The 115,343-nt window shown below is 40.6% G+C and carries 89 protein-coding genes and 1 tRNA gene (2 of these 90 only partly in view); 50 read left to right on the top strand and 40 right to left on the bottom strand.

The annotated features are described in order from the left end of the window. A protein-coding gene (locus tag ABJF57_RS14370) for a cadherin domain-containing protein (RefSeq protein ID WP_462230268.1) crosses the window boundary here: on the bottom strand, window positions 1–2,446 show its start. The gene continues 8,435 nt to the left of window position 1, outside the view; only the first 2,446 of its 10,881 coding nucleotides appear in the window; it begins with the start codon at window positions 2,444–2,446; its stop codon lies beyond the left edge, outside the window. A 177-nt stretch (window positions 2,447–2,623) separates the two neighbouring features. On the opposite strand from ABJF57_RS14370, the gene ABJF57_RS14365 reads away from it, so the two are divergent. Both ABJF57_RS14365 and ABJF57_RS14360 read left to right on the top strand, forming a co-directional pair. Next, window positions 2,624–3,202, top strand: coding sequence for an RNA polymerase sigma factor (locus ABJF57_RS14365; RefSeq protein ID WP_462230266.1), 579 nt, complete (start codon window positions 2,624–2,626; stop codon window positions 3,200–3,202). Beyond that, window positions 3,195–3,872, top strand: a complete 678-nt coding sequence (locus ABJF57_RS14360) for a tetratricopeptide repeat protein (RefSeq protein ID WP_462230264.1) — start codon at window positions 3,195–3,197, stop codon at window positions 3,870–3,872. Before ABJF57_RS14365 ends, ABJF57_RS14360 begins: the two co-directional genes overlap by 8 nt. Here ABJF57_RS14360 and ABJF57_RS14355 read toward each other — a convergent pair. Genes ABJF57_RS14355 through ABJF57_RS14335 form a run of 5 tightly spaced genes read right to left on the bottom strand, consistent with a single transcriptional unit; the run spans window position 3,863 to window position 12,895 of the window. After that, window positions 3,863–6,709 (bottom strand): CHAT domain-containing protein, encoded by a 2,847-nt coding sequence (locus tag ABJF57_RS14355; RefSeq protein WP_462230262.1) that lies wholly within the window; start codon window positions 6,707–6,709, stop codon window positions 3,863–3,865. The genes ABJF57_RS14360 and ABJF57_RS14355 overlap by 10 nt on opposite strands. Before the next feature lie 31 nt (window positions 6,710–6,740). Beyond that, on the bottom strand, window positions 6,741–9,812 hold the full coding sequence (locus ABJF57_RS14350; protein ID WP_462230260.1) for a CHAT domain-containing protein: 3,072 nt from the start codon (window positions 9,810–9,812) through the stop codon (window positions 6,741–6,743). Continuing rightward, a complete protein-coding gene (locus ABJF57_RS14345; protein WP_462230258.1) occupies window positions 9,809–11,113 on the bottom strand; it encodes a TRAP transporter large permease in 1,305 nt (434 codons plus the stop codon). The genes ABJF57_RS14350 and ABJF57_RS14345 overlap by 4 nt, the downstream gene beginning before the upstream one ends. Beyond that, entirely contained in the window at window positions 11,110–12,417 is a 1,308-nt protein-coding gene (locus ABJF57_RS14340; protein ID WP_462230256.1) for a hypothetical protein, read from the bottom strand. Before ABJF57_RS14340 ends, ABJF57_RS14345 begins: the two co-directional genes overlap by 4 nt. Further along, complete coding sequence (locus ABJF57_RS14335; RefSeq protein WP_462230254.1) at window positions 12,401–12,895, bottom strand: TRAP transporter small permease subunit; 495 nt, start codon at window positions 12,893–12,895, stop codon at window positions 12,401–12,403. Before ABJF57_RS14335 ends, ABJF57_RS14340 begins: the two co-directional genes overlap by 17 nt. Before the next feature lie 165 nt (window positions 12,896–13,060). Between ABJF57_RS14335 and ABJF57_RS14330 the strand changes: the two genes are divergently transcribed. Beyond that, entirely contained in the window at window positions 13,061–14,071 is a 1,011-nt protein-coding gene (locus ABJF57_RS14330) for a sensor histidine kinase (protein WP_462230252.1), read from the top strand. 60 nt (window positions 14,072–14,131) lie between these two features. Continuing rightward, a complete protein-coding gene (gene rlmN / locus ABJF57_RS14325; RefSeq protein ID WP_462230250.1) occupies window positions 14,132–15,178 on the top strand; it encodes a dual-specificity RNA methyltransferase RlmN in 1,047 nt (348 codons plus the stop codon). Here the strand turns inward: rlmN and ABJF57_RS14320 are convergent. After that, window positions 15,173–15,907: an alpha/beta hydrolase gene (locus tag ABJF57_RS14320; RefSeq protein ID WP_462230248.1), complete on the bottom strand. Its 735-nt coding sequence runs from the start codon at window positions 15,905–15,907 to the stop codon at window positions 15,173–15,175. The two genes, rlmN and ABJF57_RS14320, sit on opposite strands and share 6 nt — an antisense overlap. 218 nt (window positions 15,908–16,125) lie before the next feature. On the opposite strand from ABJF57_RS14320, the gene ABJF57_RS14315 reads away from it, so the two are divergent. Continuing rightward, window positions 16,126–16,977 (top strand): hypothetical protein, encoded by an 852-nt coding sequence (locus ABJF57_RS14315; protein ID WP_462230246.1) that lies wholly within the window; start codon window positions 16,126–16,128, stop codon window positions 16,975–16,977. Here ABJF57_RS14315 and ABJF57_RS14310 read toward each other — a convergent pair. The 5 genes from ABJF57_RS14310 to ABJF57_RS14290 are packed head-to-tail and all read right to left on the bottom strand — an operon-like array spanning window position 16,974 to window position 21,281. Beyond that, window positions 16,974–17,351 (bottom strand): hypothetical protein, encoded by a 378-nt coding sequence (locus ABJF57_RS14310; RefSeq protein WP_462230244.1) that lies wholly within the window; start codon window positions 17,349–17,351, stop codon window positions 16,974–16,976. The two genes, ABJF57_RS14315 and ABJF57_RS14310, sit on opposite strands and share 4 nt — an antisense overlap. Window positions 17,352–17,387: 36 nt before the next feature. After that, window positions 17,388–18,302: a rhomboid family intramembrane serine protease gene (locus ABJF57_RS14305; RefSeq protein WP_462230242.1), complete on the bottom strand. Its 915-nt coding sequence runs from the start codon at window positions 18,300–18,302 to the stop codon at window positions 17,388–17,390. A gap of 2 nt (window positions 18,303–18,304) precedes the next feature. Continuing rightward, window positions 18,305–19,093, bottom strand: a complete 789-nt coding sequence (locus tag ABJF57_RS14300) for a rhomboid family intramembrane serine protease (protein WP_462230240.1) — start codon at window positions 19,091–19,093, stop codon at window positions 18,305–18,307. Window positions 19,094–19,119: 26 nt separating this feature from the next. Continuing rightward, window positions 19,120–20,940: a DNA mismatch repair endonuclease MutL gene (gene mutL / locus ABJF57_RS14295; RefSeq protein WP_462230238.1), complete on the bottom strand. Its 1,821-nt coding sequence runs from the start codon at window positions 20,938–20,940 to the stop codon at window positions 19,120–19,122. Then, on the bottom strand, window positions 20,937–21,281 hold the full coding sequence (locus ABJF57_RS14290; RefSeq protein ID WP_462230236.1) for a hypothetical protein: 345 nt from the start codon (window positions 21,279–21,281) through the stop codon (window positions 20,937–20,939). The genes mutL and ABJF57_RS14290 overlap by 4 nt, the downstream gene beginning before the upstream one ends. Before the next feature lie 119 nt (window positions 21,282–21,400). On the opposite strand from ABJF57_RS14290, the gene ABJF57_RS14285 reads away from it, so the two are divergent. From ABJF57_RS14285 to ABJF57_RS14275, 3 genes are all read left to right on the top strand, one after another. Next, window positions 21,401–23,635: a serine hydrolase domain-containing protein gene (locus ABJF57_RS14285; RefSeq protein WP_462230234.1), complete on the top strand. Its 2,235-nt coding sequence runs from the start codon at window positions 21,401–21,403 to the stop codon at window positions 23,633–23,635. Between the two features lie 55 nt (window positions 23,636–23,690). Beyond that, complete coding sequence (gene bshA / locus ABJF57_RS14280) at window positions 23,691–24,836, top strand: N-acetyl-alpha-D-glucosaminyl L-malate synthase BshA (protein WP_462230232.1); 1,146 nt, start codon at window positions 23,691–23,693, stop codon at window positions 24,834–24,836. A gap of 108 nt (window positions 24,837–24,944) precedes the next feature. After that, the gene (locus ABJF57_RS14275; protein WP_462230230.1) at window positions 24,945–25,499 is read left to right on the top strand and encodes a sterol desaturase family protein; all 555 of its coding nucleotides are present in this window, start codon (window positions 24,945–24,947) and stop codon (window positions 25,497–25,499) included. On the opposite strand, the gene ABJF57_RS14270 is transcribed toward ABJF57_RS14275, so the two are convergent. Next, a complete protein-coding gene (locus ABJF57_RS14270) occupies window positions 25,500–25,658 on the bottom strand; it encodes a hypothetical protein (RefSeq protein ID WP_462230228.1) in 159 nt (52 codons plus the stop codon). A 104-nt stretch (window positions 25,659–25,762) separates the two neighbouring features. On the opposite strand from ABJF57_RS14270, the gene ABJF57_RS14265 reads away from it, so the two are divergent. From ABJF57_RS14265 to ABJF57_RS14230, 8 genes are all read left to right on the top strand, one after another. Further along, the gene (locus tag ABJF57_RS14265; RefSeq protein ID WP_462230226.1) at window positions 25,763–26,860 is read left to right on the top strand and encodes a vWA domain-containing protein; all 1,098 of its coding nucleotides are present in this window, start codon (window positions 25,763–25,765) and stop codon (window positions 26,858–26,860) included. A 26-nt stretch (window positions 26,861–26,886) separates the two neighbouring features. Further along, window positions 26,887–28,392 (top strand): P-loop NTPase family protein, encoded by a 1,506-nt coding sequence (locus tag ABJF57_RS14260; protein ID WP_462230224.1) that lies wholly within the window; start codon window positions 26,887–26,889, stop codon window positions 28,390–28,392. Then, window positions 28,385–29,032 carry an AlbA family DNA-binding domain-containing protein gene (locus ABJF57_RS14255; RefSeq protein ID WP_462230222.1) on the top strand — a complete coding sequence of 216 codons (648 nt, stop codon included), beginning with the start codon at window positions 28,385–28,387 and terminating at the stop codon, window positions 29,030–29,032. Before ABJF57_RS14260 ends, ABJF57_RS14255 begins: the two co-directional genes overlap by 8 nt. Before the next feature lie 95 nt (window positions 29,033–29,127). Further along, complete coding sequence (locus ABJF57_RS14250; protein WP_462230220.1) at window positions 29,128–30,465, top strand: PhoH family protein; 1,338 nt, start codon at window positions 29,128–29,130, stop codon at window positions 30,463–30,465. Window positions 30,466–30,543: 78 nt separating this feature from the next. Continuing rightward, complete coding sequence (locus ABJF57_RS14245) at window positions 30,544–31,299, top strand: hypothetical protein (RefSeq protein ID WP_462230218.1); 756 nt, start codon at window positions 30,544–30,546, stop codon at window positions 31,297–31,299. A gap of 93 nt (window positions 31,300–31,392) precedes the next feature. Next, on the top strand, window positions 31,393–31,953 hold the full coding sequence (locus tag ABJF57_RS14240) for a peroxidase-related enzyme (protein WP_462230216.1): 561 nt from the start codon (window positions 31,393–31,395) through the stop codon (window positions 31,951–31,953). A 25-nt stretch (window positions 31,954–31,978) separates the two neighbouring features. Continuing rightward, a complete protein-coding gene (locus tag ABJF57_RS14235; protein WP_462230213.1) occupies window positions 31,979–33,382 on the top strand; it encodes a hypothetical protein in 1,404 nt (467 codons plus the stop codon). 15 nt (window positions 33,383–33,397) lie between these two features. Next, window positions 33,398–34,060, top strand: a complete 663-nt coding sequence (locus tag ABJF57_RS14230) for an ABC transporter ATP-binding protein (protein WP_462230211.1) — start codon at window positions 33,398–33,400, stop codon at window positions 34,058–34,060. Window positions 34,061–34,216: 156 nt separating this feature from the next. Here the strand turns inward: ABJF57_RS14230 and ABJF57_RS14225 are convergent, their stop codons facing one another. Continuing rightward, entirely contained in the window at window positions 34,217–36,679 is a 2,463-nt protein-coding gene (locus ABJF57_RS14225; protein ID WP_462230209.1) for a BspA family leucine-rich repeat surface protein, read from the bottom strand. Between the two features lie 271 nt (window positions 36,680–36,950). Between ABJF57_RS14225 and ABJF57_RS14220 the strand changes: the two genes are divergently transcribed. Further along, window positions 36,951–38,114 (top strand): mechanosensitive ion channel, encoded by a 1,164-nt coding sequence (locus tag ABJF57_RS14220; protein WP_462230207.1) that lies wholly within the window; start codon window positions 36,951–36,953, stop codon window positions 38,112–38,114. Between the two features lie 62 nt (window positions 38,115–38,176). Here ABJF57_RS14220 and ABJF57_RS14215 read toward each other — a convergent pair whose 3' ends face one another. Next, window positions 38,177–38,356, bottom strand: a complete 180-nt coding sequence (locus tag ABJF57_RS14215; RefSeq protein ID WP_462230205.1) for a hypothetical protein — start codon at window positions 38,354–38,356, stop codon at window positions 38,177–38,179. A 154-nt stretch (window positions 38,357–38,510) separates the two neighbouring features. Here ABJF57_RS14215 and ABJF57_RS14210 point away from each other — a divergent pair, with 154 nt between their 5' ends. The 5 genes from ABJF57_RS14210 (at window position 38,511) to ABJF57_RS14190 (ending at window position 44,625) form a co-directional block, all read left to right on the top strand. Then, the gene (locus tag ABJF57_RS14210; protein WP_462230203.1) at window positions 38,511–39,959 is read left to right on the top strand and encodes a BatD family protein; all 1,449 of its coding nucleotides are present in this window, start codon (window positions 38,511–38,513) and stop codon (window positions 39,957–39,959) included. Window positions 39,960–39,962: 3 nt separating this feature from the next. Further along, complete coding sequence (gene aroC / locus ABJF57_RS14205; protein ID WP_462230201.1) at window positions 39,963–41,045, top strand: chorismate synthase; 1,083 nt, start codon at window positions 39,963–39,965, stop codon at window positions 41,043–41,045. Window positions 41,046–41,082: 37 nt separating this feature from the next. Beyond that, window positions 41,083–42,399 carry a dicarboxylate/amino acid:cation symporter gene (locus tag ABJF57_RS14200; protein WP_462230199.1) on the top strand — a complete coding sequence of 439 codons (1,317 nt, stop codon included), beginning with the start codon at window positions 41,083–41,085 and terminating at the stop codon, window positions 42,397–42,399. A 7-nt stretch (window positions 42,400–42,406) separates the two neighbouring features. Then, complete coding sequence (locus ABJF57_RS14195) at window positions 42,407–43,819, top strand: dicarboxylate/amino acid:cation symporter (protein ID WP_462230197.1); 1,413 nt, start codon at window positions 42,407–42,409, stop codon at window positions 43,817–43,819. 218 nt (window positions 43,820–44,037) lie between these two features. Beyond that, window positions 44,038–44,625 carry a NifU family protein gene (locus tag ABJF57_RS14190; RefSeq protein ID WP_462230195.1) on the top strand — a complete coding sequence of 196 codons (588 nt, stop codon included), beginning with the start codon at window positions 44,038–44,040 and terminating at the stop codon, window positions 44,623–44,625. Window positions 44,626–44,661: 36 nt separating this feature from the next. Here the strand turns inward: ABJF57_RS14190 and ABJF57_RS14185 are convergent, their stop codons facing one another. The 8 genes from ABJF57_RS14185 to ABJF57_RS14150 all read right to left on the bottom strand — a co-directional run bounded on the left by ABJF57_RS14185 (window position 44,662) and on the right by ABJF57_RS14150 (window position 52,627). Continuing rightward, window positions 44,662–45,384 (bottom strand): hypothetical protein, encoded by a 723-nt coding sequence (locus ABJF57_RS14185; RefSeq protein ID WP_462230193.1) that lies wholly within the window; start codon window positions 45,382–45,384, stop codon window positions 44,662–44,664. A gap of 118 nt (window positions 45,385–45,502) precedes the next feature. Continuing rightward, on the bottom strand, window positions 45,503–48,490 hold the full coding sequence (secDF, locus tag ABJF57_RS14180; RefSeq protein ID WP_462230191.1) for a protein translocase subunit SecDF: 2,988 nt from the start codon (window positions 48,488–48,490) through the stop codon (window positions 45,503–45,505). Between the two features lie 80 nt (window positions 48,491–48,570). Further along, complete coding sequence (locus ABJF57_RS14175) at window positions 48,571–48,915, bottom strand: hypothetical protein (RefSeq protein ID WP_462230189.1); 345 nt, start codon at window positions 48,913–48,915, stop codon at window positions 48,571–48,573. Between the two features lie 21 nt (window positions 48,916–48,936). Beyond that, complete coding sequence (gene udk / locus ABJF57_RS14170) at window positions 48,937–49,539, bottom strand: uridine kinase (RefSeq protein ID WP_462230187.1); 603 nt, start codon at window positions 49,537–49,539, stop codon at window positions 48,937–48,939. Then, window positions 49,532–50,116: an RdgB/HAM1 family non-canonical purine NTP pyrophosphatase gene (gene rdgB, locus ABJF57_RS14165; RefSeq protein WP_462230185.1), complete on the bottom strand. Its 585-nt coding sequence runs from the start codon at window positions 50,114–50,116 to the stop codon at window positions 49,532–49,534. Before rdgB ends, udk begins: the two co-directional genes overlap by 8 nt. Window position 50,117: 1 nt before the next feature. Then, complete coding sequence (locus ABJF57_RS14160) at window positions 50,118–50,714, bottom strand: FKBP-type peptidyl-prolyl cis-trans isomerase (protein WP_462230183.1); 597 nt, start codon at window positions 50,712–50,714, stop codon at window positions 50,118–50,120. A 9-nt stretch (window positions 50,715–50,723) separates the two neighbouring features. Continuing rightward, on the bottom strand, window positions 50,724–51,620 hold the full coding sequence (locus tag ABJF57_RS14155; protein ID WP_462230181.1) for an FKBP-type peptidyl-prolyl cis-trans isomerase: 897 nt from the start codon (window positions 51,618–51,620) through the stop codon (window positions 50,724–50,726). Continuing rightward, window positions 51,617–52,627: a DHH family phosphoesterase gene (locus tag ABJF57_RS14150; RefSeq protein WP_462230179.1), complete on the bottom strand. Its 1,011-nt coding sequence runs from the start codon at window positions 52,625–52,627 to the stop codon at window positions 51,617–51,619. Before ABJF57_RS14150 ends, ABJF57_RS14155 begins: the two co-directional genes overlap by 4 nt. A 133-nt stretch (window positions 52,628–52,760) precedes the next feature. On the opposite strand from ABJF57_RS14150, the gene ABJF57_RS14145 reads away from it, so the two are divergent. Next, window positions 52,761–53,180, top strand: coding sequence for a nucleoside-diphosphate kinase (locus ABJF57_RS14145; protein ID WP_462230177.1), 420 nt, complete (start codon window positions 52,761–52,763; stop codon window positions 53,178–53,180). A gap of 47 nt (window positions 53,181–53,227) precedes the next feature. On the opposite strand, the gene ABJF57_RS14140 is transcribed toward ABJF57_RS14145, so the two are convergent. Then, complete coding sequence (locus ABJF57_RS14140; RefSeq protein ID WP_462230175.1) at window positions 53,228–53,995, bottom strand: segregation and condensation protein A; 768 nt, start codon at window positions 53,993–53,995, stop codon at window positions 53,228–53,230. A 146-nt stretch (window positions 53,996–54,141) separates the two neighbouring features. On the opposite strand from ABJF57_RS14140, the gene dxs reads away from it, so the two are divergent. The 3 genes from dxs (at window position 54,142) to ABJF57_RS14125 (ending at window position 58,152) form a co-directional block, all read left to right on the top strand. Beyond that, window positions 54,142–56,058: a 1-deoxy-D-xylulose-5-phosphate synthase gene (gene dxs, locus ABJF57_RS14135; protein WP_462230173.1), complete on the top strand. Its 1,917-nt coding sequence runs from the start codon at window positions 54,142–54,144 to the stop codon at window positions 56,056–56,058. Window positions 56,059–56,123: 65 nt separating this feature from the next. Then, window positions 56,124–57,605: an MltF family protein gene (locus ABJF57_RS14130; protein WP_462230171.1), complete on the top strand. Its 1,482-nt coding sequence runs from the start codon at window positions 56,124–56,126 to the stop codon at window positions 57,603–57,605. A gap of 100 nt (window positions 57,606–57,705) precedes the next feature. Next, window positions 57,706–58,152 carry a hypothetical protein gene (locus ABJF57_RS14125; RefSeq protein WP_462230169.1) on the top strand — a complete coding sequence of 149 codons (447 nt, stop codon included), beginning with the start codon at window positions 57,706–57,708 and terminating at the stop codon, window positions 58,150–58,152. Here ABJF57_RS14125 and ABJF57_RS14120 read toward each other — a convergent pair. From ABJF57_RS14120 to ABJF57_RS14110, 3 genes are read right to left on the bottom strand one after another with little or no spacing between them, the layout of a single operon-like run. Next, complete coding sequence (locus ABJF57_RS14120) at window positions 58,127–59,443, bottom strand: FAD-dependent oxidoreductase (protein ID WP_462230167.1); 1,317 nt, start codon at window positions 59,441–59,443, stop codon at window positions 58,127–58,129. The genes ABJF57_RS14125 and ABJF57_RS14120 overlap by 26 nt on opposite strands. Further along, on the bottom strand, window positions 59,433–60,707 hold the full coding sequence (gene kynU, locus ABJF57_RS14115; protein WP_462230165.1) for a kynureninase: 1,275 nt from the start codon (window positions 60,705–60,707) through the stop codon (window positions 59,433–59,435). The genes ABJF57_RS14120 and kynU overlap by 11 nt, the downstream gene beginning before the upstream one ends. 9 nt (window positions 60,708–60,716) lie before the next feature. Further along, the gene (locus ABJF57_RS14110; protein ID WP_462230163.1) at window positions 60,717–61,247 is read right to left on the bottom strand and encodes a 3-hydroxyanthranilate 3,4-dioxygenase; all 531 of its coding nucleotides are present in this window, start codon (window positions 61,245–61,247) and stop codon (window positions 60,717–60,719) included. Between the two features lie 41 nt (window positions 61,248–61,288). Here ABJF57_RS14110 and ABJF57_RS14105 point away from each other — a divergent pair, with 41 nt between their 5' ends. Then, window positions 61,289–62,065 carry an SDR family oxidoreductase gene (locus tag ABJF57_RS14105; protein WP_462230161.1) on the top strand — a complete coding sequence of 259 codons (777 nt, stop codon included), beginning with the start codon at window positions 61,289–61,291 and terminating at the stop codon, window positions 62,063–62,065. Window positions 62,066–62,069: 4 nt separating this feature from the next. Continuing rightward, on the top strand, window positions 62,070–63,497 hold the full coding sequence (locus tag ABJF57_RS14100; RefSeq protein ID WP_462230159.1) for an aldehyde dehydrogenase: 1,428 nt from the start codon (window positions 62,070–62,072) through the stop codon (window positions 63,495–63,497). 284 nt (window positions 63,498–63,781) lie between these two features. On the opposite strand, the gene ABJF57_RS14095 is transcribed toward ABJF57_RS14100, so the two are convergent. Then, a complete protein-coding gene (locus ABJF57_RS14095) occupies window positions 63,782–64,516 on the bottom strand; it encodes a hypothetical protein (protein ID WP_462230157.1) in 735 nt (244 codons plus the stop codon). A gap of 216 nt (window positions 64,517–64,732) precedes the next feature. Here ABJF57_RS14095 and ABJF57_RS14090 point away from each other — a divergent pair, with 216 nt between their 5' ends. After that, on the top strand, window positions 64,733–65,998 hold the full coding sequence (locus ABJF57_RS14090; protein ID WP_462230155.1) for a dipeptidase: 1,266 nt from the start codon (window positions 64,733–64,735) through the stop codon (window positions 65,996–65,998). 9 nt (window positions 65,999–66,007) lie between these two features. Here the strand turns inward: ABJF57_RS14090 and ABJF57_RS14085 are convergent, their stop codons facing one another. Continuing rightward, complete coding sequence (locus tag ABJF57_RS14085) at window positions 66,008–66,625, bottom strand: carboxypeptidase-like regulatory domain-containing protein (RefSeq protein WP_462230153.1); 618 nt, start codon at window positions 66,623–66,625, stop codon at window positions 66,008–66,010. 78 nt (window positions 66,626–66,703) lie between these two features. On the opposite strand from ABJF57_RS14085, the gene ABJF57_RS14080 reads away from it, so the two are divergent. The 6 genes from ABJF57_RS14080 to ABJF57_RS14055 all read left to right on the top strand — a co-directional run bounded on the left by ABJF57_RS14080 (window position 66,704) and on the right by ABJF57_RS14055 (window position 72,305). Next, window positions 66,704–67,087, top strand: coding sequence for an ArsR/SmtB family transcription factor (locus ABJF57_RS14080; protein ID WP_462230151.1), 384 nt, complete (start codon window positions 66,704–66,706; stop codon window positions 67,085–67,087). After that, on the top strand, window positions 67,084–67,770 hold the full coding sequence (locus ABJF57_RS14075) for a YjjG family noncanonical pyrimidine nucleotidase (RefSeq protein ID WP_462230149.1): 687 nt from the start codon (window positions 67,084–67,086) through the stop codon (window positions 67,768–67,770). The genes ABJF57_RS14080 and ABJF57_RS14075 overlap by 4 nt, the downstream gene beginning before the upstream one ends. Before the next feature lie 85 nt (window positions 67,771–67,855). Next, window positions 67,856–69,481, top strand: a complete 1,626-nt coding sequence (gene pruA, locus ABJF57_RS14070; protein ID WP_462230147.1) for an L-glutamate gamma-semialdehyde dehydrogenase — start codon at window positions 67,856–67,858, stop codon at window positions 69,479–69,481. After that, window positions 69,481–69,900, top strand: a complete 420-nt coding sequence (locus tag ABJF57_RS14065) for a VOC family protein (protein WP_462230145.1) — start codon at window positions 69,481–69,483, stop codon at window positions 69,898–69,900. The genes pruA and ABJF57_RS14065 overlap by 1 nt, the downstream gene beginning before the upstream one ends. A 101-nt stretch (window positions 69,901–70,001) precedes the next feature. Continuing rightward, window positions 70,002–70,742, top strand: coding sequence for a hypothetical protein (locus ABJF57_RS14060; RefSeq protein WP_462230144.1), 741 nt, complete (start codon window positions 70,002–70,004; stop codon window positions 70,740–70,742). A 36-nt stretch (window positions 70,743–70,778) separates the two neighbouring features. Further along, window positions 70,779–72,305, top strand: coding sequence for a sensor histidine kinase (locus ABJF57_RS14055; RefSeq protein WP_462230142.1), 1,527 nt, complete (start codon window positions 70,779–70,781; stop codon window positions 72,303–72,305). Window positions 72,306–72,310: 5 nt separating this feature from the next. Here the strand turns inward: ABJF57_RS14055 and ABJF57_RS14050 are convergent, their stop codons facing one another. From ABJF57_RS14050 to ABJF57_RS14020, 7 genes are all read right to left on the bottom strand, one after another. Then, complete coding sequence (locus ABJF57_RS14050) at window positions 72,311–72,712, bottom strand: response regulator (protein ID WP_462230140.1); 402 nt, start codon at window positions 72,710–72,712, stop codon at window positions 72,311–72,313. 171 nt (window positions 72,713–72,883) lie between these two features. Continuing rightward, a complete protein-coding gene (locus tag ABJF57_RS14045) occupies window positions 72,884–73,327 on the bottom strand; it encodes a hypothetical protein (RefSeq protein WP_462230138.1) in 444 nt (147 codons plus the stop codon). 4 nt (window positions 73,328–73,331) lie between these two features. After that, window positions 73,332–73,730 (bottom strand): hypothetical protein, encoded by a 399-nt coding sequence (locus ABJF57_RS14040; RefSeq protein ID WP_462230136.1) that lies wholly within the window; start codon window positions 73,728–73,730, stop codon window positions 73,332–73,334. A gap of 4 nt (window positions 73,731–73,734) precedes the next feature. Next, a complete protein-coding gene (locus tag ABJF57_RS14035) occupies window positions 73,735–74,148 on the bottom strand; it encodes a hypothetical protein (RefSeq protein WP_462230134.1) in 414 nt (137 codons plus the stop codon). Between the two features lie 8 nt (window positions 74,149–74,156). Continuing rightward, window positions 74,157–74,861 carry a peptidoglycan recognition protein family protein gene (locus ABJF57_RS14030; protein ID WP_462230132.1) on the bottom strand — a complete coding sequence of 235 codons (705 nt, stop codon included), beginning with the start codon at window positions 74,859–74,861 and terminating at the stop codon, window positions 74,157–74,159. A gap of 176 nt (window positions 74,862–75,037) precedes the next feature. Beyond that, on the bottom strand, window positions 75,038–80,182 hold the full coding sequence (locus ABJF57_RS14025) for a P-loop NTPase family protein (protein WP_462230130.1): 5,145 nt from the start codon (window positions 80,180–80,182) through the stop codon (window positions 75,038–75,040). Continuing rightward, a complete protein-coding gene (locus tag ABJF57_RS14020) occupies window positions 80,182–80,754 on the bottom strand; it encodes a hypothetical protein (RefSeq protein ID WP_462230128.1) in 573 nt (190 codons plus the stop codon). The genes ABJF57_RS14025 and ABJF57_RS14020 overlap by 1 nt, the downstream gene beginning before the upstream one ends. Window positions 80,755–80,966: 212 nt before the next feature. On the opposite strand from ABJF57_RS14020, the gene ABJF57_RS14015 reads away from it, so the two are divergent. Continuing rightward, window positions 80,967–83,870, top strand: coding sequence for a hypothetical protein (locus ABJF57_RS14015; protein WP_462230126.1), 2,904 nt, complete (start codon window positions 80,967–80,969; stop codon window positions 83,868–83,870). Window positions 83,871–83,887: 17 nt separating this feature from the next. Beyond that, entirely contained in the window at window positions 83,888–85,525 is a 1,638-nt protein-coding gene (locus tag ABJF57_RS14010; protein WP_462230124.1) for a hypothetical protein, read from the top strand. 214 nt (window positions 85,526–85,739) lie between these two features. Here ABJF57_RS14010 and ABJF57_RS14005 read toward each other — a convergent pair. Next, window positions 85,740–85,813, bottom strand: a tRNA-Asn gene (locus ABJF57_RS14005). A 240-nt stretch (window positions 85,814–86,053) separates the two neighbouring features. Here ABJF57_RS14005 and ABJF57_RS14000 point away from each other — a divergent pair. From ABJF57_RS14000 to ABJF57_RS13990, 3 genes are all read left to right on the top strand, one after another. Beyond that, window positions 86,054–86,482 carry an Hsp20/alpha crystallin family protein gene (locus tag ABJF57_RS14000; protein WP_462230122.1) on the top strand — a complete coding sequence of 143 codons (429 nt, stop codon included), beginning with the start codon at window positions 86,054–86,056 and terminating at the stop codon, window positions 86,480–86,482. A 151-nt stretch (window positions 86,483–86,633) separates the two neighbouring features. Beyond that, on the top strand, window positions 86,634–88,100 hold the full coding sequence (locus ABJF57_RS13995; protein WP_462230120.1) for a S1C family serine protease: 1,467 nt from the start codon (window positions 86,634–86,636) through the stop codon (window positions 88,098–88,100). 68 nt (window positions 88,101–88,168) lie between these two features. Next, window positions 88,169–89,281 (top strand): NAD(P)/FAD-dependent oxidoreductase, encoded by a 1,113-nt coding sequence (locus ABJF57_RS13990; RefSeq protein WP_462230118.1) that lies wholly within the window; start codon window positions 88,169–88,171, stop codon window positions 89,279–89,281. On the opposite strand, the gene ABJF57_RS13985 is transcribed toward ABJF57_RS13990, so the two are convergent. Further along, window positions 89,278–90,138 (bottom strand): UbiA family prenyltransferase, encoded by an 861-nt coding sequence (locus tag ABJF57_RS13985; protein WP_462230116.1) that lies wholly within the window; start codon window positions 90,136–90,138, stop codon window positions 89,278–89,280. The two genes, ABJF57_RS13990 and ABJF57_RS13985, sit on opposite strands and share 4 nt — an antisense overlap. 39 nt (window positions 90,139–90,177) lie before the next feature. On the opposite strand from ABJF57_RS13985, the gene ABJF57_RS13980 reads away from it, so the two are divergent. Together ABJF57_RS13980 and ABJF57_RS13975 are read left to right on the top strand one after the other, a co-directional pair. Further along, window positions 90,178–91,290 (top strand): type III polyketide synthase, encoded by a 1,113-nt coding sequence (locus tag ABJF57_RS13980; RefSeq protein WP_462230114.1) that lies wholly within the window; start codon window positions 90,178–90,180, stop codon window positions 91,288–91,290. After that, window positions 91,283–91,969 carry a methyltransferase domain-containing protein gene (locus ABJF57_RS13975; RefSeq protein WP_462230112.1) on the top strand — a complete coding sequence of 229 codons (687 nt, stop codon included), beginning with the start codon at window positions 91,283–91,285 and terminating at the stop codon, window positions 91,967–91,969. The genes ABJF57_RS13980 and ABJF57_RS13975 overlap by 8 nt, the downstream gene beginning before the upstream one ends. Before the next feature lies 1 nt (window position 91,970). Here ABJF57_RS13975 and ABJF57_RS13970 read toward each other — a convergent pair whose 3' ends face one another. Further along, window positions 91,971–92,564 (bottom strand): EF-hand domain-containing protein, encoded by a 594-nt coding sequence (locus tag ABJF57_RS13970; protein ID WP_462230110.1) that lies wholly within the window; start codon window positions 92,562–92,564, stop codon window positions 91,971–91,973. 84 nt (window positions 92,565–92,648) lie between these two features. Here ABJF57_RS13970 and amaB point away from each other — a divergent pair, with 84 nt between their 5' ends. The 3 genes from amaB to ABJF57_RS13955 all read left to right on the top strand — a co-directional run bounded on the left by amaB (window position 92,649) and on the right by ABJF57_RS13955 (window position 97,430). Beyond that, window positions 92,649–94,187 (top strand): L-piperidine-6-carboxylate dehydrogenase, encoded by a 1,539-nt coding sequence (gene amaB / locus ABJF57_RS13965; protein WP_462230108.1) that lies wholly within the window; start codon window positions 92,649–92,651, stop codon window positions 94,185–94,187. Between the two features lie 109 nt (window positions 94,188–94,296). Then, on the top strand, window positions 94,297–95,031 hold the full coding sequence (locus ABJF57_RS13960) for a DUF3667 domain-containing protein (RefSeq protein ID WP_462230107.1): 735 nt from the start codon (window positions 94,297–94,299) through the stop codon (window positions 95,029–95,031). A 74-nt stretch (window positions 95,032–95,105) separates the two neighbouring features. Beyond that, a complete protein-coding gene (locus ABJF57_RS13955) occupies window positions 95,106–97,430 on the top strand; it encodes an ATP-binding protein (RefSeq protein WP_462230105.1) in 2,325 nt (774 codons plus the stop codon). On the opposite strand, the gene ABJF57_RS13950 is transcribed toward ABJF57_RS13955, so the two are convergent. Next, window positions 97,401–98,276: a response regulator gene (locus tag ABJF57_RS13950; RefSeq protein ID WP_462230103.1), complete on the bottom strand. Its 876-nt coding sequence runs from the start codon at window positions 98,274–98,276 to the stop codon at window positions 97,401–97,403. The genes ABJF57_RS13955 and ABJF57_RS13950 overlap by 30 nt on opposite strands. A 404-nt stretch (window positions 98,277–98,680) precedes the next feature. On the opposite strand from ABJF57_RS13950, the gene ABJF57_RS13945 reads away from it, so the two are divergent. The 5 genes from ABJF57_RS13945 to ABJF57_RS13925 all read left to right on the top strand — a co-directional run. Next, window positions 98,681–99,445 (top strand): Ser-Thr-rich GPI-anchored membrane family protein, encoded by a 765-nt coding sequence (locus ABJF57_RS13945; protein WP_462230101.1) that lies wholly within the window; start codon window positions 98,681–98,683, stop codon window positions 99,443–99,445. Between the two features lie 10 nt (window positions 99,446–99,455). Next, window positions 99,456–104,693 carry an FG-GAP-like repeat-containing protein gene (locus ABJF57_RS13940; protein WP_462230099.1) on the top strand — a complete coding sequence of 1,746 codons (5,238 nt, stop codon included), beginning with the start codon at window positions 99,456–99,458 and terminating at the stop codon, window positions 104,691–104,693. Between the two features lie 69 nt (window positions 104,694–104,762). Beyond that, window positions 104,763–105,935: a caspase family protein gene (locus ABJF57_RS13935; protein ID WP_462230097.1), complete on the top strand. Its 1,173-nt coding sequence runs from the start codon at window positions 104,763–104,765 to the stop codon at window positions 105,933–105,935. Between the two features lie 150 nt (window positions 105,936–106,085). Next, window positions 106,086–108,515, top strand: coding sequence for an ATP-binding protein (locus ABJF57_RS13930; RefSeq protein ID WP_462230095.1), 2,430 nt, complete (start codon window positions 106,086–106,088; stop codon window positions 108,513–108,515). A gap of 214 nt (window positions 108,516–108,729) precedes the next feature. Further along, window positions 108,730–115,343: the 5' portion of an MBG domain-containing protein gene (locus ABJF57_RS13925; RefSeq protein WP_462230093.1), read on the top strand. 1,615 nt of this gene lie beyond the right edge of the window; 6,614 of the gene's 8,229 nt are visible here — the first part of the coding sequence; it begins with the start codon at window positions 108,730–108,732; its stop codon lies beyond the right edge, outside the window.

The following is a 115,343-nucleotide window of genomic DNA, read 5'->3' as shown; positions in this document are numbered from 1 at the left end:
ATCCTGTGCCAGTTGCACTACCAACGTTACTATCAATTGAAGCTGATAGATCATATGCATTACCATAAATAATTTCAGCATTATTATCCCTGAAATCAATACCCCAATTCGTTGAGGCAGAGGAAGCATTGGTAACTACAGAGGCATTACCACCAACAAACGCAGAATTATTGAATGTCATGAGTATTTCATCCAGGTCATTGGTGTTCTGGTGATTATTTGCATTTCCACTAAAAGAGAACGTGACGGATAGACCATCGGCAGAAACTGACATATTGGGAGTCAGGCCAGTAGGCAATCCGAAAATGCTATAGTCGAATCCATTGATCAGTGATCCTCCCGAGTTGCTAAACTTATCATCCACGATCGTGATGGTGAATGAACTAACAACTGAGCCATCATTTGCCCCTGATTCAAAGAACGATCCGGTATTTAGCGTGTATTGATATACAGCATCACTATTGTCATCTATCATAAAGAATCGGCTGCCAGAGTCGTTAAATGCCAACCCTGTAGGAGTGCCTGAAGGTCCAATCAAACTTCCGTCATATGTTATGCTCTGAGTAATGTCATAAGGAGCATTAAGTGAATAAACATGGTAATCATCTGTACTACTTCCCGTTATAATCATTTTTGTTCCATCAATGCTGAATGTGATCGATGAAGAATTTCCTTCTTGTGACGAAATGCTGTAAATACCATCATGACTTACTCCGGATGAAACGTCGAAGGGGTTGGATAACGAATATTGATTGACTTCATCCCCACTGAATCCAACAATGAACATCTTTGTTCCAGACGGGTTAAATGCAATGCCACTTGGGGCACTTTCTTCAGAGACAATACCAAAAGGTGTTCCTGTGTTGGTTACCGTACCTGTGATATCCCAGGGAGTTGTGAGTGCGTATTGCTCAATCTCACGAGCACTTTGATCTACGATAAACAGAGTGGTTCCATCGGAACTAAAACCTAGGTCATTAGCGGTTGTCGTCTCACCAGAAATATCCAATGGACTCCCATCAAATGACACACCAGAACTTATATCAAAAGAATTTGTGAGGGTGTATTGATTAACCTCGGTAGCTTCTCTTCCTACAACGTACATTTTCATTCCATCAGCGCTAAAAGTGACTCCCTGAGGCGTTGATTCCTGTGAAGACACATCAAAATTCCCAGATTGAATGGCACCATTTAGTAAGTCGTATGCAAAACCATAAGAAATGATTGGATTGTTGTCATTAAAGTCTACACCAATACCGCTGCTTGAAGAGGAGGCATTAGCAACAGCCGAAGCATCACCCCCAACAAATGCGGAGTTGTTAAATGTGAACGTGAGGCTGCTCACATCGTTAGCATCTTGATTATTTGGAGCATTTCCGATAAGAGAAAGCGTTGCAAAAGACCCATCAGCAGCTACGTCCATCGCTACGGAAAGGCCAGCAGGTACCCCAGAAATATTGTAGTCAGTTACATTTAGCAATTGGCTCCCCGCACGTGCGAACGTTTCTCCATCAATGGAGATATCCAATGTATTGCCAATAGATCCATCATTGGCAGCAGCCTCTTTGAATGATCCTGGGTTAAGGTTATATTGGTTAATGTCATTCCCTGTGTCACCTACGATAAACATTCTTGTTCCTGTGTTATTAAATGCGATTCCTCTAGGTAATCCATCCTCGTTCGACACATCAAATGTGACACCATCCGCAGTAAATCCTGAGGTAACATCGTAGGGTGTTGTCATGGAGAACTGAACCACCTCATCGTTGGAAAAACCAACAATGAAAAGTTTTGATCCATCGTTGTTGAAGGCCATTCCTGAAGCCTGACCAACTAAAGAACTGAGGAGAATAGAAGAACCATCATGAGTTACGGTTCCGGTTACATCAAAAGGAGTTGTCAGAGAATACTGATCAACATCAGCACCCACTCTGCCGGTAATGAACATTTTAGTCCCGTCCGGATTGAATTGCACGTCGAGAGGAGCAGTATTTTGACCAGAAACATCAAAAATTCCATCATGGGTAATACCAGCCGTAAGGGTAAAAGGACTGTTCAGACTGTATTGATTTATCTCGTCATCGCCTTCACCGACGATAAACATGGTCAGTCCATCATTGCTTAGAGCAATGCCTGTAATAAAACTTTCGTCTCCTGAGATTACTGACGACTCAAGGTACGTTGCGAGATCCGCACGATATGGTGAAGAAAGGTCGTATTCGTGAACTCCTCCACTCCCTGCGACAAACATCTTCATGCCATCATTACTGAAAGCCATTCCCGCAGGAAGGCTCATTTGAGAGCCGACTAAGAAATTGTCATCAAAAGTGACTCCAGAACTTAAATCAAATTTGGAGCCATATGAAATGGACTGTGCGCTTGCCATACTCATCGCTGAGAGCATGAATACAAGCAAAAGGATTTTTTTAACTAAGACGTTTGTCATGACTTTGTGATTTTGGTTCGTACCCTTAGTCATGCCATTTTCAGAATGTGAACATCATTTCATGACTTTTTCTTTTTTTGCTAGATGAGTCATGGAATTCGCTTTCTGGCTCAGGTAAAGATTTTTTTATTTTTATTTGGTGCAGTGTTCACAAAATCATGTTTGGGTGACTAACCAGTGAAAGTCAGTTTTAGAAAAAGTGAAAAGGAGCTGCTTGCAGATATCCGTGGAGGAAATTCCAGGGCGATGGAACGATTATATCTGAAGTACCGGAAGGAGTTTGTGAACTGGAGCATCGGAAAGTTTGGAATTTCTGAAAACGATGCGTTGGATCATTATCAAGATACCATTACGATCTTTTTTGAGAAGGTAATGAATGGTAGCATTGAGGAGGTTGGCAGTACGTTAAAGACCTACCTTTTTGGGATTGGGAAAAATCGAGTGAGGCAACAGTTTGATATCCAAAATAGGGATGAGAAGCATGAGGAGGGTTTGACTGAGCACTATCGCTTCCTAGCAAATGATGAAGATGCTGCGGAAGCTTATGCGCAGGCAAGGAATGAGACAAGGAAGCTTTTTGATGGATTAGGGAATGCGTGCAAGGAAATTCTAAAGCTGTTTTATTTTGAAAAAAAATCGATGAGTGAGATCGCAGATATTCTTGGACATAAGAGTGAGGGTGTCTCGAGAACAACCAAGAAAAGATGCTTAGAAAAACTAAGGTCTGAGGTTAATAAACCATTGGCAGATGGATGAGTTAAGAAATAAGTATCTTCAAGGAAAATTAACTGAACCTGAGCGTCAAGCTTTTGAGCGATCCCTTTCCTCGGAAGAGAAAGAAGAGCTTGCTTACGAATTGGGGTTAAGAGACGAAATTGTAAGAAAAGAGCTTCGGAAAAAGATTGCTGGCTTTGAAGAAGGGAATAATAGAAAGAGAATGATTAATCCGACATACATCAGCATTGCAGCATCTATTTTTATTATCACATCTTCAGTTTTCTACTTTACAAAAGAGGAGGCGTCACTATTTGATCAGTATTATGATCAATATCCTAATTATGAGTTGACAACAACTAGAAGCGAAGAAAATCTTTCGAATAGGGGGCTTGCATATGCAGCATATGATGCGGGTGATTATCAGATAGCAATAGAAGAGTTTAACAAGTTGGAGATTCTCCTGGCGCCAGATCACTTCTTTCGAGGAGTTTCTTATATTCAAGTGAAAGAATACAAGCTTGCACTTTCAGACTTGCAAGAAGTGATTGATTTGGAAGATGCAAGTTATGGGACTGCTTCCGTTTGGTATATAGCACTGATTCATATTAAGGCAGATAATAAGGAAAAAGCAATTCCATTACTCGAAGAATTAAGTGCCGGGCAATCTGAATTTGCCGCTACATCTAAGGCCTTGTTGGCTCAACTTTGATTGCTTTTCTGCTTTCTACGGTATACAGTTAAGATCATTACAATTACCAAAATAGAAGGGATTAGGTACGCCAAAAGATTTCTCTTATCCTCAATGGAACTATTATCCCCGATTAATACGAATCCTCCCCAATAAAATGGATGACGAGCTTTCCCTTGAGCAGTAGCCAGGTATTGTTTCCTTGCATTGTTGAGAGCTACATCTTTTGTTTGACCTTCTTTTAAGTTTTGATAGAAGTATTTCATCAGCTCTGGTGTGGACTTGTCAGATGCTGGCCATAGACTCACGACTGTCGAAGGAACTCCGGCAAAGGCAAACGCTCTGGAAAGTGACATAACACCTTCTCCACGTTGAATTTTTCCATAGCCCGTATTACAAGCACTCAATGTCACAAGATGGGCTGGAATCTCCATGTTGAATATTTCGTACGCATGAAGGTATCCATCATTGAGTGTATCGCCAGTTAGGTTAAATGCCAATCTTGAGATTTCCGGATTCGCATCATCAACAATGGCATGAGTGGCCATGTGAATAATTCCAAAGTCTTTGGCTTTTGACTTGAAGCTTGTTTCTGTTGCTAATCCGCTACTCACAGATTCACCTTCAAATAAGGACTCAATAGATTTGATTTCTTCAAAAGCGCCAGGTATAGAAGCTAAGTCACCTCTCACTGGATCTAGCGATGCAAGTTGATCAGAAGTAAAATCAGGGGCATAGCTTAGCAAGCGATTGTTTGACGGTGCTGAATCTGTTGATTCTTTTAAATAATTGACATAGGTAATGTCGTATTTTTCTAGTAGATAGTTTTCGCCCTCACCGAGAAGTTCAAATGGCAAATAATGTAATGAGCCATCTCTTACAATTTTCAATTTCCTTATGTTTGAAGATAGTTTCGACAGGTCAGAGAGTAACAGCTCAGTCAATGCCGTCCGAGTGGTGAATATTTCTGAAAGGGCTTGAATTTCATCTCTAAAAGTTAAAATCTGATCGGTAAGATTTTTTGCGGAATCTCGCTTGACAAGTACCTGATCTTTAGCAATGAGGAGGTTAATCAGGATATCATCCTGAAAGAGTATTTCCATTATGGCCTCATTGTCATCGAGTTGGTTTTGCAATTCAGTCAAACTCTTTTCCTGGTAAGTAATCGATGGATCAACGTACTCCCTTAGCTTATCGGCAAGGGAATCTATGCTTTTTTGGATCATGACTAGCGAGTCCCATGGAATTGCTTCTTCCCCACTATTTTCTGCTGTTATGACTCTTGCTTTCAGTCCTTCCTTACGAATCTTCAGCTCCTTTTCTTGGTCTAAAAGCTCAGATGGTATGTTAGCAAATGCTTTTGCTTCTTCAAGATTTAAACTAGTTCTGAGGTAGTCACTTTTGTTTCGTTCGGAGTAATTGAGGATGTTGGTGAGGTAGGATTGATCATTTGTTTCTCGAAATAAGTGCAGGTCAATATCGGAGGATATATAATAGCCATAGCCTAGCTCAAAAGAAAGGGAGGAACGGGATTCGGTAGAAAAGGTCTCTTGAAACTTGTGAAGAATATCCAAATTGAGTTGCGCATCTTTTTGAGCTAAATCAAGGTATTTGCGATTTTGCTCATCACGATACATTTTCAAATACAGTCGAGCACGGTTTTCCAATACAAATGATATTGTCACAATATCGACTACTTCGGTATATACACTTAAAGGTTCATCTGGCTTGAACAATGCAATAGCATTAATAGCATCCGTGTAGAGTTCAAGAGCTTTTTGATTGTCGCCTGCTTCTTCATAGGTGAATGAGAGGTAAACGGTGGCTTCTGTTACTGTTTGTGACTTTGCTCCGGTTGATTTTACACCAAGCGCTATAGATTCTTCGAGGTACTTTTTTGCCTCATCGTACATTTTGAGTTTATTGTATGTAATGCCCACATTCATTCCTACGATGTGGACACCTAGGTCAAAAGTTGGAAAATATATTGTCATGTCATCGTAGGCTAGTTTGAGATAGGGAAGTGCTGCCTGATAATTTTTGACATTTAATAAGGACATCCCCATAACATTGTTTGCAACAATCAGATCATAGGAGCCCTTTTTCTTTCCGTACTTACTAATGAGATAGTCAGCCTCAAAGTGGTATAGGATTTTTTCTGGATTTTCAAGCCCAATGTAAACATGCCCCAGTGAACCATGAAGCTCAGACATTCTGGGATGGTTGGAGTCGAAAAGTGATTCGGCAATATCCAGAGCGAACATTAAGTTACGCTCTGCATTTTTGTAATCATTCTTTATCAGGTAATAATCTCCGATGGAACCATATACAAGCTGCAGTAGATACGGGATATCAAATTTTTGTTCTTCGTAGAGTTTTTTAGCTTGAAAGTATAGCTCGCTTGCAGCTCGGTACTGCTCCTTTGCAGATAAAAGAAAGCCTTTATTGATAAGTAGCTGAATGTAAAATTGATCTGTGTCATCTGTAGCGTTTAGCGCATTTTCATAAAAGTATAACGCAGAGTCATAATTGAGATTCTCATGCTGCAAAATGGCCAGACCCTTCCAAAACAAAGCTTCGCTGGACTTGTTTTCCAGCTTAAGCCCTTGATTAAAGTCTTGTCGCGCTCCATCCAAATCACTGAGATTGTATTTGCATATGCCCCGATAGTAAAGCGCCTCTCCGTAGATATTTTCTTTGGAGTCAGTTTGATCGAGAATTTTTTGTGCTGCAGCTTGCGCCTCCTCAAACCTAATGTCTTGAATCAGTTTGTCAATATGATCAGTGCTGGTTTGCGCGAAGAGGAAAAGAGGCCACGATAATGCAACTAGTAGTAGAAATTTAATGGTGGGTTTCATACACCCAAGTTAGCTAAGGAGTAAAAGACTGTCAAATAGTATCGTTAGTTGCTCTATGTCTATTCTTCTTTCTACGGTATACAGTAAGTATCATAACAATCACAAGCATTGATGGGATGAGATAAACAAGTAGGTTTTTATCGTCTTCAATTGCACTATTATCCCCGATCAATACAAACCCACCCCAATAAAATGGGTGCCTTGCTTTACCTGTAGCTGTTGCCAAATATTGCTTGCGTGCGTTGTTCAAAGCCACATCTTTGGTCTGGCCATCTTTCAGGTTTTGATAAAAATATTTCATCAATTCTGGCGTGGACTTGTCCGATGCTGGCCAAAGACTCATCACAGCAGCAGGCACACCAGCGTAGGCAAATGCTCGCGAAAGTGACATGACTCCTTCTCCTTTTTTGATTTTGCCAAAGCCCGTATTGCAAGCACTGAGGGTCACTAATTGGGCATTCAGATCCAGGTTGTAAATCTCATAAGCGTGAAGATATCCGTCATTTAATGTGTCTGACTGAATATCAAAGACAAGTTTAGACCTTTCAGGATGAACCTCATTGACAATAGCATGAGTTGCTAGATGGATGAAATTATAATCATCAGCTTTTTCTTTGAAGGTAGTTTCAGTTGCGGATTTTCCGAGTAGGGCTTCTCCATTTAAAAACGCAGAGACTGTCTTTACTTCTTCAAATGATCCTGGCAATGCTGAGAGCTCATTTCTGATAACGTCTACCTGCGCCGATGGTAGTGCCTTGAACTGAGGAGCAAAAGCAAGCATTGATGAAATATTATTTTTCCGATCTCCTTTTTTGTTTGAAAGGACCCCTGCAGAATAGCTGTATCTTATGTTATAATTCTCGCAGAGATATGCAGATTCATTTTTTGTATTATCTGATATGAGAAGCTCAAAAGGCAAATAGCTGAGGGCTCCGTCATTGATGACGTTGATATTTTCAGCTATGAGATGTGGAATGATAGGTAAGATTATTCTTTGATATAATTCTTTGCTGACTTCTTCAAACCCATCATTATTCACATCTATGATTGCAGATCGAAATGATGTGACCAATTGATTGACCTCATCCGCCTTAACATCCAATTTGAAGACCTGATTGTCCCTTCCAATCACAAACACATACACGAACTCATCTGTGATATTGAAAGAAACCAACTGCTCATCAACTTCAAGGATTTTGGCAACATCTTCGACAGATGGCATAATGGTTTCGTAGAGTGTTTTGAAAAAAGAAGGACTTTCACTTTTCAGGTGAGATATGTGTTGGAAGTATCTTTCTGATATCGATGTTAAACTATCTGAATATCGCTGAATCTTACCATCATTTGGTTCTGCAGTTGAGTTTTCGGCCTGAAGAAAACTTTGATAAAGCTTCATTTCTGAAGCTAGTTTTTTCTGAGAGACAATTTTTTCTTTTGAAATATTAAAAACTCCGGTTTCCGAGGCAATGGCAAGCCATTCTGATAACTGCTGAGATTTTGATAGCTCAGAAAATTGGAACATTTTGTTGTAAATTTTTGCATCATTTGAATACTCAAATAGCTGAAAACCGATATTCAATGCTCTTTTACGTACTTTTTCGATTGCATCTGCACTGAAATTTGAACCAACAGATCTCTTCCTGTAATCCTGAACGAATGATATCGCTTCTTCGACTATGCCGAAAGCATTTGTTAAACCCGTGAACGGATCACCGTTGTGCTTTTTTTCCAAAATGTCAACTTTTTGCATCAAATAACTTACATGGTTGTTACCAGATATTATTCTACTTGATTCAGGCCCTACACCCATGGTTTTATTGTTGCTGATAGCTTCTTCAATGTAGAAAAGTGATTGTTCAAGGTTTCCTTGCTCGCTTTCTAAAATACTGAAGTCGTAATATGTGTTTGCTAATGGAGAATTTTTATTCGAAAAGTCCTTGCTTAAAATGTCAATGACTTCCAGGTAAGTGTTTCTTGCCTCATCGATTTGATTTGATTTGCGTAGAAAAATGGCCTTTGCAAGTAGTGCATTGGTTCGAATAAGGACGGTTAGCTCCGCTGAGGCTATCAGGGGATTAATTTCTTCGAAAAGTTTTTGTGCTTCATCCAGCTTTCCTAGTAGCGTAAGAGCCTTTGCTTTTTCAGCAACAATGGGAACGGTGAAAACTGGCTCAACTTTCACTTGTTTGTACTTTTTCAAGGCCTCATCTAAACTGCTGATAGCATGTTCATAATCACCCATATTACTTTGTGCTAAGCCAAGGTTATATAAATTATAGCCATACTTTTCAATGCTCTTATTGGGACTGAGTTCATGAATTTTCAAGGCTCGATTCATCCAATTCAGCGCTCTTTCATATTCTTGAAATTCCATTTCAATTCTGCCTTGTAGCCCATATATGATGGCCATACTTAAATTGTCATAACCATTTTCTTCCCCTTCTATCCGGATGATTTCTTCGTTCAATTCTTTGGCCTTATTCAAGCTGCCGTTTTCTAAATGATATGATGAATATACATTCAGAGCTTGTGCAATTGCACCTGTTCTTTTAGACAATCGGGCATACTCCAAAGCTTTGTTTAGATATACCTCTCCCTTATCAAAATCTCCAGCTTTCACACACATTCTTCCTTTTGAACCATTGATGTATGCAAGGAGATAATAATTAGTTGAGTCTTTTAAAATGAGTCTCTCGGTTTCGTTAAAAATGGGCAGGGCTTCCTCAAACTTTCGAAGTTGATAAAGGGTAAATGCCAATTGCATTTGCTGATTGATGATTACAAAATAGTCCTGATCCTCTTCTGCTACTTGCCTTGCAATAGGCTCCGCTTTTCTAAAATAGAACAAGGCACTATCAAAATTGGGAATGAAAGAATAAACGATCCCAATTCTCACCAATGTTTGAGAGTATGCTTTGGGACTTTCTAGAGTAAATTTTTTTAGTGATTCAGTGAAAACAGGAATGGCATCCGCATAATTTCCTGATTGATAAATTTGCATCCCTTGCTCGTAAAGTTCTGCGCCCTGGACACTGTCTGGCAGTTGAGCATTTACAGATAAATGAGTAGCGAGAAGAAAAATGACGGTGAAAACAATTCTCATCCAACCAATTTAATCATCTCAGGAAACAAAATCAGTAAAATGAGAAACAGCAATTGAATAATGACAAAAGGAACGATGCCCTGATAGATATGCCGAGTCTTTACCTCCGGAGGGGCAACACCCTTCAGGTAGAATAAGGCAAACCCGAAAGGTGGCGTAAGAAAAGAAGTCTGTAGGTTGACTGCCAATAGAATGCCAATCCAAATAAGATCGACTCCCAACGAAACGAAAATAGGAGCGACTACCGGCACGATGATGAAGACAATCTCAATAAAATCGATGAAGAAACCAGAAATGAATACAATGATCATTACCACGATCAAAAAAGCGGTAGCATCCAGATTTGCATCCTGAATGAGGCTGAGGAGAAATTTGTCACCTTCCAACCCTCGAAATACCAATGAAAATGCTGTAGCTCCTACTAAGATCATGAATACCATGGAGGTAAGCATCGTGGTTTCCTTCATCACTTCTTTTAAAATGGATAGGTTGAATTTTTTACTTCCGATTGCCAGAATCATGGCTCCAAATGCCCCGACTCCTGCAGCTTCAGTTGGGGAGGCTACACCAGCGAAAATTGAACCCAAAACGATCAATATCAGGATGAATGGAAAAAGAAATGATTTGACAACTTCCATTGAAAAACCCTTGCTTCTAAAATCTTTTAGCTGCTCCTCAGATACCTTCGGAACCCGACTCGGGTAGATTTGGCCATATATGATGATGTAAAGCAGATATATGAGCACAAGACTTACGCCAGGGACAACAGCAGCCAAAAACAAATCACCTACCGATACATTGAGTACGCTCCCGAGTAAGACCAAAACCACAGATGGAGGAATAATTTGACCAAGTGTTCCAGACGAGGCAATTACGCCAGTACTTAATCTAGGACCATAACCATTTTTCAGCATCGTTGGTAAGCTGATTAGCCCCATGGTCACCACGGTAGCTCCTACTATTCCTGTAGAGGCGGCAAGCATTGCACCTACTACCACAACCGCAATTGCGAGTCCACCACGGATATTGCCAAAAAGCATGCTCATTGTATGGAGCAGTCGTTCAGCAATGCCGGATTTTTCCAGCATGATGCCCATGAATATGAAGAGTGGGACAGCCAGCAATACAAAGTTTTGCATGGTGCCATATATGCGCAAAGAAAGCAGGTAAAAGAAGTCAGCATCGAAAACAAGGAGTCCTACGATCACAGAGAGACCACCCAACGTGAAGGCGACTGGATAGCCAAATAATATGAGGATGAAAATCGCCCCAAACAATATCAGAGGTAGGTATTCAATCACGGCTTATCGTAAACAAAGTATATGTTGCTAATGGTTTGCAAAGAATATTTTTCTTCCTCTACCAATTTTTTTGATGCATTCTTCATACCAGTTGTATCCATTCCTATTTTCAAAAAATGGGGACCAGCCTCAAATGTGTTGATGTCAATGAAAGTTGTAAATCCAAATTCGTAATTGGAAGAATGCTGTGACTTAAACCACTTTAAACCTTCTATTTCTACGTCATCGATTTTGACACTTAACTTCTCATTAAAGAAGAGTGAAGAGGAATCAGATGTTAATTGATCCCATTTTGTTTTTTGGAGTTTTCCTTCAAACGCATAAGCACTTCCGAATACTCTCAAGTCTTTCAAAAAAACCTTGAGTGTGTTTTGACTGACAATGTCCGATTGAATTGTGGTAATTAACTGATGATCCTTGCTTCTTGTGTTTTCATAATTTGCTGCATTGTAGTCGCCGTATGCTGCTCCGATATAATAATTCGCTGTGCTATTGTCTCTGAGAGTGGACCTCAGATAGACAAATCCCCCTGATATCCCAAGTACAATGAAAGGGATCAAGTATGATTTCCATCCCTTGGTATTGGATATCAATACAAGCAGAGATCTTCTGTATAAGAATGAGAGAGTCACTACCCGGAAGAAAAGCGCCACGTAATAAAACCAATCGGCGGACCAGTTTTTTCTTCGAAAAAAACCATTTGTCAGAAAATCAATGAAGACGATTAAGCAGAGTAAAGCATAGAAAAGGATGAGCATGCCAATAACAGGAGCCATGAAGGGATTCGAGTTGAGTATTGGACCTATTAGCTCAATAAAGAATATGAATGAGAATAAGAGTGAACCAAAACCGACCAGCGTTCCGAAAAAAATGAAAGAAATACCATAAATAATTGAGGATAGCTCCTCAAGTCTCAGTACCATTTTTACCAGCGAGCCTGATTTTGTTAGCTCTTTCTTGAAATTGCCTTTGAATTTAAGTGCCTTTTCATCTACTCCTTGGGGAAAAACATAGCTTAATCCAACGGAAGCAACCCATATGCCCCTTACCAATATATGGAGAATGTATCCGAAGCTGAGTAACTGAACAGCTCTTTCGATGATGCGAAACAATCCATGCAGATTACTTCCCCGGCTGAAGTTCTGAAGGGCGATATTATCTAGTTGATCCGGGACTTGGAACAAGGCGTAAAGCACCAATGCAGATATGAGCAATTCAGCCTCCCAACTATTAAGTTGGATGGTTTTTAACCATTGTGGGGTTTTTTCTGGACTCGCAATATCTTTCTTACGCTTTTCTTCCATGAGATATGATAATTATGGATTTGGTGATTGAAGAAATACCTTGAAGTCCCAACAGTAGGAATCCAAGGGGGATGGTTGATTTTATGAGCCACCTCGCTGGCAGTCCTCCAGGTTGTGGGCTTGTTTCCGATAACTTGTAGGAGCTTTCTACAAAAGAAAGCGACTCCCAAAATGCAATGGCGCAAAAAGGAAGCAGCAATGCTAAGCCTCCGATGAGATTTACCCAAGCCTTGTTTTTGTTTGAAAATCGGTCGTAAAAAACATCAACGCGCACATGTTTGTCTTCCTTCAAAGTATAGGCCGCTCCCAATAAAAAAATAGCTGCAAACAGGTGCCACTCCAATTCGAATGAGGCTGCCGAGGTAATGCTCAATGAATACCTGAGTATTACATCAATGACAATTACCAATACCAAAAGGAGGGTAAGCCAGGAAATAGCTTTACCGATAGCACTGTTCAGTTTATCAATTACGGTCACCCAACGAAAATAGCTAACCTTGACGACCTTGACTAGTTTTTATTGAATCACTAATTGCTCGAAGGAGGGCATCATAGTTTGTTTGTCTACCTATAGTATACCGTTTGATAGCAATAGGATTCTTCATATCGCTCTACTTTGTGAATTACTCAAATGCTAGCGCATATGTACGATCTAATCATAACATTTTTACTCCTCGGTTCTGCTATTCTTTTTCTTGCAATCATGAAGACGCGTGATGTATTTCGGATTGTACAGCACGAACTTTTTCGCAAAGAGTGGAGCAAGCTTGTGGTTCTTATATCGCTTTTTGAATTGGGATACTGTGGCGTAGCCTTTTTAATCATTTACAATCAAGGTGAATATTTATCATTGCTGACAGGTGCAATACTATTGATGGGTGCAATTTTTGTGTTTATTGTAGTATCCATGGGAGTCAAAACCTGTCAGCTACTCAAAAAATCTAGTGAAGAACGAGAAGAGCAGATGAAGGTACTCGTGACAAGAAATAATCAGCTCGTACAATTTAACTATGCTACAACTCACGATCTTCGAGAACCCATCAATACGGTACTCGGATGTTCTTTAGTCTTAGAATCAGACTACAAGCATCTGTTGGACGAGGACGGTCAAAATCTGATTCAGTTTACCAAAAAAGCGGCCCACCGAATGTCTGAATTGGTTTCGGCCCTTTCAGAATACTTAAGCGTCGGGATAGAAATTAAGCGAGATACAGTGGATGTGAATGATCTTGTTGAGGAAGTCATTCAATCCATGAATGGATCTGTGAAAGACTCAGGAGTAAAAATTGAAGTGGGACTATTGCCCATTTTAAGTGCTAACGAGAACGAACTTAAGCGTGTATTTCAAAATTTAATTGGCAATTCCATTAAGTATAAACGTCCAAAAACTATTCCTGAAATTTATATTTCTTCCGAAAAATTAGATGATAGGTGGAGGTTTGCCATCAAAGACAATGGTATAGGCATTTGCGAAAAAGATATCCCTCGCGCTTTTCAGTTGTTCAGGCAGCTACACCCCAAAGATGAGTATGAAGGAATGGGTCTGGGGCTATCCATAGCGCGCAGGGTCGTAGAATTGCATGGTGGTGAAATTTGGTTGGAGTCTACATTAGGAGAAGGAACGACATTTTTTTTCACGCTGGACGAGAACTAAAGGAAGAGCTTGGCCAGGCATTAGATAATTCTAATAAGAGGAATTACTTCCTACCTTTGCATGATGAAGGACATTCGTAAGGAAACACTGGAGGGATTGATGACCTGGTTTGAAGCAAACGGCGAAAAGAAATTTCGTGCCAAACAGGTTTGGGAATGGTTGTGGGTTAAGTCCGCCAAAACGTTTGACGAGATGTCTAATCTTTCTAAGTCCCTCAGAGATAAACTCAAAAATGAGTTTACCATCAATCATATATCCATTGATAACTCTCAACTGTCCAATGACGGTACCATAAAGTCTGCTTTTCGCTTATATGATAAGCATGTGATCGAGGGAGTATTAATTCCGGCAGATGATCGAATGACGGCATGTGTTTCCTCGCAAGTGGGATGTTCACTAAGCTGCAAATTTTGTGCGACAGGATATATGAAGCGAGAGAGAAACCTTGATGCAGCGGAAATCTATGATCAGGTGGTGGCCATCCGTGACCAAGCTGCAGAACATTATCAAAAACCCCTATCCAATATTGTATTTATGGGCATGGGTGAGCCTTTACTTAACTACAAGGGAATGATGGACGGGATTGATATGATTACTTCTGAGCAAGGTCTTAACATATCACCTAAAAGGATAACCGTATCCACGGCGGGTATCGCTAAAATGATCACGAAGCTTGCAGACGATGAGGTGAAGTTTAACCTGGCCTTATCTCTTCATGCAGCAGACGATAAAAAGCGAGACAGCATCATGCCGATCAATGAAACAAATACATTGGATGCTTTGCTTCAGGCACTAAGGTATTTCTATGACAAAACAGGCAATCGAATCACCTTCGAGTATATCTTGTTTTATGATTTCAATGATTCCATAGAAGATGCCGAGAAACTTCTGAAGTATGCTCGTAAAGTGCCAGGAGTAAGAATCAACATCATTGAATACAACCCAATCTCAGAAGCATCTTTCACAAAAGCAGATCCGGAAACGATAGATCGATTTGCCAATCACCTGATAGAGGGAGGAGTGCATACCAGCGTAAGGCGAAGCAGAGGCAAGGATATTGATGCTGCCTGTGGTCAGTTGGCTAATAAAAACAAGCTTGCATCATAGAAACTGCTGCAAAAAAGAGTTCAACGCTTTCCAGTACTCTTCATTGCCTTCAGTCTTTTCCCACAAAGCGGAAGACCCATGCTTTCCTTTGGATTCAGGTAAGAAATAAGTTTTTTCAGATAATATCTGCTCATACATTTTCCACCAGCTATTTCTCTCTCCCTTCGCGGATGTTATAAAAACCGGGACCTTTATATCACCGACACTGCTGGTAATGAAGTCACCAGCCTTTCCATCATTTCTGAAATACTCCCCTGGTGAAAAAGAAAGTACGCCGCGCACGTCTAAATAGCTTGCGCATTTCAATACGAGCGATGACGAATAAGAGCTCCCCCAAATGATCGGAAACTCGTTGGCCAGATTATTATCCTTAACGTATTCAATGGCAGACTCAATGTCCGGAATCGTATTTACATATTTAGTTGGTTTACCTGCGTTTCTAGCATTTTTTGAGGTAAGATTCTCCACACCATTGGCGGAATTACCGGACCTGAGATCAACGGCTAGGCAATTGAATCCCATCGCATTGAGTTTTGGTGCTATTTCACGATACTCACCTCTACTATACCCCGCTTGATGAAATAAAAGTATGAATGGAGCAGATTTGTCATGAGGGGCATAAAGATCTGCTACAATATTTATCGAGTCTTTGGATGGGAATGAAATCTGTTTTTGAGCCACGGAGCTCAAAGAGAATGCGATAAGGAAAATGAATAATATGTTTTTCATAAAGCAATGGTAGTGAATTAGCAATCAATGATAATGCGCCAGTTGAGCGTATTATCATTGAATATCCAATGGAAGACATTTGCTAACCAATTGCCTCAACTCAATAGCAGCAGGTGATTTGTCAGCGGTTGATTTTTTCACCTTATCCTATGCCAATTTTAGTTCTTTCCATTACGCTGATTTCATTAAATTTGCCCGCTTTTAATTTCTATTTAGGAATGAACATTAGGGTACTAGTACTACTATCAACAATTGCTTTTTCAACAGCATTTGTCAAACAATTTTTCTACTCACAGCAGGTAGTGGCTACCATCGAAGATGACCGCCTGGTTGAAGCCTCTGGCATTGAAGAATCTTACGCCAACCCAGGCTATTTCTGGACACACAATGACAGTGGTGCTGATCCTATACTTTACCTCATCGATGGCAATGCGCAAATTGTCATGGAAGTAGACTTGAAAGGAATGAAAAATAGGGACTGGGAAGAGATCGTGACAGCCAGACATGAGGGTGATTCTTATATCTATGTCGCTGAAATTGGAGACAACAAGGCAGTTCATAAAGACGTCAAGATTTTACGAATTCCAGAGCCTCGTTTCAACGGAGGGAGAAATATTTCGATAGATAAAACTAACATTGAAGTAATGTCATTTACTTACGCGGAAGGAGCAAGGGATGCTGAAGCCTTGCTTTACGATCAATCGCAAAAGGAATTTGTGCTTGTAACCAAGCGAGAGAACAATGCCATGGTTTACTCCTTTCCATTTATAGCAAATGAGGAGGCAGTAGCTATTAAATCCAAAGGAACCATTCCTGCAAAACTTTTCACTGCTGCAGATATGAATGATCAAGGTGAAATTCTGCTGAAACATTATGGAGCCATCTACTACTGGGGTCCATCTACCAAGCCGGCAGTGGATCGAATTTTAGCCTGGGACGCCATCATGGTGGACTACATTCCCGAGCCGCAAGGTGAAGCCATATGCTGGTATGAGGGTGATTTTTACACCATCAGTGAGAAAAACAAAGGAAAGCCACAGGAGATGCTTTATTTCAAGCGGGTACGTTAGTTAGTTACCTCTTGGCAATTTCCAGAGACACATTCTACTTCGGGTTTATTGGCGATTGAACAATCGGAACCAATGCCAGCTACCTCATTGTATTGAGCGTTCAGGCTGTTGTACTGGACCAGTAGTGACCTGAATTTTTGCAAATTCATATTCGTAGAATGGATGATGTACTTCCAAGGACCGCCACAAGGTTTTGCACCAAAAGCGCTAACCATACATTGAGATGAGGCAGAGCAAGATGTGGAAAGCATTGCTTCAATTTGGTCATTTATAATTTCCATTTGATTCAATAACTCGGCTGAAGTTGGAGGTGCGCTTTCTTCTTTGCAGCCAAAAGCCAAACAAATGCTTAGAATTATCAGATACTTGGTCATGGTGAAGTTTTAAGTAAAGAAGCAGCAAAATCCGTGCTACTTCTTGCTCGCGTTGAAGAGCTTTTGCTTTTCATCCTTGCTCAAGCTTTCATAGCCCTTTTCTGAAATTTTATCCAGAATCGCATCAATCTCAGCCTGAGGGGTATTGCTGCTCGTATCTGTAGATTTAGCTTTTGCTTCTTTTTTGGTAGGTCTTCTGTTTCCCGACCGATGTGTTACTTTGATTTTTGGCTGGGGTTTGAACATACTCTTAAAAAAAGAAATGAATGAAATTACCCAACCTCCAAGATCAGTTCCTTTGTTTAGTTGTGTGATATATAGCCAACCGATAAACGCTCCCCCCAGATGCGCAATTTCTCCACCAGCATTGGCACCAGTGGATCCAATGAAAGACATAAAGACATAAAAAATGGCGATATACTTAATCTTCACCGGACCAATGAACATGAGGAAAAAAGTATAATTGGGCATAAATACCGCAGCTCCAACCACGATGGCAAACACGCCGGCAGAAGCACCTAGCATCATGGCCTCAGAGACCCTATCAGCATAGAAAGGAATGAAATTGTACATGAACATATACAAAAGCCCACCTGCTAACCCGCCCAGTACATATAATGATATTACCCTTTTACTATTAAGAAATTCTTGTATGATCCTACCAAACCAGAACAAGAACAGCATGTTGAATAGGATATGAAAGAAATCATAATGCGTAAAAAAGTAGGTGACGAGCGACCAGGGTTGAAGAAGGAAACTTCCGACTTCTGCAGGTAAGTGCAACTTCCGGAAAATCCAGAAAAAAGTATCCGTAGCTCCGCTCAGATCAAAGAATACTTTGGAAATCCGCGCAGAAATAAAAACAATCAGATTGATCAAAATGAGCTGGACAACTGCATTATTCGGCTTACTCCAGGCTTTAGCAAATTCTTGTTTGATTCCTCCGTTCATGCTCAATAAAATCTCTTAGTATTGTCTTTCCAGAACTTCAACAAAATAAAGGCAATCAGCATTCCACCCAAGTGTGCGAGGTGGGCAACATTGTCTCCTGGCGTCCGGTTAAACTCTGAATAAAGTTCATACATCGCATAGAAAAAGACGAGGTATTTGGCCTTAATGGGTATCGGCGGAAAGAGTAAAAACAGCTCCGTATTTGGAAATAAAAAGGCGAAAGCAAACAAAATCCCAAACACTGCTCCAGAGGCTCCAATCATGTTACCGTTGGTAACTACACCTTCATAAATACTTCTCACAGCTGCAATGGTCTCCCCTTCATAAGCTGGATTATCATAATAGAGGTCTAGCAATTCTCCACCTCTCGCTACATTAATAAACGATTTGTTATCGATAATGAATCGCTCAAATGCCTCAGGGCTAGGATTGTCGAGGTAAGCTTCCGCAGCATTTTTAAGCGGGAGTTTTTCAATAGCATCGGCCGTACCATATAAGAGTCCGGCACCAATTCCACAAATAAGATAAAAAATAAGGAACCGCTTCGAACCCCATACCATCTCCAGCATAGGTGCGAAAACCAGCACAGCGATCATATTGCCAATCAAATGCCAGGTGCCCCCATGCAGCCACATGTAAGTCAGAAACTGATATGGCGCAAATTCGGAAGAGTAGACCACACGTAATCCAAACCATTCAGAAAGTGGTAGCCTGAGAAAAGAGGATAGTAGCATAATTGCTACGTTGATGATCAATATATTTTTTGCTACTGGTGTGAGTCTTCTAAACACTTGTCCTTTATTTACTTGCTGCTAATCTACTTTTTAAACCAATCATTTATTTGCTCTAAACTAACCAAAACATAAGTTGGATTCCCATCCGGTGTATAATTTGGTTGCTCACAAGCAAACAGCCGATCCATCAGATGATCCATTTCTTCTTCCTTCAGCTTGTTGCACCGATTTGTTGCCGTTCGCTTAGCCAATGCACGAGCCAAACTCTCATTTTTTGGAAGGTCCAGCTTTTCCGCATTGAACTTATATTGTTCTATTAGACCTTCAAACACCTCCTTTTCGTTGCAGGGAGCTAGCTCAGCAGGAATTCCTTGGATCACAATCATACTTTCACCCATTTGTTCAAACTCGAAACCCAGCAGATTGATTTCCTCCTTTAGCTCAACGGTCAAAGCAAAATCCGAAGGATTTAAGTTTACTTGTTGAGGGAACATACACGATTGAGATGCTCCTGCGCCAGCTTGCATCGACTTTTGATACTGCTCGAAAAGGATTCGTTCCAATGCTGAAACCTTATCCAATACCACCATTCCACTCTTCACTTGACGAAGCAAATAACGTCCGTGGAGATGATAAGTTGGCTTTTTTTCGTCTACCTCGGTAGGTTGATTGATGGAGCTGGTGAAAGTAGTCTGTACGACTCGCTCTTTCTCGGCTTCTTCAATGGTAGCAATCTCTTCTTGTGTCGCAGAAGCATACAGCTCATTCAGTTTGTCTAGTCGTTCTTGATTGCTTTCAAGTGATTTGAACGAACCATAATCACGATCTTTTTTCGAGGTAAAAGAGGGATTCTCTCGCTGGATGTTTAAATGATCAAAACTTACGTCAGCAGAAAAATCCAATGATGGTGTCACATTGAATGAAGCCAATGCTTGTCGTATTGCTGAGTTGATTACGCCATAGAGCATTCGATCATCATCAAATTTCACCTCTGTCTTAGTGGGATGCACATTGATGTCAACATGGACGGGATCAATCTCAATGAAGAGCACATAGAATGGAAAATAATCCTCTTTCAGCAGCCCTTGATATGCCCGATTTACTGCATGATTGAGATAGCTATTCTTAATAAACCTATTGTTGATAAAAAAGAACTGCTCACCGCGAGTTTTCTTCGCATTTTCAGGCTTGCCAATGTAGCCACTGATTTTTACCAAATCAGTCTCCTCGCTGCACGGAACAAGTTGTTGTTGATAATTTTTACCGAAAAGCTGAACGATACGTTTACTCAACTTTCCATCATCCAGTTTGTAAGTTTCCAGATCGTTCTGGACCAAAGAGAAAGCAATATTCGGGTTGGCCAATGCTACCCGCTGAAATTCGTCCGTAATATGCCGCAGTTCTACAGGGTTAGATTTCAGAAAATTCCTTCGTGCTGGTACATTATAAAAAAGGTTCTTGACAGAGATGGATGTCCCTTGGTTTTGGGCAATGGGTTCTTGGCTTTTAATCTCTGAGGATTCAATGATCAACTGTGTACCAAGTTCATCATCAGCATGCCGTGTTTTCAATTCAACCTGAGCTACCGCCGCTATGGAGGCCATAGCTTCTCCACGAAACCCGAGCGTTCTAATTTTAAATAAATCTTCGGAAGAGCGAATTTTGGATGTGGCATGACGTTCAAAACTCATGCGAGCATCAGTGATGCTCATGCCACATCCATTGTCAACTACTTGAATCAATGATTTTCCTGCATCTTTTACGATTAGCTTAATCGACGTGGCGCCAGCGTCAACACTATTTTCCAACATCTCCTTTACAACAGATGCGGGACGCTGCACTACTTCTCCAGCTGCTATTTGATTGGCAATCCCATCCGGGAGTAAGTGAATAACATCACTCATTTGCGTCTCCTAAAAGATTTCAGTCTGTAGATCAAATACGCTGGAACGATGATCCACAAAATGTAATAAAATACTTCATTCCCAAACTGTAGCCAGCCAAGCACCATCAGCCCGAGAAGCGAGGCAATCGCGAGCTGAATCATAGATGTAGCCGGTGCATACTTAGCTTTCCGCTTAAAATTGATCTTTGTTGGTTGAGAGCTTTCTCCTCCCTTACCATCCATTCGCTCTTTCATTCGCTCGGTACGCTCTTTGATTTCCTCCTTCACAGGATCATAATACCGTGGCTTTATTACAAACTGCTGATGTTTTGGTAGACGAAAAAGTGAAGGAAATCGCATTGGGTATACTTATTGATCGAATGTTATAATATTGAACACGACATGAACGAAAAATTGTTCAAATTTAATCCTCTCAATTGAGAATGAATCAAATACTTGAATTCGATTTGAATTGACTTATGAGAGTTTACTGCCTTATACTCGCTTTTGTGTGCTCTTCGGTTTTTGCAAAGGAAGCAGAAATCAATGAGGGCGTATGGATTGATGGCAATTCTTTCTACAAATCAATCAAGCATAAGAAAAAATCTACCATCTACTTCAGTGACTGGTCGGTATATGTTGATCAATTTCTGGCTGACGAAGATTATTACGTCGCTGTACAGCTCGATAAAAGTTTTAACCCGCTTCTAAATACTGAAATAAGTCTCCCATCCCTGACTACAATAGCTGCGATAGCAGATAAAAAGCTCAGATTGGAATACTTTGGGTTTTTGGAAAGTTTTGGAAGAACCAAAGGTGTCAATCACATGGTATTGCCTGACACTGCAGGTTTTACATTGCTGGAAAAGGAGGTCTTGAAAGAAGCCAATGAGCATTCGCCTTTTTACTTTGTTAGCAAATCATCGCTTTCACATTCCATCCCTGATTCCAAAAAAGCGTTTGAGAGCGAGACGATGGATCAACCTACCATTTGGGTTGCAGAGCAAGATCATAACATTAGTAAATTGAAACGATGGAGCAACAAGCTGACATCAGAAGCAATTGCAGCCTTTTATGATCAGCTAAGGAAATCGAAAGACGAAAAATTCATACCCGTTTATGCCCTTCCATCTTCCTTATCCAATTCCATCTTTTCATTGAGCGTAGTAGCGATCGATCGATACAGACAACTTCCATTAAGAGATGAAACAATCACCTATCTGGGAATAGATCGGGAACTAAGAAGCAGGCTGAAGCAATATGCCAACGTGTTGGACTATCGCATGCCCGGAGTGAGGTGTTTGGTCGATCGTCGAGAATATAGGATGGATTTAGAAGCGGGGGATATTGCAATTCAGTACGGACTATCTACTGATATAGAGACAGCCCTATCGCTTCCTGAGATTTCAATAGACAATATGGATGTTTCCATTGCTAAGATGCTGTTTGGCTCGCATGAAATGAGAGGTAGAGCGTCTCATCCATACGCTCGATCGATAAGAGATTTCAGCTATTTAGGTTATAGCGATCCAGATATAGAAGGCTTCAATGCAAACCATTTAAACCGGATAGATTCCCTTGCCGCGGAGGCGATTAAGAAACTTGCTACACCTGGAATACAATTGGCAGTGGTAAGGAATGGGACACTGATAGCTGAAAAAACATATGGGTATTTCACCTACGATAGTTTGCATGAGGTATCAAAAAATACTGTTTATGATATTGCTTCAATCACGAAAGTGATTGCTACCCTGCCTGCCATTGCATTATTGATCGATCAAGGGAAGATCAGTCTGGATGATTCACTGAGTATGCACCTTGATGCCTTTAAATCATCCAATAAGTCATCCGTTTCCATCCGTCAATTGCTATCGCACAATGCTGGACTTCTTTCCTATGTTCCGTTTTGGAGCATGATGATGGATGGAGATCGATTAGATGCCTTTTACTACAAAACTCCTGAAGACGAGAAAAACGATGTTCGAACCTATGGATTAGAACCAGACCCAAGCATGGCGGATTCGCTGAAGAGCTTCATTGTAAAATCCAAGCTCATTAAAAATCCGCAAGAATATAGGTACAGTGATCTGGGATTCATGATTCTGCACTTATTAGTAGAGCAAGTTTCAGGGATGCCATTTGAAGAATTTCTGGTGACCAATTTTTATCAACCAATGGGATTGTCAAGTACGACGTTCAATCCGATACGAAAAGGGATCTCGCCTCAAGACATTACCCCCACAGAATACGACAACAGGTATAGAAACTATCAGGTATGGGGAGAAGTACATGATCGAAATGCGTTGGTTTTTGGAGGTGCAGCAGGTCATGCCGGCTTGTTTTCTACCGCAACGGATTTAGCAAAAATGATGTATATGTTTATGAATGATGGCTATTACGGTGGTAGGCAATACCTTTCCAGCGCAACCATTGATCAACTCAATGTTCGCTATTTTGAAAAAAATAGGCGCGGGTTAGGATGGGATAAGAAAGATGGAAAAAAAGACTCCGCTTCTTCTTTGGCAAGCGATAGGAGCTATGGCCATACTGGTTTTACGGGAACAATGGTGTGGGCAGACCCAGAAGAAGATTTGATATATGTATTTCTTTCGAATCGCATTTATCCAGATGCCAATAACAGGAGGCTAATGGAACTCAATACACGTACGCACATTCATGATGTAATTTATCAGGCGCTTGAAAATTACGAATAGCGAAACTAATTCTTACATCTTGGGGTTTAAAGCAGTTGAAGAAAAACAACCTTTCATGAAAGTAGGAATAGTATGTTATCCCACATATGGTGGCAGTGGAGTAGTAGCCACCGAACTTGGTAAAGCACTCGCAAAAAAAGGGCATAAGATTCACTTTATCACCTACTCTCAGCCTACGAGATTGGATTTCTTCAATCCCAATCTTTACTATCATGAAGTAAGCGTAAAGTCATATCCACTTTTTCAGTACCCGCCTTATGAACTGGCGCTTGCGAGCAAAATGGTAGATGTGGTGATGAATGAAAAGCTCGATTTATTACACGTGCACTATGCGGTACCTCATGCCTCGGCTGCCTACATGGCACAGCAGATATTGAAGACGAAAGGGTACGAGATTCCGTTCATTACCACCTTGCATGGGACTGATATTACAATCGTGGGAAAAGATGCGACTAACGAGCCTGTAGTCACTTTTTCCATCAATAAATCAGATGGGGTAACAGCAGTTTCTGAAGACCTTAAGAACGATACGATAGAGCATTTTGACATTTCTGTACCCATAGATGTCATTCCTAACTTCATTGATTTGGATAGGTTCAAAAAACAGCCAAAGGATCATTTCAAGAAAGCTATTTGCCCAAATGACGAGAAGTTGGTGGTGCATACATCAAATTTCAGGAAAGTAAAACGTGTTGAGGACGTGTTGAAAGTATTTTGTGAGGTACGAAAAGTGGTGCCTTCTAAGCTCTTGCTGATAGGAGATGGTCCTGAACGACAGAAAATGGAAGACATGGCTAGAGAAATATGCACGGAGGACATTAGATTTCTGGGTAAGTTGGAAGCCGTGGAAGAAGTACTTTCCGTAAGTGATTTGTTTCTTATGACTTCAGAGAAAGAAAGCTTCGGTCTGGCGGCACTGGAAGCAATGGCTTGCGAAGTGCCTGTCATTTCCACAAATGCAGGAGGACTCCCGGAATTAAATGATGAGGGTAAATCAGGTTATGTATGTAATGTAGGTGATGTAGATGCAATGGTAGATAAGGCTATTCACATACTTGACAACAAGAATTTGGAGACTTTCAAAAAAGGAGCACTGGCACGTGCAAAAGAGTTTGATGTAAATAATGTGCTGCCGATGTATGAAGCATACTACAACACCGTTTTAGAAAAACATAAAAAGTCATTAACAGAGAGTTTGTAAAAAATTAGGGTTTCTTTTTCCTAATTTTGCCTTGAACTAAAATAAGCAATGGAACTAAAGAATAAACCTCACGCCAAAGGGACTAAGGAACTGTTTAAAAACAGATTCATGGAAAGGCTGACGAGGACTCACATCTCACTCCCATTAATCATATTTTCCATTATCTCCACCAGTCTGATGGTCTACGGCTTTCAGCAATCATACTTGACAGCTGTGAGTGCGTCACTTCTTTTTATAGGTGGTTTTATGTCCTTTACCCTCGTAGAGTACATCATGCATAGATTTGTTTTTCATCTCAACCCAAAGACTGAAAAGCAAGAAAAATTTGCATATGCAGTTCATGGTGTTCATCACGATTATCCAAAAGATAAAGACAGATTGGCTATGCCAATCCCATTGAGCCTTACACTATCCACAGGATTTTTCTTTCTGTTTTTTCTAGTAATGGGGAACAATGTGTATGCCTTTTTACCAGGATTCTTGATAGGCTATGCGTCTTATTTGTGGGTTCATTACATGGTGCATGCCTTTCAGCCACCTAAAAATTTCTGGAAAGTTTTATGGGTTCACCATGGCATCCATCACTACAAAGATCCAGGCAATGCTTTTGGCGTATCCTCGCCCTTCTGGGATTTGATTTTCAGAACGATGCCTAGGAAATAGTTAGGTTTCTTTCTTTCTTTTCTTCTCAGCTTTTTCAGCCTCTTTGGCCTTTCTTTTTTCAGGAGAAGCAGGCTCAAGTGTCGCTTTGAATAGAAAATCCCTCGTTCCCCAAAATAAATTGGTGAGTAAAGAAGCTAATATGGGTCTTCTGCCAGGCATAAAATGGTGATATCTTCCATTAATTTAATGGAAAAAATTCTGATTTCAATTTTTCTTCACTTTTCAGGAAATCATTCTTGTCCGTTTTTAGTTAAGTTGTAGTTATGATCGGATATCGATTTACTGAATTCATCCCAGAGAAAAATCCTGAGCAAACCACCTTTGATAACTTGCTCAATATTTTTTTGCAATTAATGGTTGTTACATCCGGGGATGTCAACGAAGCATTGAGCTGGTTGACAAACCTTGATCGAGAGCACAATATTTCCAATGCTGAATATGGAATAGGAGATTTTATTGATGACCTCAAGAACAAAGGATACATTGATGACAAGAATGAAAAAGGTGAATTTAGAATTACCGCAAAGAGCGAACAAGAGATCAGAAAAAGTGCACTTGAAGAAATTTTCGGGAAATTAAAAAAATCTGGAAAAGGTAATCATAAGACCAATTTTACAGGCGCGGGTGATGAGATTACCTCAGACTATCGAGAATTTCAATTTGGAGATTCTTTAGAGCAGATCGAAATGACTGAAAGTCTGCGAAATGCCCAAATTAATCACGGACTCAATGACTTGATGCTCACGGAAAATGATCTGGAAATCAGAGAGCGTGAGTATAAAACACAAACCTCCACAGTACTGATGATCGACATCAGTCACTCAATGATATTGTATGGAGAAGATCGAATTACACCTGCAAAAAAAGTAGCAATGGCGCTGGCAGAGCTAGTGAAAAGGAAGTATCCCAAAGACACATTGGATGTCATTGTTTTTGGAAATGACGCATGGCAAATCGAGGTTAAAGACTTGCCTTACCTCAACGTCGGTCCTTACCATACCAATACGGTAGCTGGACTAGAGCTTGCCATGGATTTGCTCAGACGGAGAAAGAACAAAAACAAGCAGATCTTCATGATCACAGATGGTAAACCAACTTGTCTGAAGGAAGGAATAAAATATTACAAAAATAGTTTTGGGTTAGATCCTAAAATATTGAATAGGACATTGAATCTGGCTGCCCAATGTAGACGAATCAATGTGCCAATTACCACTTTTATGATCGCTTCAGATCCTTATCTACAGGAGTTTGTGCGGGAGTTTACTGAAGTTAACAACGGGAATGCCTACTACAGCAGTCTTCAAGGACTAGGCAATCTCATTTTTGAAGACTATAAAAAAAATAGAAGAAAAAATCTCTAAGGCCGTCGGCCCATTTAAAAATTATAATGAATTATCAAGACCTATCTGCTGAGCAGAAAATGAAGATTAGTACGCTGGGAGAGCTAAAGCAATCTGGCTACCAGCCAATATCCATAAAGGATGAACTGCGTGCCAATCTGATAAGATCGAAAAAAACCGGCGAGTCAACCTTTGAAGGAATTTGGGGGTATGAGGATACTGTAATTCCAGATGTGGAAAGAGCAATTTTGTCCAGACACAACATCAATTTTTTGGGGCTGAGGGGGCAAGCGAAAACACGCATGGCGCGCATGATGACGATGCTGCTAGATGAGTACATCCCTGTTATAAAAGATGCTCCCTTAAATGACGACCCGCTCAATCCGATATCAAAATTTGCGAGAGACAAAGTCCAAGAATTGAAAGATGACACCCCTGTTGGGTGGATGAATAGAAATGAGCGCTATACAGAGAAGCTAGCAACTCCGGATGTAACGATTGCAGATTTGATTGGAGATGTCGATCCAATCAAAGCAGCTAGTTTGAAACTTCCTTATTCAGACGAGCGGGTTATCCACTTTGGTCTGGTTCCACGATCTCACAGAGGCATTTTTGTAATCAACGAATTGCCAGACTTGCAAGCAAGAATACAAGTGGCCCTTTTCAATATTCTTCAGGAAGGCGATATTCAAATTCGAGGGTTTAAGCTAAGAATGCCATTAGAGGTTCAATTTGTATTCACAGCGAACCCTGAAGATTATACCAACAGAGGATCGATAGTCACACCTTTGAAGGATAGAATTGATAGTCAGATTATTACACACTATCCCTCTTCCATTGAGATTGGAAAGAAAATTACCGACCAGGAAGCAAACCTTACGGAAGCCCAAAAGGAAGGAATTGAAATTTTTGACCTTGCAAAAGACCTGATAGAACAGATTGCGATGGAAGCAAGAGATAGTGAATATGTAGATGCGAAGAGTGGCGTGTCTGCGAGGTTGACCATTTCTGCCTTGGAAAATTTAGTGAGCGCATGTGAGCGTCGTATGCTTATCAGTGGTGATGATAAGACCCATGTGAGATTGACAGATTTCATCGGTGTGATTCCGGCAATAACCGGCAAAGTAGAACTCGTCTATGAAGGTGAGCAGGAAGGGCCTGGGATAGTGGCCAACAATCTTGTTGGAAAAGCCATAAGGGCTCAGTTCATTAATTACTTCCCAGACCCGGAAAAAGAAAGAAAGAAGGAAAAAGGGAATCCCTACGAACAGTTGAAAGAGTGGTTTGAGAAAGGAAACATGGTGGATTTGACTTTTAATGCCAACGAGGAAGCGTACCAGAAAGAATTAAAGAGCATACCTGGCTTGGAGCAACTCGTGGAGAAATATCAGAAAACAAAACATGATGGCTTTAAGTACTTTTTGATGGAGTTTGCTTTATTTGGGTTAGCAGAATACAGCATGCTTAGCAAGCATCAGCTGGAGCAAGGTATGCAATTCAAAGATCTGTTCACCAGCATGTTTAACATGCCAGAGTTGGGGGACGATGAATGAGAAAGTCAAAGAAGTATTAAAGCTAATCCATGGTGGAGAATCTCAATACGTTGAGTTCAAAAAGAAGGCAAACCATCCCGAGAAAATAATACGTGAGGTAATTGCTTTTGCCAACACAGACGGAGGTCACCTTTTCATTGGCGTTAATGACAATGGCACACTTGCGGGTCTTAGATACCCAGAGGACGATGAGTTTGCGCTAACCAAAGCGATTAATGAATTGTGTAGACCCACAATTGATTTCACCGTAGAAATGGTTCAAATACGTAAGGATATTGAAATTCTACACTACCATATAAAGGAAAGCCAGCAAAAACCCCACTTTGCTTTTTTAAATAAAAAGCATCGCTATGGAAAGGCGTTTGTGCGATCCGCAGACCACTCCATTCAGGCAAGCTATGAGCTAAGACAAATATTGAAACGCAACGATCAAGATCATGCCCCGATTGTTTTTGAGGATAAAACGAAAGAACTCTTCAAGTACTTCGAACATCATCAGGGAATTACGCTATCTGAGTATCGGCAATTGAGCGGGCTGAATAAGAAGCTTGCCTCTAATAAGTTAATAAACCTTGCTTTATCTGGTGCTTTAAAAATTGAGCCAAAAGAAGGTGGAGATATTTTTATGCCAGCCAAATAATTTTACTCAAATTCCTCCTTATTCGCTTCTTTTTTTCAAGTGAAACTCCAATATTACGGTTGATCCTTATTGGAACTATAAACCACACTACTCGCATGGCTAAATCCAAGCAGAAGAAAATTTTCGTTCTCGATACATCTGTCATTTTGTTTTCCCACGATTCCATTCTCAATTTTGCTGAACACGATGTAGGGTTACCTATAACTGTGCTAGAGGAGTTGGATCAGTTTAAGAAAGGAAATGATACGAAAAATTTTGAGGCACGTGAATTTATTCGACTATTGGATCGATTAGCTAAAGACCATAGCCTTCAAGACTGGATACCTCTCAATGGCAAAAACAAGGGCAGCTTTAAGGTTATCATGGACTCGGATAGTACCATGGATGCTACACAGATATTCAATGACGGCAAAAACGATCACCGAATACTCAATGCGGCACTAACCGTAAAAGAACAAGAGCCTAAGCGAAAAGTTATTCTTGTCTCTAAGGACATTAATCTCAGGCTCAAAGCCAAGTCACTTGAGTTGCCAGCAGAGGATTACGAAACAGGCAAGATTAAAAATGTCAACACATTATTGACAACCGGGATGACCGAGTTGGAAGATATTAACTCTGAACACATCGATGAGCTGTTCAAAAAAAATGTAATCGATCGCAAGAAAATTTTAATGCGGAAAAAATTCCCGGCCAATAATTACTTCATTCTTAAGAGCGAAAAAAATTCTGTACTCGGTTATTACAATCCGACTGAAGATACCGTAGAAAAGGTTGAGAAGCAGGTGGTGTATGGGATTAAGCCAAAGAATGCCGAACAAACATTTGCCATGCATGCCATGCTCAATCCAAATATCAAGTTGGTAAGCATTAATGGAGTAGCCGGTACAGGTAAAACACTGCTTGCGCTGGCATCAGCATTGGAGCAACGAAGAAATTTTAAGCAGATTTACCTGGCCAGACCTATTGTGCCTCTGAGCAATAAGGACATTGGGTATTTACCTGGCGACATCAAATCTAAGCTTAACCCCTATATGGAGCCTCTCTGGGACAATCTGAAATTTATTCAACATCAATTTCGCGAAAACGACAAAGAGTTTACACGAATCACGGATATGGTAAACCAGGAGAAGCTGATGATTACACCTCTTGCCTATATTCGAGGCAGAAGCTTGTCCAATATCTTTTTCATCGTTGACGAAGCACAAAACCTGACACCACATGAAGTAAAGACAATCATTACCAGGGCAGGAGAAAACACCAAGATCATCTTTACAGGAGATATCTATCAGATTGACACACCATACCTGGATTCCCAATCAAATGGCCTTTCATACCTAATCGACCGAATTAAAGATCACCCGATGTTTGCGCACATTACACTAGAAAAAGGGGAAAGATCCGAGTTAGCCAACCTTGCAAACGATTTGTTGTAGTAGGGTTAAAATTGATTTAACTGTAGTAGAAGGAAAGTAATTGTTTTAATTATGACTTCTACCTACATAAAAACCCTCATGCTGATACTATTATTAGCGTTGTTCAATGCATGCGAAGATGATGGCATTGAGACTTCTGATTGTGATTCTGTAGTTACAGTAAATCCCGATAAAGTAAGAAATGGATCTAGTGCATTTTTTTCAATCATTTCAGCTTCTATAACTGGAAATTGCCTGGAGGTTAAGTATTCTTCTTCTGGTTGCGATGGCAAAAGTTGGACAGAAGAGATGGTCGCCGACGATCTAATCTTGGAGTCACTTCCACCCCAATTAGGTCTCAGGATGTTATTGAAGAATGAGGAAAGTTGTGCAGCGGTGTTTACCAAAACAGTGAGTTTTGATTTGACGTCTATTCAAATTGGTGACTATCGTGATTCTGGCATTAAACTCAACATCGCTGGCTTTGACCAACAATTGCTCTATACGTACGATAATGACTCCATTCTTGAAACCCAAATTCAGAAAAAATGGGATTTAGTCAATGTGAATGGAGGATTGGCTGGTGTTGATACAGATTTCTCAGCAGGTTCCATTACCTGGAATTTTGATGGGGGAAAGGTGACTATTGAAAATAATAACACCAGCAACGCCATATATGATGGACTTAAATCCGGTGTTTATGACTATTCCATTGGCGAAGAGAACGATCAAAAGACCTTAACAGTTGACGGACAAAACCTTGGTAACGTGTACATTCTCAACAAAGAACTAGTTGTAGACCAAAGAGCGGTAGACGGATTTCAAATTAGGTTCAAACAACATTCCACTAACTAGATTGTCAAACAATTCTTGTTCTTGAAGTGATATAGACAAGTAAAGTTTGTCATTGAACAACTTTGGAAATGACAGGGTCTTTATATTTGACCTATGCCATACATTGACGTAATTCAACCTGACCTAGCAGAAGGAAAACTAAAAGAAATCTATGAAGGGCTAATCGAGAGCCGAGGCAAGATCGCAGAAGTTCATAAAATTCAATCCTTGAACCCTGAATCAATCCTCAATCACATGGATTTGTACATGACCATCATGTTTGGGCACTCACCCTTGAAACGTGTGCACAGAGAGATGATGGCAGTGATTGTATCCATTTCCAATAAATGTCAGTACTGTCAAGTCCATCACCTGGAAGCTGTCAAAAATTTCTGGAAAGATGATGACAAGCTGGAGTCATTTCAAAGAGACTTTGAGAAGGCTCCTTTGAATGAAAAAGAACGAGCGCTTTGTCTGTTTGCAAGAGAACTAACAGAAAATCCAGAAAAATCACAAGAAGCAGGATTGGTAAATCCATTAAAAGAAGCAGGTTTTTCTGATCGAGAAATATTGGATGGCACATTGGTAGTAGCTTATTTCAACTTCGTAAACAGGATAGTTTTGGGACTGGGGGTTGACCTTGAAGAAAACCCTGGAGGATATAAGTACGAATAATGTATTACAGTTTAAATGCGGCGTTATGAAAAAGATTCTATTTGCAGCTTTCTTTTTGATCATTTTTAGTTCGTCTGCCACTCACATCCGGGGAGGCCAAATTCAATCTAAAATGATCGGAGCACGTACTGTTGAATTTACATTTATAGGCTACAGAGATATTGAAGGAGTGCCATTCGGACAAGGGATTTTCTATTTCGGTGATGGAGACATATACGGTGATGACAATACCGAAATTTTTGAATGGGAGGTAATCAGTTCTGGAAGTGATACTGAAATATGGTCATTCAAACTTATCCACACATACGAAAGCGCCAATGTTGTACAAGTTTCATACTCCGAGGATTTTAGATCATCTGACATTGTTAATGTTGTAAATTCTGTTTCTACAAGCTTCCATGTAGAGGCAATGATTACCTTCGACCCCCTGATTGGTATTACCAATTCTTCACCAACATTGATAGTGCCACCAAATTTCATTGGGGTTCTTAATGGAAAATTTACTTGGACTTTTGCGCACTCTGATTCTGATGGGGATAGCTTAACATATAAGCTAGTTACTCCGTTGCAAGCGCAAGATTTAATGGTGAATGGGTACTACCTGCCGAATAGATCAGATGGAGAAATAAAAGATGGAATATTTGAGTTAAATCCTTTTACAGGCAACCTGGTGTGGGACAAGATTGAAAAGCCCGGTAGTTACCTGGTAGCTGTAAAGGTTGAAGAATGGCGGAAAGTAAACGGAACAAGTGTTATAATAGGATATTCAGTATTGGATTTTGTGATTGATGTAAGTGATGCTCAATCACCCTTCATTGAATTAACAACACCCCCCTTTACATGCCTCGAGGAAGGTGAGAATTTTCAGGACAGTATCATTATCAGCAACCAATCAAACCTTGAGCTCGATTTCCAGTTTCTGACAGATATAGAAGCATTGAAAATAAACGGCATGACCGTCAACGATTGGAATGCCTCATGGATGGAAGATACTTTCACCGAAAGCCAAATTCAACTGAATCTGACCATTACAGCTCAAGAGTTAGAGGCAGTAGATAATTTAGGCCATATAATATTTGAAGTAAAGGGATATGTATCCACAGAGCAGATGAATGGCTCAGTAACTTATTCTACGAATCGACTGGTAGCTGTGGGCTGTGACGAAACCAATATAGTGCTTACTGTCCCGGATGAACCTGATTTTTGGACGGTAGATAGAGATGGTGTCGAAGTGGTATTTAAAGATAATGGACGGCACCAATTAGCTATATATAGCCTTGAGGGTGTGATGCTTAGACAGGTGAGTAATGAGAAATCCAGTAAAATAAATTTGGTTTATCCTTTTGTAGAAAATACCGTTTATGTAATCTTACTTCATTCATCTACTGGTATAACCACAAAAAAAATTCATTTTACCCCGAAGTTTTAAATTCAACTTAAATACATGATCAACCTCAAAGACGTAAGCAAGTTCATCGAATCAAAATACCAGCGAACCTTTATTTTGAAAGGCATCGATCTGGAGATTAAAGAGGGTGAATTTGCAAGCATAATGGGACCTTCAGGTTCCGGAAAGTCCACTTTACTTAACATCATCGGCATGCTGGACAAGCCATCAGAAGGAGAATATTACTTCATGGATGAGCCGGTACATAAATTACGAGAAAAGAGAATCTCTAGAATCCATAAAGAACATATCGGATTCATTTTCCAGGCATACCACCTGATCGATGAACTCACTGTGTATGAAAACATCGAAACACCTTTGATCTACAGAGGAATCAAAGGAAAAGAGCGTGCTAGCATGATTGCAGAAATGCTTGACAGATTCAATATGGTAGCTAAGAAAGATCTTTTCCCTGAGCAGCTTTCTGGAGGGCAGCAGCAGCTGGTTGGTGTGGTAAGAGCAATTATTGGAAAGCCGCAACTTCTATTGGCGGATGAGCCCACAGGAAACTTGCATTCTTCTCAAGGTGAAGAAGTAATGGATGTGCTGAAGCAGCTTCATCAGGAAGGAATGACCATCATTCAAGTGACCCACAACGAGAAATTTGCTGAGTACGGCACACGTGTCATCCAGCTGGAAGATGGCCGGGTGATGGATTAAAAGCACGTTAGCTTTTATCGTGTCTATTTGGATAGTTTTTCGGACGTGAAGTCCGATTGAATGTAGTGAAAATAATGAAAGAGGCTCCCATGGAGCCGCCTACTTACACCCGACGGGTGCTCTCTTTTTTAGTGCTCTTTCAAAAAGATCATAACTCTATTCTTCTCTTTTCACAAGTCGAAGCGTTGCTTTTACGTTTCCTTCAATGTCTTTTAATTTCATAAAATATATCCCATTGTTCAAAGCGGATATTTCAATTAAAAGCGCATTTGCCGTTTTTTGTAACCGACCACCCGTGTCATAGATTTCTACATTGAATATTCCCTCATTAGCTTTTATGTGAACCCAATCGGAGGCAGGATTTGGGTAGATGTTAAATGAGGTATTATCAAGAATTCCTAAGACTTCATTGACGGTCAGTGTGCCATTTTCCGCTAGTATGCTGTAGTTATTATCAGAGCTGCATTTTACAACTATTTCATAGATTCCTGACATTGGTTTAGGGCCTACATTCAAAACTGAAACTTCGGGTAACTCATCAAGAACTCCTTCTTCTTCATCATTCACAAATCCGGAATAGGTGAGCGTGTAAGAGGTGGGAAGCACCTCACCCTCATTGATGGTTAGGTCATCTGCTTTAATTGTCAAAGGAGCTTTTTCTATGGTTAGTTGAGTCACTACTTCCAGAGCTGGTTTATAGTTCGAGTTACCCTCCTGATTGGCCGTTACTATGGTCGTCCCTGCATGAAGGAAGGTCATCGTATTTCCGGAAATTTCAGCAAGACTTTCATCCTGAACCTCATAGATAATTTGTAATCCTGAGCTGGTAGTTCCCGTTAGTACAAATGCTTCATTTCCGTAAGTCTGCATTGGGATTGGATCAAATGTGATGGTCTGACCAAGTTTAGCTACTATCAATTTTCGTTGTTTACTGGCGTCATTGTAATTGTCATCTCCGTCCTGATGAGCTGTAATTGTGGTTTCACCTGCTCCAGCAATGGTGACCATATTTCCACTGATTGTTGCAATATTTTCGTTGGAGCTTAGATAGTTTATTGAGGCTTCGGAATCTACCGTTGCGTTAAGCTGAAAAGGATCATCTCCAAATGTTTTAGACGGCAACTCATCAAAAGTGATTATTTGATTGGCTTTATTAATGATCAAAGTCTGTTCTGCACTTGCCGCAAGATGGTTTTCGTCTCCTTCAACTCGAGCTGTAATTGTGGTTTCACCTGCTCCAGCAATGGTGACCATATTTCCACTGATTGTTGCAATATTTTCGTTGGAGCTTAGATAGCTTATTGAGGCTTCGGAATCTACCGTTGCGTTAAGCTGAAAAGGATCATCTCCAAATGTTTTAGACTGCAACTCATCAAAAGTGATGGATTGTATACAACTTGATACTTTTTCGTCACCGGAGAAAGTCCAGTTTTTTACCGAAATGAGTTGCTCTCTAGCTTCTGTTCCTACGCAATATTGGAGCCCTTCAGCACCCAAATTCAGATCACGGTTTACTGTTTGCAAAGCCCATCCCTGTAAGGTTTTGTCGTAGTTGGACAAGGACATTCCAGTGTTGTCAAGCATTCTCGAAACGTTGGTTACAGAGGTCATATCCCAGTCTCTCAAGAATTGATCAAAACTGGTTGCCCCTGAAAACATTCTATTCATATCAGCTACTCGTCCTGTATTCCAGTTGAGATGTTGATTGAAGCTAGTTGCAGATTCAAACATGAAACTCATGTTTGTCACATTTGACACCTCCCAGGAACTGATGTCTCCATTAAAGCTATTTGCGAAAGAAAACATTGAGCTCATATTGGTTACGTTTGATACATCCCAATCCTTGATATCTCCATTAAATGCTGTGCCAAAAAACATGTAACTCATATCGGTTACATCTGACACCACCCATTCACTGACGTTTCCCTGAAAGCCAAAGGCTCCGGTAAACATATAGCTCATGTTCCTTACTTTCGAAACATTCCAGTTACTGATGTCACCGTTAAAAATACTTGCACCCGAAAACAATGAACCCATGTGGGTTACATTTGAAACATTCCATTCGCTGACATCTCCGTTAAATTTTTTTGTGCCAGCAAACGTCGAATTCATGTTGGTTACATTTGAAACATTCCAATCATTCAGATCTTCTATAATGAGATTTATTGCTCCCCAAAACATGTAACTCATGTCTGTTACATTTAACAAGTCAGGGGCATCTGAAGCATTGACGACAAGATTTTCACATCCCGAGAAGGCGTTTTCCATAGAGGTCCATGCTATATCTCCCCATTGTTCTACACTAAGAATCTTAGATTTGTCTCCCTTATCATCGAAATAGATTCGGGGAAAATCTCCCGTAATGTAAACCCTGTAAGTCCCCTCATTTTCAAATCTGATGATGTGATTTCCTGTAATATTTGAATCAGTCCCTTCATTGCCCTCATCTCCGGCCAACTTCCAGGAAATGCTGTAGTTATAGCCCAGCGACGGGTATGTGGGAATGGTGATTTGGTCACCCACAGCATCACTTTGCCAGGTAGTTATAAATGACCTTTGACCAAGTAATGATGATAAGCTCACAAAAAATAGCGCTGAAGTAATTATAATTTTCCACATAGAATTATTTATTATGAAATTCAAAAACTATCGACTTTTAGCATCGACGAACTCTTGAAAAGCAACTTAATTCTGGTGGAAATTTGGAAACAAGCTGTCCTAAAGGCAGATGAAAAATCATATGGCCTTAAGTAGGAGTTAAAAAAATCTAGGTGGATTTAGATTAATATGAAATGCTTGTGCAAAGTAACCGCTCTTTTTTAAAAATAAAAAGAAACTATATTTGGATTTATAGAAGATTAATTTTAATAAAACCAACCTAGCCATGGAGATGCCAGATTATTTAGAACGCTTAATTCATACTGTAAGTGACTCCCTCCCAGGAGTGGTAGGTGCAGTAGTTGTACTGATTGTAGGATGGCTATTTTCCATACTGATAAGGAAAGTAGTGCATAGCTTGATGAAAAAGACTGAATGGGATGAGCGTTTGCTTGGAAACACCATCGTAGATACCAATAAGTTCATTGCGAACTTGGTTTACTACGTACTCATGCTCATAATTCTACTGATTGTTCTAGAAATGCTCGGAGTGAGCTATGTGCTGGATCCAATTAGAAACATGCTCAATGAGTTTCTGGGCTTCATACCAAACATTCTTGCTGGTATGGCCATTATTTTCATCGGCTATATCATAGCGAAGTTTATCTCAAACCTAGTAAAGATGGCAGGAAGTTTCTTCGACCGCCTAGCCAACAACATGGGATTCAAGGAAACAGACAAGTTGGTGCATTTCATTCAGCAAGTGGTTTTCATTGTCATATTTATTCCATTCATCATTCAAGGGCTCAACGCTCTCCACTTGGAGGCAATTACTAATCCTGCAAACAATGTCTTACACCAGATGTTGGATTCGGTTCCAAACATCATAGGCGCAGTGCTGATCATTTCGATTTTTGTAGTCGGAGGAAGATTCATTACCTCTTTTGTTAAGGACCTACTAGCCAATGTTGGTATGGATACACTGGTGGAGAAACTTCAACTAAAATCAGTGCTGGGTCAGCAAAAGTTATCGTCCATTGTTGCAAACATCATTTTCTTCTTCATGGTGTTTTTCGGCGTGATTTCAGGGGTGGAAATGTTAGGTCTCGATCGGTTGGCGGAAGTTCTGCATACCATCCTTAATCTTTCAGGAAACGTGCTCTTCGGCTTAATCATCTTGGTGATGGGCAATTTCCTCGGATCAATCATCTACAAGTCAATGAGTGGCTCCGACAATGCCTTTGTAGCAGGAATCGCCAGAGTAGCCATTATTGGCCTTTTCTTGGCAATTGCTTTGCGAACGATGGGCATTGCAAACAGCATAGTTGAACTGGCATTTGGATTAACCCTTGGAGCTATTGCGGTAGCTGTGGCTCTGTCCTATGGATTGGGTGGCAGAGAAGCAGCTGGTAAGCACATGGAGCAAATCCTCAAGAGATTTCAGAATAAGAAATAGGTAAAATTAGACCTGTAAAAAAAGAAAGCCCCAATGCGAATGCGTTGGGGCTTTTAATATTATTAGGAGAAGCAGGATATCAGAATTGGTTCATACTTTTTGCCAAACTTAGCATAGCACCACTCTTTCAATTCATACACTTCATCCGGTATTAATGCCTTGATTGCTTTGCGAAGTTCCTTCTCGAAAAGCCGTTTATCAAAGCTTACTTTCGATAAAATAGTTTTGAAGTACTCTAACATGTGAATAATTGTTAATGACCAAACCCACACCTTAAATTTGGCGTTGGTTTAGCTAATGATTAATTAACATTTTTTTTGAATAAAAATTTGCGGCCATTTGAAATCTGTTCTTAACATAGCAACAAAATTTCAAATGCATTGAAATACAATATACATGAAGTTAACGAACAAGTTTTGGATAGGTTGTGCTGTCATATTAGTATCTGCTACAAATATTTTCTCTCAGGATGCTTCCATCAAAATTGGACAAAATGAGATAGGAATTAATCAATATTTCACCATTAGCATACAGGTAGAAAACGATAGACTGAAACAATACAGTGACTTCCCATCCATAGAAGGATTCATAAAGCGGGGGACCTCTTCATCTACCACGACCAACTATGTAAACGGTAAGATGTCTTCTACGCAAAGCCTCACTCAAAATTATCAAGCCACTGAGAAGGGTACTTTTCTTCTTGAGCCATTTTTCATTTCCATCAATGGCAAGGATGTGAAATCAGAAGGTGTGCAAATCGTAGTAGGTGAAGCAGTGCAGAGGCAAGCAAGAAGAAACGCTGGAAGAGACCCTTTTGAGGAATTTTTTGGGGATAGATCAGAAACAGACGAGTTTGTAGATATCAAAGCAGATGCTTTTGTTGCTCTTTCATTAGATAAAGAGGAGGTTTATGTTGGTGAGGGATTTACTGCTACGCTTGCTTTTTATGTTGCGGAATCCAATCGTGCAGAGATGCGCTTTTATGATTTAGCCAACCAAATTACAGAAATAGTAAAGACGGTAAAGCCACCAAGCTGTTGGGAGGAAAACTTCAGCATTGATCAGATTTCTGGAGATCCTGTAACGATAAGAGGTAGAAATTATACGCGATATAAAATCTATCAGACCGCATACTATCCGCTTACACTGAAGAATATAGAATTTCCCTCGATTGGTTTGAAGATGATCAAGTACAGAGTGGCGAAAAACCCATCTTTTTTTGGCAGAAACAGGCAAGAGGATTTTGAGACCTTTTACTCAAAAGAGAAATCTGTGAAGGTGAAAGAGCTTCCTCCGCATCCATTGAGGGATCAAGTGGCAGTTGGAGACTATCGCTTGGAGGAAAAGATTAGCACGGATGAATTAGAGACGGGTCAGAGTTTTACCTACAATTTCAATATCATAGGCGAAGGAAATGTAACATCCATTGAGCCTCCAACACCCGATGCAGCGAGTGATTTTGACTTTTATGCACCAAACGTAACACAGCAGGTCAATAGATCTGGAGGTAGAGTGCGCGGAGTGAAAAGCTATGATTTCTATGCCATCCCGAATGAACCAGGAAACTATAACTTAGAAGACTTTTTTTCGTGGATTTATTTCAATCCCAAAACTGACTCCTATGACACATTGAGCTCGGATTATTCTATTCTGGTTACTGGTGAAAGTCGCAAAAATCTTTCAATAGCGTCGAATGATTTAGGAGATTTCTATGATCAGATTGCAGATGCAGATAATGACCTAAAAGTGATTGATGGAAATAGTTGGATTACGATCTTACTTAATATCTTTATTGCTTTAACATTGGGCTTTACAGCTTATCTGCTGTTTAAAAAGACAGCTTAATTCATGAGTAGTACTTTCGGGAACATTTTCAAAATCACCTCTTTTGGTGAATCGCATGGTGCTGGTGTGGGCGTGATCATTGACGGATGTCCGGCTGGGATAACTATGGATGAAGTGTTCATCCAATCAGAGTTGGATAGGCGGAAACCGGGACAATCAAGGATCACGACACAGCGGAAAGAAGCGGACGGATTTGAATTTTTTTCAGGGGTTTTTGACGGAAAATCAACGGGAGCTCCTATTCATATCCTTATCAAGAATCAAGATCAGAAGAGCAAAGATTACGATCACATAAAAGACGCCTTCCGGCCTTCACATGCCGATTACACCTATCAGGAAAAGTATGGTATCCGAGATTACCGAGGAGGAGGGAGAAGTTCTGCACGGGTCACAGCTGGCTGGGTGGCAGCAGGAGCCATCGCTAAACTGATGATCAAAAAGCTGGGGATTGAATGCCTGGCCTACGTTTCGCAAGTAGGAGACTTGAGATTGTTAAAGACGTACAAAGAACTAGACCTTACCAATACCGAATCCAATGACGTCAGATGTCCCGATTCTGATATGGCTAAGCAAATGTTTGAGTTGATTGATCAGGTTCGGAAAGAAAGAGATACCATCGGTGGGGTTGTCACCGGGGTAATTTCAGGGGTGACAGTAGGTTTGGGCGAACCACTATTTGATAAGTTAAATGCAGCACTCGGTCATGCAATGTTATCAATCAATGCGGTGAAAGGATTTGAGTTTGGAAGCGGTTTCGCAGGTGTCAGTATGAGAGGCTCTGCTCACAATGACGTAATTGAGAATAGTGAGGGAGGTATTCGAACGAACACAAATCATTCAGGGGGAATTCAAGGAGGGATATCCAATGGAGAGGACATTTATTTCAATGTGGCTTTCAAACCTGTCGCAACGATCATGCAAGATCAACCCTCCGTAGACAAAAATGGGAATGCAACCACGGTGAAAGGAAAAGGGCGCCATGACCCCTGTGTAGTCCCACGAGCAGTCCCAATAGTAGAGGCAATGTCGGCACTAGTTATGGCAGATTTCTATTTATTAGCTCAAACCAATAAATTACGAGGCTAATACAACATTAAAATTTCTTTGAACCCAACTTTCCCAAATGATTAAAAGGCTCCCCCTCCACACCAAAATCTTAATAGGAATGGCACTGGGACTTGGATTTGGTATGCTTTGCATCCAGTTTCCTTCCATGTCAGGATTTACCATAGACTACATCAAACCGATTGGAACCATATTCATTCGTGGGTTGAAAATGATCGCTGTACCTCTTGTACTCGCTTCGTTAATCATAGGTGTTGCAAATATTGGCGACATCTCAAAACTCACACGAATGGGTGGTAAGACGCTATTGATTTTCATCGTCACAACTATCATCTCCATTACCATCGGTCTTTCGATTGTTGCGATTGTAAAACCCGGACATAAATTGCCGGAGGCAACAAGAACTAACCTGATGGAACTCTACAATTCCAATGCTGCTGGGAAGATTGATTTTGCGGAGCAAGTAAAAACGAGAGGCCCGCTTCAGCCATTGGTAGACATGGTGCCAGACAATATTTTCATGGCGGCAACTAACAATGGAGCCATGCTCCAAGTGGTGTTCTTCGCGATCATTATTGGTATAGCGATGTTGCACGTTCCTAAAGAAACAAATGCGCCTGTTATTGCCTTTTTCAATGGATTCAATGACATCATCATCAAAGTTGTGGGGTTTATCATGCTCATTGCACCCTACGGCGTTTTTGCGCTCATTGCCTCACTCATGATCGAAATTGCAGGAGACGATCCTAGCAAAGCATGGGAATTATTGTATGCATTGCTTTGGTATTCAATGACGGTGATTGGTGGCATGCTTGTCATGATGCTGGTGGTCTATCCACTGCTTCTAAAGTCTTTCACCAAAATCAACGTACTGGATTTCTTCAAAGGAATGCGACCGGCAATGCTACTGGGTTTTAGCACCAGCTCCAGTACCGCAACACTTCCAGTTACGATGGAACGCGTAGAAAAGCATTTAGGCGTATCCGAAGAGGTGAGTAGCTTCGTTCTGCCTTTAGGTGCTACTATTAATATGAATGGGACAAGCCTCTATCAGGGCGTATCTGCCATATTTATAGCACAAGCTTTAGGGCTAGATTTATCCCTTAGTTCACAGTTAATGATTGTGCTTACTGCGACACTCGCAGCAGTCGGGACAGCTGGGGTCCCGGGAGCAGGGCTTGTGATGCTGGTAATTGTTTTGGAGGCAGTAGGTATTCCAGCAGCAGGTATTGCGCTTATCATGGCACCAGAAAGAATTCTAGATATGGTTCGAACCATGATAAATATTAGTGGTGACGCGACGGTTTCTGTTGTAGTTGCTGCAACTGAAAATGCAATTGATGAAGAAGTGCTAAAAGAGCACGTAAACGATTAAAAACTCAATGAAAAAATTACCTCTACATACCAAAATAGTCATCGGACTAGTATTGGGTACTATTTGGGCATTTGCCTCGAGCTACCTCGGCTGGAATGAGTTTACAATTGATTGGATTGATCCATTCGGAACGATATTCATACGCTTGCTGAAGTTCATAGCCGTCCCTCTGGTTCTTTTCTCCATTATCAATGGAATTTCCGGCCTGAGTGACGTTTCCAGTCTAGGGAGATTAGGAGCAAAAACGGTATCGGCTTACATGATCACTACTTTCTTAGCCATTGGAGTAGGATTGCTTTTTGTCAATGTCGTAAAACCTGGTTCGCACATTGATGATACTCAGCGTATAAAAAATAGACTTTCATACGAAATATGGCTTCAGGATAACAACATGGGGCTGTCTCAGGACGGTCAATCCTTTTTGTCAGATCCTGAGTATAGCAAATACCTTACAGATGCTCAGGCTGAACGCGAGATGTCTGAGGAAGAACGGCATAATCTTGAAGATAAGATGGCTAAAGCGGAGGAGACCAAAGATAGTTCTCCGCTAAAGTTTGTTGTGGACATGGTGCCCGAAAACATCATCCTTTCTATTTCCAATAATCAGTTGATGCTTCAGGTAATCTTCTTTGCAATCTTCTTCGGGGTGACCATTGTTTTGTTACCTAAAAACACCGTAGCGCCTGTTGTAGCCTTTGTGGAGAGTGTCAATTCAGTATTTCTCAAAATGGTGGATATTGTCATGAAAGCAGCACCATTTTTCGTATTTGCCTTGCTTGCAGGGGTAGTAGCGAAGATGGCAGATACGCCTTCTGAAGTTTTTGAAATCTTTCTTGGACTAGGTTCATATTCCCTCACCCTCTTGGGCGGTCTTTTCTTTGTGATTTTCATCATGTATCCATTGATTTTGAAATTGTTGGTGAAGGGGTTTTCCTATAAAGATTTTTTCAAAAAAATGAGTCCCGCACAATTTTTAGCTTTCTCTACAAGCTCTAGTGCTGCAACACTTCCGGTGACTATGGAGTGCGTTGAAAAAGGGCTGGGAGTGCCTAAGAAGATATCCAGTTTCGTACTACCTATTGGTGCAACAGTAAACATGGATGGGACAAGCCTTCATCAGGCTGTTGCAGTTATTTTTATGGCGCAGCTTCATTTTATAGATCTGACCATTGGTCAGCAGCTCACCATTGTTTTAACAGCTTCTCTTGCATCCATTGGGGCCGCAGCAGTACCGAGTGCAGGATTGATTATGATGATTGTTGTATTGCAGTCCGTAGGTTTGAATCCGGCATGGGTAGCTATTATCTTTCCTGTAGATAGATTTTTGGATATGTGTAGAACGGTAACCAATGTTACTGGTGATGCTACTGTCGCTACACTGATCGCTAAATCGGAAGGAGAACTACATACAGAGAATTAAGTAAGCATTGCGTAAGAAATATAGATGGAAAGGCCCAATGCCAAGACTGTGAGCGTTCCAATGAATATGGACACTTGCATTCGTTTGGTAACCATAGCTTTGTGATTTAGGGTGATAAATAACGATTTGGAAGTATGGTACCTATCTAACGCGAAACCATTGCCCTACTTCCGAACTTTTCTACGAACTTTGTAATTGTATTGCTAAACACATTGAATATGCAGACAACTGAAGCGCCGAAGGCCATCAATATCTATACAGAAGCGAACCCGAATCCCAATTCATTGAAGTTTGTTGTGAACTACATGCTTATGCCTGAGGGGATAAGTAGAGACTTTCCCAATCCGGGGAGCACCGGTGAGGCACCCCTTGCAAAGGCGCTTTTTGAACAATTTGATTTCGTAACCGGGGTTTTTTACATGAGCAATTTCATTACAGTTACGAAGAAGGAAGAAATAGAATGGTTTGAGGTAAAAGCGCGAGTGCAGCAATATATCAAGGATTTTCTCCTGGAAGGAAAAGTAATTCTTACAGAAGAAATCAAAGATGATCTTGATCAAGAGCTTACAGGAAACGATGCTGAAGCTAAAATAAAAGGCGTTTTAGAAGAGTATATCAAGCCTGCTGTTGAAATGGATGGAGGGGCAATAAAGTTATCTTCTTATAAAGATGGAGTAGTTACTGTTACGTTGCAAGGCTCATGTAGCGGCTGTCCTTCTTCTACGATTACGTTGAAAAATGGCATTGAAAATCTTCTTAAAAGAATGGTGCCGGAGGTGAAAGAAGTAGTTGCTGAAGAAGGCTAATATTTAGTCGGCAGGCCAGTCAACCCTACCTTTTCCCTATTTGTTAAAACTCTCGATATTTGCCTGAGAAAGGATTGGATTACTTACCAGAAGCGTATCTGTTCCAATTTCAATAGAATTGTTCTTCCAACTATATTGAGTAGGCTCTATTGATTTGATAGGTAATCCACTATTTATCAGCGTGAACGCAACAATCTGAATATCCTCAATACGTACCTGACTCCCATAGTACAAAACATTACTCCCCAAGCCAGTGGTTTCGCTAGCTTCCTTTTCATGAATATAGTAGCCTAGTTTTCTAAGTGAATAAACCTTCTCACCGTCTTTTTCATGCTTGTAGTATCTAATAACCACATCTTCTCTCAATTGACCGGAGGGAAGATTTGCAAGGATGGGAGCCAAATAGTTATCCGTTAAATCATCCAGGCCAGCATATGTCGCAGAGTTCGTCTCGTCTGTTGATTCTACTTCTGATTGAGAACTTTCAAACGCATCTTCATCTGCGCGCGCTTGTTTGGGTGAAAATTCTTCGCTTGATGAAATCGATGTTGTGTCCGAAGAATTTGCTTCATCATTTTCTATTTTGGTATCTTCTACTTTTGCATCAGATTCTTTTTCTGCTGTTTTAGTGGAATAATCCGAAAAACTTGATTCTTTATTCTTTTTGTATTGCTCAACGTCGAAGGCAGTAACCTGAATAAGTTTAATCATTCCAATGAAAACGAGCGCCACAATGGCATAGACTGGATATTTACCCATTAGCAATGTAGAGATTTGGTTGCATCAAGTTAACTAAAATACTAATGGGGCACAAAAAAGCCCTCATCTGAGCCACGCTCAGTGAGGGCAATGAAAATGTATTATTAAGCTACTATTCTTAACTTTTCTTCCTGTTCAAATCAATTACAATAGGTGTCGCGATGAAAATTGAGGAATAGGTACCCACAATAATACCTACCAATAGAGCGAATGAAAAGCCCTGAAGTACAGCACCGCCAAATAGGAACAACACGATCACAACAATCAGAGTAGTGACAGAAGTGATGAATGTTCGGCTTATCGTATTGTTAAGAGATTCGTTAAAAACAGGGATAAGTTCAGAGCCTGATTTGATACCCATATTTTCTCTGATTCTGTCAAATACAACCACGGTATCGTTTATTGAGTAACCAATGATTGTTAGTATAGCGGCAACAAATACCTGATCTGCTTCAAACGATATTCCTAGCACATTTGCTATCGCAAAAGCGGATAATACAAACATGGTATCATGGAAAAGGGCAATGATTGCTCCAAGTCCAAATTGCCACTTTCTAAATCGAAATACGATATAAATGAAAATGCATATGAGAGCAAATATTGCAGACTTATAGGAAGAGTTTTTAATGTCATCTGCAATAGTGGCTCCTACTTTTGACGAGCTCGAGATTGTGAAGTTACCTTCAGCTAACTGTGCGCCATCTTCGATATAGGTTAGCCCTGTTGATTCCGACAATCCTCTAACGAGCTCAGTTCGTACTAGTGCATCAGCTTCGTCACTTTCATCATCAATCTGGTAAGATGTCGTGATCTTCAAAATATTATCCGCACCAAAAGTCTTTACTTCTGTTCCTGCATTTTCGAAGTAATTCCCCAGTGAAGTTTTAATTTCAGTTGGACTTTTAGCCTCATCAAATGTGATAACATATGAGCGACCTCCTTTAAAGTCAACACCCAGTGTAATACCCTTCACAATCATGGCGACTATGCCAATACTGATGAAAATGGTACTGAAAGCGTAAGCAAGTTTTCTTTTACTTAAGAAATCAAAATTCAGATTGGCAAGTGCATTTCTAGAAAAAGCATTTGCAAACGAAAGTTTTGAATTGTCACCCTTCTTTGAGAATGCCTCCACAACTACACGTGTGATGAATACGGCGCTAAAGAATGAACAAACAATACCAATCATCAATGTGATTGCAAACCCTTTTACAGGTCCCTGTCCTAAAGTGAAGAGGATTAACCCTACAATTAATGTAGTCACGTTTGCGTCGAAAATAGACCAGTATGCTTTGGAGTAACCTGATGAAATAGCAGCTTTTAGCCCTGATCCATTTCGAAGTTCTTCTTTTATTCTTTCAAAAATCAGCACGTTTGCATCAATGGCCATACCAATTGTAAGCACGATACCTGCAATACCTGGCAATGTAAGTGAAGTGCCAAACTGAGCCAGAATACCCATTATAAAGAATACATTGAAAAAGAGAGCAAGATTGGCGATCAAACCACCTTTTGCATAGTAAACCACCATAAAAATGATCACGATGACTAAACCGATAAGTATTGAATTTAGCCCCTGATCCTGAGCCACTTTACCAAGCGTAGGCCCTACTACTACATCTTCTACGATAGTGGTAGGTGCAGGAAGTGAACCAGCTTTTAAGATGTTCGCCAGGTCTTTTGCTTCATCGATCTGCTGGAAACCACCCGAAATCGAGGAACTTCCATTGGGAATTTCACCTCTCACATAAGGAGCAGAAAAAACATAATTGTCAAGGACAATGGCAATTCGTTTACCGATGTTTTCTCTGGTCATTTTCCCCCAGGTTCTAGAGCCTGAAGCATTCATTTGCATGGTTACTTCAGGTTCTGCACGCTCATTAAGCGATGCAGACGCATTTGAAATGGTCTCCCCTGTAAGTGAAGCTTTACCACTTCTGTTGGTTCGGATCGGGTAGAGCTCTAATAAATCTGGCCCGGTAAGATCTTCACCTTTTTCTTTGGCCTGGACATCCCACAAGAATTTCATTGTTGCGGGAATTCTAGCTTGCACATCATCGCGCTCCAAAATTCGATTGATTTTGGCTGTGTCTTTTACATTATAAATAAGACCACCAAATTGCGGCGCATTTACCATCAAATCAAAGAGTGGAGAATTTCGTGTGGTGATCAGAGAATCAAGTCTTGCTCTTTCTAATGAATCCTCTGCGCTTGTGGCTAAAGAATCTGAATCATCACCAGTCCCTAATAGAGCCGTGATATCATCTTTGGCTTGTTGCTCCTCTTCTGTTATTTCCAGCGTAGAAGGACTATTCTTCATCTCTTCTACAATCAACTGATTTATTGAGACAAGGACAGGCGCAACTTCTTGCTGCTCATGTACCTCCCAAAATTCAAGCTTGGCTACACCTTGAAGAAGTTTTCTAACTCGCTGAGGATTATCTACACCTGGTAGTTCAATCTGAATTCTTCCGGTACCTTGTAGTCGCTGAATATTTGGCTGTGAAGTTCCGAATCTATCTATTCTGGTTCTTAGAATATTGAAAGATCTATCAATGGCACTTTCAACTTCAGTATTGATAATATCAAGAATTTCTGAGTCCGTGCTTTGAAGGCTAATTCTTCCTCTATTTGCTGCAGTAGCAAAAACTTGTGCCAATTCTTTTTGTGGTGCGCGTTCTTTGAACACACGGTAGAACTCACTCACAAAGTTTAGCTGAGTTCCTTTTACATTTTGCTTAGCTTGATCAAGCGCGGCGATAAAATCTGCGTCACCGCTATTTCCACTTAACCCTTTCAGTATATCAATAGGTGATACCTCAAGCGTAACATGCATTCCACCTTGGAGGTCAAGACCCAGGTTTAGCTCTGTTTCTTTAATTTCCTTGTAGGTATAGTTGATACCGAAAAGGTCATAAACAGGCTCATTCCAAATGGAATCAAGGTATCGCTGTTTCTCTGTAGCATTCAATGTGCCATCCCCGGTTTGGGTTGCTGAGACGGCACCTTTTTGAATGTTTTGAGAGATGTATGTGAATGACAAATAATAGATACAGAGCAATGAGATCAGTATCGTTAGGAATACTATAAATCCTTTGTTTTTCATGATTATAAAGTTTAGCTCACAGTTGCGAGCCTTTTGATTTTAAAATTGTAATTAATTTGAGAAGGAGAAGTGAACGCTACTCAGGGTGCATTTGGCGATATAATCTGCCGGAAAAGTATTTTGAGTGCTTTTTGTGTAGATGGTAGAATTAATTTTTCAACCGATATCTTTTCACCCTTCTGATGTTGAAAAAATACCTCAGTTAAAAGGTATGATTGATAGTCAAGATTTATTTGAATGGAAGAAGAGGGGACAGCTGCAACTTTGGACAATTGTTGAACTTCTTCTTTTTCTGAATCAGCTTGTTCTTGCCGATCAGTGTCCTGCGAAGGCACTATAACAGCTTGCGTCAGCACAAAAAGCGCTATAAATAAGCCAAATGCGACGTGTACTGTTTTCTTCGGTATGTACTTAGAAATCTTCAAAGTGCCGCAAATGTAGTAAAATCACTGATTAAGAAAAGTAGAAACCACTTTTAGTGCTACATCAAAATTATCGTGATTGGGAATGATTAGGTCTGCCCAGCGTTTGGAAGGCTCTATGTATTTATTAAAAGAAGGTGTTACATGATGTTCGTAGCGATAAAGAACATCATCTAAATCATACCCTCGCTCATTCGCATCTCTTATGATGCGTCTTTTCATCATAAGATAGTTTGGCGCCTCTACGTATAGTTTCAAATCCATGAGCTCTCTTAATTCTTCTACATGAAGAACGAAAATTCCTTCCACTAGAATGACGGGTTTACTTTCGACTCTGATGGTTTTAGCTTCTGAATCATTCTTGTTGAAAGTATATTCCTTGAAAGAGATAGACTCCCCATTGATCAACTTTTTCAGATCCTGAATGTATTTCCCATGATCGATGGATTCCAACCGATCAAAGTCTTCTATCCCCTCTGCGTCTTTCCTCTGTTTAGAAATATCTACGTAGTAGTTGTCCATGGAAAGAAGTGAAGCATCCTTAAGTTCGGCCATAAGGCTGTTCATAAATAGCGTTTTTCCGGATCCACTTCCACCGGTTATGCCTACGATGATTGGTTTAGCCATGGTTCAATTGTAGGTATTCTAGTAGCTTGTATATGGCCTTTGCTCTATGCGATATTTGGTTTTTGACCGTTTGAGTCAACTCTGCAAAAGTCTCATCATAGTTTGAGGGTTGGAATATTGGGTCATAGCCAAAGCCGTTACTACCTCTTTTTTCTGCCGCAATGATACCGTTGACGATGCCTTTGAATTGTTTTGATGCCCCTTTTTGATCAATGTAAGTGATCACTGTTTTAAATTCTGCTGAACGATCCGAGTGATTTGAAAGGCGGTCCAATAGCAGGTTCATGTTCTTGTTATCGTCGCGTTCTGATCCTGCATATCTCGCAGAATAAACACCGGGCTCACCATTGAGCGCATTGACTAACAGGCCACTATCATCAGCAAAAACAGGAATGGCGTATTTTTCAAACACATAATTTGCCTTCAGTTGAGAATTTTCCTCTAGCGTACTGCCGGTTTCGGGAATCTCATTTGTAACACCTAATTCTTTCAGACCAACAATAGAAATGCCTTCAGGCATGATTTCATTCATTTCCTTCACCTTATTTTCGTTGTGCGAGGCAAAGCAAATTTGCATGTTATTGTTTAGTAACCTCCGTAGGAAAAAATTCAAAGATCAAAACGGAATTTTCGGGTATAAGTAGTCCTCTACTTGCGGTTCCATACCCCAAGGCGGATGGCATGATCACAAGTGCGTGTCCACCTACATTCATTTTATTGAGTGTCGTTGATATGCCGTCGGAGAACCCTGGAACGAACTGACCATTGACAGTCCACCCGGAGGAGGTATAAGTAATTGTAAATGGGCTATAGGCTTTGGTAGAAGTGAATGTAGACGTAAACTTATCAGGGATATTTTCAACGTTTCTGATACTATCTCCTACTGCTTTGATGGAAGTGTCAAAAATTGAATCGTTCGTTAACATTCCATTATAGTCGAAAGTGACAATGTCACTTTCATCAATGTCCGTTCCTGTTCCTTCATTTAAGATTATATATCTGACTCCAAGATCTGTGGTTTCAAAATCAGTATATCCTCTCGCTTCCATGTATTCGGCGATCTCTGTACTATCTATTGCCAGCTGGATGTCTGGATCCACAAGAATTTTCACATTCCCATCCCCACATGATAGTAGAATAAATCCAACCAATATTGTTAAAAAACCTTTTCTCATCTTAATGATTTAATCACCTATTTCCACTAACTCTACGTCAAACACTAAAATTGAGTTTGCTCTTAAGATTGCACTTCTGTCTCTGCTGCCATATCCTAAAGTACTTGGAATGTATAACCTTGCTTTAGTTCCTTCATTAAATAGCGCAAATGCTTCATCCCATCCGTCAATTACCTCACGTTGACCCAAAGGGAAACTTATAGGGCCATAAGGCTCTCGTCTTGCATCATAAAGACCATTCTCTAGCGCAAATTCTTTATTGTTTGAGTCAAAATAGGCGCCATTCAGAATCCAACCCGTATAATTTACATTGACCCTTTGACCTTGAGTTGGTTTTGGACCACTTCCCTCTTGGGTAATAACGTATCTCAGCCCACTTTCAGTCTTTTCAGTTTCAATATTATTCTCGGAAAGATAATTGTCAATAATTTCATTGTCAATGATGATTTGTTTCGCCGCGGCTTCTTCTGCTTTTTGTGCCACCATTTCAAAATAACCTTCCTCGGTCAGCTGATCAACGTAACAAATTTGAAATTGAATTTTACTGTCTGGGGCTATGGAATCTGGTAGCGGTGCTCGAAAAGTTTTTTCGAACAACTCAGAGGCGACCAATTCGAAATCAACACTATCACCCGTATTTAGTTGGGTTAAAATAGCTAATAATTCACCTTGGTTTTCTATGTTATTCGGATCGATTTTTAGGGGCATTGGCTCCTCCGCATCCATCATTACTTCACCTTCTTCTGTGGTGTATTTGATGCGGAACATGGAAACCAAACTATCAACCGGGCGCTCTCCATCACCTTTTTGAAGGTAAGTAACAGTGGTGCCCCCTTCAGTTTCAAAAGAACTTGTTCCACATGCTGCAAGGGCAAGGGCAAGAATGATATATCCTAATTTTTTCATTTAACGCGTGTTTTTAAAATATCTTTTTCTATTAATGCTTTGAATTTTTGTTCAGTCTCTTCCAGAGAAAGTTCAGACATGCCTCCCGAGGCATTTTTGTGTCCTCCTCCACTAAAATATTCTTCCGCGAATTTATTGACAGCAAAGTCACCAACGCTCCTAAATGAGAGTTTTATTTCATTTTCTCTATCAATAATGATCGCAGCAACTACTATGCCTTTGATCGAGAGGGCATAATTCACCAAACCCTCTGTGTCTCCTTGCTTTAGTTTGAAGTCTTTAAAATCTTCTTCCTCAATTACGAAATAGGCTACACGAGAAGCCTCGATTACTTTTAATCTTTCAGCGAGCGCGTGTCCGAGGAATTTAAGCCGGTGCAAAGAATTTGTGTCGTAGATCAGCCGACTCACTTTATTCACGTCGGCACCTAAGTCTATAAGGTCCGCCACCATTCTGTGAACTTTTGAAGTGGTGGAATTGTGCTTAAAGGAGCCTGTATCTGTCATTACGCCAGCGTAAAGGCATTCAGCAATGTCTCTGGTAATTGCTTCTTTGCCGCTATAATCAGCGATTAGGTCAAATATGAGCTCGGCGGTGGCCGCAGACTTATCATTCCAGAAATCAAAGTCAGGTTCTATTTCTGGATTTAGGTGATGGTCTACCAATGCAACCTTTGCTGCAATCTGAGCAGCAACAACTTTCATGCTCTTGATTCTTCCAAATCCAGAAAAATCTAAACAAAATAAAAGTTCAGCTTCATTCAGGAGTTTGTCAGCTTCTTCTTTTGACTTTTCGTAGTTGATTACCAGTGAATTGCCTGGCATCCATTCTAAAAAGTCCGGATAGCTATTAGGCACTATGGTTTTGACTTCATGACCCAGATTGATCAAAAAATGATATAGCCCCAATGATGAACCCAGTGCATCTGCATCAGGGTTTGCATGGGTAGTAATGACGATCTTTCTTGGTAATTGTAAGAAGTCCTTTAACGACTGTATGTCCTCCATAAAAAATGCCCGAGGCGGGCAAAAGTGAACGGCAAAATTAGTAACATTTATAAAACAGACGAATACTGAGCAAACTCTTTAATATTCTCTTATTTTTGCGGCGAAATTTAGAAGTGAAAAACAAATACGAATAATGGCTGGAAAAAAGACTTTTACCATGATTAAGCCTGATGCTTTCGGAGCAGGTAATTCAGGTGCAATCATCAAAATAATTGAGGAAGCAGGATTTAAAATCGAAGCAGCTAAGCTGACAAAGCTGTCAGCGGAAAGAGCAGGTCAATTTTACGAAGTGCATAAAGAACGACCATTCTACAATGATTTGGTCTCATACATGTCTTCGGGAGCAATCATCGCGATGGTGCTTGAGAAAGACAATGCAGTAGAGGATTTTAGAAATCTTATTGGTGCTACCAACCCTGCAGAAGCAGCTGAAGGAACTATCAGAAAGCAATTTGCCACTTCGATAGAAGCGAATGCTATTCATGGATCTGATTCAGATGAGAATGCGGCAATTGAAGCAAATTTCTTCTTCTCTGCTACGGAGAGATTCTAAAAAGAAAATTATTATTGAAATGAAGCCTGCGTAGATCGCAGGCTTTTTTATTTTGTTTCAGGAACAGATTCATCCCTACGCTCAATCCAGAAGTTATTAAATCCTTCTCCCAGGGAGATGACAACTTGTTTGAGTTGAAGCAGTTCCAGAATGGATAGAAAATTGTAGATCACCAGAATTTTCTCAGGCTTTTCCTCGATCATTTCGGTAAAAGAGAGCTTCTTTCCATAAACGAGCCTTTCCATAAGCTTGGCTTTCTGTTTTTCAATCGTATAGGGATACTGCACCACTTTATGAACAGGCTTATTCTGCTCGAATTCATATCGCTTCATCACCTTTTGAAATACCTTCATCATTTTGTAGAGATCTAAGTCTTGCATTTCCGACTCTACATTGATGATTTCAGAAAGCTTTCTGACCTCTTTTTTAAGATTGCCGCGCTCTTCTCTATCTAGCCGATCAGCTTCCATCTCTACCAGGGTAGCAACTACCGATTTGTATTTTTTGTATTCCAGTAGATGTTTTACGAGTTCTTCACGAGGATCTACCTCATTGCCTTCCTCGTCTATCACCGGCCTTGGAAGTAACATTTTCGCTTTGATGCGCATCAAAGTGGCTGCAACCAATATGAATTCACTCGCCACTTCAACATTTAATTTTTCCAGATGCTCCAAGTAGTGCAAAAAATCGTTTGTGATTTTTGCGATAGGGATGTCATATATATCCAACTCGTCCCTCTCTATAAAAAAGAGAAGCAGGTCAAAAGGCCCTTCAAAGAGCTCAAGTTTTATTTCAAATTTTTCTTCATCAGCCACGACTCAAAATTACCTACAATATGGAATTTACCTTTGATTAATTTACCTTTCTGTCGAATGCTTAGTTTTGCAGACTGTCTTGATACACAGAGACGTTTTCCAAACAATCTGTACATGTAAAGCGTTTGGAAGAAATACTGAAAAAAATGGAGATTAAACCTGGACCTCTTTTAACAGATATTAACTCACCAGACGATCTGAAAAAATTAGATGTCAGGCAGCTTGCTCAAGTATGCCAAGAGTTGAGAGATTTTATTATTGACAATGTGTCTGTTTATGGTGGTCACTTTGGAGCTAGCCTCGGAGTAACAGAACTCACTGTAGCTCTTCATTACGTTTTCAATACACCCCAAGACCAAGTTGTATGGGATGTAGGGCACCAGGCCTATGGACACAAAATTCTGACAGGTAGAAAAGATTCATTTCATACAAATAGAAAATATAAAGGGATATCTGGCTTTCCGAAAAGAAGCGAGAGTGAGTTCGATACATTTGGCGTAGGCCACTCTTCTACCTCAATATCTGCCGCCCTCGGGATGGCAGAAGCTTCTCGACTTCAAAAGGATGCAGAAAAACAACACATTGCAGTGATAGGCGATGGCGCAATGACAGGAGGATTAGCCTTTGAGGCGATGAATCATGCAGGAGTGAGCAATTCTAACTTGCTTATCGTGCTGAATGACAACTGTATGTCCATTGACCCAAATGTAGGAGCGCTTAAGGACTATCTCACCGACATTACTACCAGTCAAACCTACAATAAGGTTCGTGACGAAATTTGGAAGCTTTTAGGTAAAATCAGCAAATTTGGACCTAATGCTCAAGATATTGCGGCCAAGGTTGAGAATTCCATGAAAGGCCTTCTGCTTAAGCAGAGTAATTTGTTCGAATCTCTCAATCTCCGTTATTTTGGCCCAATAGACGGGCATGATGTCAACCATATGGTAGACGTGATGGAGGATTTAAAAAAGATCCCTGGCCCAAAGATTCTTCACTGCCTAACGGTGAAAGGAAAAGGATATGAGCTTGCAGAAAAGGATCAAACACTGTGGCATGCTCCTGGCACTTTTGATAAAATCACAGGTGCGATCAACAAAAAGAAGCATGAGACTCCGCAACCACCAAAGTTTCAGGATGTCTTTGGACATACCTTGGTAGAGCTAGCGGAAAAGAATGAAAAAATTGTTGGTATCACACCAGCTATGCCTTCTGGATCTTCTATGAAGATAATGATGGAGGCTATTCCTGAAAGAGCCTACGACGTTGGTATTGCTGAGCAGCATGCAGTAACATTTTCAGCAGGACTGGCAACACAAGGAATGATTCCTTTTTGCAATATCTACAGTACGTTTATGCAGCGGGCGTATGATCAGGTAATACATGATGTGTGTATTCAAAATCTGCACGTTGTTTTCTGCATGGATAGAGCAGGAGTTGCAGGAGCCGATGGACCAACACACCACGGTGCCTATGACGTTGCTTATATGAGGTGTATACCGAACATGATTGTTTCGGCCCCAATGACTGAAGCTGAATTGAGAAATTTGATGTTTACAGCCAGTGAGCATAAAGGCCCTTTTTCTATTCGATATCCTAGAGGGACGGGAACCATGCCAGAGTGGAGAACCTCCATGGAAAGAATAGAAATTGGGAAAGGAAGAAAGTTAATTGAAGGTGAGGATATGGCTATTCTTTCCATTGGTCAGGTAGGCAACTACGCAATGGATGCCGCAGAAGATTTAAGAAAAGAAGGTATAAATCCGTCAGTCTACGATATGCGCTTCGTTAAACCACTTGATGAAGCAATGCTTCATGAGGTATTTAAAAACCATAAGTCGGTGGTGACAGTAGAAGACGGGTGTATCATGGGAGGATTTGGATCTGCAGTGCTGGAATTTGCTGCTGATCATAATTACAGATGTTCCGTCAAGAGGTTAGGAATCCCAGATCGAATAGTTGAGCATGGCGATCAGCCTCAGCTACATCGTGAATGCCAATACGATGCCCAAGCGATCAAAGAAGCTGTTTATCAGTTTATCACGCAAGGTGAGTCCGTGATCTAAAAGCTGATAGGTTCTCTTCGCTTAAGTCTCAATTGAGATAATTTTTGCTTACATTAAGCGTGTCTATGAGGGGTCATTCAACATTCACCACATTATTCTTCACCTTACTGCTGACGATTGTTTCTTGCAAGCAATCTTCGTCTAGCAAGGCCAGCAATACCCAATATCCAGAGAGAGAAGAATTTATTGTGAACCTTGATTTGGAAGAGATCAGGAAGAGAGGCTATATCACCGCAATTATGGACAATAGCTCAACGGGTCTTTTTGTCTATAAAGGCAAGACCATGGGGTATGAATACGAGTTGCTAAGAATGTTTTGCGAAGAACAAGGGATACAGTTGAGAATAAACATCACGCAAAATATAGGTGAAGGCTTCAATAAGCTTAATACTGGAGACGGAGATATTCTCGCCTACAATTTGACCGTTACAAAAGAGCGAAAAAAAAGGATAGCATTTACACATTATCACAATCTACAGCGGCAGGTCTTGATTCAACGGAAGCCTAAAAATTGGAGGAAGATGAAGCTTCATGAGATAGAAGCACAGCTAATTCGAAATCCTGTTGATCTTATTGGTAAGCAGGTTGTAGTAAGACCTCACTCTTCCTACTATGATCGAATGGTTAATTTATCTGATGAAATCGGTGGAGATATATTAATTGTGCCGGGAGATACCAATGTGGAGACAGAGACCCTGATTAAACAAGTAGCTGAGGGAAAAATTGACTACACAGTTGCTGAGGAGGATATTGCACTTGTCAATTCCACTTACTATCGAAATCTAGATATAAAAACTCCCGTTAGCTTTCCGACACAAATTGCCTGGGGAGTTAGGAAAAACGCAAAAGGACTCCAATCTGCATTGAATGATTGGATCGAGCGCATGAGAAAAACAACGGACTACTATGTTGTTTATGATAAGTATTTCAGAAGTTCCAAGTCAGCGTTGAGACGGTCAAGGAGCAAGTATTTCTCGATTCGAGGAGAGGCGATTTCTCCATATGACTCATTAATTCAGCATGCAGCAGATTCGCTGAAGTGGGATTGGCTATTGTTGGCTGCACAGATTTATCGGGAATCTAAATTTGATGAAAATGCGGAATCATGGGCAGGTGCAATTGGTCTGATGCAGGTCATGCCTAGAACGGGCAGAGAATATGGAATTAAAAATTTGTACGACCCGGTTCAAAACATTTATGCAGGACGTAAGCATTTGGCGTGGCTACAGAGACAATGGGAGAGAAAAATTGCCGATGAAGAAGAGCGATTAAAGTTTATTCTGGCTTCATATAATGTCGGATTGGGCCATTTACAAGACGCAGTGAGGTTGACAGAAAAGAATGGTGGAGATATTCAAAGTTGGGATGATGTAAGTGGGTATCTTTTGAAAAAGTCAATGTCAAAATATTTTAATGACCCGGTTGTTGAGTATGGTTACTGCCGAGGATCCGAACCAGTGGAATACGTTGTGGAGATTTTAGATATTTATCAGAACTACAAAGAAATTCTGGAGCAAGAGACTTCTGAGGAAACCATCATTCAATAGATAGCACGCTAACAAAAACCCCAAAGGTTACTTTCATAAAGTGTGCTGTTTGTTTTAAACAGTCCTATCTTTGGGGTATTAAAAGAAATCCACTTCAAACATGAAAAATCAGCATCAGATATTATTGGAAGAATATCATAAAACGAGAAAATCTGATATTTCAATTGATCAATTCACCTACATCCTTAAAATATATCCATCACTACTTGTATGCATGAGTGATGGTAAGTTGGATCCCGAAGAATGGGATGGGGTATTGAATATTTCCAAGGGGCTAGCTTTGTTATATCTGGATCAGATTCCAAATTCCAATGCTGAGCAAATCGAGACGCTTTTTCGAACAGAATTCCGGTATCTTCTGGAGAACATCGATAAGTGGGAGAAGAAATTTCTCAACACGCTCAAAAGCTACCTTGAAGAGCATCCAGGAGAAAAAGAATTTGTTTTCGAAGCGATGTATCTTTTTGCAAATGCTGCTGACGGAATAGCCCATGAAGAGCAGCGAACCATAGATCGATTGTCTAGCCGGCTTTCTTTAGAGCATTAAACCGCTCTATGATTTGCTGAAAGTCTATCTTGGACTCATCCAAAACCAATACCTCGTCCATTACTATCTTCTGAATTTTACCCAATCTGAGTGCCTCAGAGTAGGGAATGTCAGAGAAAGTGACCATGCTGTAGAGGGGAATCCAATCTTCTGGGAATTTCTCTTGAATTTGTGCTTCCAGCTTTTTTCTTCTAAGAAAGTCGGGGTGAGCAACATGGTCTCTCATCTCAAGAAAGTTGTGCAACGCCAATTCTGAAATAGCATCAGCATCTTTTTTACGATGCGTCGAATATTCAGGTAAAATTTCATCCCAATCCCAGCTCATCTTCTCTGCCATTTCAACAAACAATCGAACATCTTCAAAGCCTGAATTCATACCCTGACCGTAAAAAGGAACAATGGCATGTGCGGCATCACCCAGCAGAATACTTCTCCCTTTATACCAGGGCTTGCATTTCGTTGTGACCAACGAAGATGTAGGGTTATTAAAAAATTGTTCGGTAAGGTTGGGGATTAACTCTTGTGCATCCGCAAAGTACTTGGTGAAAAACCTGTCAACTTCCTCCTTATTGCTTAGAGATGAAAATGACGGACTTCCTTCGAAGGGAAAGAAGAGCGTACAGGTAAATGTCTTATCATTATTTGGTAGCGCAATTAACATGAAATTACCCCTTGGCCAAATGTGGAGATAATTAGGTTCAAGTCTGAATTGACCGTCAACAGGTTCTATTGCAAGTTCTTTGTACCCATGCTCGATGTAGTGCTGCGAAAAGTTGAATCGGTCATTCAGCGCTAATTTCTTTCGAATAGCGGAGAATGCGCCATCCGTCCCAATGATCAAGTCGGCATTAACAACCGTTCCATTTTCGAAAAAAACGGTATTAGAATCAAAATTGACATCACTGCATTTATGATCAAAATATACCTCCACACCTGCTTGCTCTGCACTTTCAATGAGAAGCTCATTGAGTTGAGCACGAGATACAGAATTGATAAACTGATCTTCTTTTCCATAAGACTGGAAGGTTAGGCCACCAGCTTCATCATGCATCATTCGTCCCTTCATAGGGATAAGATATGGCTCGATGGTCTCATAAACGCCTGCGAGTTTGAGTGGCGGAATGCCTCTGTGTGATAGCGCCAAATTGATCGATCTACCTTCTGCTATCTCAGATTTTCTAGGATCTTTTCTTTTCTCGAAAACCTGCACGGTAAATCCTTTTTGCTTCAAAATCACGGCCAATAGCGACCCGACAAGTCCTGCTCCAACAATGCTGATTTTATCCTTCATGGAGTATTGCCTCTTCTAAGATTGTAACAAATTTCACGGCATCAGAAAACGAATTATACAATGGCACAGGAGCAACCCTTATTACGTTTGGTTCACGCCAATCCAAAATCACGCCCTGATTTACCAAGAATTCAAAAACACTTTTCCCATGATTGATGAGAAATACAGAAAGTTGAGCTCCGCGCTCCGCGTGCTTCGAAGGTGTTATGATTTTGACCTGACCTTTAAGCACTTCAGAGTTTAGGATTAACTCTTCCATGAAATCCGTAAGCTTTATACTTTTATCTCTGAGCTTAACGATTCCCGCCTCATCAAAGAGTTTTAAAGAGGCAAGATGCGAGGCATGGGATAATATATTCACATTACTCAGCTGCCACCCATCTACCGTAGGTATTGGGTTTATTTCATTATCCATTTTGAAGCGCCCCTCCGCCTCATGTCCCCACCAACCGGATAGTCTTGTCAGTTCCTTATTCTCTCCATGCCTTTGATGAATGAATAACCCACCGACACCGCCTGGGCCTGAGTTTAGATACTTATAAGTACACCAAACTGCAAAGTCGACATCATGTGCATGCAATTGAAGGGGCACATTACCAACTGCATGGGCAAGGTCAAAACCAGCCTTCGCCCCAACAGCATGTGCCGCTTCAGTAATTGATTTTATATTGAAAAACTGACCAGTATAATACTGAACGCCTGGGAACATAACCAGAGCCAATTCGTCTCCAAGCTCTGATATTTTCGATACGATTTCTTCCGTACTTAGATAGTCTGAGCCATCCGCTGGTTCTAGTTCAATTAAATTTTCATTGGGATCAAAACCACTATTCTCAATTCTAGAATAAACGGCATAAAAATCAGAAGGGAATGCACCTCGTTCGATGAGAATCTTTGTCCGCTTACCCTTTGGCTGATAAAAAGAGGCCATTGCTAAGTGCAGGTTGGTAGTAAGGTTATTCATCGCCACTACCTCATTTTCTTGAGCGCCAACTATTTTAGCCAAAGAGGGTTTAGCGTTTTTATGATAGCTGACCCAGGGCTTGTCTCCAGTAAAGTGCCCTTCAACTCCTCTTTCCTGCCAGTTTTTCAACTCTTCATTGATGAATGAGGATGTATTCCTGGGTTGAAGTCCCAATGAATTTCCGCACAGATAGATGCAGTCTTTTCCATCCTTTTGAGGGAAATGAAACAGTGACCTGAATGGGGATAGTGAGTCAATGGAATCGAGTTCTTGAGCTCTTTTAGTTGCTTCTTCTTTCAAAATGTATACTTAATCGGTGAATCTTGGGTCTGTTCCCATGGTTTCACCGCAATTATCGCAAGTTCTTAACTCTTCAGAATTGAAAAACTCACGAAATCTCGGTTGAAAATCTTTTTCAACGTCTTTCAATTGAAAATAAGTGTCATGAAGTTTGTGGTTGCAGTGGTCACAAAACCACATCAATCCGTCTGTATGACTTTCTTCTCTTTTTCTTTCAATGACAAGCCCAACAGTATTTTCAGGTCTGGCAGGGGAATGAGGGACTTTTGCAGGGTGAAGATACATCTCTCCTTCTTTGATAGGGACTTTCACAGCCTTCCCATCTTCTTGAATGGTTACTTCTATGTCGCCCTCCAATTGAAAAAAAAGCTCTTCTGTCTCATTGTAGTGGTAATCTTTACGCGCATTTGGCCCGCCCACGATCATTACTATATAGTCTCCCGCTTCTTTATAGAGGTTTTTATTCCCTACAGGAGGTTTGAGAAGGTCTCTATTTTCATCTATCCATTTTTGAAGGTTGAAGGGTCTTTTTATCGCCATGACAGAGATGTTTATTTTTGAAGAAAAGTTAGGAAAAATTTATGGATTTAGACCTCAAAGGAAAAAGAGCCTTAGTCTGTGGTAGTTCACAAGGCATGGGATTGGCTATTGCTAAAGAGCTCAGCGAAATGGGTGCTTCGGTCACACTTTTCGCTAGAAATGATGCTGCCCTGAAAGTAGCGTTAAAACAATTGGCACCTGGAGATCATGATTATTTAGTTGCAAATTTTGATGACTTAGCAGCTGTGGAAAGTGAGGTTAAGAAGGGTTTATTGAAAGGCTCATATCAAATACTCATCAATAATTCTGGCGGGCCGGCACCCGGACCATTAAAGGACGCAGAGCTTTCTGCTTTTGATGTAGCGATGGGAAGGCACTTACACGTAAGTCACACACTGGTAAAGCTTTTACTTTCTGGGATGCAGGATGATAATTTTGGGAGGATAGTCAATATTATTTCCACTTCAGTTAAAGTTCCAATACCTGGGCTGGGTGTAAGTAACACTGTAAGGGGAGCGATGGCTTCATGGGCAAAAACGCTTGCCAGTGAGTTGGGTCAGTATGGTGTCACAGTCAATAATATTTTACCTGGCTTTATCAATACAGCAAGAATCGAAAGTTTGGTAGCAGGAAAATCGAAGAGTCAGGGAAAGTCGGAAGAAGAAGTTGAAGCTGAAATGAAGAAAACAATACCAGCAGGAAGATTTGGTGAGCCCGAAGAAATAGCAGCATACGCGGGCCTGCTTTGCAGCAAAAGTGGAGCATACATTAATGGTACGAGCCTTCGTATCGACGGGGGTAGAACAGGATCAATTTAGAGACATGGAGAAAGTTCAGAATTTCATCAATGGAGTTTATACAGATCCTATACAGGGGAAGTATATAGATAATGTAGAACCAGGGACAGGTAAGGTCTTTGCCAGAATTCCCGATTCCACACAAGAAGATTTAGAGCAAGCAGTTGTAGCGGCAAAAAACGCTTTTCCGATTTGGAGTTCAATGTCGGTAGATAAACGAAGTAGAATTCTTCACAAGCTGGCAGACTTAATAGAGTCGAATCTGGATGACCTGGCATTGATGGAGAGTCGAGACAATGGTAAGCCGTTATGGTTAGCCAAGGCGGTAGATATTCCAAGAGCCAGTACCAATTTTCGCTTTTATGCCTCTGCAATTGTCAATTTTTCAACGGAGGCCCAGGTTTCTGAAGGCTATATGGTGAACTACACCCGTCGAGCGCCTATAGGCGTTGTGGGTTGCATTTCACCTTGGAATTTACCGTTGTATCTCTTTTCATGGAAAATAGCTCCTGCTCTTGCAATGGGCAACTGCGTGGTAGCCAAGCCCTCTGAGATTACGCCCATGACTGCCTTTTTGCTTGGTAAGCTGGCAAATGAGGCAGGTATGCCAGAAGGGGTACTAAATATTCTGCATGGAGAAGGGAAAACAATTGGTCAGGCCATAGTTGAGCACGAATCCACCAAGGCAATCTCATTCACGGGTGGCACAGCTACAGGAAAAGTTGTGGGAGCAACAGCTTCACAGCAATTTAAAAAGGTGTCTCTGGAATTGGGAGGGAAAAATCCAAACATCATTTTCGCAGATTGTGATCTAGAGGAGGCTGTAAAGACAAGTGTAAAGAGCTCATTCACCAATCAAGGTGAAATATGTCTCTGCGGCAGTAGAATTTTGATTGAAGATGTGATCTATGAGCGATTCAAAGAAAGGTTTTTAGAAGAATGTGCGAAACTAAAAGTAGGCGACCCCATGGATGCAAGTTCAAATTTAGGAGCGCTAGTGTCTGAGGGGCATCTCAATAAAGTAGACTCTTATGTCAAATTGGCTAAGGAAGAAGGCGGAACGATATTACATGGAGGTAGCAGGATTGATAGGGACGGATTCTACTATGAACCTACCATTATTGAAGGGTTAGATGAACATTGCAGAACCAACCAAGAAGAGATTTTTGGACCAGTAGTTACACTCAACAAATTCCAATCAGAAGAAGAGGCAATCGATATTGCAAATTCAACCAGGTACGGGCTTTCTTGTACACTTTGGACATCAGACCTTAAACGAGCGCATCGCGTATCGCACGCAATAAAATCAGGGATTATATGGGTGAATTGTTGGCTATTGAGGGATCTCAGAACACCATTTGGGGGGATGAAAGATTCTGGGATCGGTAGAGAAGGGGGTAATGAAGCGCTTCGATTCTTTTCAGAACCTCAAAATATCTGCATTAAACTATAAGGATAATTGCAGCAGGATAGTCTTTAGTTTTGATCCTTTTATGTATGATGGGGGTTGTTATCAATCTCTTGATGAGGAATTTCCAGATCCGGTCATCATTCAAAGATGGAGTAGTCTGCTAGTACTACAAAAAAGATAACTTGATGAAGCATTGTTAGAGAACGTTTGCTCCGAGCAGTCTTTCGTTACGATTCGTGCTGATCCAATTCTGGATAGCAATTACTCACATAAACAAAAAAAGGTTGCCAAAAGACAACCTCAATTTCTATTCGGTCTGTGTGAGATTAAACGGCCTCACCGGATTTAAGCATTGCTATTTTGAAAGACTTGCGTTCCTTATGTCCGCAATATCCACAAGCATAGTATTTCATTAATTCACCCTCTTCCGTTTCAGAGGCAGTTTGAATAACTTCTTCTCTATCAACTTTCAGGGTCTGGTAGTTACAGTTATTGCACTGAAGTGCATGAAGTCTACCGTTGTATTTTTCAATCTTAGTAAAACCAGACTGCTCATCTATCCAAACGTCATAGTCAACAGAGAAAGCATCTTCTTCAGCTTGCATACCCTCATCGAGGTAAACATCTTCTTCCTCTTCACTAAGCAATTTCATTTTTCGTCCATCAGGAGAAGTTCTAGGCGTGTATCTCAATTTTTTAAGACGCTTTTCAATAAAAAATGGATAGTAGAACTTCAATACGTTTTGGATAATGACTCCAAGAATGATGGCAAACATTGAACTCATAAAGAGTCTCACGAAAAACCACAACCAAGTTGATTCTGGTATGAACGTATTGAACCTTAGCGTAGCACCTATGATTATTAGTAGCGCGCCATTCCATAGCATGTTGATTTCATGCATGTTTATGTAGTCGTACCGAGTCTTGTAATCTCCTGTTGCCAAGAGTTTTAAATAGTGCCCTAGTAAGATTAACACTCCAACACCAGCTACTGCATAGGATAAATAGCTTCCGTAAGTGTTCCAATTAGTAAGTAGTTCAGGTGAAATTAGGTCAGTCATAGCGTCTGTTTAGTTAGATGCGGAAAATGTTCCGATTACAAAAATGTCACATTTTTTAAAAACTCAACGTATCAAATTAAAATAAGAAGAACAAAACTCTTTCCTATTTGCATGTAAAATATCAAAAAAATGTAACACGGGCAATCCTATTTCATTCGGCGTTGATATAGTTTCTATTAGGTATTTTTGTTGAAATCAATCAATTTGAAATATAACATGGATTTTTTACCTAAAAAACTTTTTTCATTTACGCTAGTGGCGGCCTTACTTATCGGCTGTTCGCAAGCCCCTAAAGAGACTAAAAGCATTGCAGAAATGTCGGATGAAGAATTGACGTCACTTGCCGATTCGCTTGCTCACAAGTATATCATCGTGGATGGTCATGTTGACTTACCCTATCGAATGACCAAAAAAGGCTTTATGATAACCAAGACAGTGGAAGACGTTTCTGTAGAGACGAATGGAAACTTTGATTATCCAAAAGCTAAGAAAGGAGGGTTGGATGCACCTTTCATGTCAATCTATGTTCCTTCTAGCTATCAAGCCGGAGGAGCAAAGGAATTTGCGGATTCGTTGATCGATATGGTTTCTCGTGTTCCTGTAGTATTTCCAGAAATGTTTGCCATGGCAAACACACCAGCCGATGTTGAAGCCAACTTTGAGCGTGGATTAATTTCACTTCCTATGGGAATGGAAAATGGAGCTCCAATCGAGAATGATATCAACAATGTAAAATACTTCTTCGATCGAGGCATCAGATACATTACATTGACGCATTCCAAAGACAACCAAATTAGTGATTCATCTTATGACACAGCATATACTTGGAACGGTGTAAGCCCATTTGGAGAGCAGGTAATAGCTGAAATGAACAAATGGGGGATTATGGTAGACATATCTCATGTGACAGACAGTGCCGCATATGATGCTTTAAGGCTAACTAAGGCGCCTGTCATTGCTTCTCACTCCTCAGCTCGAAAGTTTACCCCTGGCTTTGAGAGAAACATGCCAGACAACCTTATACAGGCCATGGCAGAGAATGGTGGTGTTATTCATATCAATTTTGGGTCTACGTTTCTTTCTAAAGAGTCACAAGACAAGTTTGATAAGATGCGTGAGGATTTAATTAATTACCGCGCCGAGAATGATTTGACAAGTGATGATTCCGTGTACACAGCGTATGCTAGCCAATATGCAATAGATAATGATGTTTTTGAGGATATCCAGAAAGTAGCTGATCACATTGATCATGTAGTGCGTTTGGTTGGAATCAACCATGTAGCTTTTGGGTCGGATTACGATGGAGTTGGTGATAGCCTTCCAAAAGGGATGAAGGATGTTTCTACCTATCCAAATCTCATTAAGGAACTATTAAAACGAGAATATACTCCTGAGGAAATAGAACAAATGTGTTACAAGAACACACTCAGAGTCTGGAGTAAGGTTCAGGAAGTCGCTCAGGAAATACAAGCTGGCGCCTGATGGAAAAAGTTAATTCTTTCGCTTGAGTGAATTGATGAAATTCGCCCAGGCGAAAGGGTTTAACAATTGATTTTGAGGTGGGGAGTATCGATTGATATATGACTGCCTTTGTTGCTGCATGAAATATTGATGATTAGCATTGGATGACGCAGGTAAGCTTAAATATGCTTCTGTCATCACCTGACTATTCAACCACTGATAGATATTGGCATACTCCTTTTGGTCTGGCAATTCCATACTGATTAAAGCTTCTTTGAACATGCTTTCTGTGGGATACGGACGAATTTCGACCTCTTCGAGGAACTGAATATCATCCTGCAAAGCAATAATTACACGCAGGCTAGACTCTTTGTCATGTTTCGGAATGATGAAATACGCTCTTTTATATCCGACAGCACTGAAAAGAACACTATCCCCTTCTAAAACTGGTAATGAAAAAAAACCATAAGGGTTGGTGGTTGTTCCTCGTCCGGATTTTGGAATATATACATGCGTGCCTGGTACAACCGAGCTACTGTCAGCGCCAAAGACCACACCAGTAAACTGAATGACCTTTTCAGCTTGCTCCTGCGCATTCAGAGAGGCAAATGAGAAAACAAAAAATGAAAGTATCAGTATATATCTCAAATCAAGTCCTTTATCTATCCTATCTATTAAAAGAGATTTCGTCAATAAAAGTTTAACTTCGGTAAAAGTAGTGAAAAAATGAGGCTCAAGAATTTCAACTTGTCTTATGGTACCCAGATTTTCAAATCCTTTTCAGATGAATCCAGGACGCGTATCATTCACTTATTATACCGTCAGGAAGAACTTTGCATATCAGACCTTGAATCGATCTTAGATTTCACCCAAACAAAAACTTCACGTCATCTAACGTATTTAAAAAATGCTGGTTTGGTTACTTTCAGAAAATATGATCAGTGGGTTTTCTATAGTATAAAAGATGAAGGCTATGATATGGTGAGTCAGATTTTTGAGTTTTTAAGCAAAGATCCTGTATTGCGAAAAGATTTGGAGGTATATAAAACAATGAATGCTAACCTTGCACTTGCTAAAAATAAAATAGAGGCAAAAAAATACAATAGGTGAAGGGTATCAAGCATATTTTCTTCGATTTGGATCACACATTATGGGATTATGATCGAAGTGCACACGAAACATTATCGGAGATTTATACGCATCAGGAGTTGTCTAAATCTGGACTGTCACTGAAAAAATTTGTTAATACTTTTTATGAAGTAAATAATAAGCTTTGGGTAAAGTACAATGATGGTCTAATCGATCGTGAGTACATAAAAACAAGACGATTCAATGAAGTATTCTCAGCTTCTGGACTTGATGTGATCAAATCTGAAGAGGCCTCATCCTATTTTTTGAACAATTGCTCAAAAAAACCATACCTGATGGATGATGCGCTGACAGCTTTACATTACCTAACCAACAAGTATCAACTTCATATCATTACCAATGGCTTTCTAGATGCTCAAAATCGAAAATTGAGCCATTCAGGGATTGAGAAGTTTTTTAAAGTAATGATTACTTCTGAATGTTCGGATTCGCGTAAACCTAGCCCTGGAATTTTTGAATATTCATTAAGTGAAGCTGGAGCAACGAAGGCTGAAAGCATCATGATTGGGGATAACCCCCGTACGGATATTCAAGGAGCAAAAGATTTTGGTATGAAAACGGTATTCTACGACCCTTCGGGAAGGAAAAAATCATTAGCAGACTTCACCATTCAGTCACATATGGAGCTACTCAAATTGTTATGAATTTATAAAATTCCTTAAAATGTTTTAAGAATAATTTTTGAACTATTCCTTTTAGTTTTGTGCTCCTATCTAAAACATAAGAAAGATGCCAAAAGGAAATTTTTTTGTACCTGAACCAATCAACGAGCCCATATTAAGTTACGCTCCAGGTACTGAAGCCCGCGAAGAGCTTTTAGCGACCTACAAAGAGATGTATAACCAACAAATTGAGGCGCCAATGTACATTGGTGACAAAGAGGTTCATACAGACAATAAAATAGCGATGACCTGCCCACAAGATCATCAGCATGTGCTTGGTCACTTTTCTGAAGGAGATGCTTCTCATGTCAAAGACGCAATAAATGCTGCGCTTGATGCAAAAGAAGAGTGGGAAAAAATGACCTGGGAAAATCGCGCAAGTATCTTTCTTAAAGCAGCGGATCTTTTGGCTGGGCCATATAGATCAAAGATTAATGCCGCAACAATGCTTGGACAAGGGAAAAATGTTCACCAAGCTGAGATTGATGCCGCTTGCGAGTTTATTGATTTTCTTCGATTCAATGTGTCATTCATGCAGGAGCTTTATATGCAACAACCAATCTCTTCCGAAGGTATTTGGAATAGAATGGAGTATCGCCCGCTTGAAGGGTTCCTTTTTGCAATAACACCTTTCAACTTTACCGCAATTGCGGGGAATCTATCCGCAGCCCCTGCTATGCTTGGAAATACCATTGTCTGGAAGCCGAGCTATACTCAGGTATATTCAGCTCAAGTAATCATGGAAGTTTTTAAGAAAGCAGGATTGCCTGATGGAGTAATTAATCTTATTTATGTAGATGGTCCGGTGGCCGGTGATGTTGTTTTTAACCATCCGGATTTTGCTGGATTGCATTTTACAGGAAGTACGGGAGTATTTAAGAACTTATGGAAGACCATAGGAGCCAATCTTGACACCTATAAAACGTACCCTCGAATTGTTGGAGAAACTGGTGGAAAAGACTTTGTTGTGGCACATAAATCTGCAGATGCAAAGGAATTGGCAACTGGATTAGTGAGAGGTTCTTTTGAATATCAGGGACAAAAATGCAGTGCAGCTTCCAGAGCTTACATTCCATCAAACTTATGGGAGGATGTGAAAGGATACCTTATTGAAGACCTTAAGTCAATTAAAATGGGCTCTCCAGAGGATCCATCCAACTTTGTAAACGCAGTGATTGATGGCGTGGCTTTCAAAAAGATTTCTGCATACATAGATCAAGCAAAAAAGGATAGTGACGTTGAAATTATTGCTGGAGGTAGTTACGATGACTCAAAAGGGTGGTTCGTTGAGCCAACAGTGATTGAAGCGAAAGATGCTAAGTACAGAACAATGTGTGAAGAGATATTTGGCCCCGTGCTCACTGTTCATGTGTATGATGAAAATAAATTTGAAGAAATTCTGGATACCGTAGATCAAACATCACCATATGCGCTTACAGGAGCAATATTCAGTAAGGATCGTTACGCGGTAGATCTGGCAACTTATAAATTGCGAAACGCAGCGGGTAACTTCTATATCAATGATAAGCCGACTGGAGCTGTCGTTGGTCAGCAGCCTTTTGGTGGCGCCAGAGGATCAGGCACAAACGATAAAGCAGGGGCAATGATGAACCTGATGCGATGGGTGAGTGCCAGAACCATTAAAGAGACGTTTGATACTCCAACGGATTACAGGTATCCATTCTTAGGTTAATGAGCAAATTACGACCATTCCATTTAGCTGTTCCGGTAAAAGACTTAGAAAAAACAAGAGTCTTTTATCGGGAAGTTATGGGTTTTGAAGAGGGACGTTCGTCTAACAGTTGGGTAGATTTCAACTTCTATGGACATCAGTTTGTGATTCATAAAGTAGATCAAGTGGATGATGCTGAGGTAAATCCTGTTGACGGTAAATCTGTTCCTGTACCCCACTTTGGGGTAGTTCTGGAATGGACAGATTGGGAAGCTTTGGCTAAAAAATTAACAGGTTCAAAAATCTCATTTATCATTGAGCCCTACATACGTTTTGAAGGACAGGTAGGAGAGCAAGCCACTATGTTTTTTAAGGACCCGTCAGGAAATGCTTTGGAGTTTAAGGCTTTTAAAAATGATGCGGACATTTTCGCGAAATAAGTTTTAGGTTCTTTTTTTGATAAATCTTCTCTAGATTCAACTTTCTTTTTGTTCCAATGAATCACCATGAATCCAAGCTAGCCCCTTTAATGAAGCTGACAATGTCAGAATCTTTGCATGGAGGAAAGTTTAAAGATTTTGTTTCGGAGCTGATCCCTGTTATTTCGAAAGCAGCTAATGCGTTTAGGACTTCTTTCTGGCTTTATAGATCCGAAATGGATCATTTTGAAAGTATTCAATGCTTTGAATCAGAAAATAATCGTGCGTCATCCGGTGAGGCACTAGATAAAGTAAGTTTTCCTAGATTTTTCGAACAACTGAAAAAACATCAATTTATTCAAATTGAAAGCAGCAATGATGCTGATGAGTTTGAGGAATTCACCCTTGATTATTTAGTTAAAAACCGATTGACCTCTTGGGCAAGTATCCAAGTTTGGAATGATAATCGACTTTTTGGAATTCTCACGATCGAATGGAAAACCAAAAAAGATTTTGTTGATCAAGATCAATTGATCATGGTAACAGGGGCTTCGATGATTAGCCAATGCTACGATGCACTATTGCGACTAAAGGAAGATTTTCTTCATAGAAATGAGTTGAGCACCTTAAAGGTTGAAGAAAAAGAAAAAGAAAAACTAGCCAAAAAGCTGTCTGATCATGCTTTCTATACATCACATAGTATTCGCCATCCATTATCAACCATCCTTGCATTGATTGATTTGATAAAGTTGAACTGGGAAAGTAGAGATACTTATGAGGAGTTACTGCAGCAGCTTAAAATAGAGACAATGAATCTGGACGATGCGATTCGTGTGATGACCGCAAAAATTGAATTAGATTAGTCGCCTCAAAACTCTAATCTTGCCAATAGCTCTAAAATGACCAGAAGACCTAACCGAATAAAGGAAGTAATTCTTCGCAGAAGTAGTTTTATCATATTTCTGATGCTGATTTTAGGAGCTTTCGTTCTACTGCGCATTGTAGCTACTCACAAGGACATTGATGATGTTGCTAATATTGATTTGCCCATAATTGAAATCCTCACTCAGATTGAGACCAATCAGCTTGAGCAGGCCATTGCCTTTGAACGTGCCATTAGGTACTCCGAGGAAATGGATGGAAATAGCGATATCGCGTTGCAAGGCTTTGCAGAAGCTGATAGCACTTTTAGGTATTTGGCAGAGCTCGTGGATGTGGACTTGCTGGAAGCGGAGCAAGAAGTTGTCGATGCACTTAAGCAAACAGGTCAGGAGACTCAAAGGATTAAGCTTAAAGGACTTTTGCTCTCAATCAAGAAGCTCGAGAGCGATCATACAAGTTATGAAACTCACGCCTTAGAGGTGATAGATTTGTTGGAGGATGGTGAGTTAGAAGCAGCAGTTTTTGCGTCGGAAAGAGTCGAGTCGGAGGAAGATCAATTCAATAAGCAGGTGGAGGGAGTCTTGATGAGGCATGAGATGTTCACCGAGGCGTTGGTAAAGGTTGTAGAACAGGAGGAGGTTCTTTCAATGAAATGGATCGTGACATTAACCTTGTTATTCGTGATTTTATCTTTGTTGGCAGTATACACCTTTAGTTATAGGATATGGCGCCCATTAGAAGATATCCGAACGGGAGCCGAAAAGATTGGGGCAGGTAATTTAGACGCAAGAATTCGGTTGAGCTCCAATAGTATCACGACTGATATAGTTGACTCATTTAATGACATGGCGGATAGATTATTCTATTCTCAAAAAGAAATCGATCAATTTATTCATTTCTCATATAGTACAGCAGATGACTTAAAAGCGCCGATCACCAACTTGGGTTCGCTGCTAGAAATGCTTAGCAAGGAGAATTTAAATCAATCCAATTTCAAAGCGATTCTTAACAACGCAAGAAAGACGAATCAGCAACTTGAAAAAACGGTTACATCACTTGTTGAGGTGAATAAGATAAGGGAGGAGCTATCCGCAGAAGGTGAGGATTTATATATTGACGAGACCTTAAAAGAAGTGGTGTCCAGTCACTTGAGCAAGATAAAGAATTCGAATGCGGTGATTAAAAAAGATTTTTCGGAATGTCCACTGATGCATTATCCTAAAGCCCAACTCAAGGCGATTTTTAAGCATTTACTGCTAAATGCAATCGCCTATAGAGATCCGGAAAAACCGCTTCAAATCAAAATCAAATCTAAGAAAGTCAATGGGCATACTACTATTATTTTTAAGGATAATGGATTGGGATTTGACTCTATTAAATACAAAGATGAAATCTTCAGGCCTTATACAAGAATTCATTCGCACGTGGAGGGCGCAGGTTTAGGTCTGTACATAGTTAAGATGATCTTAGACTATCACCGAGGAGGCGTGAGAGTAGAAAGTGAACCAAGAAAAGGAGCAACTTTTGCCTTACGTTTGAACTAAAAGCTTTAGCTCTGAATCAAGTGACTATTGTATATACTTTCCAGTAATTCTGGTGAGAGGGGTTTTGAAATAAAGGCTGCAATATGATTGGACGAGGAGGCACGTTCTTCATCTTTGGATGAGATGGATGAAGTGAGCATGATGACCTTGGTAGACCCATTAAGTCCCAACTTCTCATACTCTTCCATGAAATCCCAACCATCTTGCCCAGGCATGTTTAAATCTAAGAAAATAACATCTGGTGCATTGTTCGAGGACTTCATTTCATTCAATGCATCAATAGCATTTGGGACGCTGTTGATGGTCTCTACTTCGCTAGCGAATTTAGCGTGCTTGATGATAACCGAATTAATCGAGTTTACGATATCATCATCGTCAATGAGTAATACTTTCTTATATCTTTCCAAGGGTTAGCGATGGTTTAGCAATAAAGTTAAAGTAACCCATTTTAAAATCTGATTTGAATGGTGAGTTTTTGATCAATATTCGACCATGTCATTTATTTGAAGGGTGAACGATGACGTTCTTAGGATGATGTCCATGTTCAAAGAAGTAAAGGTCAACGGCGGATATAGTTACTAGTTTAAAACACCTATTACTATCGACGTAGCGATGATGCCTCCAACGAAGTAATAGATTCTAGATTGCCTTACACGATCCAGGTCAGCTCTTAATTTCACATTGGTCTTTTTCTCCTCTTCTAAAAGCATGTCGTTGGAAAGAAGCTTGTCATGCCAAAAATTGGCCTCAAGCTTTCTTAATTGGGTAGCACTGTCAGCAAGAAATATGCGCTCTTCGTATGTTTTCAGTTTCTCTTGAAATAAGACGATCCTAAGAGAATCAAATTCTGACCGGGTTTCCAGGTTTTTGAACTCGATCACCTTAGATCGCGGCATGTAAAAGAGGTTGAAGTCATATGGGTTTTGAAAGCGATCACCGGCTTTTATAAGTCCTATTATTTCCTGTCCGGAAACTAGGTAGATGCTGCAGATGAGAAGTGAGAAAATGGTGATTTTTTTCATTGTTTTAATTTCTTAACCAGTCCAAAAGTTCATCATCGGAAAGGTTGCTATTCTTTTTCAATGCTGCTTTTTCAGTAGTATCCAGTTCACCAAGTTGCTTTGAGATGGTCGCGGATTTATAATCTAAATAATCCATCCGTGCTTTAAGGGCATTGAATTTACTGTCATATTCTTCTTTCACCAACGCCCAGTCATTTCTCTTCTGCTTATGTTCAAGTTCTATATTGTTTATCTCTTCCTCTACATTAATCCTGGATGAGTTGAAGAGCTTAGACTTAAATGCAGCTAATCCGCCGGCTAGTGCTGCAAAGGCTTGCCCTATGAGGTCACTTCTAAAAATCAGCAGGATAGCCACGCCAACGAATAGAACGACAATAATTACGGTTTTCAATGTCTTGTTCATGGCATTAGTCAGGTTCCGATCCAACAGTCTCTGTTCCGTCCGAATTAATTTTTACAGTCTTCGGATTTGAAGGAGACTCAATAAGGGCAGCAACCTTTTCTTTTGATGCTAACTGGTTGTTGAGTACTTCTTTTTCTGTTTTGTCACGCTTTTCAGAAATTCTGAAGACTTCTTTCATTCCAAATATGAGCGCCCAAATTGTTGTGTTAAACGTCATCCATTGACTTCCGGTAATTCCGAATTGGATATCTTCCCCTAGTTGAGCAGACCCATCATTCATGAGCAACCAGGTGGAAACAGCGGTTGCTGCAATGAGACCCCATACTTTTACACTGATCAGTGTGAAGAGTAGCTTAGAAAGCCATGTAGACCAAAACCCATGCTCTCCAATGATTAATTTCTCATCTTTTTTATCCATAAGTAAGGTTATTTTGTCAATTCTATTAATCTACTCCAGGTCTTAGGCCCCATTATGCCATCCACTGCTAGGCCATTGGTAAACTGAAAACGTCTAATTGCGGCCAGGGTCTTTATTCCATGTATGCCATCCTCGGCACCGGCTGCATATCCTAGTTTGTTAAGCCTTTTTTGTACCTCTTTTACTGACTTCTCTACTTTCGGTCCTTCAGGGAGATTGTCGCGAAACGATTCTACCAATTTTTGGAGTTCATATCCCGGGCATGCGGGCTTTCCAAAATGATAATGCCCATAAATATCCTGATTTGTCAGCCGAAGAGACTTTTGTAGGTAGTCAACCAAGAACTTGATTGATTTTATCTGCTCTTTGGTCGGTTCTGAAGTGCCCATGTCGTATCCAGGGCCATTAAAATTTCCAACCACCATTATCCCAACGGCAGAAATATTTTCGCCTTTGGTATGCCATGTCACACTTGACAGTTCATTTGTCTGAACAATTTCTCCATTTTTTCTAATCGCATAATGATAGCAGATGTGTGGACATCCTTTGGGAGAAATATGGTTCGGTTTGATGTGGTAGTTATTGACAGCCTCTACATCTGCTTCTCCCAGTTCTTGATGCAAAACTATTTTGTCAATTTTGGAAAGATGGCGAGTACCCCATCGGCGTGTAGAATGCCATGGGAGTTGGGTGATTAGGTTTTTTATTTCCACGGGTGGTACTGGGATTTATTCCGTTATCTAATATAATGTAAATTCTTCTTTTACAAATAGTGATCATCAGAAAATGTCACTTTCATTTGATCAGCAAAATGGGAGCTGTCGTTCCTGAAAATCATTTTAGTATCCTGAGATTGTGATATTCAACGGCAATGAGACTCTAATTCTGTTTAAAGAAGTTGGGTTTCAGAGTTCTTGTTTATTTCTTTTAGCTTCTCTTTCAAAGCCTTTATCCTTACACGGATAAAGCCTGAATTGATACGATACCTTTCGATGGCAGCACAAAAGTGAGAGAGGTTGTCATCAAAGTCATCGTCTAAGTAGTGCATTTGTTCTATTGCTCTTTTGTAGGCTGTACCCCCTTGATGCATTTCTAAGCTGGAATAGCAATGCTGGAGCGCCATTTTAAGGTGATAGTCTACATCCAAGTATTGGATATCAATTTTTCCTAACAGCTGACTGAGTGTTTCTTCAACTTTCGAAATAAACCGTTCAATATCAGCATCCTTGCGAGATAATTTTTTAAAATGTTGATAGTAGAAGCACCATTTTGCTAAGTGATCATGCACAATGGCATTTAGCGAATGATTGCAGATATAAGTTATGCCAAAAACGTTGAATGATCTTAATACTTCTGACAAACAGTAGATCGAATCTGTGATTAGGAATATAATGACCTCTTCAGGAGAGCCAATTTTGAGTTTTGCAAGCTCAGGGCTCTTGCTAACGCTAGATAACAACAACTCTAGTGGGTGTTGAGCATCCAATAATGCAGCTTCTGAGTTTAATCCACAGCTTTTTGTCAACACCTTAAAGCACTCAAAGTTTAATGTGCATTTATAGTACAGCTCAAATACCCTATTGTACTTATTGTTCATTATTGAATGCGAAAGTCCAAGATTGGTGCGTGCCAAAGTGGTGATGGGATCTAAATTTCTAAGATAGAGTTCGATTTCTTTGATTATTGTTACAACCTCTCTACCCTCCGGCTGATTTATTAAGCTTTCTAATTGAAGGTCATTTATCTCGCTCTCGTTTGTAACATCGAAGTAATTTTTCCATTCATATACTTGCTGACTTCTGGTATGAGTAATACTTCGGTCAAGAATTCGTATCGCTTCGGCACCAATAGACCTCACTATGTTGTAGTTGTTTGAATTGATTGTATTGAAATGTTTCCCTCCACCATAGTCCAGCAATCGCTTTATAATGATGAGTATTTTTTTGAGTTGGAACAGACATCTGTAGTAGTCTCCTGCTCTCAAAAAGACCTGATTTGCTAAAAAAAGGATGAAGAATGCCTGCTTTACAGTATTTGCATTTCCAGCCGTGAACGGATTTAGTTTTTTGCTAACAAAATTGTCAAGAATGGCATCTTCGCTAAATGGGTCATCTCCAGAACCTAAAATTTCTGTTAGAAACTTCCATTCTACCTTTTTTTTGTCTGTGAAAAAGCAAATGATCGTATCAGCCAAGTCTGATAAGTTGCCCCCAAGGGCAATGAGAAGATCCTTAGGTTTATTTGTTTTAAAAGCGGAGGTCCTTCCAAGACTGCCGGATTTTTTCACAAATTGGATTGCCAGATCAAATGCTTTTTCAATGGTGCCATCATAACTGCTATCTCCGGTTAATTCATGCAATCGTTCTGCAAATAAGAGTAAGCTTTTTTCGTACAATCGATATGCTGTAAGTGGGGCTTTAAAGTCTGTGTTTGCTTGTTGTGGATAAACTCCGGCAACAGAACTATTTTTTATTCTTTTAATAATTAAGGAGACTTCCTTTTTCTTTTGACTAAGAGCACTAGAGTAATACAGGTTATTCTTTGAGATCAATGATCCATTTTTATAGTAAAGGAGATCTGAAACCTTATTGAAAAACTCCACTTCTATGATAAACTTTTCCTCGCTCTCCAAAAGGTGTATCGAGAGGTAGAATTCATCAATCACTCGGGCAACATCCTCCATGGTCACTCCATTTGGTCCGCCTTTCTCCACTATTTGGAACTGAGCAAGGAGCGGCTGGAAAATGAGCCTGATGTTTTCGAATAGCTTTCGCTTAACGCGTATACTTTCTCCGCCCAATAGAGACTTACTTGAGAAATCTCGAATGTGTTTCGTCAGTTTCCCATAGGAAACAAAGGCTGAGTCATAATCTTTGGTCTTCTCATACGTAACACCCACTTTTAAGAGGTGCCTGATGAGAAATATAAATTCTGAAATTGACAACTCGTTCAGCGTTTTGTTTCCTATGAATTGCCCGGCATTTTCATAGTGTATCAGTGCTTCATCATACTCTCTGTCATAGAAATGCAAGTCTCCCAAAATGGTATTTATGTAAGCAATTGAATCAATGTGATTGCCATTCTGGTTGTTGAATAAACCTCCAAGTGATTTTAACTTTTTGCGATAATGCCTTTTCAGAAGCAGAGATTCATCCAGCGTGAAATTGAAAGCGGCGGCCTCAACCTCGGAAATGGTTGAGATATACATGATCTCCGCAGCTATTCGAATGGTGAATTTGAATTGATAGAGGCCGTTAATGATTTCCTCTATGTGCGAATTAGCCATGAAGTCAATGAGTCTTGATATATATCTTCTTAATTCTGGTGATTTGTTTATGGCTATTATTTCAGGAGTGAGCTCTAAGTTGTCCCAGGAAAAACCTACTTTATGATATTTATAGAGGTGATCCATCAAGAAGGACGTTGCAATCAGCATTTTATCTCCGAAATCTCGCATGTGCCCAGTATTTGCAATTAAATAGGGCTTGAATAGATAATTTGTGAGACCCAATCGATATTGGCAGGTGTAATCAAAATGGAGGTAAAGGTTATTGCAGTTTCGAGCCGCTGAGATATTGTTTGCACTTGTGAGATCTGCCTCTTTTACATTCATCACAAATTCCTCCAAAAGTTTGGTTATTTTTTTTGGAGCACCGTTACCTCTGTAGGTTAGAAACGTAATAAACTGTTCAAGTGTGTATATGATTTTGTGTCTATTTCTTTTTTGTATATCTGTTTCTGCATAATTGATGTCAAAGACAGTAACGGTCGATTTTTTGTTGATCCATTTTTTCAAAATTCTCAGCGGATCATCATTCGTGCTAAAATTGTCTTTTAGGTATTGATTATAACCCTTTAGATTTTTGTGATATCTGGAAAACCTTGGTATAAGCAGCTGGCAAACAAATTCTTCTGTGGTGCTCGTAATACTGCCGCCACCTTCTGATCCTTGATCTTTAAAGAAACTTTCTACATAGATTATTTCATGAAAAATACTGCTGATGAAGGATTCTCTATCCGAGATGTCAGCCAAGGAGGCATCATACATTTCACGACCTGCAATGAAAATAAATTTGGCTCGAGCGGTATTGAAAAACAGCTTAAGGTTTCCAAGAATTCTTGCAATAGTTTCTTGCCGCCTTCGTATACTTTCCGTAGAAAAATATCCTTCGTCTTCGGCACTGAAAGAAGCCAATTCTTCCCTTTCTTTTTCTTGAATGTTTGAATTGTACTGAGCTTCGATTTTGTCAAGTTCATCAAAAATGAAAATGAATTCTGGCCGACCAGAGATGGAAGGAATTTTATCTATTTCATTAAGTATATCAATTAGTTCATTTTCAATTTCTCGAACCCCCGCGATAGGGTATGCGCGGGTTTTTTTATTGAAAAAATTAAATGCTTGTCGGAATATCATTCCCCCGGAAGCTCCACCACTTTTGCCCTGTTCCATGACAATCTGCGCAGCGATGTTTTCGTTTAAGCTCTTTAGCCTTTTGAGTACATATCTATGGTTGATAATACCGAATCTCCAGGCTATTTTTTCCAATAGCGCTATCAGACCGAGTACCAATAGTATGAGCAATACGAATGTGTAATCAACAATGTTTGGAAAAAATTGAAAGTCAGGAGACATCCTATTTTTACCAATTGGTTTGAACATGAGTGGTTGGAAGAATTTTTGATAGTAGAACTGGAGCGTGAAATCAATGGTCATCATCAGATGCCTGAATTGACCCTTTTCGTAATCTTCGATGATGGGTATTTCTTCAGGCACTCCTCTTCCATATCTCACGGTATTGCTAACGATTACTTCATTGATTTTCGATACGTACTCTTCAGCGGTGATATCCGGGCTTAATTTGAATTTTTGATCGTCCGGGAAAAGTGCCTGAGATGGAAAGTATTGGACGATTGGAGAATGTAACCTCAGTTCATTTAATCGGTCGTAAATCGTATTGTTATAATACAAAAGCCCCAAGGCAAAGTAGATTGTGACGCCGGTAATCAAAGGGAGTATAAGCCTATTAGGGGCAAATACCCTGTTTCTTAAATGTCGATATTCTGAGTAGACATTTTTTGCAAGTAATTTTAAAATATCAATCTCCTTCAGGTCATCTTGCGACAGGCTAATCTCAATGGATATCTTATTGCCGTAATCAAGTCTTGAGATGGCATTAATAAAGATTCTTCTCAGTGCTTTAAAAAAACTAACAACTCGTCTTTTTTCCGGATCCCCGCTCAATTCAATCTGAAGGTTATTCAGAATATAGATAATGATGAAATGATAGAAAGAAAGCAGAAAGAGCCTCCAAACATTTAGGATAATTAGGCTATTATCTTCACGGGTAAAGTAGAAGATGGAGCAAATAGCACTGACCACAAAGGTGTCTTGAAGAAGGGTGTTGAATTTAGATCTTTTGTAATAGTCAGCCTCTAAATCAAATATTTTCAGGATTGAAATGAGAACGTCTCTCAGCCAGCCGGTAAAGGGAAATAAGTATTTTGTTCTGTAATATTTTCTGACATTTGGCCTGTTTTGATCGTGCCATACCAGATACCATACGCCAAATATGTTTAATGCTATTAGTGTAAAGGAGATGTTATCGATGGAGAATTCCAGGGATCGATCGAGGAGATAAATCACTACTGAAAAAAAGAAGATTCTTAAGTGTCTGGATAGAGCATAGTAGTGGTTTCCTTTGATCTCCGAAATTGCCTTTCTTACGAGACTTGTTTTCCCCATCCCTCTAAACCCGGTGACAAGGTATGCTCCAGATCTAGTTTCTGAATTGGTTAGGATTGTTTTTAGCTTCTCTCTCAGCTTTATCCTTCCTATGTATCTGTTGTAGGTTTTTTTTGTGCCTTCCGGACTATGAAAAAACTTATAGTTGTGAAGCTCTATGAAAATGTTTTTGAGTTTTGCAGAAAGCATCGGTAGCTCTCTGCTCTTTTTCTTAGGAAAGAAAAAAAGTAGCAGAAAATACATGGCAGCCCCTCCAAGAAGGACGATTGAAACAATGGTAAACCAAAGCATTACAGTCCTCTTTTTCTGGCGAAGTAAGTAGCAAAGGCCACATTAGATATGATGAAGACGAAGACTCCCAAGGAGATGAGAAAAACCCCAGCCCAGAGCCTGTTTTTTGAAAGTGTATTTGATGATGTCGGCTTAGCCTTAAAAGTAAAATCTGATTGAACACTTCTATTTGATACCATCGAAGAGTCTGACTCATTGAATTGTATATAGTCGATATCAAAAGGCGATAGTCCCGAATTCTGGATTGCTGACGCGTCATCTTTAACTTGCGAAATCATACAAAACCCATATACCATTAAAGAAAGGGTCACAACAAACGCACTAATAAGAATGGCAACCATGGCATTTCTTTTAATGTCCGCAGCTTTATATTCTTGACTTAATAACCGTATATGGCGATTTAAAATATCCCTCCCTTTGCTATCCAAAACGTGTACGTACTCAGACCAAACTCCGCTTGGGAAATGATCTTCTAGTTCCGCTTTAAAAGCCGTTAAATCATTCTTTTTTTTAGTGTCTTTCTCTTTTTCAATTAGTTCACTTACATAAGATATCAATTCGTCAGGAAGCATGGTGGATTAGAAATTGGTGATATTCTAAAATAGGAGGAAATTATTATTTCCTATACATCATTGCGTTATCTTCTAGAAATTGTTAAATCAGTTCTTTACAAAATTCAATTTACAACCATGCAATACAGTTTTAAGGGATTTATCTAGGCTTTTGAAATACATCTTTTTACCTTAATCAGGTAGAAATTTCACTCACCTAACTACCTCCGACTATGATTGCATTTCTGTCTAAGAATGGACGGCCTCTATGGTATCATATTTATCTCGTTTCGATCCTAAGTGTTTTAATGATTTTCATTGCCAGATCTTTTGGCATCAATGAACTCTATAATCACCCTCAGTTTACCGAATGGTCTGAAATTCAAAATTTCAAACTTCAAATTCATGGATGGAAGCTCTTCCTGTATGTTTCATTTTTTATTGTAGATGCCGTTTGGGCGCTATGCTTGCTTACACTGTTTTTACGCATACTCCTCATATTGAGGCTCAGGTTATTGGAAAGCGACGCCTTTAAATCGAAGGACTATGTAATCCCCTTTTTCATCGTTTTCATCAGCCTAGCTTATCTCTTGGATTTGTTGGAGGGCATCCATTATTTGACCTATAGCTATGGATCACTTGAAAAGTGGATTGTCAGTTTTAAAGAAGCAGCTTACTCAATTGCCGGATTAAGTTTTATATACAGCGCATTAAAATACTGGTCACTTTTTGATGGAGGTGCAAAAAAGACCTCTCATTTAAGATCACTAAGAATATTTTTCAACACTTCTTACTTGAGCATCATCTTAGTTGTCGGACTTATTGTGGTTGGAACGGCCTTACCTCAAGGCTATACCATGATGGTAGACTTACTTGCTAGTCCGATCAATTTAATTGGAACGTATTTACTTATTACACTCCTTTCGGTAGTTGTATCTCATTATCCAGCCTATTTTGAAGCTAAACGCTTTGTTAAAGACCAAAACAGAATTCACTGGAATTCTTTCCCTGCTAAATGGCCTTTTGGTCTTGTTTATTATTGGATCAGCAAAGATCCACGAGGAATGGAAGATTCGGATAATGCCACCCTTTTTGATGGACTAGCTAAAACGCTTAGGTATCATCTGGGGACGGCAATGTTTGTGGCATTTTTATACCTATTGGGCTATGCAGGAGATTCCATCTTTGATGGATTTTGGTTTAGTCGGCAGATGGCATTTGTAATTCTGATTCTGGGCTTCTGGGTTGAATATCAAATGCGCGTACGTTCGAATAAGTGGAGAAGGAGGTTTTTTTATGTATCCATTGCCGTTTCAACGTTGCTAGTAGCATTGTCTATATACTTTTCTTGTAGCGGCGGTGCCACCGGATATGGATGGAGCATCGAAACCTTGAATGCGACGATTTTAGCCACTATTGGTTTGATGATGAGTTACATTTCTTTTCGATGGAATAGACGTTTTTTGCTAAAAGACTATGAAGAAGTTGAAGGGACTAAACATAAATCCACAAGGAAACTCATTATGATAATCAGTGGATTGAGTCTACTCTCTTTTGCATGGCTTATCTTCATGAATGTCAATCTCGAATGGACTGAAAATCACTTAAACCCTGTTCCTATTTTATTACTCTATGCGCTCAACTATTATGGTATAGTCGTTATTCCCATAAAGCAGGCCCAATTGTTTGGCGAGGGAGAGTTTATAAAGAAAAGAAGATCGCCAGTCTTTCGGTTTTTACTTCCATTGGGGATTCCGGGCTTGTTCATTTTTTCATTTTTCATGAAGGATGTTTTCAACAATGAAATGCACTTCATGCATCGCTTGAAGGAAGAAAAACAGCTAACCCTCAATGAATATGCAGAGACTTTTGCCAAGGATACCACACGCTCTCCGATAATGTTTACAAGCTATGGAGGGGGGCTAATGGCGGACTATTGGATCATGCTTGTCTCGCAGGAGCTTCAAGAAAAGACGCAAGGAAGGTTTTTTGAGCATGTATTTAATGTTTCCGGAAATTCTGGCGGTGGTTTGGGTTTCGCAAACTATTTAAACTTGAGCCACTTCACAGATGAGCCTGTGGGTCATACAAGGTGGCGGGATCGAATAGATGCTGTCGGAGAGTTCAATCATTTATCACTTGATTTGACACTGCTTTTTGGAAAGGACATGATCCGAAAATTCATACCTGCAGATGATCGATACGTCGATCGAAATTATTATGCGATGATTCGCTATGCCCAGCTGACTGGAGATACGGATACCACTTCATTCAGCAAAACATTTCGATCGCATTGGGAATCCATGTACTCAAAGAGCGGCAATTCTTTCCCAAGTCTTACAGTGAGCACTACATCGGTACTTGACGGAAATCTCGGTAATGCATTTTCGTTAAAAACGGATACCTTCAATCATGTTTTCAGTGGTATCCAAAACACCCTAGATATAAACAAATCGAACACATCAATCAACTATTACGATGCAGCTTCACTCACCAATCGATTTGCTGTGATAAGCTCAGTCGCCTCTATCGCTGGCGAAGGGCATTTTTTAGATGGCGGATATTTTGACAATTCAGGTCTGCTAAATAGTCTGGAGCTAGCTAGATTTATTGATGCGTCAGATCTGTTCAGAAAAAGGGAAAATTCAAGATTTGTCACAGTAGCCAATGATACGGAGGAATACCTGGAAAATGTTTTTGGTAAATGGAAATCAGACACGATTGATATAGTGCCGGTAGGTGAATTGGAAGCAATTCTCAAAACGGGGACCTCTTTAGATAAAATTTCTGAACATCTTGAAAGTGAGGTAAGTCAGTATGCCAGCAAAAGAGTAAAAATAGTACTCCCAAGGATTGTGACTTATCAGGAGGTGTTGGACTACTTTGGGGGAAAACCAATTGGAAAATTGGACACGGTAATGAAGACCGTAGCGCTGATGAATGATTCAATTTATGCTGCATTAGCTAAAGCAGATGTTGTAAAATTTGAACAATGGGGCGCAGTGGAGACACCATTGGCACGCCTTCTCTCCACGCCTTCAGTGCACTATGCCCGAGCCATGCTCGAGTTTCACGAGGGCGTTCAAAATCAACTAAAAAAGGCTTCATGTTTGGTCAATAACTGTGAGCCAGAATAACCTAAAAAGAATTAGCTATGCAAATCAATAGTGACTTACACTGTCATCCGGGACTCAAAGGCTCAAACGGCGATCTGGAGCCAAAAGAAATTTGGAATAGACAGCCACCCAGTGGAGCTATTCATAAATTGAATAAGCAAATAAGGAAGGCAATCAACGCTTTGGCAAGAGGGTCGCAAGCAGACCTAAATGCTTGCGCAAAAGGTCAAGCCCGACTTTTGTTTGTTTCTATTTATCCCTTCGAAATTCCATTTCTTAAAATTGACCCCAAGAAGCCATTCAGGCTTTTGTTCAAGTTTATCCTCCCGAAAAAGAAATACACAACTTTAGGAGAAGCCGCATTGGGCATAAAAGAGGATAAAATTGGAGCAATGCTTGCATCTGCATCGTCCCCAACAGGCTTTAATTATTTCGAAGAATATGAAAGTGAGTTAAAGTTTCTCATTGATGCACAACAGACTAAGAGTGATGATCCTGACCTGGCGGACTTCAGCTTTCAACTCGCCAATGACTATGATCATTATCAAGGAATGATCAATGATCCTAATAAAATTGTTGGGATCTTATCAGTTGAAGGAGCTCATGCTTTCGGCAAGTATGCTTTCGCAAATTTCTTTTGTTATGGATTCGAGCAGCTGTCAGACCAGCAAAAGAACGACCTTAGAACAAGCTTTGATCAAAACATTCAAAGGGTAAAGTCAAACCAAACACCGGGAGCGGTGCCTTTTTTCATCACTTTTTCACATCACTTCAACAATTTACTTGCCGGGCATTCGACCAGTTTATCTGACAAATCAGTACTAAAGAAGACCTTCTTTAAGACCTTTTTTGCACCTGGCATGCGGCATTTATTTGATCAGCGCCCAAACCTCGAAACAGGCTTTTCTGAGCTGGGACTAGAGGTGCTCAAGAGCTTGCTTGATCGATCAAATGGCCGAAGAATCTTAATAGACACAAAACATATGTCTCCAAAATCAAGAAAGCAATTTTACGAAATTCTTGAGCATGAATATGCAAATGATCCTGTTCCTATCGTGCACAGTCATGGAGCAGTCAGCGGGTGGAAAACACTCGATGAAGCATTATCCAAAACGAATGACCGCCACCTGGATGCCGGAAGCTTTATTAGCCGATGGACGATCAACCTTACGGATGAAGACTTGAGTGTCACTTTTAAAAGCAATGGGCTTGTCGGTGTTTGCCTTCATGAAGGCAGGATGCCGGGATCACTTTTTAAAGAACAGAAGAAGAGACTCAAAAAGGAATCTGAAATTCAAGACCTGTATTTAAAACTCCTGTGGTCCAATGTTTTCCATATGGCTAAAGTTCACCTTGATACCATAAGCCAGTATAACCTTGTGGAAAGAAACAATTGGGAAGGATTGACGATAGGAAGTGACTATGATGGCATTGTTGACCCTTTCGATGACTACAGAAGCATTGCTGATTATCCAGAGCTCAGGCAAGAGATGATTGAGTACGTGCTACAACAAAAGGAAATCATAGACGTGGTATCCCAGCAGCGCCTGACTCAAGATCAAATACAAACCATTTTGGGATCTCACAGTGTTGAAGACGTAGTAGAGTTGTTGTTTTATAAAAACGCCGATCAGTTTTTGAAGCAATACTTCACTAAGGCGTATTTGGAAGCGTAAACAGGAAAGTAAGCATTTTAAAAAATGCTAGTGAACTCAATCGGAGTGGTGTTCCACCCAAGGACCTCCTTGGTTAATGGTTTAAATAAAAAAAGCCCGGCGAATGCCAGGCTTTGTGCTCTCCCTCTTGGGCACGATCGGAGTGGCGTCCCACCCAAGGACCTCCTTGGTTAATGGTTTAATAAAAAAAGCCCGGCGAATGCCAGGCTTTGTGCTCTCCCTCTTGGGCTCGAACCAAGGACCCTCTGATTAACAGTCAGATGCTCTAACCAGCTGAGCTAAGGGAGAATTTTTTCCTAAAAAGGAGTGCAAATGTAAACATCCATTTTACAATTCTCAATGCACGCAATCAAAAAAATATTCTTTCGTGAAAAACAAATAAAATCGGACATTATGTCATTAATAAAATTGAAAATTTTATCATTTCAGGACATTTTGTCATTAAAATATCAAATTCCATCGATTGGTATAGAATTCGATCAATGGCTAATCAGCATTTGAATTTGTAAAACTTTAAAAAAAGAGAAAATGGGACTTATAAAGTACAACACGAACGATTACAGACCTACGAGCTTTAAGAGTTTCGTGGATCAATTTTTCACTGAGGGTTTTGAAGGCGGAACATCGCAGACCTTCTCCCCCAAAGTAGATATCGCAGAATCTGATAAAGAATTTGAAATTCAGCTTCATGTACCTGGCATGAACAAAGAAGATTTCAATATTGATCTAAACAAAGATCAGATCACCGTCAGCGGTGAGCGAAAGTTTGAAAATGAAAAGAAAGAAAAGAATTTCCACAGTGTGGAAAGCTATTTCGGCTCTTTCAACCGGACTTTCAATTTACCAGATGTCATCAATAAAGAAAAAGTAGATGCTTCTTACCAGAATGGAATTTTAACTATTTCATTGCCGAAGGATGAGAAGAAGGCTACCAAGAAGCAAATAGCAGTTAAGTAGTAGTAGTAGAGTGGTGATTAGGGTGTTCACGAAAGTGAGCGCCCTTTTTTATGTTAATAATGGTTAATGGATCTCTATTTTTATGATAGAGATAAAACTATATCATGATTTTTACGGTATAACAATAGCACCAAAAGAAGGAACTGATTTTATGAGCAAGAGAAGTTTAATAATGGCGATGATTTTTTCTTCGCTTTTCGGAGGTATAGTTGCTGTGGTTGGATTTTCATTAATCGTACCGCAGGATAGGACGATTCAACCCACAGCGAACCAAACAAATCCAGTAAGTCTTACGAATTATGTTTTTGATTCTGCAGATTTCATTGTTCCTGATGGTCTCAACTTTGTTTTTGCAGCGAAAAATGCCACAAATTCTGTGGTACACATAAGGACTACCTACCAAGATGGTGCAAGGGCAAACAGCCCGTTTAATGAATTTTTTAAAGATTACTTTGGGGAGAGATATGAGCGAAGAGGAGGTCCGGCAAGAGGAGCCGGATCCGGGGTTGTTATTTCTCCGGAAGGCTATATTGTCACCAATAATCATGTGATTGAAAATGCTGATGAGATTGAAGTGGTTTTCAATGACAATAGAAGCTATCAGGCGAAAGTTATTGGCGTAGATGAAAATACAGATTTAGCTGTTTTGAAGGTAGATGAAGAGAATCTAGTTGCAGTTAAATATGGTAATTCTGACGAGATCAACATTGGTGAGTGGGTGCTGGCCATTGGTAATCCATATGAATTTAGATCTACTGTAACAGCAGGAATCATTAGTGCAAAGGGAAGAAATATCAACATTCTAAACGGGAATTATAAGATTGAATCATTTATCCAGACGGATGCCGCTGTAAATCCCGGAAACAGTGGTGGCGCATTGGTTAACCTTCGAGGAGAGTTGGTAGGAATCAATACGGCCATTGCATCTCCATCCGGAGCATTTGCCGGATATTCCTTCGCCGTACCTGTCAGCTTAGTCAAAAAGGTGGTTAGTGATCTGGTAGAGTATGGAAAGGTTCAGCGCGCATTATTAGGCATCTCAATTTATGATGTGAATGCTCAGGTAGCCGAGCAAAACAACCTGAACGTACTCAAAGGCATTTATGTGAACGGCGTGATGGACGGCAAGGCTGCGGATAGAGCCGGAATAGAAAGAGGGGATGTAATAGTTGCAATAGACGGCAAAACGGTGAATAATGTGGCTCAGCTACAAGAGCAGGTGGCAGTAAAAAGGCCAGGAGACGAAGTAGAGGTGAAGTTTATTCGCGATGGAAAGGAAAAGTTTGTGATGGCCGAGTTGAGAAATGAAGAAGGAACACTTGACATTGTGGAGCTGGCATCCGAATACCGAATTGAAGGAGCAACATTTGCAGATGTATCTACAGAACTTATGGAACAGCTGGATATTGATGGAGGCGTTCAGATAAAGGAGCTTGGAGATGGTAAGTGGAAAGATGTACGTATGAAGAAAGGATTCATTGTCACCGGAATTGACAATGAGAAGATAAAAAATATCAGAGATTTGGAAAACTATTTTAAGAGAACGAGAAATGATGGAATACTGATAGAGGGGATATACCCGGATGGAAGTAAAGCCCATTACGGTCTCGGACTTTAAAGTAGATTCGAACAAAAAAATGAGCTCGCCTGTAAAGGCGGGCTTTTTTTATTACATATTTTCGAGAAGTGAAAGACGTGATTGTCATTGGAGGCGGACTTGCCGGTTTAGTGAATGCTATTCTATTGAAACGTGCGGGCCTTAGTGTGACTCTTTTTGAGGAAAAAAAATACCCATTCCACCGAGTGTGTGGTGAATATATCTCCAACGAGGTGGTTCCTTTTCTGAAAAAAAATGATTTGTATCCTGAAGAGCTGAAACCTTCTCAAATCACCCAATTTCACTTGAGTTCAATCGCAGGGAATAGTTTGCGAATGTCGCTGGATCTGGGAGGTTTTGGAATCAGTAGGTATCGATTGGATGAGTGGCTTGCACAAAAAGCAAAAGCAGAAGGGGTCGAAATTATTCACGAACGTATTGTGAAGTCCTCTTTTCACAAGGAAGTTTTTACGCTTGAAAGTAAGACTGGTGAGCAGCATCTATCAAAACTAACCATAGGAGCTTTTGGAAAAAGGAGTGCACTCGACAAGAACCTGAAACGAACTTTTTTGAAAAAGCGATCACCCTACCTGGGAGTCAAGTATCACATTAAGACCGGGGAAGTAGATACAGACGAAATTGCACTGCATAACTTCAAAGGGGGCTATTGCGGGGTTAGCAGAGTGGAGGGAGAGGTCTATAACTTGTGTTATTTGTCGCATCGATCTGGGTTGAAGAAGCACGGTTCTATACCAAAGATGGAGCAGGAACTTTTGGCACAAAATCCTTATTTGAAGAAGATATTTAGCCAATCAGAAATCCTCTTCGATAAGCCAGAAGTAATCAATGAAATCACGTTTGAGAAAAAAGAACCTGTGTTTGATCACATGCTCATGTCGGGAGATTCTGCAGGAATGATTACGCCACTTTGTGGGAACGGGATGGCTATGGCAATCCACGCTGCAAAGATTTTAAGTGAATTAATCGTGGAAAATCTGGCAGAAGGGTTTAATAGGGCGAAACTTGAAAATGATTATAAATCTCTCTGGGACGATCTCTTTGCAAGCCGACTTTGGAGGGGAAGAAAAATTCAGAAATTGTTTGGCTCCTCGATGATATCAGAATCGACTGTGACGTTGGGTAAAAGGTTTAAGCCTTTTGCAAATTATCTGATGAAACAAACGCATGGAACACCCTTTTAGCTAAGCCACAAGTAAACGAAGTAAGCATTGAGCATTAGCGAGGAAATAAAATTCAAGCGCATCGTAGATGTGAAGTCTGCCTTATCTCTGTCTTTTCTTGTTCTCCAATACCAAGCACCAAAATATAAAAGCACCGGAGACATAGCAGCACCAAAAAGGAGTCCGCTATTCAGTGAAAATTGACTCATGAAATAATAGAAAAAGCCCGAGCTTGAGAGCATAAAGGATAGTGCGGTGAAGTGGAAGGTTCCTAGTATGCCTAACTTTTGACTAATCGTTACATCTCCCCTTTTTGCATCTTCGTCATGCTGATAAATTTGAGTCATTGGATACGAACCCAAAAGCAACAATGTGCTTAGAATCCCAGGAAATTGAATACTCCACATCCCCGTTTCGGAAAGTGGGATGTCATTGATGGCGATATAGCTTAGCAGAAAGGTGAAGTACCCTTGAAATACTCCAGCTGCCAGCCAGCCCACTATCGGGTATTTCTTGAGGCGAATGCTGGGATGACTGTATGCTTTCGAAACAACCCCATAAACAAATATCATCAGTGCAAACTCAACAGATATAATCAGGGAAAGCACCAAAGCCATTACATCCATACCTAGGGAAGTATAATAGAGTTGAGTGCTCACCTCTGGAGGATGTTTTAGTCCACCAATGCTTCCTTCATCCTTGTCAAAGTATGAATTATACCCATTGCTAGCCGGATAAACTAAAAAATGAAGAATCAGGAATGCTGTCAAGAGATTTTGCGAATGGATTTGATCAGAGACAGCTACTGCCAAAAGAAACACCGGCAGCAAGAAGAATGAAAAGGGGATTCGTAAATGGAGTAATGTAGATTTTTTCAATAGGATGTGATCTTCTCGGCTAAAAGTTGGTTAATATTAATGAACTACAAGCAGATGCCAGCATTCATTAATCACATAGGTACGGCGGTTCCGCCAAATTTGACAGATCAAAGTCAGATTGCTGATTTTATGGTCAGTCATCTCCAGCTGGATGAAAAGGAAGAAAAAAAGCTGAGAGTGCTTTATCGAGCAAGTGGAATTAAGCAGCGATACTCCGTCCTTAGAGATTTCAATGAAAACTTAAATGGTCAAAGTTTTTTTAAAGAGGATGCCATTTTTCCTTCGGCTAAACCTCGAATGCTCATTTATCAGCATCATGCAATTTCTCTGGCTAAAGAAGCTTGCGACAAAGCTTTGAGCGTGGCTTCTTTTGACAAAGAAGAGATATCTCATTTAATAGCGGTGAGCTGTACAGGTATGTATGCGCCTGGGCTGGATATAGAGCTTGTGGATAAGTTAGGTCTTCCTACATCCACGCAGCGGACAGCTATCAACTTCATGGGATGTTACGCCGCATTTAATGCAATGAAGGTGGCACAAAATACGATAGAGGCGGATGCGAGTGCCAAAGTCTTAATCGTGTGCGTAGAATTGTGCAGCATTCATTTGCAACAAAAGACAGACGATGAAAACCTCTTAGCAAACGCCATATTTGGAGATGGTGCTGCAGCCATGATTGTATCTTCACAACCTTCACAAAATGCATTGGAGATGAAAAATTTCTACAATGATCTCGCACTCAGTGGACGTGATGAAATGGGCTGGTATATTGGAGATCATGGATTTGAAATGCGATTGAGCAGCAAGGTTCCCGATGTAATCAAAGAAGGCATTGGTGAGTTAACCCATCGACTGCTCGAACAATTTCAACTAGAGGTTTCGGATATCGACTTTTTTGCAATTCATCCTGGAGGCAAGAGAATTTTAGATGTCATTGAAGAAAAACTTCAAATCACAAAGGAGCAGAATAGTATAGCTCGGGAGATTTTGCGCACACATGGTAATATGTCGTCACCCACAGTGCTTTTCGTGATTAAATCAATAGTGGACAGGCTAACTGTCGCGGATGATCAAAAACATCTGTTAAGTTTTGCTTTTGGCCCTGGGCTCACATTGGAAAGCGCAGTATTTAAAACGCATATCCATGCTTGAAAAGCGCTCAGAAGAGCTAGAAATCATGGATGATCTGGATATTTCAGGTCCGGTGATTACGCAAACACTTCGCGAACTAAACACCATCAATAGACGTCTCGGAGGCAATCAGATCAGCGTTTCTGCTTACAAAAATTTTGCTAAGAAGCGAGAGAATATATCCTTGGCTGACCTTGGCTGTGGTGGTGGAGATATCATGGCGGAGATGGCAAAATGGACTCGAAAAAAAAACATTAAATCAACGTTTATTGGAGTTGATGCGAATCCCCACATCGTGGAATACGCTGAGACTAACACAAAGGAGTATCCGGAAATTAGCTACGAATCAATCAATATTTTCAGTGAAGAGTTTAAAAAATTGAACGTTGATATCATTCATTGCTGTCTTTTTGTTCATCATTTCACCTCTCAGGAATTAGCCACCCTGTTTAGGCAGTTCAAAGATCAAGCAGGTCTGGGTGTTATCATCAACGATCTACATCGACATCCATTGGCTTACTGGAGCATTAAGTTGCTTACGTCTCTCTTTTCAAAGTCGGAAATGGTGAAAAATGATGCTTCCATTTCAGTTGCCAGAGGTTTCAAGAAAGCAGAGCTAATAAAAATCCTGCGAGAAGCAGGTATTGAGCAGTATAAATTAAGTTGGAAATGGGCTTTTCGTTGGAAGCTGGTGTTTTAGTCTATCTCCACTCACCAAAAATCAGATTTCCCTTCGCATTTTCATCTTCGGATTTGAAGAAATTGTTTAGGCCTTCCACCATCTCGTCAGCAGAAATATAGCTATCACCGTTGGTATCCAATTCCTCAAAACCCTGGATTGCCATCTTCTGAGAAATATTGTAGATGGTCAGCATATTGGCATATTCTTCTTTCGAAATCAGCCGATCTCTATTCATATCAAACAGGTCAAAAACATGCCTTGAAGTTCTTTGAATATAGTGATTGAGTATACAATCATCACCAGATTCGAGTTGATCTCTAAAGAAAGCAATCCAGTCCCAAAGCGTTAAGCTCAACTCCGGATTGTGAAGATCTGTAAGCAGCTGTACAAAAAGGCGATGTGATTTCAGTAAGATCAATCGGGCATTCCTCGAGTTCTCGTTGAGCTGTAATTGCGCAACGATCTTCTTGCCAACGTTTACAAAGTCGCTGGGTTGAAGTTGCCCATTCCGATCGATATCCAAAACATTGAAGAGGTGATGAACCTTTCTTTTTTGAGTCTCAGAAAATACGAATCGAGGGGTATTTGAATCTGTGGTGGTAGAATTCCCCATTTTTCAACCTTCAATTTACAAAAATATTTCCATCAAAGCACGCATTTTGTAGCTTTGCGCGCAATTCTTATATAACAAGACAACATGACTCAAGATATTCAAACGATTTTAAAGCGCCTTCAGGTAGACGCAAATAACAAAGGAGCAGCTGTAGGCCATAACTGGCTTGATTCCTCAGGAGCGACATTGACTTCTTTTTCTCCCGTAAATGGAAAAGAAATAGCCAGCGTCACTTTGGCTGACAATAATGCTTATGATGAGGTAATAAAGGAGGCACAAGCAGCATTCAAAGAATGGAGGCTGGTTCCAGCACCTCAAAGAGGGGAAGTTGTACGCCAGATTGGTAATGAGCTCAGAGAGTATAAGCAGGAGCTTGGTTCTTTGGTATCTTATGAAATGGGTAAATCCCTTCAGGAAGGACTTGGGGAAGTGCAAGAGATGATCGATATCTGTGACTTTGCCGTTGGCCTTTCGCGCCAACTTTACGGACTCACCATGCATTCAGAAAGACCTTCTCATAGAATGTATGAGCAATGGCATCCACTTGGAATTGTGGGAATCATTTCTGCTTTCAACTTCCCGGTAGCTGTATGGTCGTGGAATGCAGCGCTGGCATGGGTATGTGGAGATGTTTGCGTTTGGAAACCCTCAGAAAAAGCACCTATTTCAGCGGTCGCGTGTCAGAAAATCGCACAACGTGTATTTGAAAAAAACGGAGTGCATCCGGGTGTTTGTGGACTTGTGATTGGTGATGCAGAGATAGGAAAAAGACTAGCTGCCGATACAAGAGTTCCTTTGATTTCTGCTACTGGCTCTACCCGTATGGGCAAAGCTGTAGGAGAGGTGGTGGGAGCACGACTCGGCAAGCACATTCTGGAGCTTGGAGGAAACAATGCTATAATTATTTCTGAGCACGCAGATTTGAACATTGTGGTACCAGGAGCGGTATTTGGAGCAGTGGGTACAGCAGGTCAAAGATGTACTTCTACACGAAGACTGATCATTCATGAGAGTCAGTACGAAGAAGTAAAGCAGCGATTGATAAAAGCATATGGTCAGTTGAGAATTGGTGATCCTTTGGATGAAAATAACCACGTCGGACCACTCATCGATACGGATGCAGTAAGCATGTATCAGGCTGCTATTGAAAAAGTAAAAGCAGAAGGTGGAAGTACCGTGATTGAAGGTGAAGTACTTTCAGGAGCTGGATATGAATCAGGATGCTATGTGAAACCAGCGATCTATGAAGCTCAAGCAGACTATGAGATTGTGTGCAACGAAACTTTTGCACCAATCCTTTACTTGATTAAATACTCGACTATCGAGGAGGCGATTGAAATTCAGAACGCCGTACCGCAAGGATTGTCTTCAGCTATCATGACAACCAATATCCGAGAGTCTGAATTGTTCTTATCGCAAGCAGGTTCAGACTGTGGAATTGCAAACGTGAATATCGGAACTTCGGGTGCTGAGATAGGTGGTGCATTTGGTGGGGAGAAGGAAACCGGTGGTGGACGTGAGTCTGGTTCAGATGCATGGAAAGCATACATGAGAAGACAAACCAACACCATCAACTATTCTACTGAGCTGCCTTTGGCGCAGGGGATCAAGTTTGAGCTTTAATAAAAGTCACTCCTGATGGAGTGAATGATGATAAAATGAAAGGTCTGCGTAGAGCAGGCCTTTTTTGTTTGATGAAATTCAACCGAAATAGGCTAAATTCAGGGTCATCATGAATCAGTCTAACCGTTCACATTGTCTTAATTGCCAAGCAGAAATAACTGAAAACTATTGTAGCGTGTGCGGTCAATCGGCCAAAGTACAACGAATTACTTTTCGGGAGACCCTTGATGACTTTTTCAGTTCTTCATTTGCTTTGGAAGGACAGCTACTTTCCACGATCAAGCTCATGGTGGTGAATCCGGGGCTTCTTCTCAGATCTTTTATTGCAGGAAAGAGGAAATCGTATTATAAGCCCGTTGCCTTTTTTGTTTTATTAAGCGCGGTATATCTAATCGTGAGATCTGTGTTAGATTATGATCCTTTGGATGGACAAGTACAGTTAAATAATGCAGATGAGAGTAGTAAATTATTTAAAGATGCTGCAAGATTCATGGTTACTCACATCAACCACATCATGTTTTTTCTTGTCTTCGCTATTGGCTTTTCCAACAAGTTGTTTTTCTATCGAAAGTATAATTTGGCGGAATACCTAACCGTAGGATTTTATGTTTCCGGTATTTACATACTTGTAGGCTTGGTTCAGATGCTATTTAGTTTGTATGTCTTTTTTATTGCTTCGCAAATAAATATGGTTATTCTCTTTTTCTACCTGCTATATGTTTCATTCTCATTGCATCAGAAAAAGTCTTTCCTTGCCATTTTGAAGTATTTGATGCTAAGCTTAACGGTCATCTTTTTTTATATGCTTCTCGGATTCGGGTTTTCAATAATTATGGTATCATAGCATGCTTTAAAATGGTTTTGACCAGAGAGAAAAATAAATTCTAACTTTGCTTTTAAGCGATTAAATAAGTTGGCGTGAGATTATCACTTATACTGGTAGGGTTATTTATTGCAAATTCAATTTCTTATGCTCAAAAAGAAGGAATTGATAGTTTGAAGAAGGCTTTGCTTGTAGCAAAACCGGACACCAATAAAATCATTCTTTTGAATACTCTTGCGTACAAATTGCATAGAGCGGATCCAGATGAAGGTATTGATTTAGCTACTCAGTCTATAGAATTGGCTAAAGAATTGTTTTTTGATAAAGGCTTGGCTCATGCTTACAATTCATTGGGAGCATGCTACTGGAATAAGACAGAGCTAGATAGTGCACTCAAATACTATGAAAAGTCCTACAGCATCAATCAAATCCTTGGGAGTTCGAGAGGTACCACAGGTGCTTTAAGTAACATAGCAATCATTTATGAGAATAGAGGCGAGTATGTAAATGCGGTGAATACCTATTCCAAGGCGTTAGACGAAATGAGAAAAGAAGGATTTGCTTCCTACGAAGCAATCACCTCCAATAATTTGGGATTAGTTTTTATGAAAATTGGCAGTTATGCTGAGGCCCTGAAGTACTTCAACAAAGCAATAGAACTTGGAGAACCATTAGGCATGACGAATTTAACTGGGCCAACCTGGATCAACATTGGCAATGTGCATTCCAGCAGTGGAGCGCCTGATCTGGAAGTAAAGGCAAAGACCAAAGCATTTGAGATAGGGAAAAAAGTCAACGATAAATATATTATGGCGCTGGCACTAAATAACCTAGGCAATGTGTTTAAAAAAAGAAAAGAATTTGAAAAAGCACTTAACTTCTTTCAGCAGGCACTGGCAATCAATGAAGATGTAGGACGCAAAAGTGGTATAGCATTAAACTTGAGTAATATTGGAGCTACTTATCGTGATATGTCTATGTATGAAGAATCGATTGTATCACTTCAGAAAGGATTAGCTATCGCAAATGAGGTCGGTCATACGAAACGCATCGCTCGAACAAATTATCAGCTTGGAGAAACGTATAAAACTATGCTTGAATGCTCCACTGCTTTACCATTTTTTCTGGCAGGATATGAGATAGCAACCAAAAGTAGATATCAAGAAGAGATTAAAGATTTAAGCAAAGCGTTATATGAATGCTATTATCAAAGTGGGGATTACAAAACCTCGGTTACATATCTATCAGCATATACAGCAGCTAAAGATTCTATACTAAATGAAGAGAATATAAAAGAACTAGCAAAAGTTCAGGCACAATACGAATTCGACAAACAACTAAGAGCAAAGAATAGTGAGATTCAGCTTTTAGAATCCAGAGAAGAGGTGGCTAACCTGAAGATCACAATGCTAATCATTGGTGTGATTTTGATATTAATCGTTTCGTTTCTGGTCTCGCGAATCGTGATCAACAAGAAAGAGAGAAGAAAAAGAGAGGTTGAAGCCATTTCTAAGTTCAGAGAGTCAATGACAGGTATGATTGCGCATGATCTAAAAAGCCCATTGAGCATAATAATGAACTCTAATGAGCATGTGACGACCAAACAAATGGCAGGTCAAATGCTTCAATTGATAAACAATATGCTTGATGTCCATCGGTTTGAGCAGACGGATGTTGTACTGAACAAAGAGGAAGTTCCTTTTTCTGCCATACTGGAAGAGGCTCGAACACACGTTGATTTTCTTTTGAGCGAAAAAGAATTGACTTTGGGGGTTCACCTGGAGCAAGACTATATTGTAGTCGTAGACCGAGCGATTATGGTGAGAGTGATCGTCAATCTTTTAACAAATGCAATCAAGTACTCACCGTTTAATGAATCAATACCTGTTGTGGTGAGCTCAAAACAAGGAGCCATTCAAGTTGCGATTACCAACAAAGGCAATGTGATACCAGCAGATCAGCAAAACATGATTTTTGAATCTTTTGGTCAGCTTGATCCTAAGTCTTCCGGTGGGATAGGTTCGACCGGACTTGGACTTACATTTGTCAAATTAGCTGTGCAAGCCCATGGGTCAGGTATTCATGTTCATTCAACTGCTGTAAAGGGCACAACCTTTAGCTTTGATCTTCCCCTGGTAGCGAAGCAAGAGATTATGGCTAAGATGCCGTCAGGCAAATTTGAATTTTCTCACAATCTCAAGGAAAAACTAAGCGGGAAACTAGCTGCGCTTCGTAAGCTGAGTATTCATCAGGTGGGTGACATAGAAAAAGAACTGAAAGACTTAAAGAATACTGTCAAGGAAACGGATGAGTGGGTAGAGCGACTGTTGAATTCAGTTTATGCAGGTAATGAAGAAAGGTATAATGCCCTCCTAGATGAGCTGAATAGGCTACAGCAGAACAAGAAAGTCTCTGAGTGAATCTTCTTCATTTACATTGAGTCTTTTCTTTAAGCGATACATGGCAGTTCTGATACTAGCCGCTGTAACATTGAGTAGCCTGGCTATTTCTTTTGTATCCATTCCAAGCTTAAGGTATGCACAAAGCTTCATGTCTTTGTGTGAGATATCCTTACCCATTTCAGAGAGCGCTCGGAAAAAATCCGGGTGGACTTCTTCAAAATGCATTTTAAATGTAGACCAACTATCATCCGCTTCCAGGTGATGGTGTATTCTCTTTTGGATGGATAGAATCTGATTAAATAATTGGACCTCATTTTCTGAGCGATTTCTCACCCGCAGGGGCTTGGCCAAATCTTCCAAATCCTCATGGAACTTTTGAATAATGCCGTTTTTTTCTACGATCAACATCGACGTAGTACTCAATTTCCTGTTTTTAAGATCAATCTCGTTGCTTAGTAGTCGCTTGATTTCAGATTGTTGTTCGCGCAATCGAAGAGCTGAATTGATTCTTGCTTTAAGTTCTACAAAATCAATGGGCTTTCTGATATAATCCCATGCCCCTGCTTCGAGGGCTATTTGCAGATTTTCCGAAGATGTCATCTCTCCGGTAGCCATGATTACAGGTATATCCGAGGTGTTTTCATGCTTACGGATCTTTCGGGTAGACTCTAAGCCATTCATTTCAGGCATATCCCAGTCCATGAGTATGAGATCGGGGGTTTCCAGTTTGGCTACTTCGAAGGCTTCCTTTCCATTGCCTGCTCTGTATATCTTCCAGGGATCTTTGCTACGATTTAGCTCACCAACGATTAATCGGACAATATCTGGACTATCGTCCGCAATTAAGATGCTTTTATTCTCCATGCTAGCTAATGCAAGCTAGTTTAGATTGTGATTTTTTCAGAAGAAATAAGGAAAAATAAAGTACGTGATACTTTGTCTATGCCATGTAATTGCATATGGTAAGCACCTGCTTATACATTTATGTGATGACCAAAAAGTTAGACACGATATTTTTATTTTTTGCTGGTTGGTACGGAGCGGCCTTCATAAGAAGGTTGCTCTTTTTTATGGATTGATCTTCAAATTCGTATTCTTCATCGATTCATATCTACCCTGTGATACTTTGTCTATGCTACATATTTAGAGGTAATGTTTTGGTCGCTGAGTTTTGTATTCGGTTCGTGTCAATAAAAATCAAAAGGCTAGGCAACCCTTTTGAAAATGAGACAGTCTCGGCAAAGATTTTTTAACCAAATACCTTAGTTATGAATATTAGTTTCCAACCGCTCAAAAGAGGGCTATTTCCCCTCTTCATGATGGCACTGCTCTCTAGTGCTTTCTCACAGGACCTAACCATCAATTCAGTTTCCATTAAAGGGAACGATGTAATCATTCACTACGATTTACTGGATGATGATTTGAGTCGAAAGTATACTTTATGGCTATACAGCTCAGTAGATAATTATGTTCAACCACTCACCAAAGTTGAGGGCGATATCGGCATTGACCTTGCTGTAGGAGGGAATAAGTTGCTGATTTGGCATGCCAAAGAAGAATTGGGTGAAGAGTTTAAAGGAGACGTAGCACTAGAGATCAAAGGAAAGCGGTACATCCCTTTTGTAACGCTCAACAATTTTGAAGATATCAATTCAATGAAAAGAGGCAGGCCTTACAATATCACATGGACTGCAGGAAGGGGCAGTAGCGTTTTGACCTTTGACCTTTTCAACAATAAAGATGAAATCGTGCATACATATACCAACATCGCGAATGTTGGGGAATACCAATTGGAACTACCTGGAGATATAAAACCAGGTAAAGATTACCGATTCCGCATTACTGATCAGCGAAATAAAGAAGACGTTGTGCATACGCCTGTTTTCACTGTGAAAAGAAAAGTCCCTTTGTATGCCAAAGTTGCACTTTTTGGCTTAGTAGGTTCTGGCATTCTTATCCTTGGGCAGCAAGGTTCAGGACCTGCCAATGGTGAAATTCCATTGCTGCCAGATCCAATTCTTCCAACCAACTAAATCAACTACCATGAAAAAAATAGTATTACTTATTCTTATTGCTACTTCACTGGGTCTTAGTGCGCAAGTAGTTAATGAAGATTTCAATGCCTCAAATGGCTCTTGGACTGGTTCTTCGGATTCCGGTGGTACGTATTGGGAGTGGGGAGATCCAACGGGAACCCTTATCAATGACGACAATGGTGGAGCCGGAAATGCTTGGGTGATCGGATTGGCCGGAGATTTCAGCATTCAGGAATTTGATGGTATTTACCTAACCTCGCAGAACTACAATCTTTCCAGTGTCACGAGCTCAGGCCTGATCTCAATGGCCATTTATCGAGATTTGGGAACATTCAATGATGGATTTGAAGATTTAAACGATCCGGTCCAGATGCAATACAGTATTGATAATGGAGTGAGCTGGAACCCGCTTGGGACCAGTGGCTCAGGTGCTAATTGGTACAACGATGCTATGATTGATGCCTGGACACTCAATTCAGGAGGGTGGGTGACTGCAACGCAAGAACTTCCAGCAGAGGTTTTAGGGCAGGCATCAGTTCAATTTAGATTTGAGATGTTTTCTAATGCTCCGATGGGGATGTATGGAAAAGAAGGATTTGCTTTTGATGATTTTCAGATTTTTTCTGGAAATACAGGCACGGATTTCCTGACAATGACAGTTGCGGGGGAATTGTTTTCTTCGTCTATTGATAGTGCTTCAAGAACAGTAACGCTATTTGTGCCGGATGGTACTGATGTCACCAGCTTATCGCCAACATTTACGCTCTCTAACGGAGCAACTTCGAGTATTACCTCCGGCACTTCTCAGAACTTTACTTCTCCAGTCACTTATACCATTACGGCAGAAATTACCAGTATCGTTGAAGATTGGACTGTTCAGGTAGTAACCCCGACTCCAACGATCACTCTTTTCCCGACTTCTGGGATAGAAGGCACGGAAGTTTCAATCTATGGAAAAGGCTTCAGCAATACCATAGCAAACAACAGTGTCTTGTTTGGTGGGGTAAGTGCTACAGTAACTTCTGCGAGCACCAATAAACTGGTTGTTTCTGTACCTGCAGGGGTGAGCTTAGGTATCAATGAAGTTAGTGTTGCCTCCAATGGGCTCAATTATTTCAGCGAACCAAACTTTACAGTTGTTTCTTCTGCGACTTCCGGAGTTTTCACTGACTATAAGTTGAGCGATTTTGACTTAGCCATCAATAAGGCTATCTCCTTAGAGGTTGCGGATTTTGATGCGGACGGAGATCTGGATTTTGCTTACGATGATGGGGCAACTCTGAAAATTGCAACAGTGCAAAACGGAAAAATAACAAGCACTGTTTCTGTAGCTAGTGGTAGATCTGTAACCACGTCCACTTTGATTTTGGAGACCTCAGATGTAGATAAGAATGGGTATCCGGATATCATAGCTGGAGGTGCAAGATTGGGATGGTTCAAAAACAATGGAGACGGCACCTGGGCAGACGAGCAAGTAATTGCTGAGGGCGCCACCTCTGAGTCAATTCTTGTTTTTGATTCAGATGCAGATTTTGACGATGATATTTTCACTTTTGATGGGTCAGATGTAGCACTCTACAAAAACTCGGGTAACCAATCTTTCAGTTTGTCAAATCCATCGGTGGCTAACAGCTTAGGCGTTCCAATAGACTGGGACGAGGACGGTGATATTGATTTGATTATAGCCGGGGAAGATGACATGACTTTCCAGCCAGCCATACTCCTACTTACAAACGTTGGGTCAGGGACCTTTACGAGAAGCACGCTCGCCTCAACCAGCCTGTCAACGCTTGAGAATGTACAAGTAGGTGATTTGGATAATGATGGTGATAACGACTTTGTTTATGCTGAATTGAATCAAATGTCTGGCGGAACTTCTATTGGCTACATCATCAATAATGGAGATGGCACCTTCGGAACTGAAGTTTCTATTAGCGCCAGCGCTACGTACCAAGAGGATAAACAGCTAAAATTAGGAGACCTGAATGGAGATGGATTTCTGGATATTGCCAGAACAACGGATGATGGATCTGGCAACGGATGGTTTTATATCTACTTGTCTAGTGGGTCGCTCACTTATGCTGAAACAGAACTGGATGGCAGCATAGCTGGACAGGACGTAGAATTGGTGGACATTAATAATGATGGAGACTTGGATATTTTACAGGAATCTTCAGCCTCAGGAGGTTATTTTCCATTGTATGTTCAAGGTAGTACGGACTTAAATTTTTCAAATTTTTCGTTTGCGGCGCAAACAGGACCAGCAACTATCAATACCACTGCTTTCACAGTAGATGTAGAAGTGAACTCAGGAGCTGATCTTACCGCTTTGGTTCCGACAATCGAGCTTTCGTCCGATGCTGTGTATTCTAACCCGCTATCAGGGGTAGTAAATGATTTCTCAAGCAGTGCTACATACACTGTAAGAACTGTAGATAATAGCTCTTCTACAACACAAGATTGGACGGTGACTGTGTTGCAGGTTCCGGCAGTTCCTGTTCCGGCAGCAGGTGTGGTAGAGCAAACCACAGTCTCTGTTTCGTGGAGCGAGATCAGTAATGCTTCAAGCTATGAGCTTCAGCTTAGTGAAACAATGGACTTCAGCACAGTCTTAAGCGGATTTGATCCATTGATTATCAATAGTGGGGTTGGTGCAACAGCGACAGCCGCGCTCGCTAATTTAACGGCAGGAACCACCTATTTTGCAAGGGTCAGAGCATCAAACGCAATAGGTACATTCTCGGCTTATTCGACGACAGTGACTATTTTAATGAAACCGGCTACTCCGGTAGCAACACTTGCTACTGACGTGCTTTCTGAGTCTTTTACCGCAAATTGGAATGCTGCAAACGGAGCTGCAAGTTATGATGTTGAGGTTTCCGAAAATACGTCCTCCTCAGTTGTTTTTAGTACAACAACCGCAGAAACATCTGTTTCGGTAAACAGTGGTTTATCTGCTGGGGTCACATACAAATATCAAGTGACAGCTACCAATGCATCTGGTACATCTCAGTCTTCCAATACGATTCTGGTGACTACCAATGTTCCACCTTCTGATCTTGATTTGGATAGCAAGTTTGTGGATGAAAATGCTCCGGTCGGTTCATTGGTAGGAACGTTTTTGATAACAGATCCGGACGATGTTACTCATACGTACGAATTTGTAGCTGGCACGGGTGACACAGACAATGCACTTTTCGATGTTAGCGGTTCAAACCTGGTGACCAAACAAGTTTTCAATTTTGAAGAGAAGTCCACCTATTCGGTACGGATGCGAGCAGTGGATGCACGAGGTGCAGCGAGTGTAGGACAACAATTTAATATTGGCATCAATGATGTGAATGATGCGCCAACAGCTGTGACATTAGAGACGAGTTGTTGCAGTCCACGTGGATTTGACCCTGAGGGGACAAAAGTTGCAGACTTGTTTGCTACTGATGAAGATGGAGATGCTGTCATCTTTGATCTGGTTGCTGGAGGGGATTCTTTTACCGTAAACAATACGACTAAAGCACTTTCGACCGCAGTTGTTTTCGAGACAGAAGTGGATTTGATTATTCCAATTCAACTTCGAGCGACAGATCCTGATGGTGCCAACGTAACTGAAAGCTTCAATGTGACCATCAAAGCTTTTGTGGATACTGAGAAACCAGTGTTGTCGCCTTCCCCTCAAAACGGGAGCACGTTCCTTTCCGGGGGACCGGAGAGAACACTGAGCGTGATGGTAGAGGACTTTAGGCTAAGAGAAGTTAAGTTCTTTTCAAGGCTATTGACTGAATCGGAATTTGTCTCAGAAGTACTCACAGAGGTGAGTGGCGCCTATGCCAAAACGGTACTAGAAGCAGACCTTGGTGTCGCCGGGTTTGAGTATTATTTTGAAGCTACAGATGAGGCGGGAAATGTAGGGTTTTCTGAATTGAGAACCATGGCACTTTCATTCCCGGAATCTGGAGCAAATGCGCCAAAGGTAGAGTCAGTCACAAAATTTGGCCGCACGGTGGATAGTTATCAGATCATCTCTATTCCTTTTGCTTTCAATGATCCTTCTGCCAAAAGAGTAGACGCTATTTTCAATGAATACAGTGGAGATCAGATCGGAGGAGAATACAGGATCATCAAATGGGATCCTACCCTTGGTGAAATGGGCGAATTAGCTGACCTGAGCCCCTCATCTTCCATAGAGTTAGGAGAAGGGTATTTTTTCATCTCCGCCAAAGAGCGTTCCATTACCATAGAGAGTGCAAATATAAATTTGCAGGATCCATTCCCTCTTGAGCTTAAGAGCGGCTGGAACCTTGTAGGAAATCCGTATAACATTGACATCAATTGGAATTCCGTTCTGACAAATAATGGAGCGGATGGTATTGTAGGTCAGTTGAGAGTTTTAGATACAGAAAATCCTGAAATCTGGCCGGAAAGTAACATCCTAAAAGTACTGGAGGGAGCTTTTGTATTTTCCAGTCAGGATATTACACTCAATCTCCGCTACACGGATGCATCTATTACTTTCGGTGGAGGGAGACTCAGCGAAAAGCCGAGCGCAGATTGGTATTTGCCGCTATCGCTCAAACAAGATGGCCTCATCCGTCACGGAGGTATTGGTATGGATAGGGATGCCAAACTATCGCTTGATCAATACGATGAGCCGGTGCTACCTCGATGGTTGAAGTTCCTTGAGATGAGTTTTGGGCATGATAATGACTTAAGTAGACTTAATACAGATGTGATCCCAACAGCGGACTCATATGTTTGGGAGTTTGTAGTTTCTTCCAGTCAGAAAGGAATTTCAATGCTCGAATGGGATGAGAATAGTTCGCAGGTTGCAAATCTTCAATTATTTGATCTCGGTTCAGGAAAAATCATTGATATGACTAAGCAATCATCCTACGAATTTGACCTGAGTGCCTCGTCATCATTCAAAATACTTTATAGCACAGATCCGGAAGAGACATTTGCCTTTGATGAGGTGGAAGCGCTGGAAGCTTATCCAAACCCATTCATTGAGTCTTTTAAAGTACCGCTTCGCTTGCCGAAAAGTAGCAAAGAATATGCCGTTCAGGTGGATCTTTTAGATCTCTCTGGTAAGCGAGTTATAGCTGGAGATTCTCAGTTTGCTTCCGGAGGAACTTTTGAATATTTCTTCAGAAAACCTGATGGAATTAAAACCGGACTTTACCTCTACCGAGTCACCATCGAAAACGATGGCAAAGTCCACAGCTATACCAAAAGAATTAAAGTACAATGAAATGAAAATTGAATCTATGCTCCATGCAATGGAGAAGTAGATAACCAATTGGAATTAAAAATTACAGACATGAAAAATATATTAAGCAGTTTATTGATACTCCTTGTGACGTGTTCGCAAGCTCAGTTAGTTTCAGATAAGACGAATGCTATCCGAATTGACGCAAGTCAGTCCGTGGAGGGTGAAGTGATTTTGCCATTTATATCTTGGGAATTTCCAACAAGAGAATACACCAATTCACAAGAGAAGAAAACCAAATTTGTGGCATCCATTGAGTCTAGTACACCCATCAAGGAAGTGAAGCTTGGTATTGGTAAGAAACGTGGAGCAAAGCCGTTGGCAACAACTACCATTGAGGTTCCGGAGAATACACTTAAGTTTCAAGTAGAAAAAGATATTTACCTCAGAGATGGGGAAAATGTAGTGAGCCTCATTGTGACCAGCGAGGATGGTGGAACCGTGGTGGATTACCGAAACGTGCTTGTTGGTCTGGATGCGATTTCCAAAGCCATTGATATCAACCGAAAAGACTATGCACTTTTGATAGGTACAGACAAGTACGACAATTGGTCTGATTTGGTCAATCCGGTGTATGACGTAGAAACTATTTCTGGGCTACTTTCAGAAAATTACAATTTTGATACAGAAGTATTGACAAACCCCGAGCAAGACGATTTTTTGGTAAAAATCAAAGAGTACTCCCAGAAGAAATACAAGCCGCAAGATCAATTGCTCATTTTCATAGCAGGGCATGGACAGTTTGACGAGTCATTTGGTGAAGGCTATATCGTAACGAAAGGAAGCTTACAAAACGACGAAGCTAAGACTTCATATATCCCTCATAGTGTACTGAGAAATATCATCGATAATATTCCATGTGAGCATATTTTGCTGGTGATGGATGTATGCTTCAGCGGAACATTCGATCCTGTAATAGCGAGAAGCAGAGCCTCCGTGTACGAAGATTTGGATGACGCTGAGTTACTCGTAAGAAAGCTTTCGAAGAAGACGAGAAGATACCTAACCTCAGGAGGCAAAGAGTATGTTTCTGATGGTGTGGCAGGAAGTCATTCACCATTTGCGCAACGCTTCATCGAAATTCTCAAATCGAGAGGTGGTGACGATAGAATTATTACACTGCATGAAATTTATCCAGTAATGCAAAGGTTGAAAACATTGCCTCGCACAGGAGAGTTTGGGCAAAATGAGAAAGACAGTGATTTTGTTTTTGTAGCAAAATAGTTTTTGTGATTTAGGTAGTGATGCAGCTCATTGACGAGTTGGTTAAAGGCATTTTTCGTGGTAGTGAGCTGCCTTTTTCATATGCATCCGTCCTCTTTAGCTAACATGTATTTATGTATTCATTGATCATCGCCTGATGCCAACATAGTTATGAAAATAAATAAGGTAATTTTTTTGTTGTTATGTCTCACAGTCGGCGCTAAGGGAAGTGGCCAAGTAACAGAATTGGATAGTCTGGAAATAGAGGCTCTTCGATTATTTTCTTCGCACGAATCACGGCCTGATGCTTTAAGCTTCATTGAGGAGCTGAGCGAGGGATCACCTGAAAAAGCCATTTTACTGTGTAAAAAATTGCTAAGTACCACTGAAGGCATAAAGGAGGATGAAGCTGTGATTGACCTCTACATGCTTCTCGCTGAAATTGAAAACGATGATTATCAATTAGATTCGGCAAAAGCCCATTTGCTGGAAGCCATACACTTTGCTAAGGCTCAAAATGAGCAGACTTTGGAGGCTGAAGCCACCCTGGAACTTGGACAGGTTTTAATGGAGTTGGATGATTCGCTTGCGATTCGAACGATAAAAGAATCGATTGCATTGGGGTTATGGGATACGAAACCAAAAGAATTAGCCAGGAGTCATTACATACTAGGAAGGGCTTTCAAATGGTTTAGTCAATACGACAGTGCTAGGCATTACATCAACATGACCATCGATATCTCGCAACATGCTAACCTTAAAGTTCAGGAAGCTGATGCATGGAACGTTTTAGGAAACATGGAGTCCAATGAGTATAACATCGTCGAAGGGCTCAAAAATTATCAAGAAGGCCTCAGGATCGCAGAAGAAATAGGGGATCTAGAACTAAAGGCACTGTTTTATGGAAACATTGCTATATCTCATGATGACTTAGAAGATTTAGATAAAGCAGAGGAATACTACTTGAAGACAATAGCGCTTGATCAACAACTGAAAACCAATCAAGAGCATTTATCTCAATTCAATTTAGGTATTCTATACATTGAACAAGAGCGCTATGAAGAAGCTCGGATGATGCTAATCAAAGCCTTCAATTATCGAAAGGCTAGAGGTATGAAGCGATATGAAATGACCGCTTCCGTAAGGCTTGCAAAGGTTTATTTTTTGTTGGGCCAGCCAGATTCAAGTCGGTTTTATCATGATAACACTGTTGGATTAATGGAAGAAGTTTCATCCAAATGGGCACGGTCCAGTGCACTTCAAATATTGGGTGAAATCAACCTAAAAGTAGAGAACCTAAGATTGGCCGAGGAGCAATTCTTGAACGCGTATCGGTTGAATTTAGAGATGGATCTTCCAGAGGAAAACGTGTATTTAGCTAACTATTTGTATGAGATCTACCTTTTAAAGGGAGATTATCGCGAAGCGCTGAAATACCTGGAGGAATATGTAGAAATAGCAGATGAGAATCTAAATAAAGAACAGGTCCGCGATGTTGCAAGACTTGAAGAACAATACAAGCATGAAAAAGAAATCATTCAAAAGCAGAATGAGATTGATTTACTTGAGAGCAAAGAACAGATCAGCAGATTACGCTCTACACTTGTCTTAGGAGGTACTTTACTTGTATTGATCATTGGATTCATCATTTCCAGAAATCGCATAAAAAGCAAGACCTTACAAGCAGAACAAGTGAAGGAAATGAGTGATTTCAAAGAGTCTATGACAGGCATGATTGTTCATGACATCAAAAACCCGCTTAGCATCATTTTAAACAGCACAGATGAGCGAGTGAATAAAGAAATGGCTGCAAGAATACTTCGACTGGTTAATGACATGCTAGACGTACATCGATTTGAAAACGCGAATGTTCCCTTGCAGATTGAGCGCGTTAAAGTCAAAGATCTGATAGATGCTGTGTTGCCTCAAGTCAAACCACTTGCCTTCGAAAAGAACATTGACCTGCAACAAGAATTTACAGATGGATTGGTAGAAGTAGATGTAGAAATGATCAGCAGAGTATTCATCAATTTGCTCACAAATGCAATCAAGTACGCCCCTTCAAGCAGCTCGATAGAAATAAAAACAGTGGAAGAAGAGGATGGCATTATCTTCTCTGTTACGGACCAAGGTCAGGGCATGACTAAAAAAGAACAGCAAATCATCTTTGATTCATTCGAGCAGGTTAGTCCAAAAGCATCGGGAGGGGTTGGATCTACAGGATTGGGGCTGACCTTTGTAAAACTGGCATTAGAAGCGCATGATACCGATATAGAGGTAGATTCTGAAGTGGGCAGAGGCACTACTTTTAAATTTAGATTGCCTAAAGCCATTGATTCGGATCTGAGCGAGCAAAACAGACGGAAAATGGACTTCTCCTCCTTTTCATCGATGGACAGAAACAGGATTGCCAATCAAATCTTAGCGTTGAAGAAATTAAATATTCATCAAATAGGCGAGATTGAAAAAGAACTCAACGAGATCGAGTTGAAAGAAAACGAGGACATCCATGAATGGGTGGAGGCTGTGCTGAATGCAGCCTATGCAGGTAATGTACAAGATTACTTCAGTCTGATCAACCAGGTTGAGACTGATAATTAATTGAGGATGGATACTGTTTCGTCCTAGCTAACACCTTCTTTATCGGTTAGTATAACCCCCGTTATACTTTGTCTATGCTCAAAATTTCGAGGCTGGTTACACACTAAGAACCTTTGTGGTTAATAATATTTTTTAAAAAATACCGAGGCAACTCTTTCACGAATTGACATGGCTCGGATCTGATAAAAAAGGATAACCATAAAAGCCCTTAGTTATGAAAACCATAGAAAACCAGTTCATCCAAAAGCTCAGTTTATTAATTTTTCTATTTACCGCATTATGTGCAGGAGCATTTGCGCAATTTGAGCCAGCATTGAATTTTGATGGCTCTGCTATATCAACCTATGACTACATTGAGGTTCCTGATGCCAATAGCCTTGATATCACGAACGCCTTCACTTTTGAAACCTGGGTCAGATTCGATAACGTAACAAATGGAGCGGGCGCCGCTGACGATTTTCAAGGTGTTTTTTATAAATCCACCTTTAATGGAAACTACGGACTAGCCTACAGTCGATCAGGTGTTTTACGATTCTATCACATAGGCTTTGGTGCCAGTATAACAGATTACAGTTGGGCGCCAGTCGTAGATACGTGGTATCATGTGGCTGTAACCTTCAACGGTACCAAATCGGCCATCATTGTTGACGGAACAGAAGTGGCTTCTCAAACAGACGTAGCGAGTAGCTTGACTCCAAATACTGAACCTTTAGTCATCGGAGCTTCACCATTTACCGGGGCGAGCACCTGGCCTTTTGAGGGTTCGATGGAGGAGATCAGAATGTGGAATATTGCAAAGACTGCTTCAGAGATCAATACCAGCAAAGACACGGAGTTAAAAGGCGATGAAAGTGGATTGGTGTTGTATTATCATTTCAATGAAGGAACCATAGGCGGAGACAACACGTCAATTTCGTTTGTTCGGGACAGAAGTCTTCAGGGAAATAACGGGACGCTCAATGGGTTTGTGCTCACGGGATCAACAGGCAACTTTGTTAGCTCTGCAGATTTAAGCTTAGCGACACCTTTTACCGATCAGACGATTACTTTTGGTGCACTGGCAAACAGAACATTTGGAGATGCTGACTTTACACTGAGTGTAACAGGCGGTAGTTCAGGCAACCCTGTCACTTTTAGTAGTTCAGATGAAACTGTCGCTACTGTTTCAGTATCTACAGTGACCGTTTTAGACGCTGGTAATACCAATATCACCGCTTTTCAGGATGGAGTTGGAACGACACGGCATGCAGAAGCTACACAATCCCTTACCGTTGATCCATTTACCACAAGCATTGCTTTGAATTTACCTGCAACTAATCCAAAATTCAACGGCATGCCTCAAGGTATTTCACCTACCGCCAACGACATTGATGGAAATCCAACACTGGCCATTTTGACTGAATATAGTCCGACAGGAGCAGGAACTTTTAGTACCACTGCACCAACCAATCCTGGAGTATATGATGTCCGTGCCAATTTGGATACCGAACCGAACTATTCTGCTTCTGAAGTGACCGGTACTTTAACTATTGAGTCAGCCGTTGGTCTCGATATTGCCGACACACTCAAGATTCAGGTTGAGGCAGGAAAGATGTTAGTTTACAATCTGGACATTGTCAATAGTGAAAGCACAAGCTTGGCATGGTCGCTTGCGCTTAGTGATACTTTAGGTTATGGCTATGAAACGGCTTTCTCAAAAGCCAATTTTGCCAGCTGGCAGCTTTCTCAAAATCAGGACAGGATCACTGATAATGTGTACATCACCAGAGGAGACAATAAAAGCATTTTCAATGCACGGACTGAGACTACCTCTTCGAACAGTATTTCCCCTGCTGATACCGAGTGGTCAAGGTCCAGTGCCAATGCAGCATCTTCATTTGATCCTTTCGTGACGATGCACGGTGGAAATCCGGGTTCTTTGGTAGGAGATACTGCTACCGTTCACTTGATAACAGATGATCAGTATCATGAAGTGGTATTCTCTACTTTCTCCGGTGGAAACTCGGGTGGTGGCTTTAGTTATACCCGAACCCCCATGCACGACTATATGGCGATCTCCGGAGTAGCTTCAGGAAATATTTCGGCACAATCTTTTGGCAGTAGTCAGATCACATTTGATGCGACAAACCTGAAGTCCGGACTTAATTATGGAATGATGACCTTAACCACCGATGATCCGGCTAACCCAACCATGATGGTAGTCACAGAAGTAGAAGTATTACCTGCTGCGGTATTTAGTCTTTCGGAAACAACCGTTGGTGATACGGTGGCGATAGCAGATGCTGCCACAACCATGACGTTCAAAATTCAAAATACAGGCGCTTCGGAGCTAACCTGGTCTACAACAACAAGTGGTCGTCCAAACTTCATGAATTTGGTAACGCTGGATGCATTCTCAGGCACGGTGCCGGCTGGAGGTGAAGCAACGATTACAGTTACTTTTGATGCGGCGGTTCATGGTTTTTATGAATGGCCAGTGACCTTTACGACCAATGATCCTGGAAATCCTAACCCGACCATGACCATCAGTATGCTGGCGACAGGTGTACCTTTTGCTGTGGTGGGCTCGCCAGGAGTAGCCTTCGACGATACATTCGTAGGTTACCAATCATCACAACAATTAAGCTTCAATAACACTGGAACGGATACACTTTTTGTGTACAATGCGGCAGTAGATCAGCCTGGCATTAGTCTTGCCGTCGATTCATTGACCATCCTGCCTAACTCGGGCTTACAAAGTCTTGAATTGGTGTTTGAGCCAACAATCGCTGGTGTGGTCAATGGAAATCTGACGTTTGATACCAACGATCCCACCAAGCTAAGTAACTCTCTTCCGTTTATGGGAACAGCCCTAGATCCCCCTGTCATTGATGTGAGTCCTGCGAGTATTACTCAAACCCTTACTGTAAATGATACAGTGGCCACACAAGTTACTATATCCAATACAGGCGGATCAGACCTCACCTGGACAGTAGTCGCTTCATTGCCAGATGCACCTGTATTTGTAGAAGGAGTCCCAGTTAATTTTGTTAGCGGTGGATTGAATCTCTCAGATAATATAAGTGCCAATGTGAATTTGACCAGAACTGCTATTGGAGTTGCTACAAATGACTTTTACAATACGGTTGAATATCCGACTTTCTCGGAGGTAAGAGATGAAAGTTCAACGCTCAGGTGGTCTCCTAAATCTACAAGTCTGAGTTCATCAGCTGATTACATCAATAATTTTGCAACCGTTAAAAATTCCTTAGGAGAGGCATTTATCGGTTCTACGATTTCTCTCCATTCGGTTGTTGATGGTCGGTATTTTGATATAGAAATATTGACCTACGAAGCACCATCAGGTCCATTTGCAAACTTTTCCTATAACCGGACGGAAGTTTTCCCAGGCGTTGGTACGACTGTTCTTAGTGGCACGACTGGTGCAGGAGGTAACTCACAATTTGACGTAGAATTTTATGGGGGAGGACTTACTACTGGTACGTTAGACGGTAGCTATACGATCACCTCAAATGATCCACTCGCACCTTCTCTGGTGCTCCCTATTAGTTTAACGGTAACAGGCGGAGAGGCTAACATGGCCACTACTAGTGCCACTGCTACTGCTGTAGATACACAAGTCAACCAGACCAGTGATTTCAGTCTGGAAATCAAAAACACGGGGAATGCACCGCTCAACGTCAGCGACGTTACAGTAAATGATCCTGCTTTTGGTATTGGAATGACATCATTTACAGTCCCGGCGAAGAGTACATATACTTTGCCTTTGAGCTTTGCTCCGACGTTAGTCCAAACCTACAATGCTACCTTGTCTGTCACTAGTGACGATCCAGCAAACTCACCATTTGATGTTTCTTTAACAGGAAATGGTGTAGCTGCCCCTGATTTCCAGGTGACATCCACCTTGATACAAGACACCTTGTCCGTTGGGGTAACCAATGCCAAAATGGTAAGCGTTATTAACAATTCTACTGGAGACCTGACTTGGAACATTGCAGGAGATGTATTTTTTGAAAAAGATGACTATGCTGATCCAAGTAGTGAGATAGCACAAGATCGCATTTCGGATTTTGTATGGCTGACACGAGGTGACAATAAACCAACGTATAACTACTTGGAAAATACATCTTATGATCCGGATCATACCTCTATCTTATTTGGAGATGGAACTACTTTTAGCCAGCCAACTTATGGTACATTCAATGCGACCTTTAATGGTTCCGCTGATGGACAGGTGGGCAATACCACTTCACTGTATTTAGTAGCCGAAGATCGCTATTTTGATTTGGCATACTCCAAGTGGACAAGTAATGATAATGGAGGGGGGTTCGCCTACACCAGAAGAGAGGCAGTGCCTTGGTTGGAGTTAGGAAGCTTTTCTGGTGCCGTTGCAGGAATTGGGCAAGAAGATGTGACTGCTACTTTTAAAACGAATGGTTTGGCAGCAGGTGACTATGAATTTACGTATGATGTAGCCACCAATGATCCGGCTAATCCTTTGGAAACAGTAACATTCCAGCTTCACGTGACTGGCACCCCTGACATCAATGTCACCTTTGCTTCGGACTCTGTTCGCTTTGGAGATGTGATTATTGGGCTGACGACTACTCTGCCGGTGACCATAAACAATGCAGGAGATTCTACCTTGACAGTTTCTGATATTGCTTTTGACAACATGGCGTTTGGTATCGATCAGACCAATTTCAAAGTAGAGCCTGGTAAGAATATCGTATTGAATGTTTCTTTCACGCCAACAATGGTTGCTACGTATAAAGCAGGTTTCACAATCACCAGTGACGATCCTGATGAAAGCCCGATTGAATTTGGTGTAAGAGGTTCAGGAATTGATGGACCAAACCTTGATTTGAATGTGATGACAATAAATCTTCAGTCCGTTGCAGGAGGGGTTGCCAGTGCGGACCTTACACTTTCAAATAGTGGTCAGCAATCGGTGAACTGGAACGTTGACAGTAAATACATCAGTGGTAGTGAAGTGACTTTTACTAGATCATCTGGTGCGGATTGGACACTTCCAGAAAATCAAGATCGCATAGCAGGAAATGTATGGATTACCCGCGAAGACTCTGGACCACTTTTCAATGCTTTCACCAACAATAATAATTTTATTTCATGGGCAGAAAACAAAACCGTATTGGGAGGAGCATTGCCTTCGTATGATCCAGATATATCAAATGAATTTGGTGGAGGAAGTAGTATGTCGAGTATTCCCGGTAACACTATGTCTCTTCAGTTGCCAGAAGTAAACCGTTTCTTTGACGTTTACTTTAATTCTTGGGCTAATGGAGGCGGTGGAAGTGGAAGCGGAGGGGGTTTCTCCTATACCAGAAATGAAGTTGCCACTTGGTTGTCCTCATCAGAAATAGCTGGAAGCATCGCTGTAAGTGGAGCTGATCAAATTGTAACTATTTCCACCGATGCAGCTAACTTGAGTGCAGGAACCTATTCAGCAAACTTAGTATTGGCAAGTACTGGTGTTGAGCCAGAGCAAACGGTTGTTGTGAACCTAACTGTCCTTGGTGCTCCTCAAATAGCCATTACCCAAAGTGCATTGGACTTTGGTGGTGTTATCGAAAACACCGAAGAAACGCTTGAATTAGAAATAGCTAACAATGGAAATTCCACACTAAATATTTCTGACTTTACGATAGACAACCCAACATTTAGTATATCAAATTCGCCTTTGGCGATTGAGGCAGGAGCCACGGCGTTGGTTCCGGTGATCTTTAGTCCTTCGTTGGTTCAGCCGTATACAGGAACACTCACCATCACGAATGATGATGCGACCAATTCGTCAGTAACAATAGATCTTTCTGGAGCGGGGATTAGTCCTCCTACGGCTTCAGTTGATGTGACAGAACTCAGTGAGTCCTTGTTTTTTGGAGCTTCCTCTGAGCAAACATTCACGATTCAAAATACGGGTAGCAGCGACCTTGAATGGAATCTTGCGGCCGACCCAACCGCAACAGCTTTTGTCAACCCCAATAGTGATGCGGTTACTTTCTCAATAGAAAGTGGGGTGATAGTTTCGGGCCAATCTCAACAAGTCATCGTCTCCTTTAATCCAAATGGAAACTTTACCGGAAGTTTTGAATTACCACTGCAGGTGGTGAGTAACGATCCAGTCAATACACGGATTGACATTCCACTTTCCTTAGTAATAGGAGGAATCACGATTAATACTTCGATTGCCGATCAATTAGAACAAGAGGGTTTTGTTTCTTCACAGTTTGATATTACTGGAATGTTTACAGACGCACAGGGAGATGCTTTGACCTACATTGTTACCAGTTCCGATGAATCTGTCGTCACAGTTTCGGAGCTGTCTGAGATGGTGACAGTTTCCGAAGCAGGAGGTACTGGAACAGCAATGATTTCCATTACCGCTGATGACGGAAAAGGAACTACGGAAACGTTTGATTTTGATTTCAGGGTAAATGCAACTCCAACGATAGCGAGTGCGATTGGAAACCAAGCCTATGAAAATGCATTTGGAACAGCAAACTTCGATTTGTCAACAGTGTTTAGTGATGCAGATGCCAGTGATGTGCTTACACATACTACCGTGACGAATGCAAGCGGGATAGTTTCTACTTCTATTTCGAATGGGATGCTTACACTGACAGAGCAAGGCCCAGGAACTGTGAATGTAACTTTAACTGCCGATGATGGGTCTGGAGGACAGGTTTCTGATGTATTTGAAGTGTTTGTCAACAAGATCAATCAAACGATCACTTTTAATGGATTGACAGATGTAACCTATGGGGATGCAGCGTTTGATCCTGGAGCTACGGCCAGTTCTAACTTAAC

Origin of the sequence: Ekhidna sp. (assembly GCF_039940915.1) — a bacterium.
Classification (GTDB): domain Bacteria; phylum Bacteroidota; class Bacteroidia; order Cytophagales; family Cyclobacteriaceae; genus Ekhidna.
This window is presented reverse-complemented; position numbering and strand designations above follow the sequence as displayed.

What these genes read in the sequence shown, in the direction of transcription:
- ABJF57_RS14360 (WP_462230264.1), top strand. Translation starts at nt 3,195, where the DNA reads ATGGATGAGTTAAGAAATAAGTATCTTCAAGGAAAATTAACTGAACCT.
- ABJF57_RS14355 (WP_462230262.1), bottom strand. Translation starts at nt 6,709, where the DNA reads ATGAAACCCACCATTAAATTTCTACTACTAGTTGCATTATCGTGGCCT.
- ABJF57_RS14350 (WP_462230260.1), bottom strand. Translation starts at nt 9,812, where the DNA reads ATGAGAATTGTTTTCACCGTCATTTTTCTTCTCGCTACTCATTTATCT.
- ABJF57_RS14340 (WP_462230256.1), bottom strand. Translation starts at nt 12,417, where the DNA reads ATGGAAGAAAAGCGTAAGAAAGATATTGCGAGTCCAGAAAAAACCCCA.
- ABJF57_RS14330 (WP_462230252.1), top strand. Translation starts at nt 13,061, where the DNA reads ATGTACGATCTAATCATAACATTTTTACTCCTCGGTTCTGCTATTCTT.
- rlmN (WP_462230250.1), top strand. Translation starts at nt 14,132, where the DNA reads ATGATGAAGGACATTCGTAAGGAAACACTGGAGGGATTGATGACCTGG.
- ABJF57_RS14320 (WP_462230248.1), bottom strand. Translation starts at nt 15,907, where the DNA reads ATGAAAAACATATTATTCATTTTCCTTATCGCATTCTCTTTGAGCTCC.
- ABJF57_RS14315 (WP_462230246.1), top strand. Translation starts at nt 16,126, where the DNA reads ATGAACATTAGGGTACTAGTACTACTATCAACAATTGCTTTTTCAACA.
- ABJF57_RS14310 (WP_462230244.1), bottom strand. Translation starts at nt 17,351, where the DNA reads ATGACCAAGTATCTGATAATTCTAAGCATTTGTTTGGCTTTTGGCTGC.
- ABJF57_RS14305 (WP_462230242.1), bottom strand. Translation starts at nt 18,302, where the DNA reads ATGAACGGAGGAATCAAACAAGAATTTGCTAAAGCCTGGAGTAAGCCG.
- mutL (WP_462230238.1), bottom strand. Translation starts at nt 20,940, where the DNA reads ATGAGTGATGTTATTCACTTACTCCCGGATGGGATTGCCAATCAAATA.
- ABJF57_RS14290 (WP_462230236.1), bottom strand. Translation starts at nt 21,281, where the DNA reads ATGCGATTTCCTTCACTTTTTCGTCTACCAAAACATCAGCAGTTTGTA.
- ABJF57_RS14285 (WP_462230234.1), top strand. Translation starts at nt 21,401, where the DNA reads ATGAGAGTTTACTGCCTTATACTCGCTTTTGTGTGCTCTTCGGTTTTT.
- bshA (WP_462230232.1), top strand. Translation starts at nt 23,691, where the DNA reads ATGAAAGTAGGAATAGTATGTTATCCCACATATGGTGGCAGTGGAGTA.
- ABJF57_RS14275 (WP_462230230.1), top strand. Translation starts at nt 24,945, where the DNA reads ATGGAAAGGCTGACGAGGACTCACATCTCACTCCCATTAATCATATTT.
- ABJF57_RS14270 (WP_462230228.1), bottom strand. Translation starts at nt 25,658, where the DNA reads ATGCCTGGCAGAAGACCCATATTAGCTTCTTTACTCACCAATTTATTT.
- ABJF57_RS14265 (WP_462230226.1), top strand. Translation starts at nt 25,763, where the DNA reads ATGATCGGATATCGATTTACTGAATTCATCCCAGAGAAAAATCCTGAG.
- ABJF57_RS14260 (WP_462230224.1), top strand. Translation starts at nt 26,887, where the DNA reads ATGAATTATCAAGACCTATCTGCTGAGCAGAAAATGAAGATTAGTACG.
- ABJF57_RS14255 (WP_462230222.1), top strand. Translation starts at nt 28,385, where the DNA reads ATGAATGAGAAAGTCAAAGAAGTATTAAAGCTAATCCATGGTGGAGAA.
- ABJF57_RS14250 (WP_462230220.1), top strand. Translation starts at nt 29,128, where the DNA reads ATGGCTAAATCCAAGCAGAAGAAAATTTTCGTTCTCGATACATCTGTC.
- ABJF57_RS14245 (WP_462230218.1), top strand. Translation starts at nt 30,544, where the DNA reads ATGCTGATACTATTATTAGCGTTGTTCAATGCATGCGAAGATGATGGC.
- ABJF57_RS14240 (WP_462230216.1), top strand. Translation starts at nt 31,393, where the DNA reads ATGCCATACATTGACGTAATTCAACCTGACCTAGCAGAAGGAAAACTA.
- ABJF57_RS14235 (WP_462230213.1), top strand. Translation starts at nt 31,979, where the DNA reads ATGAAAAAGATTCTATTTGCAGCTTTCTTTTTGATCATTTTTAGTTCG.
- ABJF57_RS14230 (WP_462230211.1), top strand. Translation starts at nt 33,398, where the DNA reads ATGATCAACCTCAAAGACGTAAGCAAGTTCATCGAATCAAAATACCAG.
- ABJF57_RS14225 (WP_462230209.1), bottom strand. Translation starts at nt 36,679, where the DNA reads ATGTGGAAAATTATAATTACTTCAGCGCTATTTTTTGTGAGCTTATCA.
- ABJF57_RS14220 (WP_462230207.1), top strand. Translation starts at nt 36,951, where the DNA reads ATGCCAGATTATTTAGAACGCTTAATTCATACTGTAAGTGACTCCCTC.
- ABJF57_RS14215 (WP_462230205.1), bottom strand. Translation starts at nt 38,356, where the DNA reads ATGTTAGAGTACTTCAAAACTATTTTATCGAAAGTAAGCTTTGATAAA.
- ABJF57_RS14210 (WP_462230203.1), top strand. Translation starts at nt 38,511, where the DNA reads ATGAAGTTAACGAACAAGTTTTGGATAGGTTGTGCTGTCATATTAGTA.
- aroC (WP_462230201.1), top strand. Translation starts at nt 39,963, where the DNA reads ATGAGTAGTACTTTCGGGAACATTTTCAAAATCACCTCTTTTGGTGAA.
- ABJF57_RS14200 (WP_462230199.1), top strand. Translation starts at nt 41,083, where the DNA reads ATGATTAAAAGGCTCCCCCTCCACACCAAAATCTTAATAGGAATGGCA.
- ABJF57_RS14195 (WP_462230197.1), top strand. Translation starts at nt 42,407, where the DNA reads ATGAAAAAATTACCTCTACATACCAAAATAGTCATCGGACTAGTATTG.
- ABJF57_RS14190 (WP_462230195.1), top strand. Translation starts at nt 44,038, where the DNA reads ATGCAGACAACTGAAGCGCCGAAGGCCATCAATATCTATACAGAAGCG.
- ABJF57_RS14185 (WP_462230193.1), bottom strand. Translation starts at nt 45,384, where the DNA reads ATGGGTAAATATCCAGTCTATGCCATTGTGGCGCTCGTTTTCATTGGA.
- secDF (WP_462230191.1), bottom strand. Translation starts at nt 48,490, where the DNA reads ATGAAAAACAAAGGATTTATAGTATTCCTAACGATACTGATCTCATTG.
- udk (WP_462230187.1), bottom strand. Translation starts at nt 49,539, where the DNA reads ATGGCTAAACCAATCATCGTAGGCATAACCGGTGGAAGTGGATCCGGA.
- rdgB (WP_462230185.1), bottom strand. Translation starts at nt 50,116, where the DNA reads ATGCAAATTTGCTTTGCCTCGCACAACGAAAATAAGGTGAAGGAAATG.
- ABJF57_RS14160 (WP_462230183.1), bottom strand. Translation starts at nt 50,714, where the DNA reads ATGAGAAAAGGTTTTTTAACAATATTGGTTGGATTTATTCTACTATCA.
- ABJF57_RS14155 (WP_462230181.1), bottom strand. Translation starts at nt 51,620, where the DNA reads ATGAAAAAATTAGGATATATCATTCTTGCCCTTGCCCTTGCAGCATGT.
- ABJF57_RS14150 (WP_462230179.1), bottom strand. Translation starts at nt 52,627, where the DNA reads ATGGAGGACATACAGTCGTTAAAGGACTTCTTACAATTACCAAGAAAG.
- ABJF57_RS14145 (WP_462230177.1), top strand. Translation starts at nt 52,761, where the DNA reads ATGGCTGGAAAAAAGACTTTTACCATGATTAAGCCTGATGCTTTCGGA.
- dxs (WP_462230173.1), top strand. Translation starts at nt 54,142, where the DNA reads ATGGAGATTAAACCTGGACCTCTTTTAACAGATATTAACTCACCAGAC.
- ABJF57_RS14130 (WP_462230171.1), top strand. Translation starts at nt 56,124, where the DNA reads ATGAGGGGTCATTCAACATTCACCACATTATTCTTCACCTTACTGCTG.
- ABJF57_RS14125 (WP_462230169.1), top strand. Translation starts at nt 57,706, where the DNA reads ATGAAAAATCAGCATCAGATATTATTGGAAGAATATCATAAAACGAGA.
- ABJF57_RS14120 (WP_462230167.1), bottom strand. Translation starts at nt 59,443, where the DNA reads ATGAAGGATAAAATCAGCATTGTTGGAGCAGGACTTGTCGGGTCGCTA.
- ABJF57_RS14110 (WP_462230163.1), bottom strand. Translation starts at nt 61,247, where the DNA reads ATGGCGATAAAAAGACCCTTCAACCTTCAAAAATGGATAGATGAAAAT.
- ABJF57_RS14105 (WP_462230161.1), top strand. Translation starts at nt 61,289, where the DNA reads ATGGATTTAGACCTCAAAGGAAAAAGAGCCTTAGTCTGTGGTAGTTCA.
- ABJF57_RS14100 (WP_462230159.1), top strand. Translation starts at nt 62,070, where the DNA reads ATGGAGAAAGTTCAGAATTTCATCAATGGAGTTTATACAGATCCTATA.
- ABJF57_RS14095 (WP_462230157.1), bottom strand. Translation starts at nt 64,516, where the DNA reads ATGACTGACCTAATTTCACCTGAACTACTTACTAATTGGAACACTTAC.
- ABJF57_RS14090 (WP_462230155.1), top strand. Translation starts at nt 64,733, where the DNA reads ATGGATTTTTTACCTAAAAAACTTTTTTCATTTACGCTAGTGGCGGCC.
- ABJF57_RS14080 (WP_462230151.1), top strand. Translation starts at nt 66,704, where the DNA reads ATGAGGCTCAAGAATTTCAACTTGTCTTATGGTACCCAGATTTTCAAA.
- pruA (WP_462230147.1), top strand. Translation starts at nt 67,856, where the DNA reads ATGCCAAAAGGAAATTTTTTTGTACCTGAACCAATCAACGAGCCCATA.
- ABJF57_RS14065 (WP_462230145.1), top strand. Translation starts at nt 69,481, where the DNA reads ATGAGCAAATTACGACCATTCCATTTAGCTGTTCCGGTAAAAGACTTA.
- ABJF57_RS14060 (WP_462230144.1), top strand. Translation starts at nt 70,002, where the DNA reads ATGTCAGAATCTTTGCATGGAGGAAAGTTTAAAGATTTTGTTTCGGAG.
- ABJF57_RS14055 (WP_462230142.1), top strand. Translation starts at nt 70,779, where the DNA reads ATGACCAGAAGACCTAACCGAATAAAGGAAGTAATTCTTCGCAGAAGT.
- ABJF57_RS14045 (WP_462230138.1), bottom strand. Translation starts at nt 73,327, where the DNA reads ATGAAAAAAATCACCATTTTCTCACTTCTCATCTGCAGCATCTACCTA.
- ABJF57_RS14040 (WP_462230136.1), bottom strand. Translation starts at nt 73,730, where the DNA reads ATGAACAAGACATTGAAAACCGTAATTATTGTCGTTCTATTCGTTGGC.
- ABJF57_RS14035 (WP_462230134.1), bottom strand. Translation starts at nt 74,148, where the DNA reads ATGGATAAAAAAGATGAGAAATTAATCATTGGAGAGCATGGGTTTTGG.
- ABJF57_RS14025 (WP_462230130.1), bottom strand. Translation starts at nt 80,182, where the DNA reads ATGCTTTGGTTTACCATTGTTTCAATCGTCCTTCTTGGAGGGGCTGCC.
- ABJF57_RS14020 (WP_462230128.1), bottom strand. Translation starts at nt 80,754, where the DNA reads ATGCTTCCTGACGAATTGATATCTTATGTAAGTGAACTAATTGAAAAA.
- ABJF57_RS14015 (WP_462230126.1), top strand. Translation starts at nt 80,967, where the DNA reads ATGATTGCATTTCTGTCTAAGAATGGACGGCCTCTATGGTATCATATT.
- ABJF57_RS14010 (WP_462230124.1), top strand. Translation starts at nt 83,888, where the DNA reads ATGCAAATCAATAGTGACTTACACTGTCATCCGGGACTCAAAGGCTCA.
- ABJF57_RS14000 (WP_462230122.1), top strand. Translation starts at nt 86,054, where the DNA reads ATGGGACTTATAAAGTACAACACGAACGATTACAGACCTACGAGCTTT.
- ABJF57_RS13995 (WP_462230120.1), top strand. Translation starts at nt 86,634, where the DNA reads ATGAGCAAGAGAAGTTTAATAATGGCGATGATTTTTTCTTCGCTTTTC.
- ABJF57_RS13980 (WP_462230114.1), top strand. Translation starts at nt 90,178, where the DNA reads ATGAACTACAAGCAGATGCCAGCATTCATTAATCACATAGGTACGGCG.
- ABJF57_RS13975 (WP_462230112.1), top strand. Translation starts at nt 91,283, where the DNA reads ATGCTTGAAAAGCGCTCAGAAGAGCTAGAAATCATGGATGATCTGGAT.
- ABJF57_RS13970 (WP_462230110.1), bottom strand. Translation starts at nt 92,564, where the DNA reads ATGGGGAATTCTACCACCACAGATTCAAATACCCCTCGATTCGTATTT.
- amaB (WP_462230108.1), top strand. Translation starts at nt 92,649, where the DNA reads ATGACTCAAGATATTCAAACGATTTTAAAGCGCCTTCAGGTAGACGCA.
- ABJF57_RS13960 (WP_462230107.1), top strand. Translation starts at nt 94,297, where the DNA reads ATGAATCAGTCTAACCGTTCACATTGTCTTAATTGCCAAGCAGAAATA.
- ABJF57_RS13950 (WP_462230103.1), bottom strand. Translation starts at nt 98,276, where the DNA reads ATGGAGAATAAAAGCATCTTAATTGCGGACGATAGTCCAGATATTGTC.
- ABJF57_RS13945 (WP_462230101.1), top strand. Translation starts at nt 98,681, where the DNA reads ATGAATATTAGTTTCCAACCGCTCAAAAGAGGGCTATTTCCCCTCTTC.
- ABJF57_RS13940 (WP_462230099.1), top strand. Translation starts at nt 99,456, where the DNA reads ATGAAAAAAATAGTATTACTTATTCTTATTGCTACTTCACTGGGTCTT.
- ABJF57_RS13935 (WP_462230097.1), top strand. Translation starts at nt 104,763, where the DNA reads ATGAAAAATATATTAAGCAGTTTATTGATACTCCTTGTGACGTGTTCG.
- ABJF57_RS13930 (WP_462230095.1), top strand. Translation starts at nt 106,086, where the DNA reads ATGAAAATAAATAAGGTAATTTTTTTGTTGTTATGTCTCACAGTCGGC.